This is a genomic window from Flavobacterium sp. 140616W15, assembly GCF_003668995.1.
GTDB lineage: Bacteria > Bacteroidota > Bacteroidia > Flavobacteriales > Flavobacteriaceae > Flavobacterium.
In genome coordinates this window covers 3,633,295-3,748,637 of sequence record NZ_CP033068.1, presented here as the reverse complement: position 1 = coordinate 3,748,637, position 115,343 = coordinate 3,633,295, and the positions used below count along the sequence as shown (strand labels likewise).

Here is a 115,343-nt window from a genome sequence, read left to right as displayed (position 1 = left end):
TTATTAAAACAGCAGAAGTACTTCATTTTACAAAAGCTGCCGAATTGTGTTTTGTAACCCAATCGGGATTATCACAGCAAATAAAAAAACTCGAAGAAGAACTCGGAATGCCTTTGTTTGCTAGGATTGGTAAAAAAGTGCAACTCACCGAAGCCGGGGCGGTTTTTTTGATCCATGCCAAACAAGTAATAGAAAACGTTCAGAACGGGAAGCAAGCGATTGATGATTTGAATGAAATGATTGGTGGCGAATTACGAATTGGGGTAACCTATATTTTTGGTCTTTTGGTTTTGCCAATTGTAAATTTATTTGCGAGAACCTACCCGAATTTAAAAATTGTGGTTGAATATGGGACTACAGAACCCATGCAGAAAAAATTATTGAATAATGAGCTGGATTTAGTTTTATTAATTTCTTCATATGAAATAGAAGAGCCATTTCATAAAGTTCCTTTGTTTACTTCTGATTTAGTTATGGCTGTTGCTAAATCACATGAACTCGCAAGTTTAGATACAATTGCTTTTAAAGAAATAGAAAAGCTACCACTTATTTTACCAGCAAGGGGGTTTAATTCAAGAGAGTTTTTGGATGAATTGTTTATAAAGAATAATATGAAACCTCGAGTTTCTATAGAACTAAATGCAATTCATGCCTTATTTCGATTGGTTGAAGGTGGCCATTGGGCGACTGTAGTTACTGAAAAAGCACTAAAAGGCTGGGATAACCTTAAAGCGATTCAGATAACGGGAGTGGCTACCAAGAGAGATTCGTTTATGCTTACTATCGGAGGAGCATATCAAAAAAAGGCAGTAAAACTGTTTGTAGAAGAATTTAGGAAAAGTATGTAAGGATTAGTTGATTTTATTTTAATAGCTCAGTTTTTTTCATGTTATTTGCAATCCTATAATAGAGAGGTGGCCGAGTGGCTGAAGGCGCACGCTTGGAAAGCGTGTATATGGCAACATATCGTGGGTTCGAATCCCATCCTCTCTGCAAAAAGAAACCCTTGTGAAGTTTTATTCACAAGGGTTTTGTTTTTTAATGTTACAACAGGTTTATCTATTTTAATAAGTTAGTTGGTATTTTATAACTTGCAGCATACTGAAGATTTTCTCCACTTTCTTTAAATTTAATAAATGCTTTTCGATACCATTCTAAATCAAAGTTAAAATTGTCTGGATTAAGTACATCATAAAACTCTCCATTTTTCCAGGGTTCAATTCCTAAAATTTCAATTCCAAGTTTTTCAATTCTATCAAGAACGATTTCAAAATCATCTTCAGAAAAATAATATATTGATTCAGAATCAAATCCATCATTTAGATTTTCAAGTCCAACAAAAACATGTTCTATTAAATAATCCAATTTGTCCATCTTTAGTAGATTTTAATTTTATTATCCTAAATCAATCTTTTCAAAGTTAGGCGTAAATGCTAATAAATCTGTAAACAGGAGTTTGTTATCTCTTGTTTCGTAGCTCCAATTTATAAATTGCAGATAATGGGAACGATCATTATTACCTAAACTACTTCTGTTGTCCAAAAGATCTTTACAGTTTTTATTGTCTAGCCATTCGAATATTTCTGTAAAGGTTTTGCCTCCTTCTCTTATAAACGAAGCCAGTTCTGGAAGAATCGATTTTGTTTCTTCAGAAATATGAATGTTTAATCCATATCTCGATTCAAATTTTGAAATGTTATATTTGTCTAAATCTGTTATGAATTTTGGATTTAGGGTTAATTGCTCCTCAATATTGGCTTTTTCTTCAGTTGATATTGGTTTCAAAAAGGTACTTGAGCAAAAATCTGTTCCTACTTGTTTCTTGAATTTTGAATTAAAAAGACGTTTCAGTATTACAAAAGGTTCATCTAGAGTTCCAATCTTATCTTTTGTTATAGCACGAACGAAAAAATGATATTCTTCAAACTCAATAGAAACAAATTTCTCAATTCGATGAATCCCTTTTGCATAGGATTTAACCCATTGCCCAACTTCAAAATCTTTATGCGTATTCATATTCTCAATAATGATATAATTTTAAACTACAATTTAATCTCAAATAAGCTAAAAGAACCTTCTTTGTAATGTTCCGGTAATTCGTTTGTCCATTCTATTGTGCTGATTCCTTTGTATTCAAAACCACAACTAGTGTAGTATTTGTTTATTCTTTCGTTTCCGCTATGCGTGTCTAGTCTTATATACGATTTACCATTTTCTTTGGCATATATTTTTACCCACTCTATGATTTTTGTAACATAAGAACGACCTCTAAATTTAGGGTTAGTAGCAATACGATGAAGATATACTGCAGGATCTTGAGCCGCTTCTTTCCAGATAATCAAATCATTAAAAGTAAGTACAAATGTACAAGCAACTTCACCTTCGTCTTTGATTATAAAATGTCGGTCTTCGGCGATTTCTTTTTCTATTAGTGCTTTTTCAAAACCTCTCCAGCTTTTATTATTGACTGTTTTTTGATAAGATGTAGCTTCATTATAGATATCGAAAACGGCATCAATATCTTCATTTGTAGTTTTAAAAAATTCCATTGTAGTGTTTTATTCTGTAGATTAATCAATTCCTCAAAGATAAATCTTTCATTTGCTATAAGCCTGTAAAATTATTAGTTTTTACTTTTTTCGTCGGTGTTAAGCCAAACTACATTTTGTTCCGATTTATGTTCTTGCCCGATAATATCTCGGTATAATTCTGGTCTTCTAGCTTTTATGTAGCGATTCCCTCCAGCTTGAATGCATTTTTCGGGAGTAATGATTGCTGTTGTAAATGAGTCATCAAAAGAACGGCATTCGGCAATTACATCTCCAAAAGGGTCAATAATCATAGAACATCCATTTTTCAATTGGTCATCGTCCATACCAATTGGATTGGAGAAAACGGCATAAATAGCATTGTCATATGCTCTTGCAGGCAACCATTTCATTAACCAATCACGACCTTTCATTCCGTCAAATTCCAATCGTAACGAAGTTGGATCGGCTTCACGATTCTCCCAAAGCTGAGGAGCAACAAAACCTGCGCCAGGTCGGGTAGAAGGAGTACACATCGTTACGTGTGGCATAAAAATAATATTAGCACCCAAAAGTGTTGTTGCACGTACGTTTTCGATGATGTTGTTGTCGTAGCAAATTAAGATTCCGCATTTCCATCCCTTGATTTCAAAGATGCAATAACGATCTCCAGGTGTTAGGTAAGGATTTATAAACGGATGTAGTTTTCTGTATTTGGCAACCAAACCATTTTTATCTACACATACATAGGCTTTGAATAAATTATCATTCTCATCTTTTTCAAAAAGTCCTGCTAATATAACTATGTCATTGTTTTTGGCTATTTCTGTAAGTTTTAAGACGCTTTCTCCGTTTGGGATGACTTCTGCCAGATTCAGCATTTGTTCTTCCGATAAATGCCTTGCAAATGTATATCCAGTTATGGAGCATTCGTGAAACGCAATTACATCACAACCTTCACCAGATGCTTTTTGCGAAAGTTTCTCGATTACAGATAAATTATAGTTTTTATCGCCGCTTTTATTCTCAAACTGAGCAGTGGCTATTTTTAGATTTTTCATAATTGTACACTATTAATTTTAGACAAAAATAGTGTTGGCGATACTTTACAAATTGTATAAAACCGACATTTTGAAACAAATCATGGAATATAAATAGGTTAAAATAGTTTGAACACGAATTTCACGAATTTGCACAAATTCTAAATAAATGATTTGATTGGTGAAATTAATTCTACAAACGAAATTCGTGTTAATTAGTGAAATTCGTGTTTAATTGTAGATGACAGCATTATTAAATTGCTTTCGCAGGAAGAGTTTCTATAAAGTTATTGGTTAGTTTTCCGGCATTATACAAATATTCTCTGGGAGTCATTCCGGTATGTTTTTTGAATTCTCGTATCAGATGAGATTGATCTGAGAATCCTGCGTCATAAGAAATAGTAGTGAGACTGGTATCTTCTGATTTGTTTTTGAGTAGTTTTAAAAAGCCATGAATCTTCACAATATTGCCAAATTTCTTTGGATTTAATCCCACGCATTCTGTAAATTTTCTTTCAATATGTCTTTCAGTATAACCCGTATAATCAACTAATTGTTTGAGCGAAAACTGTCCTTTGGTTTTGAGGATGAAATCTAATGAAGCCGCTGCAATCAATTGGTTTGATAGTGGTTTTTTCGCTTCAAGCGTTTTAAAAAAATGATTTAAAAGGCTTAGTTTTTCCTGAATAGTAGCTTGTTCGGATAGTTTTTCCTGAAGTTCAATTCCTTCTAAGCCAAATATATCATCGATCGTGATTATGGTATCACGCAGTTCGCTACTTGTAATTCCTAATAATTGGTTGATTCCGTTAGGTTGAAAAACAACAATAACGATCGACATTTCACTTCCCGAATAAATATCTTTAAAACCATTTAGTTGCCCATATAAAAAGGAGCTTGGTAAGTAATTTTGTGCTTCATAATTACTGAAGCCTGAAATAAGTTTACTTTTCAAAGAGAACACAACACCAGTATTACCATCAGAAAACAAACGGAGTTTCTGAGTATCATTACCTTTATTTTCTAAAAAAAGATAGTGTTTGATATAAGGCGATAATTCCTTTGGAGGTAAAACTTGCATGTTTTATAAAATAATTACTTAATCGAAGATATTCTCAATTATTGTCGCTCCTCTGTTTTCTAAATCGAGTAGCATTTCTTGTTTTCTATGTTGTACATCATTTCCAGTTCCTATGTATTCCTTTAGCAGCGATATGTTGTACCCATTTTGAAGTCCATCGATTGCGGTTTGTTTTACACAGTATTCTGCTAGGAAACCACATAAAATAAGGGTTCGAATGTTGTTGGTTTTTAGGTAATTATTAAACTCTTCTGACGAAAAGCAACTATGTTGCGTTTTTGGAATTAGCTTAGAATTAGCATCAAAATCGATATCAATTTCATGACCAGCAGTACCTTCAATGCACATTGATAATCCAGTTCCGAATTGGTCTTTTTGATAATTTGAAAAAACAATTACCAGCCTATTCTTATCGACTAGTTTTGTTAATTGATTTATTCTGGACTTCACTTCTTCTATGTTGCGACTATCAGGATGCCTTTTTGCGTAAGCACCATTACTAGCCGTAAAATCTTTTTGAGGATCAATAATTACTAATAATTCTTCGGATGTTAATTTCATAACATTGCTTTTAATCTGTTTCTTTTGGTTTGTTATGAACTGACATTCTGCAAAATTAAGTATATTTTTCGAATTATGGTTTTGACTTCAGTCTACTTAAAAAACAGAGCAGGTAGCCTTGACAATATTGATTACTACGTTTTTTATAAGTTAAATTCGGTTGCTAGAATACCCTCAAGTTGATCGGGTTCGAAAGTATAACTTAGGGCTTTTCCGTTTTCTATAGACTTGAATGTGTTTTTAAAAAGTATCTTTTTACCTAATGGATTTTGTAAAACAACGACAAGATTTTGGGTAAAAAAGGAATCAGGATGTGTTGAGTTATAATGATTAGCCGGTTTAAAATCAATCCACTCCTGATGTGATAAATCAAATGAATATAAATCTTTCCATTCCTTATGTGATAAAGTTTGCAATAGATAATCTCCGTTTTCTGCTTTTACTATAGCAAATGTTTCAGCGCCTTGTTGTGCTGCTGTAGTATCATTTAGTTTTAATGGTTCTCTTATTCCGTTGCCACCAAAGCCTAAATCGACTAAATACTCTTCATCTTCAACAGTTACAATAATTGCTATATGCGTTTTAGGATTTTCAGCAGGAGTTACCAATGGACGAGCGGCCACAAAACGATACGGAATATCCATTTTTTGAAGCATTAGAGCAAACAAACCATTGAGTTCATAACAATACCCGCCACGTTTACGAGTAATGAGTTTATCGACAATATCGTCTCCTGCTAATGAAATGGTTTTTCCTGCCTGAACATCTAAATCTTCAAAAGGAATGGAGAACAACTGACATTGCATTAATTTACTTATGCTTTTGATATTTGATTTAATATCGCCAACAAAATGAATTCTGTCCAGATAATCTTGTAAAACAAAATTGTCTGAAACTATCGGGTTTGATTTTGCTTGTTTTTTCATTCTATCTGAATTAATTAAAATTATAACCAAAAAGCCAACCACTTTACAGGGCTAAAATAATTTCATTGAATTGTTGTATTTTGTTTTCTGTTTAATAGCTAATCCTTTTTGAAAATTTTCTTTGATCAAGCGGTCAACAATACAACTTAAATCTAGTATTGGAGGTTTTGCAACAAGTACTAGTGAGTAAGAAAGAGTACGTTCTCCTATTTCTAACTGTGATTGTTTGATATGAATTCCGTTGTTGATTAAGGAATCATTGATAAAGTACATTATGTTATCATCCCAAGTAACATCAAGATCAGAAGGCCCATTATATTCAGAGAGAATATCCATTGGAAATTCGATTATGATTTCAATCGGTTGCTCGTATGGAATGCTTATCTTCAGTTTATCTAAATCCATTCTAGTACTATTTAGCTACTATTTTACTCCATGAATGCTGCTGGATATTTTACTTTTCCGCTTACACCATCTAATCCATTTTCGGTTAACGAAATTACCATACAGTTTTCTGCGGGAACATCAAACGGCATTTCGATATTGTATTTGCTAGTAAGTTCGTATCCAAATCTAGGATAATAGTTTTCATGACCCAAAAGAATTATCGATTTGTAACCTAGTTTTTTTGCGATAGCATGACTTTCTAGAATCAGTTTTGCACCAATTCCTTTTCCCTGAAATGCTGGTTTTACCGAAACAGGAGCTAAAGCAAGTGAATCAAATACTTGGTCTTTGTTTTCGATTTGTAATTTGGTCAACAAAATATGTCCAACTATTTCATTGTCGATTTCGGCAACAAGGGATAATTCAGGAATAAATGCATCAGAGTTTCTTAGTTTTTCAACTAGAAATTGTTCTTTATGATCGCTGTATTCCTCATTTTTAAATGCTTCTTCGATGATTTCGAAAACTTTTGGGTAATCGTCTTTATTTTCTTGTCGTATGGTAATTTCCATGATTGTTTAAATTTTTTATTCTATCCAGCATGTTCCTGTAGAATATGTTTTTGCTTTAGGGTTCTAACAAATTACTTTCTTCCTTCATTAACCAGAAGCTTTAATGAATTGATATAATCGGTATCAAATTCTATTACTCTTATTTTGTTAGGATTAAAACTTAGCTCACCACCAAATTTTCCTCTTGTCTCAAGAAAATCAATAACCAGTTCTTCATCGTCTAATTTTATTAATTTACCAAGATAAACCGCTTTTTCGGATTTTTTTGCAATCTGAAAAATTTCATATTTGTTGGTTATAAAGGTAAGTATTGAAGATAAATCTCTTAGCGGAATTATTTCGTCTGAGTTGGTTTTCAATCCTTTCAGTCTAATGACACTTTCTGTAAATGCATTATCGCTATCTCGAGTTATTGACTTTATATTTTTGTTCTTTAAAATTACGTAACCATCAATTATAAAATCAACGGGATTATTTTTAATTAAAATCCAATCGTCGGTATAATCAATAAGAAAACCCGTAAAAATTTCTTTTCTGTCTTCAAATTCGATTGCTATTAATTGTCTTAGGTAATTGTCCATTATAGTGCTTGTTACTTATTGTTTTAAATGTTTTGGTTCTTGAATTTCTCCATTTCCAAATGACCAATTTTCGCTGCCATTATTCTCTAATAAAATTATGATAATGTCATTTTTTAGAATTTCGGTAGTATTCGAAATCCTAGCAGCAATCTGAGCATATAGTTTTGTTTTTTGCTCTTTTGTTCTCCCTTGCCCAGCTGTTATCTGAACGTAAATAATATTTTCTGAATGGGTAATACCAAGATAACTCTTAGGAAATTTAATTTGGGAGGTTTCTAATTCTTCTATTACATGAAAATAATCATCTTGCGGGATATTGAACTCCTGAATTAAAGATTCGTGTATCGAGATCGAAATGTTTTCTTTGGTTTCTTGCGATAATTTTTTCGGTAAACTTATTCTAACAAATGGCATAATTGATTCTTAATGTTACTATTTTCCTCTTTTTACTATTTTAATTTTTCCACTTTTGTAAAGGTCGACTGCTTTCTCCAAAATTGACTTTATGGTATCTATTGGTAGGTCTTCGTTTGGATCAAATAACATTGTTTTCATCCGTGAGCGTTTTTCGGCTACTAATTCAGGATTGTCAAAGTGTTTGCCTTCAACGATTCCGAGATAGGGTTTGTTATTTGTTTTATGAACCCATAAATAGCAAAACATCTTTCCTTTATAACAGAAAAAAGGCATGCCATATTTTAAAGTATGGGTGATTTCAGAATCTTGTGAAAGAATAATTTGTCGTAATGCCAGCAAGCACCCTTTATTAGGTTCTTCTTGTTTTAGGTAGAAATTATCAAGCTCTAAACTCATTTTGTGTTTTTGTTTTTAATCTGTAGTAAAAGAATTAACCGCAAAGGTCGCAAAGTTTTTAATCCTTTATCCCGATAGCTATCGGGAGTGGCTAAAAAATTAACCGCAAAGTTTTGAGATTCGTAGTTTTTTTATTGTTTCACGCAGATTCTACAGATTTAGGCGAATCCAAGCCGATTTAATTTGCAAAAAATCTGTGCGCATCTGCTCAATTTTTTTTTGATCTGCGAGAAAAAATATTTCGCGACTAACTATTTTAATCTGTGGCTAAAAATTAACCGCAGAGGTCGCAAAGTTTTGAGATTCGTAGTTTTTTATTGTTTCACGCAGATTCTGCAGATTTAGGGGAATCCAAGCCGATTTAATTTGCAAAAAATCTGTGCGCATCTGCTCAATTTTTTTTTGATCTGCGAGAAAAAATATTTCGCGACTAACTATTTTAATCTGTGGCAAAAGAATTAACTGCAAAGGTCGCAAAGTTTTAGAATCTGTTTAATCCGCGTTCCTCTATAGACAATTTAAGGTCAATTTCATCATTATATCTGTTTGCGGGTCATTTCCTAATTTAAAAATATGTTTGTCAAATTCAACAAAGCCATTTTTTTTATAAAAAGCCAATGCTCTATGGTTTTGCTCCCAAACGCCAAGCCATAAATAGCCTACATTTTTTTCTTTGGCAATTTGTAATGCTTTGTCATACAAAAGCTGCCCAACCTTTTTGCCTAAGAATTCTTGTGAAACGTAAATACGTTCTATTTCTAAGGCATTATTATCTTTTAATTCTGTTTGTGCTTCTCCTGAATTTGTTTTTAAGTATCCAATAACGACATCATTCAATACTGCAAAGAAGAATTCGGAATCAGGATTTTCAATTTCCTTTTTTAGTTTATCAAAGGCAAAACTGGTAGACAAATAATGGTTCATGTTTTCTTCCGTATTTGGCTTCGAAAAAGTTTCTAGAAACGTTTGTCTTCCGATATTTTGCAGTTTTTCAATATCATTTATCGTGACTTTCTCAATTTTAATGGTTTCCATGAATATTTAATTTATTCTGTTTTTTGTAAATTCTTCTCAAATATTGACTTTAGTTTTAACCATTTCTCATCTTGTAGTGACAAAGAATACCTAATAAGTTTAGTTCAGATGTTTAGTAATTTGTACTTTTTAATTCACTATTAAAATTGAATCAATCCAAGCGATTTACTTAAGTTCTAATTGCTAAAAAATGTAGTAGAGTGTAATTAGTTTAAGTGAAAACACGGAATTAGTTTTAATTAATATATTGATATTTAGGGTTTTTAATTCGTAAATAAACGAAGTCAATACTTGTATCAAATATAATAAAAAAAAATGTTTTAGAGTTTTTGAAGTTTATGTCTTTCGATTTCAAGATTAGAATATAAATAAGGGTTTGTGTATTAAATGATTTGATGAATTTTATTAGTACGTATAGCTTCTTTTTCCACCTTGTTTTTTTAGAAATACAATAATTATAACCAATTAGTTAGAATTCAAAAACTATATATTCTGAGGCAGATTAGACGGATTCGTTATTATGAAGACACAGATTTATTCATTTTTTTAATTAAAAAAGCTGAGCAGAATCAAGAAGTTATCTATAACCTTGACTATGCTCAGCTTATCAATAATGGCTTGTTTTTATAATAATCGTTTACTATACAACTAAACCAATACTACTGTTTCATTATTTTTTTTAAAATATAAAATTAATTTTTAACACATCTAATAGGTTTATTATACTTTGTATCTGCTGTAGCATTCGTAAAATAAAAAACATCGCTATTGTTTGTCAACCAAATATATTGAGTAGTTCCAGATAACGCCATCATTGCAACGCTTGCAAAATTTTGACCATAAGTACCACTCCCACTATTGTATGTATATCCTGTTGGCAACAGGTTAAAGCCTGAATTGTTACTGTCATTTGGAGCGTACCCTCCCCAGGTATATCCACCGCCATACGATGGCTGATATTTATTATTATTTGCCTTTGCTTGTTTGCCATACTTACTATTTTTTGCCAACAACAAACTACGTAAGTTAATCCATTCTGAAATTGTAGATACGTGCCATCCCTCTGGACAAGGATTAAGAGCCTTTTGGTAATCATTATATAATAAACCAAATTTAGACGCAAAATCTGCACGAGATTCAGTTGTACGTACATCATTTACAACATAAGTTACAGTACCGCTTTTCAGATCACTTGCATTATAAATGCCTGAAATCCCACTTCCAGCATATAGATATACTCCACCCAAACTTTTTCCATCTTTGTCTACAGTTGTGCGTAAGTTTTGGGTCATCCAGCAAGTATCTCCAAAAAGTTTTGCTGTATATACATTCCCATCAAGATCTGTAGCCACAGAACAACACGTACAATCTTTAATTGTAATTTCTAGTTTCGATTTACCCTCAACACCTCCCGTTTTATAAAGAGCTACTAGTGTAACTCTAACAGGATTGTCATTGTCTCTACCTGCTGCAGTAGTCATTAAAGATTGCTTATATTTAATCGTAACTGTATATTTTGCTCCATTCCCTAAAGTGGCTGGTATGTCTTTTTGTACTTGATAACTCTCCACTGCTTTTTCAGGATCATTAATAACAAAGCGTAAATTTGTATTACTCGAACCAATACTTGTAAATGTATAAGTGTACGATTTATTAAAATCGGCTCTGTGGGATTCTCTAGATGAGAGTAGCCCACATTTAGCATTATTACTTGATGCAGAGGCAATATCAAAACAATCTTCTCCAGCTATAGCACCACTCCCTTTTGGAAGCGTAGTTTCGTCAATAACATCAATTGTTCCAGCTGTGGTTGTAACGGGTTTGTTACTACAATTGTTTACAACACAGCTATAACTACCACTATTATTCGTTTTTAGATTGTTTATTGTGTACGTAGCCGAAGTTGCTCCAGAAATTGAAGTACCATTAAACTTCCACTGATAGGTAATAGGTGCTGTAGCCGTGTTTGATCCCTCTGCGAGTACTGACATAGTTACCGAGTTACCCGTAAGAACTGTTCCTGTAGGAGACATGGTAGTCTTTTTTATAACAGCTGCAATACAAGCAGGAGCTACTGTTACTTTCTGATTCAATTTGTTACTAATACCACAACCATTTTCTGCTTCAATTGTTATATTCACTATTGCATCTGCATTAGGAAATTTTATACGAACGGTATTTGTACCCTGTCCATTTTCTATTGTTGCTCCATTATCTGCTGTCCAGGTATAGGATGTAGGATTAAATGTATCGGATACCTGAAATATTTTTGTTTGGTTGAGCTCGGCTTTATCATAAACTGCCTTCCATTCTAAAACTGGAAAATCAGACAAGTCTATCAAAAGTGCAGCTGATAAAGAACTAATACAACCGGATTGATTAATTGCTTCTACTTGGTACGAACCTATTTTATCAACAGTAAGAGTTTGGCTTACTTTATCAGGCATAAGTACTCCTTCTTTGTACCACTGAAAAGTAAAAGGACCACCAGTTACAGTTGCTGTTAACTGAGCATCTACACTACCACAAATAAGTGGCGGATTAGCTGTAATTACTGGAGTTGCTGGTGCTGTTCCTTGCAATTTTTTAGTCTCGGTAAATTCTGCTGAACAAAGAACTCCTGTATTATCTGAAACTACACAACGCAGTATAATATTATTGCCACTAGAAGGCGCCGTTATCGTAAGCTCTTTGCCTTCACCAAGATACTCTAGGCCGTTATACCACTTAACAGTCACAGCATTTGTATAATCGCTAGGTGGGTTACTTAATTCTAGTTTTAAACGCCCGTTACTACAAAAATCATTTAATTGTGACAGTAGTTTTCCATTAATCGAAATTATCGGTTGTTTAAGCGGTTTGCTTGACTCATCTACAGATACAGTAACGCTTTTGCTAGGTAAAGAACTACAATTATCGCGTTCTATAACAGCAGTCCATTCTCCCTTATCTGCTGCTTTAAGAATAATTGCAGTCCCTTTTTTAGTTGTTTTTTTTCCATTTTTATACCAAGTAAGCTCACTGAGTTGTGAAAAATTATAAGCAGTTAGTGTAACTTCTCCTGTAGCTCCACAGATTATTCCGTTATTAGTTGCATATAAAACTGTAGTATTGTTTGGTGCGGTGCCAGAACCTGTAGTAACTTTTATATTATCCGAGACACTATTTGCATTTAATTTATCGCAACCTATTGCTCCCACATATACCTTATAAATACCTGATTGGGTTGCTCTAAAGCTCGTTCCTTGTCCTTGTACAATATTATTAATTGTCCAGATATAATTTGCCCCAGATTTTACGTTTGTTACTTCCATAAATACATCTCCACCGATACAAAGCACGCCATTGTTGCTCACAGCTATTAGCGGCTTTGCAACGGTTAAATCACATAATTTAGTATCCCCATCTTGTGTAAATAAAAACTCTTTATATTCTCCTGTACAATTATTTGTAGAACGTACAATCGCTGTACGTGAAGTTGCAGTTAAGTTAGGCTCCATTTTTATAGTAAATGCTCCCGTATTATTATCTGTAATGTCGATAGAAATAAAATCACTACCTGTTATAACTGTATGAGTATAAGGAATCTTTCCTGTACAAGGAGGAGTTTCTATAGGGATAAAAGGGCCTACTATTCCGCCTTCTGGAGGATAAACAGGCTTGGAGGGATCATTTGGCTTAAAGCCAATATCAGCATTACCAGAACATAAACTTACCCATTTGTTTGTATTCCAGTATTCTATACATTTGGTATCTATATTATATATTGTAAGCCCTATTGCTTTTGCATCACTAATAAAGCTTGGCGTAGTAAGATTGTCTCTTTCTACTGTGGTAAGTTGAGGCATTCTAATACCTCCTTTAATTTTTGCTGTAGATAATTCCAGCAAGGAATAACTGGCAGGCTTTGAAACCGATCCTATAACTGTTTGTGCTAAAATTACTGTAGGCAACAGTAATAAAAAAGGAATTAAAAATCTCATTCTCATTCTAGTTCTCATAATATTTTTAATGTTTGTAAAGTTTAATTAATTTGAAATTTATTTATGTAATCCTATATCTTCCAATCGGGCATATCTACCTGCTATCTTTCCTTTTTCTATTACAAAATAGGTAGGGGTCATGATTACTCCATAAGGATGGAAAATATGATTATCTGGATCATTTAGTTTGTATTTCCATGAAAAATCCTTGGTATTTTCTTCTAATTCATCTTTAGTAGGATCTACCGAAATGGATACTATTTTTATCTTATTTTCTGTTAGTTTTTCTGAATAGGCCTTCAATTCTTTTATTTCATTACTGCATTTATAGCAAGCACTGTCGTAAAAAAACAATAACAGTTTATCTTTAAATAAAGAGCTCAGTTTAGTTTTTTTATCTACTAAAAAATCAGGTGGTGTTTCTCCTATTTGCACTCCGCTACTTTTTAAAAGTATAGCTAGATGACGGGTTGGAGATTTGATCATCCCTGAATTATAGATCTGTTGTACCAACTGATTTTTAATATATTCCCAACCATATTGCTCGCATATATCTACCAGGTTATTGGCAAACTCGTCTAATGTTGCTTCCTGCTTTATGTTTTTCATGATTTGCAAAGCATCAGCGATTAGTTTATCATCATCTTTTATTCGATTGTTATACATTATTACCCAATAAGTAAGCATTGTTTTCCAAAATGGAGAATGATAAAGTACAGGCATGTCTACATTTAAAAATTCTGAGCGCAGACTTTCTATGGCTGAATCTGAAGCATTCGCTGCTACTAAAATTCGATTGAGATAGTCCATTTCCTTCTTCAATTGATTAACGTATAATTTAGGATTAGCAATTACTTCATTTCCCAAAAGATAATCTTTGAGAAATTGGTTTTCTTCAGATCCTATAAATTGTGATGTACGCGTATCAGGATAGGCATAGATTGATGCAACTGAAAAATTCTCATTGTTCATAATCATATCCATTTTTGCATCTTTATCTATAATAAGCGATACCATTCCTTGATAATTTTTAACCGAAGCAGGCAGCTGTAATTTTGCGTTTCCTTGCTTGTCTAAATAACCTTTTACTATCGTATCAGATTTTGTTCCTTTATATTCAATTAATGCATAGCTTTTTGAAGGGAATTTTATAAATGAGATAGTAATATTCTGTGCCCATATGGCACAATTGTAAACAAAAAAGAGCGTCAATAGTATTCTTTTAGTTATCATTTTTTTTACTTTAATTTTTTAATATGACAGGATATCTTATACTATTTTGGTAAAATAGAACCAAAGGCAAGACATCTTTAAAATAAAAAACACGTGTTTTTTATTTAAGTTTTTAGATATGATGTTGGGGCAATAACAATCAGATTATTTCGTGGGAGGACAGCAAGATGAAAAATATACTTGTTTTATAATCTAGCTGGATTTGGGTGCGAAGCAATAATTAGGCGTATGATAATTTTTGGCTACAAAGGGGGAGTGCAAAAGTAGCGTGAAATTATAATTCAGAACTATTTTTAAACATTACAATTTATTACAAGGCGTATTTTATTTTGTAAGTGGTTGTTTTTTAGTAAGTTGAAAATTTAAAAAAATAGCTTTTTATTTTTATTTTTTTAAGAGATAAAAATAATGAGAAGAAAATTTTAATCAGGGGATGACAAAAAACACCATTTATGGCCTGTCTAAAACATATTTTTTTGTCTTTTTAAATCAATAATTTTTGAGATACAGAGTCAATTCTAAACCTATAATTTTTTTTATAATTTATAGAATTAGCTGTGTTTTTTTAGAATCAGATAAATACAAAAGAAAGGTTTAAAGATTCATCATCCAGATTGTAAGATCGTCCTCTGAAGAAATCATATTGAACTTTTTTCGTAATCGAGATTTTCGGGTTTCAATAGCTCCTACTGACAAATTTAGATTTTGTGCTATTTCTTTTGTTATAAATCCTAAACGAATCATAGCACAAAATAATAGATCGTTATAATTAAGCGGAACAATGGCTTTTTGATTTAATTTGTCATAAAAGTCGGGTTCTAATTCCTGAAATTTAGTATTAAAAGAAGGGTCTTTATCAACTGCTAATTGCCATACTTCCTGTAAAGTAACTTTGTTAGAATCTGCTAAACGCTCTAATTCTAATTCTTTCTCATAAAGTAGTTTGGCTTTATTTTTTTTAGCTGCTTTTGTGTTTTTTAATTTCTTAATAAGAAAGTACACTACAATACCTGAAAGTAATAGTACACAACTTAGGATAACGTTAAAAATTAGTCGGGAAGACTTAACGTTGTCGTCATGTTTTTTTTCTATATTTTTAACAGAAACTTCTAAGGCATCTTTTTCTGATTTATTGATCTCTCTGTTTATTATTGTAAATTTTTCCTGATACGCTCTTGATTTCTGATCATCACCCAGAATAGCATAAATAGTTGATAATTTAGAATAAGCATTACTTAAAATATATATTTGATGCGCTGTTTTTGCTTTGTCTAATATGGATTCATAGTAATAAATTGCGGAGTTATAGTCTCTTTTTCCTAAATGAATATCTCCTAAATTTTTATAAGCATTTAGTTTAAGGACGGTAGTATCTTTTTTATCGAGTAATTTAAGGGCTCTCTGAACATAATAGGCTGCAGAATCATATTGCTTAATCTGAATAAAACAAGTGCTTATATTTAAATTAATTTGTGCTATAGATCTTTTCTTCCCTTCCTGATGAGTTGTTCTTTGCTGAAATTCAGAAATACATTTTCTGTAATAATAAAATATAGAATCGTTAGTCTCATCTTGTTTGCTTATAGTCATTGCAATAGAATTATAAATGTTTGCTTTGAAACTGTGTTTATAATCTTTATTTTCTATTTTATCAGCTAATCTCAGGCTTCTGTTAAACTCTTTTCTTGCTCTTTGATAAAGACCTGTTCTGCTCAAGCAATCTCCTTTTAAACGGATAATACCAATAAATAGGGTACTATCTTGTATTTTAGGCATTTCTTTCTCTGCAAGGGTAATATATTCTAGTGCTGTTTTAAAATCTCCTAAAAAACCATAATTAGAAATAATGAGTTCGTAACCAAGAATGATTCCATGAGGATATTTTATTTTTTCAGAATGTTTTATAATATCCAAAGCCAGTGGTTTTGTTTTGCCATTCATATCGTATATATATTTTTCGCATACTACGATTAAACTATCGATCTGTCCCTTAGTATAGGTTTGAGAAAGAGCAATAGTATTGCAGAATAGAAAAATAATAATTGCCACCGTTTTTTTCATTTTATTATAGTTTGTCTAAATATAAAATTATCTATTATTTACAGTATCGATTACTTTATGGTTTGTTTTTTTATGTACAGCAAATTTTTTTTGGAGTTTTCCCGAAAGTGTATTGATATCATCCAGATAAGAGCTGGTATCAATGGAATTAAAAATAAAAATAACACAGCTCATATAAAACGCATTACTATAAAAGACACTGGTTTTTATAAATAATAAAAAGAAGAATGCTCCAACAAATAAAAATGAATAGACTAAAATAAAGTAATAGTTTTACTAAATTAATATTTATTCCTCTTTTTTCCAAAGTAAGAACTCTCCATTATCGGTGCAGGAGATTGATTCGATGAAATTCTCAAAATTGAAATTTTCATATTCTGAAACGATGGCATAAACCGTTTCGAATCCCTTTGTTCTCTGAGGAATTAAACAGCCCGTATTTTTATCGATTAATGCCAACCAAACATCTGGTGCAAAAGGACCATTATCTGTATTTATTAATTTTATGGACTCAATATCTTTCCATAAAATGGTTTCAGTTTCTCTATCAGGATGTTCCACTTTTATAGATTCATCTGTTATTGGTATGATATATTCCTCTTCAGGATTTTTAGATATCGATTTTCCACATAGTCTGTCAAGTATTCCCATAGATTAGATTTGAAGGTCTGTTTATATTCAAATGTGGTTGGTTTTGTGTAAAGCTTCTTGCAATAACAGCATTATTTTAATCTAGTCCTTTTGCTTTTTGAAAGTATAACGATTGAATTATTCAATGGTATTACATCTAAAAAATACTTTAAACAAATGAGGCTGTCCGAAAAGTAATTTTCAGATAGCCTCTTTGTTGTTTTTTTTAAATTTTAGAAGACATGATAGATAATTGCTCCAGCGGAGCATCCTATTTATAGCAAATTTAAATGGGTTTAGGAAAAAGCTACAGCGTAGCGATATTTTGGTTTTTTCTTTAGATTGTTATAGGTATTGTTCCAATTGATTGTCGTTCAGGAGTGTTGGTTGTGTGGTTAATGAAACACCACCCTGATGGGGTTCTTTTGATTATAAATAAAATTGCTATAAATGTAACGTCCCGCTGGACTTTCTTTATCAATAATATTATTTCAACAAATAAAAGAGGTTGTCTAAAATTACTTTCAGACAACCTCTTGTGAAAAAAATGATGCTAATAACGAATTGATTTATTCTTTTTTTATGGGAGTATTAATAGTCATTGGGTTAACAGTAACACGCATTTTTTTGCGGCTACCGATTACAATATTACAAAAATCGACTTCAGGCGTATTCTCAAAATCATATTTTGTTATTGTACCTTCTCCGGGTACTCCCATACTCCCAGAAGTCTTATGTCCTATATACCCAAATTTACCCAGTCGTTTATCTATAATAGGGGTAACATGGCCTCCCATCTCCACTGCAATAATATTATGAAATCCTGGGGTTATTCCATCTGGTATTCTTGGTAAAAGTATCGAGCCACTAGAAGGAGCTCCTAAACGGGAACTACCATTTTCTCCCCACAAGTAGGGCACGCCATTCTCATCAATTGCACCAGCTGCACCAACAGTATTATCATGAAGAGTTGCTGTAATAAATTTAATGTTTTCCAGATAACCAGTACCAGTACCAGTACCAGTACCAGTACCTGCCCCAGTTCCAGAAGGGCTTTTTACTGTATTCCAAGTAGTCGAAATTGCTGTCGAATTAATACCTAAAATCCCATTATTCCCTCCTCCTAAAGAGTAAACTCTTTTATCTTCTCCCAAAACAAAATAAGTAGCACTTCCGCCATTATAAGTCAGTGCAGTCATTTTAACCTTGGTTATTGAGGAAGGAAGTGTCATTTGAGTTGGAACAGACAATATCTTATATGCTGAAGCATCTCCTAAATAAACATTTGCACCCCAAGTATATAATTTTCCTGAATTTGTTAATGCCAGTGCCTGACCGAAGCTATTGATTTTAACAGAAACAACTTGATTAATTGCCGCTTTATGCCATGTATTATCTATAACAGTGCTTCCATCCCCATATACAGAAGGATGAACAGTGCTATAATTTCCAGCTGCAATATAGACCTCTCCCCATTTGGTTAACAGCACCAAATTGGTATAACTGGCACTCATATTCTTAATGTTTTCTGGAGTAACACCAGCTGGCAGCTGAATTTTTGAAAATCCAGTATTAGTAGTCCATCCTGTGGGGATAGCCATGTTTTTTGTAGGCCCCCATACATACAATCCTTTTGTTGATAATATAAAATATTGAGAAAAGTCATATCCTCCAGTTACCCCCGCTAACGCTGCCAATCTGATTTCTCCTTCGTAAGTGAAACCATTTCCTGGAGTCATAGGAGTAGGGGTTGTAAGATTACCACTACCAGAAGGATGTGTTGCCTGCCCAAATATGGAGTAACCGTCTTTAGTGGTTACTATAGTAGAATGGAAAATAGATTGTGCTAAATTGGTGTCGCTATTGAGGTCTTCTAAATCAGTGCAATGGGAATCTTCGTCCAAAGGAATTCCTTCTCCTGAACATACATTTTTAGTAATATCCAGCCAATACATATTAGGAGGAAGCGTATATCCCTGTGCTGAGGTAACCATTCCAAACTGATTTACAGTAACCGGACTGTTGCCTAATATTCCATCTTTATCATCATCTAAGAAACCAACTTCCAAAACATCATTACACGTATCTCCATCTGCATTCAAATCCTGATGATTCGGGATTCCATCTCCATCCAAATCTTCTCCTTCACATATTGCTTTCGGATATAAAGACGGTATATAATTCTCAACTACTCCCGTAATTTCTCTAATAATTCGGATAGTGGTAGTAGTTCCTGCTGTACCCAATAAGCGATATACCCGATACGACCCCTGATTTTTCGCAACTGAGATAGTAACTGGATTAGTTGTATTCAGCTGGCTGTCGGCTGTTAAATCTGTCCAACTTAATCCATCGTTGGATCCCTGTAAAATTCCTTTGGATCCATTATTAAAAATAGGATTATCAAGAGTTAACGAAATAGAAGCATATTCGATACCCAAAGCTAAGGTAGTACTCAGTCTGAAAATCTCCTGATTGGCTATAGGCGTTGCAGCAGGAATCGTAATGCCATCTGTACTGGTTACTCCGTCTATCAATTCTTTCGGAGTTCCAGCGGTATATGCTAAAGTGGTACTAACCTCAAGGAATTCTCTTTTGTCTCCGGTTTCAAAAACATTTTTGGCTGTAAAACATTCAGGGGATTCGATGTAATCATAAATACCATCGTTATCATCATCTAAATCAAATATATTCCAGACGCCATCTCCATCGGTATCTTCTGTAATGGTATTGTCTTTCAGTTTATAATACAATAACGGACTAATATAGCCATGATCCTGAACAGCTCCATATGAATCTACTATAACAGGACTATTTCCTAAAAAACCATCCGCATCAGGATCCAAAAAGCCCGCTTCGAGTACATCAGACGCACCATCTCCGTCAGCATCCAAATCCTGATGATTTGGGATTCCGTCTCCATCGATATCTTCTCCTTCACAAGTTGCTTTTGGATATAAAGAAGGCATATAGTTCCCAACTACTCCCGTAATTTCTCTAATAATCCGAACAGTTGTTGTGGTTTTACCAGCTGTACCCAACAGTCGATAATGTCTGAAGGCTCCATGATTCTTGGTAACCAAAATAGTAACGGGATAATAGGTCCCCAATTGATTATCATCCGTTAAATTTACCCAATTCAATCCATCATTAGAACCCTGTAAAATTCCTTTCGAACCACTGATAAAAATAGAATAATCAAGATATAATGTAAGAGAAGTATATTCGATCCCAGCTGTCAATTTAGTGGTCAGTCTGAAAATCTCCTGATTGGTTATAGGTGTTGACCCAGGAATTCTAATACCTGTTGCATCGGTTAATATCCCGTCTATTAAGCCTTCTGGAACCCCTTTGGTATAAGGTAAAGTAGTAGTCACCTCCAATTGTGCTCTTCGGTCTCCAGTTTCATATACTTTTTTATCCAGATCAAAACAATCCGGTGATTCAATATGATCGTAGATACCATCATTATCATCATCTACATCAAATAGATCCCAAACACCATCTCCATCGGTGTCTTTTGTAGCATCAATGGTCGCAATTTTATAATATTCATACGGGATGCTGTACCCTAACGCAGAAGTAACAGCTCCGAAGCGGTCTACTGTAACGGGACTATTTCCTAATAATCCATCTTTATCTGGATCCGAAAAACCCGCTTCGAGCACATCAGTTGCAGCATCTCCGTCAGCATCTAAATCCTGATGATTCGGGATTCCGTCTCCATCGATATCCTCTCCTACACATATAGCTTTCGGATATAAAGACGGCATATAATGATCTGCTATTCCTGTAATTTCCCTAAAAGATTGTTGGTAATTATACGTAGTTCCTGTTATACCCCACAAACGATAATGTCTGTATACATCCTGTTTATCCGCATCAACTTTAAAAGTTAACGAAGAAACCGATCCGGGTTTAAGATTGGGGGTTAAATTAATCCAGTTCTCTCCATCTTTTGAGCCTTGTAAAACCACTTCTGCAGCAGTGGTAAACGTAGAAGTAGAAGAAGATAGTATCAAAGAAGCATATTCGATACCAGCAGCTAACTTCGTTGTGAGTCTGAATATCTCCTGATTGGCTATAGAGGTCAATCCAGGAATCGTTATTCCACCTGAATTGGTTACCACCCCGTCTACCAACTCTTCTGGCGTCCCTCCAGAGTATGGTAAAGTAGTACTAAACGCCAATTGCTCTCTTCGGTCTCCCGTTTCATATGCTTTTTTATCCAGTTCAAAACAACCTGATGATTCAATATGATCGTAGATGCCATCATTATCATCATCTACATCAAATAGATCCCAAACACCATCACCATCAGTATCTTTTGTGGCATCAATGGCGGCTATCTTATAATATTCATAGGGTATGCTGTACCCAGAGGCAGCAATAACGGCTCCATACGAATCTACTGTAACTGGGCTATTTCCTAATTTTCCATCTTTATCCGGATCCGAAAAACCAGCTTCGAGTACATCGGCTATACCATCCCCATCAGCATCTAAATCCTGATGATTGGGTTGTCCATCCCCATCGATATCTTCTCCTTCACATACATCTTTAGGATATAAAGACGGCATATAATTCCCAACTATTCCAGTAATTTCCATAAAAGATTGTAAGTAATAATACGTAGTTCCTGTTATACCCCACAAACGATAATGTCTATATAAATCCTGTTTACCTGCATCAACGTTAAAAGTAAACGAATTGACCGATCCGGGTTTAAGATTGGGGGTTAAATTAATCCAGTTCTTTCCATCTTTTGAGCCTTGTAAAACTACTTCTGCAGCAGTGGTAAACATAGAAGTAGAAGAAGATAGTATCAAAGAAGTATATTCGATACCAGTAGCTAACTTCGTTGTTAGCCTGAATATCTCCTGATTGGCTATAGCTGTTAAAACAGGAATTGTAATTCCACCTGTATTGGTTACCCCGTCTACCAACTCTTCTGGTGTTCCTGTAGAATACGGTAAAGTAGTACTAACTGCCAATTGATCTCTCCGATCTCCGGTTTCATGTATTTTTTTATCCAGATAAAAACAACCAGGCGATTCGATATGATCGTAAATACCGTCATTATCATCATCGATATCCAAAGCATCAATAACGGTATCGCAATCAAAATCACCTGGACAGCCTGTCTTCTGGCCATATACAACAGCGGTAAAATTCATTAACAAAAAGAAAAGAATAAAAGAAAATAGTTTTCTTCCTTTCTGCTTTTTGCTATGTATTATATAAAAATTAATCTGATTCATAGTTTCATATTATTTTACAACAAGAACAATGTTCATAAAATCACTGCTGTCACTGTTAGTCTGTGCGTCTTTTTTACTTTGTAGGTGAGGATACCTTCTGGACTGACTTTTACGTCTTCAAAAACAATAGCACTATATGCAGTTACATAATAGTATAGATCCTGTGCGGCGCCAAAAAAGGGAATTTGTGAAGGCGCGCCATCACTCTTTACTACCGGATTAGAAAATTGTTTTTTATACAGTTCAAATAAATCATATCTGCCGTTTGTAATCGTAATATCTAATGCTATTGAGGGCATATAAAAGAATTTTACGACATTACCGCTAATACAAATCCAGTTAGCTGCTTCTGGGGTGCCAATATTCTGGCTTAGGCACTGTTTGTCTTTATTGTAAACCAACAAACCGTTAGCCGGATTTTTGACAGATGAGGTAGTATTATCATTTGTTAATCCGGAGATTCTGGGAATTAATACTCCTGAATTCTCACTTTTTACATCTAAAGAGGAACTCGGATCGGGAGTGAAGGTACCTATACCAGTCCCTTTATGCTGGGCAAACAATGGTAAAGACACAAGAAGTGACATAATTATAAATAGTTGGGATAAGTAATTTGTATTCTTCATAATGGTAGTATTTGATTTATTGATTTTATAATATAACAGGACACCTTGCATTATTTTGGTAAAACAGAACCCAATGCAAGACGTCTTTAAATAAAAAAACATGTGTTTTATTTAAATTTTTAGAGATGATGTTAGTGTAATAACTATCAAATTATTTTGATGGGAGTACAGTAAGATGAAAAATATACTTATTCTATAATCTGACTGAATTTGGATGTAACGTAATAATTATGCGTATGATAATTTTTTGCTACAAAGGGGGAGTGCAAAAGTAGTGTGAAATTGTAATTTAGTACTAATTTTAAATATCACAATTTATCACAAAGAATTTTTTTAATCGTAAATAGTTGAAAAACAATAATTTATAATCATTCAGAAAGAGCTTCCTTTTTTGTTTTTTTTATTAAATAAATACAGTGAAAAGAAAATTTTAATTAAGAGAGGGTATAAAAACACTATTTATGGCCTGCTTAAAACCTAATTTTAGGTCTTTTTTAAATCAGGAAATTTTGACAGTCTGAGTCAACTCTAACCGTATAAAATATTTTTTTATGGGTATATTTATAAGACCAGGGGTATTTTTAGAACCAGATAAAATGCAAACGAAGCTTTTATAGGTTCATTATCCAAAGCGTAAGATCCTCCTCTGATGAAACCATGTTAAACTTTTTTCGTAATCGGTATTTTCGGGTTTCTACAGCTCCTACTGTAGAATTTAGATTTTGTGCAATTTCTTTTGTTGTGAATCCTAAACGAATCATAGCACAAAATAGTAAATCATTATAATTGAGCGGCACAATGGCTTTTTGATTTAGTTTGTCATAAAAGTCGGGTTCTAATTCCTGAAATTTAGCATTAAAAGAGGGGGCTTTATCAATTGCTAATTGCAATACTTCCTGTAAAGTAATTCTATTAGAATCGGTTAGGCGTTCTAATTTTTCTTTCTTTTTTTTCAGTAATTCAGTATTTTTTATTCTTTTTATTCTCTCAAATTTATATTTTTTATAAATGAAAAACAATAGAACTGCAATTATTAGAATGATACCTATTAAAAAAGTTTTTATCTTTTGTAATTTTAAAGTACCGTATTCGTAATCTTTCTCTTTTTCTTTAATAACATATTCTACAGACTCATCAACTATTTTGTCATTTAATACTTTAAGACTATCTGTTAGTTCAATATAATTACTAAGTGATTTCTTGTATTCTTGAGTATTACCTATAGCGTTATATACTTTTGATAAGCCAATATAACAATCTTTTAAAAGAGATCTTAATTGGTTTTTTTTTGCCTCGATAATTGCTTCATTATAATAAATAATAGATTGCTTATATTCTTGTTTTATAAAATAGAGTTCTCCTAAAAGTTTAAGTGAATAGGCTTTTCCATAGGTATAGTCTATTTTATTAGCAATTGAAAAACCTTTTTTAAAATAATATTCTGCTGAGTCATTCTGCTTTAAGATAGTAAAATTATGACCTAGTTCTAATGAAGCAATAGATAGTCCATCATTTTTTAGAAAGTTCTCATTTTTCATACTCAAAAATTCCTTATAACTTTTTTTGCTATAATATAGGCTGGAATCTTTTGGTTTGTTATTTTCGGCTACAATTGCAAGTGCCATTAATCTATAAATGAATCCTCTTTTTATGTGTTGTTCATCTAGATCCTTAATAGAATCAGTAATAGCTAATGCTTTAATTAATTCTTTTCTCGCAACAGTATGAAGACCCGCACGAGCGAAACACATTGCTTTTATTCTGAAAATACTAGACAATAAGGAAGGGTCATTAATGATATTTGCCTCAGCTTCAGCTTTTGAAATATAGATCAGAGCTTTTTTAATTTCGTCTAAATTATAATATTCTTTACTGATATAAGCATAAGCAATTATTACCCCTCGTCTATATCCAATTTTTTTTGAAGCTTTTACAATCTCTAGATTTAAAGGAATTATTTTATATGGAATATTTCCCATATAACTATAAGAAAGTTTTAACAAGCTATCTATCTGCTTCTTATTGTAGTTTTGAGCAAAAATAATAGTGTTGAAAAAGGAAAATATAAATAAAACAATTAAAATAGTTTTTTTCATTTTATCAAAATTTGTCTATTGTGCAATAGTATTGATCATTTTCTAGTTCGTTTTTGTATTTACGTACTATAATTTTCGAAAGAGTTTTTGATGTAATCTGAATAAGAATAGGCGTCAATTGTGCTTAAAATAAGATAACACAGATTGATTTAATACAATAGATTCTCTTTTTTGTAAAAAAATAAAAGAGGGTTACTCTAACAAATAAACAAACAAAAATAAATTAATGCAAAGCGATTTACTTCATATCTAAATTAGTAAATAAATCGGTTAGCTATTATTATTTTAAAGCACATTTTTTTGGGGCAAAAGTAAGTTTTTTGTTCGATTTGTGATAACTGAAGTATTATTATTTGAAAGAAATAGATTTCTTTTTGAGGATTCTTGTAGTGAAAACCTATGTTTCTATGTATTAGATAGGAAATAATCACCTGAGTAAAAAGAAGAGTAATTAGATTCAAGGGCTAAATAAATTAGTATGTAAATGACCCTTGAATTTATAAGAAGAAATATGTTTTCTAAAAGTAGTATTCCAAGATTGTAAGCAATTTTAGTTTTACGCAAAACAATCCCAAACTTGTCATTTTACTATTCTCATTTTACATCTTACCCTTTATAGGCTAATTGCTTTCTCATTTCAATATTAAAATTGAATTGTTCTTCAACTGGAATTTCCTTACGGCTATTCTTGTTTATGTCTTTGCCTTCTTTACTCCAAAGAAACGGAATAAAATTAAAAACGGAATTACCATCTAATCTAGAAACTTCTGCTTGCCAGTTGTTCCATCTTTGGTTGCGGTAAAATTCATCCAAATCATTATTGAAACAAAAAGATAAAAATTCACTGTATGTTATATCAAGTGGCTCATATTCTAAATTGTCTGGAGAAAAATAATATATGTTCCCCAAATCACTTCCCAGATCACCACCATTTAATATAAAAAATCCACCGAGAGCATCATCAGCAATTAATAATAATCTTGGATTTTCTCCAAACTCTTCAGTGAATTTTCCAACATTCCAATCGGGTAAGGAACGATCGAGTTTTTCACTACCTGAGCCTAGAATTCTAATCCAGCCATTATCAACTAATATTCCCCCTGTGCTGAAAATAATTGCACCCATTGGTGAACGCGTAGAAACCTGAGTTTTATACAATGCTTCTTTTGCTTTAGCATCGTCAACAGTTAGAATTTCTATTTTGTTATTTGCTTCCTTAATCCATTCGGTTACAATTGGCCAACCTGGATCTGTAGTGTTTATTAATTCTTCGACGTCTCTCATTTCACATTTCACATTTCACAGTTTACAGTTTACATTTCACATTTCACATCTTACACTTTTAATACCAATGATTATCTGATAAATCAGGTTCAGCATAATTTATAATCTTGCTTTCTTCTAACTCAATTAATTTTTGTCGGATAGGTTCGTATTTTAAAGCTGCTGGAATTTGTATTACAAAATAGTCATTATTGAATTTTTCAGACTCACAGCCAAGTTCATTAAATACTTCACGTAAATCGTTTATTGGCACATTTTTATCTAAAACAATAACCTGAATTGTAGAATTTCCTGAATGTTCAATAGTCTGTTTGTAGACTAATTTTTGTTCTGTTTCATCAAATTCTGCAAAGACAACATCTTCACAAGAAACGGGTGCATAAAACGGAATATTATCCAATTTATACAATCCATTTTCAGCATTAATTGTTGTTGCCCATAACGTTTCTACAGCCGATTCGTTAAGAATATTACTGAAAAATCTAAAAAGTATTTTGACATATTTGTCTTGTTCTTCTGCCATTTTATTTAAATGCTATTGTTTTATTATAATTTATCGCCCCATTCGCTTGGGTCAAAAGGTTCGAATTCTCTTTCGGAAAAAGCTTCAGTTAAAATTCCAGAATTGCACAACCAATTTATAGTTTCTTCAAGTGTTTTACCTGCTTTGTATATCATTTCACTATTTCTTGGTAAAATGAAATACTCGTTTTTGTAGAGAATAATTTCGTCACCGTCAAATGTATCTCCAATTCTTACTGAGTCTAAAACCTGCTCTTTTGTTAGAACAGTTGCTCCCTCATCCCAAAACCAATATTCGTTAATTCTTTTTTTCCATGCATCAACAGTGAGTACAATCGTTTCAGGAAGATAGATTCTTACGTAGGTTCCGCCTAGAATGCCGCTTCCGTACGTTACAACATATTCCTTATAATTGTTGTCAAAAGTGATGTTTAAAGTTTGTTCGCAAGCCTGAATGTCTTCATCATCAGCAAGAAACAAGTCGGTTCTGTGGGTGTTGTAATTCGGAATTACTTTATAGTTATCGAAGTTCATGCGTTCTGAGTTTTTAGTAGCTAAGATATGGCTTTTTTTATTGTTGAGAATACTCTTTTTCTACAGAAAAGCCGTAATCACAACTTTGCGATTACGGCTTTTATCAGATATTAGGAGGTGAATTATACCAATTTTGCAGCGACAAGATATTCTGCAATTTGGATTGTATTTGTTGCAGCACCTTTTCTTAAGTTATCAGCAACAATCCACATGTTTAAAGTGTTTGGCTGGCTTTCGTCACGACGAATACGACCTACAAAAACATCATTTTTACCTTCAGCATAAAGAGGCATTGGGTAAGTAAATGTGTCAAGGTTATCCTGAACAACAATACCATCCGTATGATGTAAAATTTCACGTACTTCATTTACATCAAAATCATTTGTAAACTCAACATTTACAGCTTCGCTATGTCCACCAACAACAGGAACACGAACTGCAGTTGCAGTTACAGCAATAGTATTGTCACCAAGAATTTTTTGAGTTTCACGAACTAGTTTCATTTCTTCTTTGGTGTATCCATTTTCTTCAAAGCTATCGCAATGAGGGATAGCATTTCTGTGAATAGGATATTTATAAACCATTTCGCCTTTTACTCCAGCGTATTCATTTTCAAGTTGCTTTACAGCTTTTACACCAGTTCCAGTGATAGATTGGTAAGTAGAAACAACAATTCTTTTGATATCGTATTTTTTGTGCAACGGCGCCAATGTTAAAACCATTTGAATAGTTGAACAGTTTGGGTTTGCTATAATTTTATCTTCTTTGGTTAATGAAGAAGCATTGATTTCAGGAACGATCAATTTTTTTGTAGGATCCATTCTCCAAGCTGATGAGTTATCGATAACGGTAGTTCCTGCAGCAGCAAATTTTGGAGCCCACTCTAATGAAGTTTCACCACCAGCTGAGAAAATAGCAATATCAGCTTTCAAATCAACAGCAGTTTGTAATCCAACAACCGTATAATTAGTTCCTTTATATTCGATTTGTTTACCAACTGATTTCTCAGATGCAACCAAAATTAATTCTGTAACAGGGAAATTTCTTTCTGCCAACACTTTTAGCATTACTTCGCCAACCATACCGGTAGCGCCTACAATCGCTATTCTCATTTTTATATTTTTTATTGTGAATGTTTGTTATTTGAAGTGCAAAAATAGGTATAATGAAGTTGAAAACAAGCGGGTTCACAAAAAATAACAAAATGTTGTATTTGTAACAAAAAAGAAAACCGTTCCCATTTTGAACGGTTTAGTTATCTATATGACCTGCTATGATGTTTTTACGCAAATTTGCCCAATTCGACTCTCCTTCCCAATAATAACATTCAGACATTCTATAATTGTCAAGATTTAATTTGTGGAATTCATTTGCACTGTTATAAGCATCGACGCCAATTTTTCGCAGTATTAAATTTATCTCCCCTTCGTCAATTTTAAGAGCATTTTTATATAGTTCACCGTAAAATTCGAAACTTAGATAAGTAATTATATATTCTTCGAGTTCAATTTCTTTGGCTAAAAAATGAATTAATTCATCACCAAACCGTAAATTCTCATTGCCGGAATAATAATCTAAATTTAGTTTTAAACTCCAACGGAAAAGATGATCTTCGTCTAAAAAAATTATAGCAAAATCGTCTTCAAATGCAACTGCTAATCCATAAAATTTTATCTTATCAATATTAATTGGCATACGCCCAATCAAAGCACTTGTGTCGTGTCCCATTGTGTTTCTTAATTTATTTTCTTTATAAAAAAACCGTTCAGATTTTGAACGGTTTAGATAGACAATAGTGTAGCGGATTATTTCTTTAATAAATCTCTAATTTGAGTCAATAATTCTTCTTGTGTCGGTCCAGCTGGAGCAGGTGGAGGGACAACTTCTTTTTTCTTAGCATGGTTTATTCCTTTGATGATTATAAACAATACAAAAGCAACAATTAAAAAGTTAATTACTGCCGAAATAAACAAACCGTATTTTACACCTCCAAAAGCGGTTAGTTCTTCGATTGTAGATAAATGCGCAGCATCTAATGCAGGTTTTAATAACAACGGAGTAATTACGTCTTCGATAAAAGAGCTTACAATTTTACCAAAAGCTCCACCAATTATGACACCGACAGCTAAATCGACCACGTTGCCCTTCATTGCAAATTCCTTAAATTCAGATAACATTCCCATATTTGATATTGTTTTAGTTTAAAATTTTTTCTTACTCGAAAATAAGTAATATTTCGCATATTTTAATTAAATATCGACTAAAATATTATTGACGGAAAAACACACGCTTCACACGTTGCGAAATACTAGTTAAGATTTCATACGGAATTGTTCGTAATTCCCGTGCCATTTCGACTACAGTTGGGCTTTCGCCAAAGATCACCACATCGTCACCTTCTTTACAATCAATGGCACTTACATCTACCATGAGCATATCCATACAGATGTTTCCAACAATACGTGCTTTTTGCCCTTTTATAGTTACAAAACCCACTCCGTTACCCCAAAGTCTGGCAATTCCGTCGGCATAACCAATGGGAATTGTAGCGATTCGAGTTTCTTTTTCGGCCATAAAGCGACGTCCATATCCCACACTGTCATCAGCAGGAATAGTTCTTACTTGTGAAATAATCGATTTTAATGTGCTTACATTTTCTAAATATTTTTGTTCAGCAGGATCATTAGAAACTCCGTATAAACCAATTCCTAAACGAACCATATTGTATTGTGCCTGCGGGAAATTACTAATTCCAGAAGTATTCAAAATATGACGAATTGGATTAATATCTAATGCTTCTATTAATTTAGAAGACAATTTTTCGAATAAGTCAATTTGAGAAAGAACAAAATCAAAGTGCTTTTCTTCATCACTTGTAGCCAAATGCGATAAAACACTTTTTACTTCAACAGTTGTATTTCCTTTTAGAGTAGTGATTAATTCATCGAGCGTATTGGCTTCAAAACCCAATCGGTGCATTCCTGTATCTAATTTTATATGAATCGGGAAATGATGTAGTTTTTTTTCGTTAGCAATTTTCAAAAAGGATTTCAGCCCTTTTAAACTATAAATTTCGGGTTCTAATTGGTGCTGAATAATGGCAGAAAAACTAGTCGACTCGGGATTAAGTACCATAATCGGGAGTTTTATACCACCGTTTTTAAGTGAAATTCCTTCATCGGCAAAAGCCACACCCAAATAATCTACTTTGTGATGTTCGAGTAATTTGGCGATTTCAAGACCGCCATTACCATAACTATATGCTTTAACCATCACCATCATTTTGGTGGTTGGATTTATTTTAGATTTAAAGAAATTAAGATTATGACCAATAGCATTGAGGTTAATCTCCAGAATTGTTTCATGAGTTTTCTCCTCAAGTAATGCTACAATTTCTTCAAACTGAAACGAACGTGCTCCTTTTATAAGAATGGTTTCATTTTCAAAATCTAACGATTCATAATGCGCAATGAATTCGGCAGTATTGGGAAATGTAATGCAATTGGTGAATTTATCTTTAAACGACGAAATGGTTGAACCAATACCAATAACACGGGTTATTTTATTAGATTCGATAAGTTGAGCCACTTTTGAATATAATTCGTCATTCGTAAATCCGCTCTGAAGAATATCAGATAAAATCACGGTTTTCTTCTTGAATTTATGCTGACTTTCCAGAAAATCTAATGCGATTTTTAGCGATTGAAAATCCGAACTATAACTATCATCGATTATACTGCAGTTGTTGATTCCGTTTTTTACTTCCAAACGCATTTCTACAGGATACAATAAATGCATTCGATTTTCGATTGTAGCCGAATCGTATTTTAAGTACAACAAAACCATCAGACACGAAATAGCATTTTCTATCGAAGCATCGTCTTGAAACGGAATAGTAAATTGGCTTTTTTCGTTCTTATATCTGTACTCAATTAAAGTGCTGTCGTTATGAGTCTCTTTTGTAGAAATTAAAACAGCAGCATGTTTATCCGTAAAACTCCAAGAAAACAGCTTTCTGGAATCCAACATATATTCGGCTGCAAATTGTGTTAGACAAGAATGAACGACCTCAGTTTTTTGATAAATAATTACGGGAGTTTCTTTAAATAAAAGTAGTTTTTCATCTATCTTTTGTACAAGATTTAAAAAACCTTCATCGTGTGCCGAACCTATATTGGTAAGAAGTCCGATAGTCGGTTTGATAATTTTTTCTAGTTTATCCATTTCAGAAACCGTCGAAATTCCAGCTTCAAAAATACCTAGATTGTGTTTTTCGTTAATTGCAATAACAGACAACGGAACGCCAACCTGAGAGTTGTAGCTTTTTGGACTTCTTATAATATTATGGTCAGGACTCAATAAGAAATTAAGCCATTCCTTAACTATCGTTTTGCCGTTACTTCCGGTCAATCCGATAATAGGAAAATCAAAAAGACTTCGATAGTAAGCAGCTACTGTCTGTAAAGCCGTTAGTGAATTTTCGACAACTATATAATTAGCTCTTTGTGTATAATTTTCAGGAATATGTGTTACCACAAAATTATGAACGCCTTTTTCGATTAGATCCGGAATATAGTCATGCGCATTATTGTTTGGTCCGCTTAAAGCGAAAAATAAAGTTTTGGGTCCGTTTTGTAAAGAACGGCTATCAATAGAAAGATGGTCGATGTTGATGTCAGGATTGCCACCAAACCATTTAGCATGAAGTATTTGAATTATGTTTTTAAGATTTATAGGCATTGAATTATGAAGTGTTTTATGTTGGATATTTTTTGTAAAATGTTTTTTGTAAAATGTAAAATAGTAGTTGTGATGAATTAGAAAAACATATTATTGTTTGAAACATTAAAGGTAGAAAAGAGTTTTTTAATATTTTCTTAAAAATGCAATTATTCAAATTGTAAAGATTGTCTATAATGGAACGCGGATGACACAGATTCGCCAAGGCGAAAACGCTGATAAAAACGGATTTTTTTCTTTTGTCATTTTTAGAAATCTGTTTTTATCCGCGTCTTTACTTTAGTATCCCGATAGCTATCGGGACCGTGTCATCCGCGTTCTGTTTTTAGTTGCTGTTAAAATTTTGAGCAATTTATAGAAAGTCATATATTTTTTTATATTTGTTCAAGACAATAAAATCAAGCCGTTGAAAAAGATTCTTCCAGCAATTTCTTATTTATTTCATCCATTGTTTATTTCGATGTATGCGAGTATATTTTATCTTTTTTTTAAAGAAGATGCATTTGCCAATGAGGAGAAATTCTTTATACTTTTTCAGATATTAATTATTACGGTTTTGGTTCCAATATTGTTTTTCTTGCTGCTTCGTTCAACAGGAAATGTCGATTCGATTATGATTCATGAAACTTCACAACGTAAGATTCCGTTGGTACTTCATTGTTTTTTAATCATTTTATTGGTTAAGCGTAGTGTCGTGATTATGCGATATCCAGAGTTGCATTTCTTCTTTTTAGGAGCATTGTTTAGTACTATAATTGCACTGGTATTGTCTTTTTTTAAAATAAAAGCCAGTTTGCATATGATAGCCATTAGCGGATTAACGATTTTCGCAATTGGTTTAAGCCGACACCTTCAATTACCATATATGATGTATTGGGTTGCCTTTTTCATATTAATGAATGGTTTTGTAGCATCATCCCGCCTGGAAATGAATGCTCATACCAATAAAGAACTCATTATTGGATTGCTGATTGGGATAATTCCGCAAGTACTATTTTTGGTTTTTTGGTTATAATATATAAAAGATTACACCAATATTCATTGTTCTCATATCGATACTTTCAGTACTCGTTTTTGCTGATTTAAATAAAGGTTTTAAACCATAATAGGCATAAATATTCCAGGTGTTAAATCCTGCTGACATATACACACCGTATTGGAATTTTTCGAAATCACGATTGTTTTTAATGGTTACTTTTTGTTCTGAATCTTTGTAAACAGAACGGTCAAATAAAACATAACTAAATTTTATACCGCCGTATATTCTCCAAAATTTATAGCTCTCAAATGTTGAAGTTCGCCATCTGAATTCAATAGGAAAATCGACTAAGTATTGAGTGAATTTGTTTGAGTTAACATTAGAATAATTTATTACATTATAAATAGGAGCATCACTAGTTCCCGTTATTCCAATATTTTGAAAGTAATTTTTGTAACTCAAACCTAAACCAGCAGCAATTGCAATATTTCGGTTTTTGTTAATAGGCATATCTCTTAGAAAACCAAAGCTTAATCCTGCTGAAAATTTCTTTTGTGATAATCCTTCTGGAGCATTGTTCAATGCATTATAGGTAACCGCAAAATAAAACTGATCTTCTCGGTATAGAGAGTCAATTTTTACTTTTGGAGCTTCAGTAGCAGGAGCCTTTTCTTCCTGAGAAAAAACATTTAGAAAGGATACTAAAAATAAACAACTAAAAAATAATCGCATATTGGATTTTGGTTTTAATGATTGTTCCAAGAGTATAGGGGGATTTTAGTATTATGAAATAAACTATACAAATATAAGATTTTGAAGGTTCAGTTGTGATTTGATTGTGGTTAATTTTTCGCCACTCCCGATAGCTATCGGGATAAAGGATTAAATGGATTTAAAAAAGGTTACCACAAATTGCTCAAATTAACACAAATGTTTTATTGAGAGTAAAATCTACACATTATAGTATTTAAACTCTAAAGACAAACAAGCCACAATATTGCCACCCTGACGTAGGAAGGGTCTCCACGAGTTACTCGACAAAGATTATGGTCCTTCGACTCCGCTCAGGATGACAAGATCGAGGAAAAGCTTTGCGACCTTTGCGATTAATTTTTTCATCACAGATTAAAAAAGGTTACCACAAATTGCTCAAATTAACACAAATGTTTTGTTGAGAGTAAAAACCACACATTATAGTATTTAAACTCTAAAGACAAACAAGCCACAATATTGCCACCCTGGCGTAGGAAGGGGCTCCACGAGTTATTCGACAAAGATTATGGTCCTTCGACTCCGCTCAGGATGACAAGATCGAGGAAAAGCTTTGCGACCTTTGCGATTAATTTTTTCATCACAGATTAAAAAAGGTTACCACAAATTGCTCAAATTAACACAAATGTTTTGTTGAGAGTAAAAACTACACATTATAGTATTTAAACTCTAAAGACAAACAAGCCACAATATTGTCACCCTGACGTAGGAAGGGTCTCCACGGGTTACTCGACAAAGATTATGGTCCTTCGACTCCGCTCAGGATGACAAGATCGAGGAAAAGCTTTGCGACCTTTGCGGTTAATTTTTTCATCACAGATTTAAATTTTTATCAGCTTTTCAACTAATTTTTTTGGTAGATAATAAAAAAACTTTGAACTTTTGCAACTTAGTGCCTCAGAACCTTTTTCCTAAAGTATTCATTTCGCTTACATGTTTTTTATACCTTTGTAGCGCATGAAAAGAAAACAACTCATAATAAGTATTTCTTTGACGATGACGGTATTGTTCTCAATGCTGTTTCAGTCATTCCATAGTTATGAGCATATTGTACAAGAGTTTTCAAAGAAACAATGTCATCACGAGTATAATGTAACAAATACCGAAATAACGCATCAGCACCATAATTTAGATTATTGCTATGTGTGTCATTTTGCGATAAGTAGTTATATAACACCTGAAAGATTTACTTTTCAGTTACCCGTTTTTCATGATGAAATTCCTTATTTCCTCACCTTTTCGGAAACAGCTATTTCATTTTCCGGAAGTTTATATTCCCTTCGAGGCCCTCCTATAGTTTAGATTTTTGGTATCCGATATTTTCGGAATACAACGTATTTACCCAGTTTTGATTTTTATAAAAATCAAACAAAATTTTCGTTTATAGATTCGAATGGTAAAAATGGTTTACCAATTCTGATAGTTATCGGAGTTGTTGAGCGTATTTATACAATTTTTTGAGTTTTTTTTAAATGGAGAAATCATCTAACTATAGTATCATTTACAATGAAAAAAATCATAATAGCCCTAATTTTAGGGTTCTCGGGCTTACTTAATGCCCAAAATACAGTTTCAGGAACCGTAACCGATTTGCAAAATCAACCCGTTCCAGGAGTTTCAGTTTATGTTTCAGAACTACATAAAGGAACTACAACCGACGAAAACGGAAAGTACAGCTTAAATAATCTTCCAAAAGGAGGACTGCGTATCGCATTTACGTTTGTAGGGTATACAACTCAAAATAAAAACATCGAAAAATTATTAAAAGAGAACACCTTGGATATCTTGCTTACGCAAGCAGCCTTTGAAATGGATGAGGTAATTGTGTCAACAGCTTTTAGCAAATTACAATCACAAAACGTAATGAAAGTGGAACATGAAACCATTAAAACATTACAGCAAAAAGGGACTTCTACATTAATAGAAGGATTAGCAACAATACCAGGAGTTTCTCAAATTTCTACAGGAACATCTATTGGTAAACCAGTAATTCGAGGATTAAGCGGAAACCGTGTTTTAGTTTATTCGCAAGGAGTTCGATTAGAGAATCAACAATTTGGAGACGAACATGGACTGGGATTAAATGATTCAGGGGTCGAAAGTGTTGAGGTTATAAAAGGGCCAGCATCTTTATTATATGGTTCAGATGCTTTGGGAGGAGTTTTGTATTTTAATCCAGAAAAATTTGCAGATGCAGGAGATTTTAAGGCAAATTTCAGTCAGAAATATTTCACCAATACACAAGGAAGTAATTCTTCAATTGGGTTAAAAACGTCTACAGAAAACTGGAAGTTTTTAGCACGTGGAAGTTTTAATTCACATTCTGATTATAAAGCAGGAGATAGTGACCGTGTAACAAATACGCGTTATAACGAAACCGATTTTAAAACCGGAATAGGATATAGTAATTCTAGTTTCTCAAGTGTTTTACGTTATAATTACAACAAACTAGATTTAGGAATTTCAGAAGAAGGATTTGGAGAACAAACAACAACAAAAAATACTGAGTTTCCTAGACAAGGAGTTTTTAATCATTTGTTGAGTTTGAATAATGTTTTCTTTTTTCAGAATTCAAAATTAGATGTCGATTTAGGATATATCACAAATGACAGAAGTGAGTTTGAAGATAGTAATGAAGCTGCATTGCACATGAAACTGAAAACATTTAATTATAATGCAAAATATCATTTGCCTAAAATGGGACAAATAGAAACCATTGTTGGAGTTCAGGGAATGCACCAAACCAATGCTAACTCGGGAGAAGAATATTTAATTCCAGATGCAACAACAAATGATTTTGGAGTTTTTGGAACAGCAAACTATGAGTGGAAAAGTAATGTGTTACAAGCAGGATTACGTTTCGATAACCGAAATGTAACTTCGATTGCACACGGAACAGAAGGAGAAGAAGGATATTTTCAGGCATTAGACAGATCGTTTGATAGTTTCAACGCATCGTTGGGGTATAAAACCAATCTGGCAGATAATCTAACAATGCGTTTGAATGTTGCTTCTGGATTTAGAGCACCAAACTTAGCAGAACTAACATCAAATGGAGTACATGAAGGAACAAATCGTTATGAAATTGGAAGTGGCGCTTTAAAAACAGAGCAAAACGTACAAACCGATTTGAATCTGGAATATAAAAACAGCCATTTTGAGTTTTTTGTAAATGGATTTTATAATCATGTAAACAATTATATCTATACTTCGCCAACAGGAGAAATAATCGATAACAATGATGTTTTTGCTTATGTACAGGACAATGCTAAATTGTATGGTGGAGAGGTTGGATTACATTTTCATCCACATCCCTTAGATTGGTTGCATTTTGAAACTAGTTTTGAAACAGTAACTGGTAAAAAGCAAAATGGAGATTACCTGCCATTAATTCCTGCAAACAACTGGAATAACACAATAAGAACAGAGTTTAATATCAAAAACTGGTTCCATGATGGATTTGCAACTTTAAATGTAAGTTCTACTTTTAATCAAGATAATGTAAGCGGTTTTGAAACAGCTTCAAAAGGATATTCATTAGTTAATCTAGGTTTTGGAGGGACAGTGAAATTTGGTAAAACAGCTTTTGATGTAAATATAAACGGAAATAACCTATTTGATAAAAAGTACATCGCGCACTTATCTCGATTAAAAACAGATGGGATTCCTAATATAGGACGCAACATCGTTTTAGGAGTTAACTTCAATTTGTAAGATAATGAATCGTAAATAAGACCACTAAAAGCGCTAACGATGTAGTTGGCGTTTTTATATTAAATTAGATTGAAAAATTAACTATTTTTGCTACAAACCGAAATATTATAACAATGAAAAAAATTAGTATTCTAATGGCTATAACCGCAACAACAGTAGCGTTTGGACAAAGTCAAAAATCAAATTCGATCAAATATCCTGATACCAAAAAGGGAGAAACTATCGATACCTATTTTGATGCTAAAGTAAGTGATCCATATCGTTGGTTAGAAGATGATAAATCTGAAGAAACAGCTGCTTGGGTAAAAGCACAAAATAAAGTTACCTATGCATATTTAGACCAGATTCCTTTTCGTGATGAGTTAAAAAAGCGAATGGAAAAACTATGGAACTATGAAAAAATAGGAGCACCTTATGTAAAAGGAAAATCAACATATTATTCTAAAAATAACGGATTACAAAATCAATCTGTGGTATACAGAAAAGGAGAAAACGGTAAAGATGAGGTTTTCTTAGATCCAAATACATTCTCTAAAGACGGAACCACATCGTTAGGAGGATTGGATTTTACTAAAGACGGAACCATAGCTGCATATTCTATTTCTGAAGGAGGAAGCGATTGGAGAAAAGTAATTATCATTGATGCACAAACTCGTAAAATATTAGAAGATACAATCGTAGATGTAAAGTTTAGTGGTATTTCTTGGAAAGGAAACGAAGGATTCTACTATTCTAGTTACGATAAACCAAAAGGAAGCGAATTGTCTGCAAAAACAGATCAGCATAAATTGTATTTCCATAAGTTAGGAACAGCTCAAAAAGAGGATAAAGTTATTTTTGGATTAGATCAAAAAAGAAGATATGTTGGAGGTTATGTAACCGATGATATGAAATATTTAATTATCACAGCAGCTAATTCTACTTACGGAAACGAGTTGTATATTAAAGATCTAACTAAAGAAAATAGCCCAATTGTTACTATTGTAGATAATTTTAAAAGTGCTAATTCAGTAATTGAAAATGAAGGATCTAAATTGTTTATTCAAACCGATTTAAATGCACCAAACAAGCGTATTGTAACAGTTGATGCAAATAATGCAAAACCAGAAAACTGGAAAAACTTTATCGCAGAAACAGAAAATGTATTGTCTCCATCAACTGGAGGAGGTTATTTCTTTGCACATTATATGAAAGATGCTGTTTCTTCAGTAAAACAATATGATTATACTGGGAAATTAGTTAGAGAGATAAAATTACCAGCAGTAGGAACAGCAGGTGGTTTTGCAGGAGAAAAAGATGATAAAGTAGTGTATTACTCATTTACAAATTACACCACTCCAGGAACTATTTATTCTTTTGATGTTAAGTCTGGAAAATCAGGGATTTATCAGCAGCCTAAAGTTGATTTCAAAAGTGCAGATTACGAATCAAAACAAGTATTCTATACGTCTAAGGATGGAACAAAAGTTCCTATGATAATCACTTATAAAAAAGGATTAAAATTAGACGGTAAAAACCCAACTATTTTATATGGTTACGGAGGGTTTAATGCAAGCTTAACGCCATCATTTGGTATTGCTAATGCAGTTTGGATGGAAAATGGAGGAGTTTACGCAGTTCCAAATCTTCGTGGAGGTGGAGAATACGGTAAAAAATGGCATGATGCAGGAACAAAAATGCAAAAGCAAAATGTATTTGATGATTTCATCGCAGCAGCAGAATACCTTATTGCTCAAAAATATACCTCTTCAGATTTCTTAGCAATTCGCGGTGGTTCAAACGGCGGATTATTAGTAGGAGCAACAATGACACAACGTCCAGAATTAATGAAAGTGGCGTTGCCAGCAGTAGGAGTTATGGATATGTTGCGTTACCATACATTTACAGCAGGAGCAGGATGGGCATACGATTATGGAACGTCTCAGGATAGCAAAGAAATGTTCGAATATATCAAAGGATATTCACCAGTTCACAATGTAAAAAAAGGAGTTCATTACCCAGCAACTATGGTAACTACAGGAGATCATGACGATAGAGTAGTGCCAGCACATAGTTTCAAATTTGCAGCCGAATTACAGGAAAAACAAACAGGAGATAATCCAGTTTTAATCCGTATCGATGTAAAAGCAGGACATGGAGCAGGAAAATCAGTGGCAGCTACAATTCAGGAAAATGTCGATATTCAGGCATTTACATTGTACAATATGGGATTTAAAGCATTACCTAAAAAGTAATTTAAATAATTTTTCAGCCACATATTAAGATTAATTTATTTGAGGCTAATTTAATACTAACACGGATTTCACTAATTAACACTAATTAGAGAGATCCGTGTTTTTTTTGTACAATACAATTAAATCATTTTAATCCTTTAAATCTGTGGCAAGAATTAACCGCAAAGAGCGCAAAGTTTTAAAATCATTTTAATCCTTTAATCTGTGGCAAAATTAACCGCAAAGTTCGCAAAGATTTACACAAAGAGCGCAAAGATTTAGAATCCCTCTAATCCTTTTAAATCTGCGAGAAAAATAATTCGGACTAACTATTTTAAATCCTTTATCCCGATAGCTATCGGGAGTGGCAAAAGATTAACTGTAAAGTTTTTAAAATTCATAGCTTATTTTTAATGTTTCTCGCAGATTTAGGCCGATTTGATTCGCAAAAAAATCAGTGCGCATCCGCTCAAATCCTTTTATCCCGATAGCTATCGGGAGCAGAGAAAAAATAATTTGCGACTAACTATTTTTAATCCTTTATCCCGATAGCTATCGGGAGTGGTGAAAAAATAATCCACGAATCGGTGACTAGCTTTTTTAAGCAATTCTTTTCTCTTAAATTTGGAACAACTAAAAACCAAAAAAATGGAAATTGTAAGATGGGGAATTATAGGTTGTGGTAATGTAACCGAAGTTAAAAGCGGACCAGCGTTTCAAAAAGCAAAAAACTCAGCTCTAGTAGCAGTAATGCGCAGAGATGCCACCTTGGTAGCCGATTATGCTAAACGCCACAATGTACCCAAATGGTATTCGAATGCTGTCGATTTGATAAATGATCCAGATGTTGATGCTGTTTATATAGCAACGCCACCATCATCACATAAAGAATATACGCTTTTATGTGCCAAAGCTGGAAAGCCCGTTTATGTCGAAAAACCAATGGCACTAAATTTTGAAGAATGCAACGAAATGATACAAGTTTGCAAAGCGAATAATGTACCATTATTTGTGGCTTATTATCGCAGATGTTTACCGCGTTTCCTAAAGATAAAGGAATTAATCGATAACGGAATCATAGGAACACCAAGACATGTAAACTGTGTTTTGTATCATTCTTTTGAAGCAAGATACGACGACGAAATCAATTTACCTTGGACAGTTTTACCACATATTTCAGGTGGTGGAATATTTGTTGATTTAGCATGTCATACACTAGATTTCCTGGATTTTGTTTTTGGACCAATTAAGTCGGTTCGAGGTCATGCCACATCACAGCTTATGGCATATCCAGCCGAAGACAGTGTTTCGATGTCGTTTCTGTTTGAAAATGGAATTCACGGCACAGGACTGTGGAATTTTGGCAGTCACAAACGACATGATATTGTCGAGATTGTAGGCGATAAAGGTAAAATTTCCTTTTCTACTTTTGGCAACGATCCAATACAGCTCGAAGATAAAGACGGAAAAATAGAAAGCTTTCCAATAGAGAATCCGTTGCATATCCAACAGCCACTTATAGAAACCGTAGTGCAGGAAATTCTAGGCGCTTCTGGTTGTCCGTCTAATGGAATTTCAGCAGCGAGAACCACTTGGGTAATCGATGAAGTTTTAAAAGAATTCAGACAAGGATATAAAAAGTAATAAGTGTGAGAGGTATGAGAGGTGAAAAGTTAGGTGTGAGATGTGAAGAATAAAGAGTAAAGAATAAAGAGTAAAGAATAAAGAGTAAAGAATAAAGAGTGAAGAGTGAAGAGTGAAGAGTAAAGAGTGAAGAGTAGAGGTTAAGTAATTTTGATATACTATACATCATACATCCCACATTTCACATCATACATCTTACATCCCACATCCCACAATAAAGGCGCTTTTCTGTAAGTAAAAGGTGTTATTTCTGCTGTTTTAGATTATCTTTAATATTCCTATAAAAATCTACGCTTAAATGAAACATTTTCTTCAGTCGGCTCATTTTAAAAAGTATGCCAAACGCATTATTTTCTTTTTCTTAGGACTCATTGGTTTGGTATTAATAGCATCAGGCGGATTGGCGTTTTACTTTAGTCATAACAAAACCGAAATTGTTTCTAAAATAAATAATAAGATAAACGACAATATCAGTGGGGCAATTGATATAGGAGATATTCAGTATAAGTTTCTTACGGGATTTCCTAATCTTACATTGGCATTAAAAGATGTTAATCTAAAAGATAGTTTGTGGGCTGAACACAAAAGAACATTTCTAGTGGCAAAAGAAATAGAAGTGCGATTAAATATTATGAGTTTACTATCTGATAAAATAGACTTTCATAAAATCGAAATAAATGATGCAACACTCGATTTGTACAACGGCCCAAACGGAATAACAAACACGGACATCTTCAGAAAAAAAACTAAAAAAGAAGAAAAAGCCAACACTAAAACAACATTGATTGATGAAATAAGCATGACCAATGTGCATTTTATTTCTGAAAACAAACCACGAAATAAATTATTCGATTTTGAAGTAATGGCCTTAAAAGCCAAAATTAATTACGATGGGAATAATTGGAACACCAATCTTTTTGTAGATACAAATGTAAAAAGTATGGCATTCAATACTGAAAAAGGAAGCTTTGCCAAAGACAAACGAATCAGAGGAATTATTACAGCGGTATACAAGTCAGACCAAAACAAAATTACAGCCAATGTAGATGGACTCGAAATAGGAGGAGATAAATTTGATGTTAAATCCAGTTTTGAAGTAGGTAATGAACCCAGTTCCAATTTCTTGATTGAAATAAAAACAAAGATTCTCTGGAAGGATGCAACCAATTTATTGGCAAATAATATTAGTTCAAAACTAAAATTCTATGATTTAAAAAAACCGATAGATGTAACCTGCATTCTCGATGGTGATTTTAATGCCGAAGGCGATCCTAAGATTAATGTAACCGCCGTAGTAAAGAATAATGAATTGCATATTCCAGATGGATCTATCTCAGATTGTAGCTTCAATGGTAAGTTTACAAACATATTCAAAGAAGAACTAGGATGTGAAGATGCAAATTCGGCGGTGATAATAAAAGATTTTAAAGGAGCCTATAACAAAATGGCGTTTGAAATTCCGGATGCGATGATTCATAATTTTGATAAACCAGTAGCAACGGGAATCTTAAGTGCTAATTTTGAAGTTGAAAAACTCAACAGTATAATAAATGCCGATTTAATGCATTTTTCTAACGGTCAAGCCAAAGTCGATTTTAAGTTTGAATGTGATATCGTTGATTTGTACTTCAGAAAACCAAAATTTATAGGAAGTGTTCGCGTTGCAAATGCTAGTTTAAAGTACGTTCCTAAAGGGCTTAATTTTGAAAAAACAAACATTCAGTTAGACTTTACCGAACAAGCACTTTTAATTAAAAAATTCGTGTTCAAAGACCGTCATAATACAGTTTATGTAGAAGGAAGAGTCGATAATTTTTTGAATCTGTATTATGATGCTCCCGAAAAAATGTTAATCGATTGGAAGATTTATAGTCCAAGTATCGATGTGAAACAATTTATAGGAGTTATTGCCGCAACGCAAAAAAAGAAACAAGTTGCAAAAAAGACAACCAGTCGGGAGAGTTTCTCAGATCAGCTTCATACCGTTATAAATAAATGTCAGGTAGTATTGCAACTTAATTTAGATAAGTTAGTCTATGGAAAATTAACCGCTTCAAATGCCAAAGCAACTATTAAATTAACCAACTCCAATGTAACAGTACATGATGGATTTCTGAAAACATCAGGAGGAACGGTAGCTTTCTCGGGGGTATTGAGTCCTAAAGGGAATAAGTACAATCTTCAGTCCAATGCACAGGTTAATGATGTAGATATTACCAGTTTCCTAACATCATTTAATAATTTCGATATTAAGTCATTTGATGCAAAAGATATAAAAGGAAAACTAACAACCAAAGCAAATATTGGAGGATTAATGGATGCTCAAGGAAATCTTGTGCCCAAATCGGCAACAGGAAATGTTAGTTTTAAAGTCAATAACGGCGCTTTGGTAAACTTTGAGCCAATCGTAAAAATCGGGAAGTTTGCCTTTCCGTTTCGTGATGTAAAGAATATCACATTCAGCGATTTGTCAGGAAACCTTGTTTTAAGAGGACATGATATCGATGTCTTGGGTTTAAGAGTTAGCTCGAGTGTTCTGAATTTTGATGTCGAAGGAGTTTATTCTATTGGCAACAATACCAATCTAGCGATGACAGTTCCACTCCGAAATTCTAAAAACGATGCCAAACTAGCCACCAAAGCCGAACGCGACGCTATTCGCAACAGAGGGATCGTTTTACATCTATTAGCTGTCGATGATGGAGGGAAAATCAAAATTAAATGGGGGAAGAGGGATAAGTAAGGATATCTTATAATTGAAAAAACAACTTCAAATAAGAATAATAAAATCTATATTTGAATGCAATCATCATAATAAAAAATGACTTCAAAAAAACTGTGGACGCGTGAGGAATTAATACTAGCTTTCAATTTATATTTAAAGTTACCTTTCGGAAAAATGAATAAATCTACCCCAGAAGTCAAAAAACTTGCTGAAATACTTGGTAGAACACCTAGTTCAATAGGAATGAGATTAGGGAATTTTGCAAGTGTGGATCCTTTTCATATAAATAGAGGCATTGTAGGTTTAAAAAATGGCATCAGACAAACTCAACCTATTTGGGATGAATTTTTAATAATCAAGAAGAGTTAGTGTTTCAAAGCGAGAAAATTTTAGCCGAAAAAGAAAATACTACTATAGAAAGCAAATTTGAAGATATACTCTCTGATATAAAAGATTTAAAAGGAGAAGATGTTATTAGAGAGGTAAGAACTAGAGTAAATCAATCCGTTTTTAGAAAAATGGTTTTATCTAATTATAATAATAAATGTGCAATTACGGGAATTGATATTCCTGAACTTTTATTAGCTAGTCATATAATACCTTGGTCGAAAAATGAAGAACATCGGTTAAATCCTGAAAATGGAATCTGTTTTTCGGCACTTTACGATAAAGCTTTTGATAAAGGATTGATAGGAATAAATACAAACCATGAAATTGTATTTTCGGATGCAATCAAAAAGAAAAGAGAAACGGAATTTTATCAAACATATTTTTCTCCAATTGAAAATCAAAAAATTATTGTTGCTCAAAAATATTTACCTAGAACAGAATTTCTAGAGTATCATCTGGATACTATTTTTAATAAATAAAACTAACCAAAAACAAAAAAGCCACTATTTACAGTGGCTTCTTTACTTATTCAACCTCCAAATGAGGATTTAAGGTTTCGGCTAATTCGTTGATCCAATAAAAATCATCTTTTAACCAATACTTATTAATCGGATTGCGATTGTCATCGTTGCGAATAACGGTTAAGGCCAGAAAGTGGTTTATTCGCCTGATGCATTTAGCCATTTCAAGAGGATTAATTTCTGTAGTAAGAAAGTTAATTAGTCTTGTTTCTGTTTCTTTGGTAAGGGTGTTTGTACTCATAATTTAACGTTTAGGAAATATAAAACCCGCATAGCTAAGGTGTCCTACGCCGTTAAAAGCGTTGCAGTTGTTTCCAATACCGCCACCATACCACACGGGCAAAAGTTTAATCGAGTTCATGTTTTTAACGTTTAGGACTGCAAACATATGAAATTTCCCTCGAATTACCTTGGTATTTAACTTGTCTGTTAGTGCAAGGTTTCTGTTGTGATTTCTTCTTTGAAGGAAAGGCAAATGGAGTGAAAAAAATCGTAATTTATTTTCATAATGTTTTATTAACTCTTTCGTTTTTTTATTCAAAATTTGATAGCTTTGAGAAACAAACATTAAATATATAGTAAGATGAAAATTCAAATCAACACCGACAAAAACATAGAAGGACACGAAAGATTAGAAGCTTATTTCTCTGGCGAATTAAATAAATCGTTGGCACGTTTTGAAGATAAGGTTACACGCATCGAAGTACATTTTGGAGACGAAAACGGAGAGAAATTCAGCCTAAACGACAAGAAATGTGTGATTGAAGTTCGTCCTGTAAAATTACAGCCTATTACTGTTACAGATCACGCCGATACACTTGAAAAAGCTTTTCAAGGTGCTTTGGGTAAAATCAAAAAATCACTTACTACAACTTTCGAAAAAATGAAAGAGTATTAATTTACATACCTATATAATTGTAAAATGGCATTATCTAAAATTAAGATAATGCCATTTTTTATTTTAATAAAGCAATCATTTCTTTCCAATGCAATATTTTGACTCTTTCATTAGCCCCATCAGCACTATTAACCATTGCTTTGGCAATATCACTAGCTTCAATGCCTTTGTACTTGCTTAGACTAGCTACGAATAAAGGGTTGATGATTTTGAAGAGTGTCTTTAAAACTTTTTCAAGAGGTCGGTTTTCTTTTCTATTTCCTAAAATCATCGAAGGGCGAAAGATATACGTATAATCAAAATTTAGGTTGAGGATATCCTCTTCGGCTTCTCCTTTTGTCTTAGTGTAAAATACAGATGAATTTGGATTTGCTCCAACCGCGGAGACCAAAAACACAGCTTTTGCTCCATTCTCCTTAGCCAATTTCGAAGCTAATACAGGATAGTCATGATCAATTTGGTAATATATTTTTTGATCAGGGGTTTTCTTTTGTGTGGTTCCAAGAGCGATATAAATTTCGTCTGTCTGAATGCCTTTGACTACGTTATCTAAAGAATGAAAATCACCAATAAGAGTTTTTAGTTTAGGATGCTTAATGTTTAAGTCTTTCCGAACAACGATAATGATTTGTTCGTAATTAGGATTGTTTAGCAAATATTCAAGTATATAAGATCCAACTAGTCCGCTTGCTCCATAAATAATTGCTTTTTTCATAAAATTGAGTGATTTGTTTAGCGTAAGTTAGAAATTTTTGCCACAGATTTCACAGATTAGAATGATTAATCTTTTTTAATCCCTTATCCCGATAGCTATCGGGAGTGGCAAAAAAAACAACTCTCTAACTTTTATCTAAAGCTCCAACATAGCAATATAACTATATGTTTTTAGGTATTTATATTTTGTTTCACGCAGATTTTGCGGATTAAGCCGATTCTTTTCTACATGAATCTTTGTGTGACTCTGTGGGTTTTTGTGAATCTCTAAAATCCCAAAAATAAAATTAAGATAATAATAACGCTTTTCGCTGTTGTAAGAAGTAATTTTGTAGCCCCAAAATAAGTCGCTTGTTTTTGATAAAAGGACAAGCGAATTGATTTGGGTATCGAATAATAAATCATTTAAAATAAATTCATGAAAAAGCAATTACTCGCATTATTAACCGTAATTTTTATAGGTTTTGGTGCAAATGCGCAAGTTAAAACACCTGAGACTACTGTTTTGGTTCTTATCCATTCTCAGAGCGGAGGAACATATAAAATGGCTAAAGCTATGGCAGAGGGAATTCAGGAGTATCCAAATACAAAAGCAACAATAAAAAGAGTTGCTTCGATAAATCCAAAAGAAAAATTAACTGCTGAGGTAGAGAAATTGCCAGTGGCAACAATCGAAGAATTGGCTAATTACGATGGAATCGCTTTTGGTAGCCCAGTTCATTTTGCAAACATCAGTGCCGATATGAATTACTTTTTTAGCAAAAGTATTCCAATTTGGACTTCAAGAGTTTTAGAAGGAAAACCAGCAACTGTTTTTATGTCGGCTGGATCGGGAGCAGGAAAAGAAGCGGCAATTTTGTCTTTTTGGAACATCCTTGCCTCACACGGAATGGTAATTGTACCTACAGGAATTATGGGAACAGCTACTTTGGATAAAACAGTTCCACAAGGAAATACTCCTTTTGGAGCAACTTCATTGGCTGGATCAACAGGAACAAGACCTTCGGCTAGCGAATTGAATTTGGCAAAAGAACAAGGTAAAGCTTTGGCAAGAGTAGCTTCGGGCTTAAAAAACACAGAAAGCGCTAAAATGCTCAAACTAACTCCAGCAGAAAAAGTAGGTTTTGATGTGAATAAAGTATTAAAAGATAATAATATTGTGATTCCTGAAGCTCCTATGCCAGTTGGGAATTACGTACCCTTTACCATTTCGAATAATAAAGTGTACATCAATCAAGTTGCATTAAAAGATGGTAAGATATTAAATCCAGGTAAAGTGGGTGCAACAGTTACAGACGAACAAGCCAAAGAAGCAACGTATCAAACCATGCTTAATGTTATTGCGGTATTAAAAGTAGCTTGCGGAGGTGATTTGAACAAAGTAAAACAATGTGTTCAGTTAACAGGATATTTTAATACAACACCTGAATATACACAACATGCAGGTCTTATGAATTCGGCTTCTAATTTAACAGCATTGGTTTTTGGAGAAAAAGGAAAGCATGCAAGAGCGACAGTTGGAGCAGTTTCGTTACCGATAAATTCGGCAGTTGAAATTCAGGCAATTTTCGAAATCGAATAAAAATAGATTTAGATTAAAAAGAGAAAACCCGAATACATATTGTGTATTCGGGTTTTTGCTTTATATGAGGTCGATTATGATCGATACTTTATGATTTTGGTAATGCTGCACCTACAGCAATATCACAACGGTGGCCTTCTTGTCCGTGTGGCGGATTCATTCCAGGAGCAGTAACATCGGTATTTGGAGCAGGAAGCGGAATAGCCATTTGTTGACTAACCGTACCCGATTCAGATTGTGTTTGTTGAGTAGTTGTTTTTGGAGCTGCAGAATTTAATGGTGCACCTACAGCAATATCACAACGATGTCCTTTTTGTCCGTGAGGAGGATTCATTCCTTTGGCTGTAGTGGTTGTTGGTTGAGCAGTTGCTGTATTTGTCACTACAGTTGTTGTAGGAGCTGTTTGAGTTTGAGTAGTTGTTTGTGTTGCTTGTGCAGGGGCTGCAGAGTTTAAAGGAGCTCCAACTTCAATGTCGCAACGGTGACCAGGTTGTCCGTGAGCAGGATTAATTCCTCCAGTGGCACCCATTACAGTGTTTGGATTTGCTGCTGGTGCTGGTGTTTGAACTGCCGAATTTGCTTTTGTCGTGTCTTGCGCCAATCCTAGTTTTACCAATTCAGACGCAGGAGTGCTTTCTTGAGGTTCTAATCCTTTTTTGCAAGAGATAAAAAGGATTGAAGAAATGATTAACGAGCTTATAAAGATTTTCGAATTCATGGTTGAGTAATTTTAAAGTTCTCAAATATACTCGTTTTTGATTGATTTTATAAATCATTCGTTGTTAAAACAAGTTTTTAGCTAGCCTTTTTACCGCAAAGGCCACAAGGATTTACGCAAAGAGCGCAAAGTTTTATGCTCTTTTTGGTTAATTTTTCAGTTAGTACTCCTGTGTAAAAACCTTTGAGCCTTTGTTGCTTAGTACCTCAGTGCCTTTTTTTAAATAATAAAAGAGGTTTAAGCATGTAAGTAATGTAAGAGCATTTAAGTTTACGCCATATTTATATATGAACTACTATTTCTTATATGGTTTTAAAAAGACCTTTGAACCTTTGTAACTTAGTACCTCAGTACCTTTTTTATGCGTATTCTACAGCAAAATCTTTGAACCTTTGTGACTTAGAACCTCAGTACCTTTTTTAGCCACATATTTACTATATTTCTGCTTTAAAAAAACAACTAACCAAATACTATGAAAAAATCAATTTTACTTCTTTTATTCATTACCTCTTTTGCGCAAGCACAAACTGTTGAGGTCGATAAAATCAATAAAACTCTTGATGCTTGGCATAAAGCTGCAGCCGATGCTAGTTTTGAACCTTATTTTTCTTTAATGGCCGATGATGCGATTTTTATCGGAACAGATGCAACCGAAAATTGGAACAAAGCCGATTTTAAAGTATGGGCGAAGCCTTTTTTTGATAGAGGGAAAGCGTGGAATTTTACAGCATTAGAACGTCATGTCTTTTTTGATGCAACAGGAAAAACAGCTTGGTTTGATGAATTGCTAGATACTCAAATGAAAATTTGTCGCGGATCGGGTGTTATGGTAAAAGTGGGGAAAGAATGGAAAGTAAAGCATTATGTTTTGTCTATGACGATTCCAAACGACAATGTGGATGAAATTATTAAAATTAAGGCTCCAATTGAGGATGTTCTAATTACTAAATTAAAGAAAAAGTAAGTAAAGACTTTGTTTTTAGTCTTTTAAAAACAAAGGTTCTAATTTCGTTATAATAGGATTGCTAATTTGATATATTAATTTGAACCTCAAAATGGGATACTGGCAATAAAAAGCTTTCAAAATTGCAATATTGATTATAATTTAATGATAGCCCGCTATTTTTTAGCCTTTAAAAAGTAAAATACTTGTTTTTTTATAACTTTGACCCCTATAAAAATGGGGTTAAAGTAAAGTATTTTGAAAATGAAAACAGAAAAGTGGTGGGTTATTTCCTTTGTCATTATAAGTATCGTATCTATAACGGGTGCATTTTGGCCAACAGTTAGCGGAACTGATTATGTCCTTTCAGAATTTGGAACCACAGATCATATTGTTCCTGCCGATGTTGCTTGGATGCTTACCTCTTGTTGCCTGGTTTTGATTATGACTCCTGGGCTTTCCTTTTTTTATGGAGGAATGGTTGGAAAAAAGAATGTAATATCAACGATGCTTCAAAGTTTTATTTGCCTTGGCGTAGTAACACTTTTGTGGGTTGTAGTTGGTTTTAGTCTTGCTTTTGGTGAGCCAATAGGAATTCATTCAGGAGGAAATTTTTATAGCTTCGTAGGAAATCCAACAACATTTGCCTTTATGGATTATGTGGGTGTTTTGCCTCATAAGCAATTAGCAAATACGATTCCGTTTATGTTGTTTGCCTTATTCCAAATGAAATTTGCAGTTATAGCGCCAGCAATTATTACAGGTTCATTCGCAGAGCGCGTTCGGTTTATCTCGTACCTTCTTTTTATCTGTTTGTTTACCATATTTATTTATGCTCCTTTATGTCATGCTGTTTGGTATCCTACAGGGATTTTAGGAACTTATTTTGGAGTTAAAGATTTTGCAGGAGGAACAGTTGTTCATATGAGCGCTGGTTTTGCAGCACTAGCAGGAGTTCTTGTATTAGGAAAAAGAAAAAATAGCCGACATATACCGACCAATATTCCTTTTGTATTATTAGGAACAGGAATGCTGTGGTTTGGCTGGTTTGGTTTTAATGCAGGTTCAGCTTTGGCAGCAAATGGTGTAGCGGCAATGGCTTTTGCTACCACAACAACAGCATCTGCAGCGGCAATGTTAACGTGGGTATTTTTTGATAGAATAAACGGGCGAAAAGTATCAGCTTTAGGAGCGTGTATTGGAGCAGTAGTAGGATTGGTTTCGATTACTCCAGCAGCCGGATTTATATCCGTCCCAGAAAGTATGTTTTTTGGATTCAGTGCTGCACTAGTTTCAAATATGGTGGTAAATGCTACTTTCTTGAAGAAAATAGATGATACTCTAGATGTTTTTGCTTGTCATGGAGTGGGAGGGATTATGGGAATGATTCTTACTGCAATTTTTGCACATGGCGAAAAAGCAAGTTTGCTTCACGGCGGATGGATGGTTTTTGCACATCATATGATGGCATTGGTCTTGGTATCGATATTTACTTTCTTCGGAGCTTATTTACTATTTAAGGTAACAAATCTAATTATCCCAATGCGTGTGTCAGAAGAATCAGAGCACATCGGATTGGACTTATCTCAACACGATGAAACGCTAGAGCCTAAAATGAAAAGTGCTGTTTAATTAGGTGATTTTATAAAGAAAACCACATCAAATGTTTTTGTAGAAAAAAGCCATTCGATGTGGTTTTTTTCATTTTTGAAATCCGATGCGTTTCATTCGTATATATTCCTTAATTTTGCCGAAATATTTGTAAAAAAGTGGGAAGTAAAAATAAACTAAAGAGATTCAAGGAGAACGAAACATTTGATAACGTTTTTCAACCAACGAGAGAAGAAGTTGTAGGCGATTTATTTCCGCTAAAAGGGAAATGGAATACAGACTTCTTTAAGAATGATAATCCGTTGGTACTTGAATTAGGTTGTGGAAAAGGAGAATATTCTGTAGGATTAGCAGAGAGATATCCAAACAAAAATTTTGTTGGAATCGATATTAAAGGAGCTCGTTTCTGGCGTGGTGCTAAGACTGCTGTAGAAACAGGTTTGCATAATGTTGCTTTTATTCGTACTCAAATCGAATTGATAAACCATATTTTTGCCGAAAATGAAGTAGATGAAATCTGGATTACTTTTCCAGATCCTCAAATAAAATACAAGCGTACCAAGCATCGAATGACTAATTCGGAATTTTTACAGTTGTATAAAAAAATCCTTAAAAAGATGGTGTTGTCAATTTAAAAACAGATAGTGAATTTATGCATGGTTACACCTTAGGGTTGTTACATGGAGAAGGTCATGAGGTTTTGTATGCAAACCATAATGTGTACGTAAATGAGGGAAGTCCAGAAGAGGTAACTGCTTTTCAAACGTTTTATGAGAAGCAATACTTAGAAATTAATAAGGCAATTACGTATATTCGTTTTAAGATTAAAGCGTAGTTCTTTTTTAAAATTCCCAATGCCCATTTTTTAATACATGATACGTAGCGCATGACATTTATTATCCCTTTAATTTTAGGTTTTATTACGGCTTTTATTGGTATTATTCCACCAGGACTAATAAACATGACGGCAGCTAAAGTGAATTTAAAAGAAGGGAGAAAAAATGCCTTGTGGTTTGTTGTTGGAGCAGTACTTATTATTTTCTGTCAAGTATATTTGGCGATTTTATCGGCAAGAATTATTGATCAGCGACCAGATGTTGTAATCTTATTGCGCGAAATTGGTTTTATAATCTTTGCTATTCTAACGATCTATTTTCTTTGGATTGCAAAAGAGCCTAAGAAAAAGAAAAACAAGATTAAAAATAACAGCAAGAAAAGTCGTTTCTTTTTAGGAATGTTACTTTCAGGGCTTAATTTTTTTCCAATTCCGTATTATGTCTTTGTTAGTGTAACACTGGCTTCCTATAAATTGTTTTTGTTCGAAAACTATTTTATATCTGTGTTTGTAACGGGATCAGTTTTGGGATCGTTTACCGTTTTTTACTGCTACATTGCTTTTTTTCAAAAGATAGAGCAAAAAACAGATTATATACTTAAGAACATGAATATCATTATCGGAAGCATTACAGGGGTGATTTCGATAATCACACTTTTTAATATTATACGATATTATTTCGCTTAGTTTTTACTTAAAAATAAAGCCATGGCAGAGGATAATTTTTTCGAAAGGGTATATGTAATTGCAAGACAGATTCCGTACGGGAAAGTAACATCGTATGGTGCTATTGCAAAGGCTTTAGGAACTGCACGTTCAGCAAGAATGGTAGGTTGGGCAATGAATGCTTGCTATAATAGGGATGATGTACCTGCGCATCGTGTAGTAAATAGAAAAGGATTGTTAAGTGGCAAACATCATTTTGACGGAACCAACCTAATGCAGCAATTACTCGAAAATGAAGGTATCGAAGTCAAAGACAATCAGATTGTAGATTTTGAAAAGCATTTTTGGCAACCAGCAATAGAGATTTAGTCTATTTAAAATGTGATGAATTCAGTTTTCAGTTCCAGTTTCCAGTTAAAATTTTTTTGCGAATAATTTTAAGTTTCAGGTTTTCGACTGAGACCGTAAACTGCGACTGTTTATTTTTGTTTCAAGTTTTAAGTTTCAAATTTCAGGTTGTGATTGTGATTGTGACTTCAAACTGTGACTTCAAACCGTTTTTAGGATGTAATCAGGCAAATCACAAAATTCGTTCTGTTTTCATCGGCTTGGTAGGTTAAATAGCCACCGTGAGCTTCAATAATATTCTTTGAAAGCGTAAGCCCTATTCCTGCACCTTCTTTTCGGGTTGTAAAAAAGGGAAGGAATATTTTATTTCTTATTTCAGGGTCAATTCCTTTCCCAGTGTCGGATATTGTAATAAAAAAACGATTGTTTTCGGTCAATGCCGATAAGAATATTTTTTTCTCTTGTCTTTCTTTTAAAGCAAAAATACTATTGGTAATCAAGTTGATAATAACTTGTTCCATTTGACTTTTATCAATGAGGATGTTACGGGAACTGTTGATACTGTTTATCAATTCAATTCCTTGTTCCTTTAAAATTGGCGACATGATTTTTAAACAATCAGTAAAAAGAGAATTAATCGATGTTGGGATTTTATTTGGAGTAGGCAACATAGTTAGTTTTCGATAATTTTCTACGAAAACCTGTAAATGATCACTACGGTTTATAATAGTCGATATACTATTTTTGATGTCCTCAAAATCATCTTCTTCAAGCTTTTCCTGATCAATTATTTGAAGTAAATTTTGCGAAAGCGAACGAATTGGAGTTAAGGAATTCATTAATTCGTGTGAGATAACCTTCATTAAGGTAATCCAGGCTTCTTTTTCTTTTTTGTCAATAACACGCTGTATGCTGTCTAGCAAGATAATAAAGTATTCTTTATTTAATGATTTTGTAAGCGAGGTCTGGAGCGTAAAAGTTTGTAAATCCTGTTGCTCAATCTTAACGCTGATAGCTGTTTTTAATTCGCTAAAATGAGTGTTTTCAATTTCGTCGCACAATGATGGAAGGTGATTTTTAAGGTAACTCCAATGACTTACTTTGGGTACATTAAATAGGGAAGAGAAATAATCATTCATTAAGAAGATATTCCAATCGTTATTATCTTTTTCCAGAATTAAAGTGGCAGTATCTATATTGTTTAAAATAGAACGATAAATTAATTCTTTTGATGTTTGTTCTTGTTGCTTTTCTTTTAAAGTATCATATAATAGAGCGAGGTTCTTGAAACTGCCTTTTTTTCTTCTTTAGGAAAATTGGTCGAGTAGTCATTTTGAAGAATAGAGAGAATTGTTTTGTCATAAAAGCTCGTTTTTGCTTTGATAAAAGAATACATTTCTATTAGAGCAATAATAAGAGCAACACCTACCAATATGCTATTGTGGTACAGTTCCTTTTGTGCAAGATACAACGAACTAAAAAGGATGATTATAACAATAAAAACACGTAAAAATAAGAGGTTGTAAAATTTCCAGTTTTTCATTATTCGATATTTTTTAAACCATATTTTTCAATTCTTCGGTAAAGAGAAGCTCTGGATAATCCTAGTTCTTCGGCAGTTTTGCTAATGTTTCTGTTGTTCTTAAGTAAAGATTTTTCAATAGCATTTTTCTCCATCTCAGATAAAGGATTTTCGTCATCAATCAGAATGTCTTCAAAATCAAGAATGTCTAAATCATTTACAGTAATGATATTATTTTCGGATAGAATTAAAGCTCTTTCAATTTTGTTTTCCATCTCACGTACGTTTCCTTTCCAAGGATATTTTTCTAAATACTTGGCAACGTTATCATCAAAAACTATATCAGGTTGATTGTATTTTTCTCCAATTTGATTAAGAAGATATTCAGCCATTGGTACAATGTCGTCTTTTCGCTCGCGCAAAGCTGGCAAAGTAATTTCCATGGTATTGATGCGATACAATAAATCTTCACGAAATGTTTTGTTTATTACTTCGGCTTTGATATCGCTATTAGTAGCCGCTATTATGCGTACGTTTAGAGGTCTGGCTTTACTTTCGCCTAAGCGTGTAACCGATTTGGTTTGTAAAACGTGCAATAGCTTCGCTTGTAAGTGCAAAGGGATATTTCCTATTTCGTCTAGAAAAATAGTTCCCTCTGAAGCAGTTTCAAATCGTCCTGGAGTATCGGTTTGTGCGTCTGTAAAAGCTCCTTTGGTATAACCAAATAGTTCGCTTTCGAATAAATTATCGCTTAAAGAGCCTAAATCTACATGAACAAAAGGGCTGTCTTTTCGTTGCGAATTTTGATGGATATGTTGTGCGAAAACAAATTTACCAGTTCCGTTTTCTCCTAAAATTAGTACGTTGGCATCTGTTTTAGCAACTTTATCGGCAATTGTATACGCTCGCTTTATTTTATCAGAAGTTCCGGTGAAATATCTTTTTTCTTCGGTTTTTACGATTATTTTCTTTGATTTTTTTCGACTTTCATTAACCGCATTGTCAATTGTCGTTAATAGTTTTTCATTGTTCCAAGGTTTTAAAACATAATCAAAGGCACCTATTTTTATGCCTTCTACAGCAGTTTCTATTTTTCCAAAACCAGTCATCAAAATAACAACGGTTTGTGGAGATAATAACTTAATTTCTTTTAGCCAATGAATTCCTTCGCGGCCATCTTCAAAACCAATACGATAATTCATGTCTAATAAAACAACATCAATTGGATTTTCGGATAAAAGAGAGATGATTTTTTTTGGGTCGTTTGTAGTAAAAATAGATTCAAACTGTTTTTTTAGAATCATTTTTACTGAAAAAAGAATTTCTTCCTGATCATCGACAACTAATATATTGGCTTGTTTTTTTCGCATGATATGTTTTTATGTTCGGTTATGAACGGTCAACTGTTCATTATCGAACACTGCTTTTTTTTGATGGTTTTGAAACTGCTTTATAAATCAACACTTTATAGATTTTAATTCTTTTGGCACAATATTTACCTATTGGTAATCAGTAAATTATTAGAACACATGGATAAAGTAATTCCTCGTAAAAGTAAAAAAATTAGGTATCTGGCAATAGGAATCGGAGCTTTTTTAGCATTGGCAATTGTAGTCTTTTTTTCTTTTAACAAAAAAAGAACCCTTAATGTGAAGGGAGATGAATTGATTATAAAAACGGTCGAAACAGATTTCTTTGAAGATTTTATGGTTTTTCAGGCAAAAGTTGAACCTTTGAATGTGATGTTGGTCAATGTAACTGAAGGAGGATCAGTTAAGGAAATATTTGTTGAAAATGGAGCAACAGTTATTAAAGGGCAATCATTGGCTCGATTGTATAATCCGAATACTGAACTTAATTATCTTACACAAGAAACAGCAATCATAGAGCAGATCAATAATCTGAATACTGGGAAATTAAATATTAGAAATCAAGAGCTGAATTTGACTAAAGATCTAGTTGCGATAGAGCATGATTATAATGATGCAAAACGTTTGTACGATATGAATTCGAAATTGTATGATAAAGATGTGATTTCTAGAAATGATTGGAATGCATTTAAAGAAAGTTTGCGTTTTCAGGATGAACGAAGAAAAACAATTCAACAAAGTATTCAAAAGGAGAAACAAACGAATCAATTGCAGATTTCACAAATCAATCGTTCGATTCAAACGATGGAAAAGAGTTTGGATATTTTAAGGAATAATAAAAAGAACTTTTTAATAACGGCGCCAGAATCAGGAAGGTTAACTTCATTTCAACCCGTTTTAGGAAAGACATTTCAAGCGGGAGAAAGTATCGGTAGAATAGATTCTAGACAAGGTTATAAATTGGTAGCTGAAGTAGATGAATTTTATTTAGAAAAAATGCGCGAAGGACTAAAAGGGCAAGTTGATTATCAGGGGAAAACTTTAGAAGTAATTGTGACAAAGGTAATTCCAGAGGTTAAAAGCGGTCATTTTTCCGTTGAATTAAATTTTATTTCTAAAGATAAAATTGCTTTACAGGATGGATTAAGTTTTGGAATAAAATTAATTTTATCTGAAAGAAATAAAATCCTTGTTTTGCCAAAAGGAAGCTTTAATCAGGAGACAGCAGGAAAATGGATTTTTGTTGTAAACGGAAATAAAGCAGAGAAAAGAACAATAAAATTAGGAAGAGAAAATCCTTCATATTATGAAGTTTTAAGCGGGTTAAAAGAAGGTGAAAAAGTCATAGTATCTTCTTATCTAGATTATAAAGATATGGAAGAGCTTTCGATACGTTCGAAGTAAACTAGCATTCAATCTCAGTTTACATTTTATAAAATATAACATTCAATCATCAATCAAAAAATACAATCAATAACAACAAATATTTTAAAAGATATGATAACAATACAAGATTTAACTAGAGTTTTTAGAACGGAAGAAGTAGAAACAGCAGCGTTAAGCGGAATTAATTTAAAGATAAAAAAAGGTGATTTCTTAACAATAATGGGGCCTTCGGGTTGTGGAAAATCTACTTTGCTTAATATAATCGGGCTTTTGGATAGTGCAAGCGGTGGAAGTTATAAATTATTGGATAACGAAATGGTTGGACTTAAAGAAAAAGGAAGAGCTAGTGTACGTAAAGAAAATATTGGATTTATTTTTCAAAATTTTAATCTTATCGATGAGCTATCAGTTTATGATAATATAGAGTTGCCTTTAATTTACAATAATGTGAAGGTGTCTGATAGAAAACAAAAAGTAGAAGCAATTGCAGAGAAGTTAAATATTTCTCATCGATTAAAACATTTTCCGCAACAGCTTTCAGGAGGACAGCAACAACGTGTTGCAGTTGCAAGAGCTTTAGTAAACGATCCTAAGATTATTTTGGCAGATGAGCCAACAGGAAACTTAGATAGTAAAAATGGTAACGAAGTTATGGAGCTTTTAACTGATCTGCATGCCAAAGGAGCAACAATACTTATGGTAACGCATTCAGATTACGACGCATCTTTTTCTCAAAAAACAATTCACATGAAAGATGGGATTATTTTTTCGGAAAAATTAAATCAAAGAAATGTAGATGTTTTTAAAGTATAGAAATCATGATAAAATTGATAACAATAGTAATTATAGTAGTGATAGAATTTTGTAAAACATTGTTTTTATAAAACATTTTAAATCAATCAATCAATCAAACTAAATCATAAATAAGATGATATTTAACTGGATAAAAATATTTGTTTATCATTTAAAGCAAAACAAACTGTTTTCGTTTTTAAATGTATTAGGATTAAGCATAGGAATTGCAGGAGTTATTTTTGCAATTTTATATTGGAACAATGAGAATTCGTATGATCAATGGAATCCTGAGAAGGAAAATGTATATCAGGTTCTTAATAGTATAGATGGCGCAACAGAGAATATATGGAATTCAAGTCCAGTTCCCTTTGGAGTAACATGTAAGGCTACAATTCCTGAAATTGAAAATATTACTTTTTTTGATAGTTGGTATTATGAAGATATACTCAAATATAACAATCAAAAATGGATGGGTAAAAAAATCATAGTTGCTGATTACGATTTTTTTGAAATATTTCCATTTCCAATTGTTAAAGGTGCTAAAAAAGATATTCTTAAAGAGAAAAATAGTGTTGCCATTTCGGAAGACGAAGCAAAAGTGGTTTTTAAAAATGAAGATCCTATAGGGAAAACTCTTGTCAAGGATGGAAATGTTTTTATTGTAAAAGCAGTTTATAAAATCATGAGACCATCTTCTGTTGAACCTAATTATGTTTTCGGAGGGCTTTTGAAAGAGTATGAAATGGATCATTGGGGGAACTTTAGTCATTCGCTTTGTATAAAGGTGAAAAAAGGAACAGATGCCGCAAGTGTTTTAAAGAAAATGCAACATGTGGATTTCGTTAACCGAACAATGAAAGATGCGAAAGAAAATGGACAGACTGTTGAGCAATATGTGAAAGATAATGGAGTTATTACTATTATTTTGGATCAGCTAAAAGAGGCTCGACTTTATGGTATAGGTTCTAGGATTGGAGGGAGTTATCCAGAAGGCAGAGGGGATTTGCAGTTATTGTATATTATGGTAGGTTTGTCTGGACTTATTTTGGCATTATCCTTAGTAAACTATATTAATTTAGCAACAGCATCAGCAATTAAACGAGCTAAAGAAGTTGGTGTACGAAAAATTGTTGGAGCAAATAAATCTCAAATTATCTGGCAGTTTATATTCGAAACGGCAATAATTGTTGTTTTCGCTATTCTTTTGGCGTTAGCAATTGTAGAGCTTTCTTTGCCTTTTTTTAATGACTTTTTGGGTAAAACACTTGCGATGCACGGGGCTGAATTTTATCTGCAAATCATCATTATTTTTGTTATTGTAATTATTCTGGCGGGTATATTTCCTGCGGTTTATGTAGCTAATTTTGAAACATTAAAAGTTTTAAGAGGGAATTTTTCAAGGAGTAAAAGTGGTATCTGGATTAGGAATTCGATGTTGATTTTTCAGTTTACAATTGCAGCCTTTTTTATCATAGGAGCATTAGTTGTTTATTCTCAAGTAAGTTATATGATGAATAAAGATTTAGGTTTCAGCGGAAGTCAAGTAATTAGTATTTCATTTAATTATAAAGACCAAGAAAAAAGATTAGAAAAGTATTTTACGACCAGAGATGAATTGATGAAAATAACCGGCGTTAAACATGTTTCTACTTTTGCGGGTTCCTTTGGTCAAGGAGCGAATTCAAGTTCAGGATTTAAGCACAATGGCATTTTTGTTCAACCTCAAAATGTAACAATGGATTTTGGTTTTCTTGAAATGATGAAAATTAAGATGAGTCAAGGACGAGATTTATCGCCTCAATATGCATCAGATACAATAAATAATTGGTTGATAAACGAAACTTGTGCTAAGATGTTAAATCTTAAAAACCCCATAAATACGGTAATTAGTTCTGGTTGGGGAAATAAAGATGGAAATTTAAAATTTAAAATTGTAGGTGTGGTAAAAGATTTTCATATTCTAGGTTTTAAAAATAAAGTTCCACCGATGGTTTTTGTTAATATTAAAACCTTAAAATGGGATAATTTAGAGAATATATATGTAAAAGTTTCACCTGAGAACTTGACTGAAACATTGTCTAAATTAGAGACTTACTGGCAAAAGAATATCAATCCTGATTATCCTTTTAATTATCAGTTTGTAGATAAGGCATTTGCAAAAACATATAATGAGCAGATAAAACAGAAAAATTTGTTTTTTGTACTTAATGTTATTGTGATTATTATTGCGATTTTCGGTTTATTTGCATTAGCATCATTTTCAATGGAAAGAAGGTTGAAAGAAATTGCAATCAGAAAAACACTTGGCGCAGAAACAGATGCTTTACTTAAAGAATTGTCGAAACAATATGTGCTTTTTTGCCTTATAGGCTTTGTAATAGGAATTTTTCCTGCCTATTTTTTACTTAATAAATGGTTAGAGAATTTTGCTTTTAGGATTGATGTTTCATTCTTGCCATTTATTGTTGCATTGGTTGTGTTGCTTTTGTTAACTTTGGTAATCGTTTTGGCAAAAGCATATCAAATAACTAAGATAGATATACTTAAATATCTTAAATACGAATAATTAATCTGAGCAATTAATTAGAATTGAGTTTTGGTTCCAGACCCGACAGTGTAATCGCTGGTCGGGTCTTTTTTTGAACCAAATAATATAGAATAATTGGTAAAGTGTAATTATTTGTAAACTATGTTTTAGCTTGATGAATTGTTAGTTAACTGTTTTGTCAGGAAACAATAGTGAGGATAAACTACTATCTCTATCATATACATCTTTGTAAAAACTGATTTCGCCTGCATCATTTACCCAAGCCGTAAAGTATCCAATATAAACAGGTATTTTGTTTTTTAGCATGCAAACAGTTTCTTTTTCTCCACTCATAGCATTATCAATACGATCAATAGGCCAGTCTGGATAATCTTTCAGGATGGCAACTGCAAGGTCTTTTGCTTTTTGAACATTTATACAACCATGACTAAAAGCTCTGTCTTGAGCAAGAAATAAACTTTTGGCAGGAGTATCATGCATGTAGATGTCATTTGGGTTCGGAAACAGGAATTTTACTAATCCTAAAGAATTATTTGGCCCTGGCTTTTGCCTGATAGTACCGTTGAACCACTCCATGTTGTGGTCTTTTAAATAATTCTTATCAGAAGCTATTAAAGACCTTAGCTCATTTTTGACAATACTCTGCGGAACTGTCCAATAGGGGCTAAATACGATTCGGTCCATTTTGCTGCTAAAAATTACTGTTTTGTTAAGTCTAGATCCAACAAAAACATCCGAAACCAATTCGTAAGCTCCGTTTTTTACATAAACTAAATGGTAAGAAGGAATATTTACCATTACATATTCTTTACCTTTTTCTAATTCTGCAGGAATCCATCGGCAACGTTCCATATTTAGCATAATTGTTCTTATGCGGTCCTCGATAGGCTCATTCATCTGACTAATTTGTTCCGCATCAATTTTGTAATTTAATGCTAAACCATATTTTCTTTTATAATTTAAAACAGCATCCATTAGTTCTTGGTCGTATACATTTCTTTTGGAGTCTTGTTTTAAATCTCCAAGAACCACTAAACGATGTCTGATTTGTCCAATAGTTTTTGAACTATCAAGAGGTTTTAGTATTTGTATTGATGGATCCATAGTTATTGGTTCCCAATCATTGGTTTTTTGAATTTTACGGTATTTGTCTAAAACATCACGTAATTTATAATATTGACTAAATAAGCCTATTTTTCCTTTATCTAATAACTTCGGATCAACTAATAAAGAATCTAATAATTTGTCATAAGAGATGCTTTTTTTGGGTAAAAACCATCCTAAATTCTGAACTTGTTTTGCATCAAGTCCTTCATAGACTTTGTTAGTGTAAAAGACATATAAAGAGGTTAGTAATAATTCTGTGTCGGATTGTGAAGGCTTATTGGCTTCGGTTTCGTTAAAAATAAAATCAATTTGATCTCTGTATGGTACAGTCGATTTTACTCCTTCTTTTTCAAGCATGTTTACTTTTTGATATAACAAATGAGCAAATTCTATAAGTTCATTATTGTCATACCATATCATTTTATAATTTCGACTTTTATAAAGCTGATCTACATCAGATTGATAAGTGCTGAATTTGGGGTAGTTTTTAAAGAAAGAGGCAATTGTAGCATTGTTAATTCCGGTGATTGTTTTGCTGTTATTAGTCTCTTTATGAATATTAAAAAATGGAGGGTACTCATTAAATAAAATATGTTTTTTGTTGGAGTTAAATGAAGTCAAGGGAAATGCCAACATTAGGATTGCGGATAATAAAGTAATTTTTCTCATAATTATTTGATTAATACGGTGACATGTTAAAAAAAAGTCTGGCACTCAATGTATTAATAAAGGTAGGGAAAATTTAATTGCTATATTTAATAATATTATATTTATATATCATTGAATACTTGATTTTGCAATTTGAAAAAAATAAATCTCTTGTTAGTGAAATGTTTTATTATTCGTGAAAAATGATTTAGCAATAACTTCAAACGATTAACCTATCAATAAATCCAATTTAAAACCGTTAGAATAAGAACTTAATCAGTTATCTTTGTAATCCGAAATCGGTTTAAATTAATATAGTTTTTGAAGCGATTATTGTCAATAGAAAATAGTAAGTTAAAATGAAATTAGACAGAAAAGAAATCCTTAAAGCTTTAGAGACGATTACTATAGCTGGAGAAGGCAAGAATATGGTTGAAAGTGGAGCAGTTGCAAATGTTATAACTTTTGGTGACGAGGTTGTAGTTGATTTAGTTTTGCACACACCAGCGATGCACATAAAAAAACGTGCAGAGGACGATGTTAAAAAAACAATTCATGAGTTAGTTTCTGCAGATGCAAAAATTAAAGTAAATATTAAAGTTGAAACACCTGAGAAAAACGAAATTAAAGGTCGTGCAATACCAGGTATTAAAAATATTATTGCTGTAGCCTCTGGAAAAGGAGGAGTTGGTAAATCGACAGTAACAGCAAATTTAGCTGTTACATTAGCTAAGATGGGTTTTTCAGTTGGAGTATTAGATGCTGATATCTATGGGCCATCTATGCCAATTATGTTTGATGTAGAAGCGGAAAAACCAGTTTCAATTTTAGTTGATGGAAAGTCAAAAATGAAGCCTATTGAAAGTTATGAAGTTAAAATACTTTCTATTGGATTTTTTACTGCGCCAAGTCAAGCAGTAATATGGAGAGGTCCAATGGCTTCTAAAGCTTTAAATCAGATGATTTTTGATGCTGATTGGGGAGAATTAGACTTTATGTTAATTGATTTACCTCCAGGAACTGGAGATATTCATCTTTCAATCATGCAATCACTTCCTATAACTGGAGCGGTTGTAGTAAGTACTCCGCAAGCTGTAGCTTTAGCAGATGCTAAAAAAGGAGTTTCGATGTTTATGCAAGATAACATCAATGTGCCTGTTTTAGGGATTATAGAAAATATGGCTTATTTTACACCAGAGGAATTACCTGAAAATAAATATTATATCTTTGGAAAAGAAGGAGCTAAGAATTTAGCAGAAGATTTAGGTGTCCCGTTTTTAGGAGAAGTTCCAATTGTACAGTCTATTCGTGAGGCTGGGGATTACGGTCGACCTGCGGCTCTACAAACAGCATCAGCTATCGAAACTGTTTTTGAGGAGATTACTAGAAACGTTGTGCAAGAAGTGGTAAATCGTAATGAAAGTTTGCCTGCTACCGAAGCAATAAAAATTACAACAATGGCAGGATGTTCTGCAGTAAAGAAAAAATAAATTAGATAATTTAGATAATGAGAAAAATTAGATAATTAAGATATTAGATAATTAGCAGTTTTGTAAAATTAGAGAGTTTAGCCTTTTTGATTTATAATTCTTCTAATTATCTAATTGACACATTTTTTAATTGCCTCTTTCTCTAATTGAATATTAAAATTATGACAACAGAAGAATTAACAAGCAATGTTTTAAAAGCTCTAGATGAAATCAGACCATTTTTGAATTCAGACGGTGGAGATATAACATTGGTCTCTATAGAAGATGATAAACATGTTAAGGTTCGTCTTGAAGGAGCCTGCACAAGCTGTAGTGTAAATCAAATGACACTTAAAGCAGGAGTAGAAACTACAATCAAAAAATTTGCTCCACAGATAGAAACTGTGGTAAATATTATGTAATTGTAGTGGTTTTCTATAGTTAAAATGATTTTCTTTTTTTTGGTTTATCTTAGGTAATCACTAGTGTTAATGTGAATGTTTTAGCATTTGTATAGCTATTTTTGAAGTTTAGTGGTATATCTACAAAATGAGGTTGTTTTCATTTTGAAATTAAATTAATTAATAAGAAAATGATGTTTAAATTAACGAATAATCATTTAAATAACAGATTAAGTTAGTTTTGGTAAAAAAAAGTGTTAAGAATTAGAAGGTTTTCAGTGGTATTTAGTAAAAATTTAACTTAAATTTGCGCTATAACCTCAAACCTTAATATTTATGAATAATTATTTTAAACTAATAGTTCTGTTAATTTTTACTTCTTCTACTTATGCGGAACAAATCAGTGAAAATCTATATGTAGATAAAGCTTGGGTTAATGAATATGAAGAATGGTCTGACTTTAAATTTACGGGTCAGATAGTTATTTCGCCTACATCTGAATCTGATGAAGCTAGTTTCAGAATTACTAGTTATGACTTTTTGTATAACCTCTCAGAAGGAAGAGCCAAGTTTAGAAACAAACAAAGTTATACAAGTGCAGAGTTTTCACATCCTCGAAAAATAAGATCAACAACAGATAAACAGGGTATTGTTAATGCTACGTATGAAGGTACTCTTATTTTTCAGAACGGAAATGATTATTTTTCGGTTGTTGCATTGGCTACAATACTTAATAAAGACAATATTATAGGATTAAAAATGCAGTTAAAGGATAATTCGAAAGAATATGCATTTTCTTTTAAACGTAGCAATTAGTATTTTGAAAAGATAATGTATTTTTGTTTTCTTAAAATGCGTTAATAATCAAAATTCGGATAATTTAAAAATGGATGTATTAATAAAGATCAAAGATAGAGAAGGAGTTGTTCATGAACTTCAGGCTCCAACTGATATGGCAATGAATGTAATGGAGCTGTGTAAGGCTTATGAGCTTCCTGTAGAAGGAACTTGTGGCGGAATGGCGATGTGTGCATCTTGTCAGTGTTATGTACTAAATGATGTAGAATTGCCAGAAATGGGAGATGAAGAAGAGGCGATGCTTTCAGAAGCTTTTTATGTTAAGCCTAATAGTCGTTTGGGATGTCAAATTCCAATAACAGAAAGTTTAGAAGGGTTAGAGCTAGAATTGGCCCCAGAATATTAAAAAATAATTAAAAAGGCGAGAAAATTTTTCTCGCCTTTTTAATTTATAGCAAGTTTTGCTATAGGCAATATGCGTTCAACAAATAAGGTGTATGCAGATTCTGAAGGATGTAATCCGTCTTGAGTAACTAAACTAGGATTGGATAACCCTTGTCGCGTAATATCAGTTATATTGACAAATTGGATGTTATTGGTTTTGCAATAATTTTCTGCAAACGCATTGTATTTGTCTATTTCTAATGAGATTTTTTTGTTATCAGATAATGGCGATTGCCCAAAAGGAGTGTAAGCATAGTCGGGTATAGAAATAACGATAACATTAGATTTTTCTTCCTTTGCTAAAAAAACAGCTTTGCTTACCAATTCAGGGAATTCCTTTTCGTATACAGAAAAAGGGGTATTTTGAAATTGATTGTTAACTCCTATTAATAATGTTACTAAATCGTAATTTGAGCTTGGATTCTCAGTCTTAATAGCCGACAATAAGTTGGAGGTTGTCCAGCCTGTTTTTGCAATGATTTTTAGCGAAAAAGATGTTGTTGGGTATGTATTCGACAGGTTGCGTTGTAATTGTTCAGGATAGTTACAAGTTTCGCATACGCTTTGACCAATGGTATAGCTATCGCCAAGGGCTAAATAATTTATTGTTTTTGCAACGAGAGGTGGTGTTGTAATAACAGGTGGGACAATAGCTGTAGGTGTTTTAGGTGTTTCGCTTTCAGAATCACAGCTAATCGTAGGGATTGCTATTAAAAGTGTAAGTATTATTTTGAATGCATTTTTCATAATAGGGTTATTAAGATATTCGTAGTTCTCAATAATACTTACGCTAAAAATACTATTTTGGTTTTTACACCATTTCAATTTTTATGCTAATTTCTTCTTCAATAGCATTCCACAATCCAATTCTTTTCTCTAGAGAGAGGATAGATATTTCTTGAACTTCAGACCATTTTTTCGGATCGTTTTCACATAAATCAGTAATCATTTTCATTGCCATAGGGCCATGTTCATCTGCGTCAAGTTCAATATGTCTTTCAAAATAATATATAAGCTTGCTTAAATCTGTGTCAGGAAAGTTTTCTTGAAAATTTCTTAAAATTGCAGTAAACATATTTGGAATCAAATCTTCTCTTCCAAAAGTAAAAGCTGCGGCAATTTCGTGTGGTTTACCTTCTTCAATTACTCTAAAAGTAAAGTCTAAGAAGGCTTTAATATTAGGGTGTAATTGACTTTGTTTAATTGCGACAAATATATTTTGTAAAGAGTTTACTTCATTTAGAAAACCTTCGATACTTTTTGTACTTGCTCCACAATCTTCCATTGCTTCAAGATACATTTCGTAGTGACTTAGGCGACGGCCATCAATACTTAAATCAGTTTCTTCTGCCAAAACAATTTCATTGATTAGGTATCTTGTTTCGGGATTTTTACTGGCAAACCAAGGTGTTGTTGTACAAGTAAGTTTTGATTGTAATGCTTTTAGTAAAGACATAAAGTCCCAAACTGCATATACATGACTTTCCAGAAAGGAATGTAAGTCATCAATACTTTGAATTTTTTTATATAAAGGGTGTTGTAGTAGTAGGTCTTTTTGAGGTTGAATGCTATTGTTTATAGTCTCAATATTCATGCTGTAATTTTTTACAAATATAAAAAAGCTTCTTGGTAACAAGAAGCTTTTGAATTGATTTTATATATTTTTTAATAGATGATTTCTATTTAAAAGCAGGAATCCCAGTAATATCCATTCCAGTAATTAATAAATGGATGTCATGAGTTCCTTCATAGGTAATGACACTTTCTAGGTTCATCATGTGGCGCATGATTGAATATTCGCCAGTAATTCCCATTCCGCCTAATATTTGTCTGGCTTCGCGAGCGATGTTTATTGCCATGTCAACATTATTTCTTTTTGCCATCGAAATTTGAGCAGTTGTTGCTCTTCCTTCATTTCTTAAAACTCCCAAACGCCAAGTTAGTAATTGTGCTTTTGTGATTTCAGTAATCATCTCGGCTAATTTCTTTTGTTGTAATTGAGTTCCTGCTATTGGTTTATCGAATTGGATTCTTTCTTTGGCATATCTTAGGGCTGTATCATAACAATCCATTGCGGCGCCAATTGCACCCCAAGCGATTCCGTAACGAGCCGAATCTAAGCATCCTAAAGGAGCTCCTAATCCAGATTTATTTGGTAATAGGTTTTCTTTTGGGATTTTTACATTGTCAAATATTAATTCTCCAGTAGATGATGCTCGAAGTGACCATTTATTGTGAGTTTCTGGCGTTGTAAATCCTTCCATGCCACGTTCAACAATTAAACCATGTATTCTACCGTCCTCGTTTTTAGCCCAAACTACAGCGATATCAGCAAATGGAGCATTTGATATCCACATTTTTGCTCCGTTTAATAAGTAATGGTCTCCCATGTCTTTGAAGTTGGTAATCATACTTCCAGGGTCAGAACCATGATTAGGCTCCGTTAATCCAAAACAACCGATAAATTCACCAGTGGCAAGCTTAGGTAAATATTTCATTCTTTGCTCTTCGTTTCCGTATTTCCAAATAGGATACATTACTAATGATGATTGAACAGATGAAGTTGAACGAACTCCTGAATCACCACGTTCAATTTCTTGCATAATTAAACCGTAAGAAATTTGATCTAGTCCTGCTCCACCATATTCTACAGGTATATAAGGGCCGAAACCACCTATTTCTCCTAAGCCTTTTATGATTTGTTTTGGGAATTCTGCTTTTTGCGCAAACTCTTCGATAATAGGAGATACTTCTCTTTTTACCCATGCTCGGGCTGAATCTCTTACGAGTTTATGTTCGTCGTTTAATAAGTCGTCTAGGTTATAATAATCTGGTGCTTGAAATAGGTCTGGTTTCATAATTTATGTTTTTTTTCAAAAACAAATTTACACAATATAGATATAACAAAACAAAAGTAAATTGTTATATTTTTTACAGATTTATAAATAATAATCAGAATAAAATTGTGATTATTTTATATTTTCTGGTGTAAATTATTATTTGCTTATTGGTATTATTGCACTAAATTTGGAATAATTCAAAACTAAAAAGTTAATGAAATTTGTTAAATGCCTCCTATTTCTTTTTATTACAAGTGCCGTTTTTTCTCAGAAAAATTCGGAATTAAGCAATAAAAAATATGTTTTATTACAAGATAAAGTGAGGTTATATGCAAATTCTAATGCAGATAGTGCTCTTGTTTTTGTAAATAAAATAGAGAAATCGAGTAACTATTTACATAAAGGTTTTGCAAGTGGAGCCAAAGCATATTTGTTTCAAATTAAAGGAGATAGTGTTAAATCAAATCAGTATTACCAGCAAGCTTTTGTGTTTTTAGGAAAACTAAAGCAGTCAAAAGAAAAAAGGATATTGAATAGTGATCTATTAAATTATGGAGGACTTATAGATTGGAGGAAAAACAATCTAAAAGCCGCTTTTGATAAATTTGAAAAAGGTTTAAATATTGCTAAGAAGGAGAATGATTTAATACGAATGGTCAAATTCTACATGAATATTTCATTAATTAATATAGAAGTAGGTAATTATAAATCGGCAATTTTATCTCTCAAAGAGTCAAATAAAATAACAGATAAGATTAAATATTCATTTTCGGAAGAAAAATTCACAAACTACAAGAGTAATATTAATTTTAATTTAGGACGAGCCTTTGAGAAGGCTTACGGGAAAAATTATTCTAATCCGAAGCTTTTAGATTCAGCAAAACAGTACTACACAAAAGCAATTTTATATTCTAATAACTATTTAAATACAAAACTAAATTCTAAAATGAGTTTAGGGAATATTTATTTTATGAAGCATGATTTGGCTAATGCCGAAAAGATATATTACGATGTCTTGTTGTTTAGTGAAGAGAATAAATTACTTCCCGAGTTATTTTCTGCTAGTTACAATCTGGGAAGTTTATTCTTTGAAACAAAAGAATACGATAAGTCATTGTATTTTTTCAAAAAAGTAGATTCTATATATAACCTTACCAAGGTAGATGACTTGTATTATATTAACTCTAATTATTATTTAGCCAAGATTTATACCATCAAAAATGAACCTCAAGAAGCATTAAAATATTCTGAAAAATACTTTGATAAGTTCGAGACCATTCAGTCAAAAATTGATAATGAAGCTTTAGAAGTTAATTTTCGATTGGGTAATGTGAATGTCAAAAAAGAGATGGAAGAGCTTCAGTTTAAAAATCGGAATAAAATTAGATTTTGGAATTTGATGATTTTTATTCTTGTAGGACTGGTGATTGTTTTGGTTGTTTTGTACGTAAAAAGTATTAAGAAAAAAAGAGAAACAGACAGAAAAGTAAATGCTTTAATCGAAGAGTATAAACAAAGATTAGAGTTGAATAATACAATTCCAGAAGTAATAAATGAGACTGAAGTCGTTATAGATAGTGTACCTAAAATGGTTGCTAAAATGAATTTAGATTTAGAGAAGGAAGAAGAAATATTCGAAAAATTAAAACAGTTAGAAAAGAAGTTTTATTATCTAAGTTCAGATTTTACTCAACAATCTGTAGCTAAGAAAATTAAGACAAACACCAGTTATTTATCTTATGTTGTCAATAAGAGGTTTGGTAAAACTTTTAGTGAATATTCAAATGAATTAAAGATTAATTATGTTATCAACGAATTAATAACTAATCCAAAATATAGAAAATATTCAACTCAGGCGCTGGCCGAAAGCGTAGGTTTTAAAAATGCTATTTCTTTTACGAAATCATTTAGCAAAAGGACAGGTATAACACCTACTCAGTTTAGTAAAAAATTGGAAGGCGAAAAGGTTTCTTAATATCTGATAAAAATAAATGTTTTTTTTTATTTTATTGTTATTGAGTTTAGTTGTTGGTAATGTGTGTTTTAAGGGCGAATGTGTTGTTTTTTTTAAATGCAATTTATAAATTGTGAGAGTAATGATTTTTTTTGCATTTCTAAAATAATAATATTTGTGAAGAATTAAGCATTGTCAGTATGGTTTGAAGTCATTAATTATAATTGTTTAATTTTTATGATATTTCTAAGGAAAAATAATAATTCAATTTTTAGTTGTTATAAAATATTATCTAAAAATTTAAATAAACTTTGCCTAGAGAATGGGTATATGAAACCATAAGATATCTTTAAAATTTTTAGAATTAATATGTGAGATTTTATTATAAAAATAGAAGATTTCAAATGTTAAAACTATAACTGATCGTCATGTGAAAGATGATGAATGCATACTATTTAGAGTGACAGGTCATGAGGTAAAAGATTTTTTGTCGTAATGCAAACTACTGGGATAGTGCTTTTAAATTTTTAAGTTAGTATGGGATATAGAATAAGGGGAGTCACGGCTAAATCCATTCTTAAGATAAGTTGTTAAGCCAATTGAAAATCATCCTGTGAACAGCATTGTTTTTGCTTATTGATTTCGTTATTGAAGTTTTAGAGAGAAAACAAAAAAGGAAGAAGTTGTGAAAGTAAAATCCATGGGAGTTATTTTGATAACATAATAGGAAAAGTAAGTGTTGATCCTAGAACGACTTTAAGTCATTTTGATCTAATTAAAACTCCACGTAAAAATTTAGTAATTTTCATTATATAATTAATAAAATGTTAAAAAAATTTGTTGTTATAATTTGCATAATTTCATGCAATTGTTCTGCGCAGGTAAGCTTTTCTTATGAAAAGGAGCTTGAAGAAAAGGAAAATTATAGATATTATGACATCTCTTCTTTTCAAGAAAAGGATCATTTTGTCTTAAGAGGTTCATTGATAACTCCCTTAGCGGATTTTAATAAAGTTGTTGTCATTGTTCCAGGATCAGGGAAAGATACAAGAAATTGTCACTTTAAATTAGCAGAGGAAATGCTAAAGAATAACATTGCTGTTTTTAGATATGATGAAAAAGGTCTTGGTAAATCAGAAGGTAAGTATGGTGCTAGAAACGGAATTACAAGTAAGTCTTGGGATTTATATTATTTAATTAAGACCCTGCAACAAAATGAAAACTTGAAAAACAAAAAAATTGGATTGATTGGTCATAGTGAAGGAGGTATGATTGCTATTGGTGCTATCGAAAAAGGAATAAAAGTTGATTTTTTGCTTCAGTGGGCAGTTCCTATTCAGAAATATGGAGCATTTTTTAAGTATCAAATTAAAACAGGATTTAACAAACAAGAAAAAAATCTCCTATATTCTGACGACGAAACTAAATATTTAGTGATGGATAATATTGATCAAGTAATTGAAGAAAATGCTACATTGGATATTGATGAATTAAGAAAAACAATTAAGAAATCCTTAAAGAAATCTGGGTTCAAAGAAAAGCAGTTTGGGTGGTATATTAGTTCTCCATCATATATGGACGCATTGAGGACCAATAATGAATCTACATATAAAAATATTGAAATTCCTATGTTGTACGTTATTGGAGACGCTGACAAACAGGTTGAGCCAAATGCGAACATTGATTTATTAAAATCATTTCATAATTCAAAAATTGGGATAAAAGTATTTGATGGGCTAAATCATTATTTAAATCATGATGAATTAAAGTCAATGAGTCAGAATGTTTATGCAATTAATAAACATGCTGAAAAATATATAATAAACTGGATTTTAACTCAAAACTAATTGATTGCATTTTGAAGGATACAATATATTACAAGGCGTTTAATCATTTTATACTTAGAACGTCATATCTATCACTGTCAGAAATCGAAAATCTTACAAAAGTATTTGCTTAACAATGAAGATGTTTCTGAGGCTATTTGTATAGCATCTCCTGAATTACACCAAGAAATGTTAAAAATTATTAATAATGATTCTTTAGAAGTTTCAAAGAGTCTAATTCTTTCTTTGGCAAAATATGTGATTAGAATGGGAGCTAGATGTACTCCATTCGGATTATTTAGTGGATGTTCGATGTTCAATTGGAGATTTGGTAAAACTTTTAGTGAATATTCAAATGAATTAAAGATTAATTATGTTATCAACGAATTAATAGCGAATCCAAAATATAGAAAATATTCAACTCAGGCGCTTGCCGAGAGTGTAGGTTTTAAAAATGCTGTTTCTTTTACAAAATCCTTTAGTAAAAGAACTGGAGTAACACCAACTCAGTTTACTAAAAAACTAGAAACTACAGAATTCTGAGGGTAAAACTGTAGTTTCTAATTTATTCCTCTACTAAGTTTGACCAGGAGGTCTCACTGTTCCTGGCGGGATAATACTTGCTATCATTTTAGGATCTGTAGTAGGATCTGTTATTGGTTCTTCACCTCCAATAACCATTTTGTAATGTTTTTTCGGAAGTTCATTTTTTTTAAAATCGTTCAATGTTAAGGCAGACTTTTTCATATGTTTATTTGTTAGAATATCAAAATTAGGTAAAAGCTATTGTGATAATTTGGATTGTAGTTTTGGTAATGTTTTCTCGTTTTTGATTTCTGTAAATATCTGATTTATATTTAATTAAGCGTGTTTAAAATGCTTAACTATTTATAAATTATGTATTCATTTTTTTTATAAAATTGAAAATTTAACTTTTTTTATCTGAAAGATTAGTAATATTTGTGATGTTCCTTTTCGTAATAATTAAGATTATCACCATGATTAAATTAGTTGACAAGTACCTTGAATTGAATAATTTTTTAAACGCTAAAAAGGAGTTCGAGGATCTGTTCCTTTCGCATCCCAACTATCCAAGTCTTTTTGCTATTACAGATTCATTAAATACATTATCAATAGATAATATTGTTATAAAAGTTCCAAAAGAACAATTGAATGAATTACCTAATTCTTTTCTAGCAATTTTTAATAATGATCTAGTTCTGGTTGATAAAACAGAATCTTCTGTTGTGATTGAAACAGAAAAAGGAAAGAGAGTTACATTAGCGATTGATGATTTTTCAGAGGGTTGGAATGGTGTGGTATTGGCAATAGAGGCAAATGAAGCTCAAGAAGAAAAAATCGTAAGTGAAAACCCTAAGTGGTTAAAATACGGTATTTTGTTTTTAGCATTAATTGTGTTGTCTAGTTTCTATAATGATTATAAAATATATGACTATGGTCTTTTAATTACATCCTTGTTAGGATTGTTAATTAGTGTTTTTATTGTTCAAGAAAAATTTGGTATCGATAATCAGATTGTTTCTAAGTTGTGTAATATTAATCCAAGTACTTCTTGTGAATCGGTTATTAAATCAGACAATGAAGGGGCTAATAAATGGTTTGGCTTTTCTGATTTACCGTTACTCTTTTTTATGACTTCAGTACTAGCAATATTAATAGGATCAACAAATTCTTTTCTTGTTGGTTTTCTTAGTTTAATGGCTTTGCCAGTGATTGTATATTCTATTTGGGTTCAGAAATTTCAAGTAAAAAAATGGTGTGTATTGTGTTTGTCTATTTCTGCTTTAATGATAATTCAAGGAATAGTATGGGCTTTTGAATCTGGCTTTAGACTGAATTTCACATTGACTAATCTTTTTCAATATTTATTTTCTCTAATCGTTGTTTCGTCATTATGGTCTGTGGTAAAACCCGTTATTGAAGCTAGATTAAAAGCAGAGGAATCGGTAAAGAACTTAACTAAGTTTAGAAGGAACTTTACTCTCTTTGAATTCTTATCTAAAGAGATTACTACGCTAGAAGGGTTCGATAAATTAGAAGGAATACATTTTGGTAATAGTAATGCTACAGCGAAAATTTCTATAATAATAAGTCCGAGTTGTGGACATTGCCATAAGGCCTTTCAAGAAGCATTTGAATTAATTTGGAAATTTCCAGAGAAAATATCTTTAAATGTGCTTTTTAATATTAACCCTGATAATAATCAAAACCCTTATAAAGTTGTTGTAGAGAGGTTGTTAATGATTAATAATGTTAATCAGGAAAATATTGTAGAGGCAATATCTGATTGGCACATAAAAAAAATGGGATTGGAGCTATGGCTAAAAAAATGGACTGTCGATTCCATTTCTATGAAAGTTAATCAGCAAATTCAAGAGCAATATGATTGGTGTTCACAAAATGAATTTAATTATACACCAGTAAAAATTTTAAACACAAGGCTATATCCAAGTGAATATGAATTAAGTGAACTGAAATATTTTATTAATGATATTTTAGAAAACAACGAAACAATAGAGAGGGATTCTTTAGTGTATATGTAAAAATGCTTATGGAATTCTTACAAGTAATGACATAGCTTTATTTGTCTTAAAATGATTAGAAATATTAACAAATTCAAAAAAAACATTATGTTAAAAACCATTTTAAATTTAGCAGGAGTACAAGAATTAACAAGAAGTGAGCAAAAAACTTTTCATGGAGGTAGAGCTTGTAACCTTGATGGTTCATGTCCAACAGGAAGTAAATGTGTATCTGATTGTAAGTTTAATGAGATTTGTAGGCCAAATAGTTATGCCGAGTGTTAATCATCTCAGACTAGACATAGGTTTACTTTTTATGTCTTAGTTTTTAAATATAGACACAAGCTTCAAGTGTCTTAAAATGATTGAAGTAATAACAAAATCAAAAAACCAAATCATGTTAAAATCAATTTTAAAATTAAAAGGAGCTCAAGTATTGACTGCAAATGAGCAAAAATCTATTAATGGAGGTGCTAAAACATGTCAAGCTGGAGAAAGTATCGTATGCTGTCCAAATCAGAATATATGTGTATGTGCTCCACCAAATACTGTTTGCATGGAAATTTAGGAATTTATGTAATTAAATAGAATCTTAAATTTCAAATGTTTTCAAATAAGTCAAAGTATTAACAAAATCAAAAACCAAATTATGTTAAAGAATATTTTAAATTTAGAAGGAGTTCAAAGAATAGCTAAAAATGCGCAAAAAGAGATTAATGGTGGGCAAATTCCGCCAGACGGAGAATGTAATTCTTATGTTATCCTAAATCTAGATGAAGAATCTTGCATGAGATATAATCGTAATTATAGACCGATGTATATTGGAGATAATCAATGTTCAATTATGATGGCTCCTTGTTAGGAAATTATAATTTAAATGATAGTTTTAATTAATCATAATCTCTTATTATTTAATTAAAATATCCTTAAAAATAGTAAAATATTAATCAAATTTTAAAAATATCAGTTATGTTAAAATCAATTTTAAAATTAAAAGGTGCTCAGGAATTAACTAAAAATGAGCAAAAGGATATTAACGGCGGATGGGTTCCTGAACCAGGTAAATTTTGTCCAAGTGGTACATGTCAATATTTTGAAGGAGGGCCATGCAGAAGACCATCTGATCTTTGTATTTAATTTTTTTAAATAGTCGTTAAATAGCTTCGATTCAGTTAAAAGAGAATGGAGCAGTAACTAATCCCAAAATAATAAATTATGCTAAAAGATATTTTAAATCTAAAAGGAGTTCAAAAAGTAACGAAGATTGAACAAAAGGCAATTAAAGGAGGTACTGAAAAACCTAAGGATACTTGTGCGCCAGTTGGTGGTGTAGAATATTGTTGGGCGGATAACGCTATGGGGAGATGTGTTCCTTGTAATGGACAATAAAGTAGTTGAAAACAAAATAAAAGTAAGTTTTAAATAATCATATTTTAAAAAAAAATCAATTATGTTGAAAAGTATTTTAAATCTAAAAGGCGCTCAAGAGTTAACTAAAAATGAGCAAAAAGTTGTTAATGGAGGTGCATGTGTTATTCTTTGTTGTCCAGATGTAGAATGTGTGTGCGTACCAAGAGGAACTGCATGTATGTTGTAATAAATAAGAATATAAGTGTCTAGTTCTAGTCACTATAGTGTAGTATTAACCTAAAATTATATATCATGTTAAAAACAATTTTAAACTTAGAAGGAGCTCATAAGCTAACCAAAAATGAACAAAAAATGATTAGTGCAGGTGGCGCTCCTATTTGCGAAACTGGATTTTGCGCACGTAAAGTATTAGTAGAGGGTGAATTAGAATGGCGTTGTGTGCCTTGTTAATTCAATTTGTTCAATTCTAATAGATATATCATGTTAAAGAATATTTCAAAAATAAAAGGTGCTCAAGAATTAACCGAAAATGAGCAAAAAAGTATTCAAGGAGGGCAAACAAACTGGGAGGTTTGTTGTCCTGAAGATGGTATTGCATATCCTGATTGTAGGTATATTGAATGCCAAGTTTAGTTTTCACTACATTGTGTTAAAGCGTTGAACGCTTAAGTTAATTCCTGTTAGGATATTCAAACGGGTTTAGAGAAAACTAATATAGTAATGAGCAAAAAAATCAAAGGATGTACTGTTTATTTTAGCAAGATTGTTTTTTGAAAATTATGCTCGTTGTAGGAAATATTGATGTTTTTATTAATTAATTCTAAAAGTTATTTTATTATGTTAAAAGCTATTTTAAATTTAGAAGGAGCTCAGAAATTAACTAAAAATGAGCAAAAAAGTATTCAAGGAGGTTTGATGGATTGTATTGATCCTTCTACAAATACATGTAAAAGATATCATAGATCTTGTGCGCCTCCTTGTCGTATAGAGCTTATAGATCCACCGATTGAGCCTTAAGTAAAGGACTTGATCAAGGTTTTAATTTAAACGACGAGTCATAAATGTTTTAGGAGTTTGTTGTTAAATATATTTCTAAAATAAAATTATAATTTGTTAAGAGTTAGTTTATTCTTATTGGAAAAGATGATAAAGAGGATGTAATTTCCTCTTTATTATTTTATATTAGGTTGTGAAAAAAAATGCTATATTGTCCTTGTAAAACAAGATTTAAAATTGAAAAAATTCCCAAATTATATACAAGCAGATTTTAAGGACTGCGGACCTACCTGTTTGAAAATTATAGCCAAGTATTATGGAAAGTCCATAAATATCCAAGAGCTACGTGATTATAGTGAGACCACACGAGAAGGGAGTAATTTGTTATTTTTAAGCGATGCAGCTGAGAAAATTGGCTTTAGAACTTTAGGGGTAAAGCTGAATGTGCAAAGTTTAGAAGAAGCTCCGTTGCCTTGTGTCTTGCATTGGAACAAAGAACATTATGTTGTCCTTTATAAAATAAAAAAAGGGGTTTATTATATTTCAGATCCAGCCTTTGGATTGATAGAATATAATCAGAAAGACTTTATTAAATTTTGGATAGGAAATAATGCAGATAATTCTACACAAGAAGGAATCGCTTTATTGTTAGAGGCTACTCCGCGCTTTTTTCAATCAGACTTTGATAAAGAAGATAAAAAAGGCTTAGGATTTGGATTGTTATCGCAATATGTTTTACGATATAAATCGTTTTTAATTCAGTTGAGTATAAGTTTGCTAGCGAGTAGTTTGTTGCAGCTTATTTTTCCTTTTCTTACCCAGAGTATTGTCGATGTTGGAATACAAAATCAAAACATACATTTTATTTATTTAATTCTGTTTGCGCAACTCTTTCTTTTTGCAGGAAGGACAGGATTGGAACTTATAAGGAGTTGGATATTATTGCATTTATCCACACGAATAAATATCTCTTTAATTTCGGATTTCTTCATTAAGTTAATGAATTTGCCAATCTCATTTTTTGATGTGAGGATGACAGGAGATATCATGCAACGAATAAACGACCATCGTCGTATAGAAAGAATTCTTACCACTTCATCGTTAAATGTATTGTTCTCAGTAATCAATATGATTATAATGGGTGGCGTTTTGGCTTATTATAATCTTCAGATATTCTTAGTGTTTTTTGCGGGAAGTATATTGTATTTCGGATGGATAACCTTATTCTTAAAACGAAGAGAAGAACTTGATTATAAGCGATTTTCTGAGGTTAGTCAGGAGCAAAGTAAAGTTATGGAACTTATAAACGGAATGCAGGAAATAAAACTGCATAATGCCGAAAAGCAAAAAAGATGGGGTGGGAATATGTACAGGCAAGGCTGTTTCGTGTTTCTATAAAAGGATTGGTTTTAGAGCAAACACAAACAATAGGGTCATCAGTTATTAATGAATTAAAGAATATTTTTATAATTTTCCTTTCGGCAAAATTGGTAATCGATGGTCAGATTACACTTGGGATGATGTTGGCTATAAGTTCTATTGTAGGAAGTTTAAATGGACCCATTACCCAACTTATTGAGTTTGTACGAGAAGTACAAGATGCAAAAATATCATTAGCTCGTTTATCCGAAATCCATGATAAAGAAGATGAGGTGCAACAAGAAGAGCATCAGACACAAGATGTTCCACAAGATAGTGATATAATCATCAAAGAGTTGTCGTATCGATATTTAGGTTCAGATATTCCAGTTTTAGATAGTCTAAACCTAATTATTCCTGCGCACAAAGTAACTGCTATTGTAGGTGTCAGTGGAAGCGGAAAAACTACTTTAATGAAGTTATTGCTAAAATTCTATGAGCCTAATAATGGCGAAATTAATTTAGGGAATACCCAACTTAAAAATATTTCGCAAAAAGCATGGCGTAATAACATCGGAGCAGTTATGCAAGAAGGGTTTATTTTTAGTGATACAATTGCTAATAATATAGCAATTGGAGTTGATAAAATAGATAAAGAACGATTGATGTATGCTGCAGATGTGGCCAACATAAAAGAATATATCTCTAGTTTGCCACTTGGTTATAATACCAAGATAGGGTCAGAAGGTGTTGGTATGAGTACAGGGCAAAAACAACGATTATTAATTGCAAGGGCGGTTTATAAAAATCCAGAAATGTTATTTTTTGATGAGGCAACTTCAGCATTAGATGCCAATAATGAAAAAGCTATAATGGGAAAATTAGATATTTTTTTCAAAGACAAAACGGTTGTGGTAATTGCACACAGATTAAGTACAGTAATGAATGCTGATCAGATTGTTGTTCTAGACAAAGGAAAGATTATCGAAATTGGAAGTCATTCAGCATTAGTAGAACAAAAAGGGAATTATTTTGAATTGGTTCGTAATCAATTGCAATTAGGAAATTAAAACATGGCAGAAGACAACACAAAATTTGAATTAAGAAGCGAAGAAGTGCAAGATATTCTTACTCGAGTGCCACATTGGATGATACGATGGGGAACGGTTTTAATCTTTGCTATAATATGTATGTTATTTTTTGTTTCCTGGTTTCTTAAATATCCAGATGTAGTAAGCACAGAGATAAGTATAACTACATCTATACCACCTGAGAAATTAGTGGGAAAAACTACAGGTAGAATCGAAGCGATTTTAGTAAAAGATAAAGAAAAAGTGGCAAAAAATACACCACTTGCAATTATTGAAAATGCAGCAAATTATAAAGACGTCTTTATTTTAAAGAACACAGTAGATAATTTTAATATAAATGACAGAAATAAAGAGTTTCCTTTTGCTCTGTTAAATAATATGCAGTTTGGTGAGTTAGAAAGTGCTTATGGAGTATTTCAAAAAGATTATGCAGCCTGGAAGCTTAATGAAAACTTACAGCCTTTTCAAGTAGAAAATAATGCTCAAAAGTCTGAGCATACTCAAATTAAAGAGCGATTAGCTATTTTGCAACAACAAAAAAGCATTAATGAAAGCGAATTGCAACTCCAAAAGAATGATGTAAGCCGTTTCGAAGCTTTATATTCAAAAGGAGTTATTTCGACACAGGATCTGGAAAATAAAAAGATAAGTTATCTTCAGGCAGATAAGAATTATAAAGGGCTGCTTTCATCGATATCGCAGTTGAAATCGGCACTTATAGAAAACTCTAGATCAAGTCAGGGTACGAGAATAAGCGGAACCAAAGAAGAAGTGAATTTAGAGCGTAGCTTAATGCAATCTTATTATCAGTTAAAAAAAGGAATCAAAGATTGGGAGTTGGCTTATACATTAAGATCATCAATTCCAGGTGTTGTTACTTTTTTACAAGTATGGACAGAGAATCAAACAATTACTTCGGGGGAGAATGTTTTTTCGATTATTCCAGATACCGAAAAAGGATATATTGGCAAAGCCAAAGCGAAGGCTCAGAATTCAGGGAAAATTAAATTAGGACAACAAGTTAATATTCGATTATTTAATTTTCCAGATAGGGAATTTGGTGTCATCAGAGGTAAGGTTAAAAATATTTCACTTATTCCAGATAAAGATGGAGATCTATTGTTGGATATCTCACTCACTAAGGGATTAGAAACATCATATAATAAGAAGATTCCTTTCCAGCAGGAAATGAAAGGAAATGCTGAAATTGTAACTGAAGATCTTCGATTGCTAGAAAGAATACTATATCAATTTAAAAGTCTTTTTAGACAGAATTAGAATTTAGTTGTATTGATTTTTTGTCTGTTTTAAATCAGTGAAATCTTGGGTTGAAAATTTAACAAAATTGACTCCTTATGTTTGTTGTTTTTAGTTATGTGTCTATCTTTTACGTAGTTATATTGTTATCTTTCATTTTGGTTTTTTTAATATTCCATGTGTTTGTTTGAAAAAGTTATTTGAAGATACTATTCTGTTTAAAGCTGATAATTTGTTTGAGCTTGAAAATAGATTTAAAATATTCTTGCGCGAGATTAGACATAAGACTCAAATGTCTTTAAGTGGTTGGGTTATTAACGAAACTATAAAATCTAAATTATGTTAAAAAGCATTTTAAACTTAGAGGGTACACAGAAATTAACCAAAAGCGAACAAAAATTAATTAACGGAGGAGCAGTAGGAGATTGGACATATTCCGAACAAACAGGTTATTGTGTCTATTCTGTTGAGGCTTGTGGTTTTGGTGTTTATCCGAAGAGATATCCTGGAAACTGGTGTTGCCAAAAAAAGTTTTTAAAAAGATACTAGAGAGGAAGTTCTCTTTCTCTCTTTTTATTTACATCTTTAAATAAAAGTCCTTAGTTAATTCGATATATTCTGGAGTATAAACATGTCTTTCTGTTTCGATAATTAACTCGTCGATAGAGATAGTTGTCTTTTCAATGCGATTAAAGGCTAATAAACTACGTTTTATGTCGCTTGTGGGTGTTCCTTTCACTCGCGTAATTTTGAATGGAAATAATTCGAATTCTTTCGCTAGCGTAATAAACCTATCTTCTTCTTTAAATGGAGTAATTACTGAAAAGATACCGTTTTCTGAAAGTAACAAATCGGCTGCTTCAATTAAATCTTCAAAAGGCATAGCGTCTTGAAAACGGGCTAAATCTCTCTGTTCATTATCAGTTTTGTAATCTTCACTATAGAAAGGTGGATTCGAAACGATAATGTCATATTCATCTTCTGGTTCCTCCATGAATTCATCTAGTCCAGCATGATAGCAGAATAGTCTGTCGTTCCAAGGAGCATTCTCAAAATTGTCTACCGCTTGTTCGTAAGCAGTTTCGTCAATCTCTAAAGCATCAATTTGTTCAGCAGTTGTTCTTTGAGCTAGCATTAAAGCAATAAGACCTGTTCCGGCTCCAATATCTAAGATGCTAAAAGGATGATTGGTTATAGGAGTCCATGCGCCTAATAAAACTCCATCAGTGCCAACCTTCATAGCAGTTTTATCTTGTTGAATAGAAAATTGCTTGAATTGAAACATAATGAGTTATGATTGTAGATTAACGATTTTTGATTTCGCTGAAAAAAACTGAATATTTAAAAAAGAGAACTGAATACTTCTCTATAGGTACATTTCAACTAAGCCTTCAGGTAAATTCATGATAACTTTTTTGTTGTCACGATCTATTTTTACCAAGAAATGATCAATCATGGGGATTAACATTTCTACTTCGCCATTAATAACTTCAAAAAGAGGTTGTGCTGTAGTGTCGTTTACGGAAGCTATTTTTCCAAAAATACCTAAGCGTTGGTCTTCTATTTCAAATCCGATAACTTCGTGGAAATAAAATTTGTTACCAGTAAGTTTTGGTAACATACTTAAAGGAAGGTAAATTGCGTTGCCTATAATGGCATCAGCATCTTCCTCGGTGGTCATATCTTCAAAACGAATTCTTAAGAAATCGTTTTTGTGTAATGAACTAGTTTCAATAAAAAAAGGAACCAAGTGTTTGTCGCATTCGACAAACACTGATTCCAAGTTTTCGTATAACTCAGGTTCGTCTGTGTCTAGATAAGCCAAGACTTCACCTTTGAAACTAAATTTTTTAGCGATTTTACCTAAATAAAAACATTCTTCTTTACGCATTCCCGCTAATTATAATTATGCTTCAGTTGTTTCGTTATTTTCTTCAGCAGCAGGAGCTTCTTCAGCAACTTCTTCTGTAGCAGGTGTAGCAGCAGCTATAGCGTCAGCTTCAGCTTTTGCAGCAGCAGCTAAACGTTTTGCGTTTACATCTTGTTCAGCTTTGAAAGCTTTAGCTTTAGCATCAGCTTGCGCTTTTGTTAAACCATCTTTCTTAGCATCAACTTTTCCAGCTTTAGCTTCTAACCAAGCAGCTAATTTTGCATCAGCTTGCTCTTGAGTTAAAGCACCTTTGCGAATACCACCTTCAAGGTGATGTTTCAACAAAGCTCCTTTGTAAGAAAGAATTGCTTTAGCAGTATCAGTTGGTTGCGCACCGTTGTTTAACCATTTAACTGCACTATCAAGGTTTAAGTCGATAGTTGCTGGGTTTGTGTTTGGATTGTAAGTACCAATTTTCTCTAAGTATTTACCATCTCTTTTTGAGCGTGCATCTGCAGCTACAACCCAGTAAAAAGGTTTTCCTTTTTTACCGTGTCTTTGTAATCTAATTTTTACTGACATAATCGTATGATTAAATTTTGAGGTACTCGACCTCTGTTAATTAAGGGTGCAAAGATATAATTTTATTCTGAATTACAATTTCTTATTTATGATTAAAAATTTAAGTGCCTAATTAGTCGGTTTTTTATGCTTCTTTTAAGAGTGCTATTTGATGATTTTGTTTTTTAATTAATAATTTTGCTGAAATTTTAATAGAATTATGAGAAAATGGGTCTTTTTACTGTCTTTATTCGTGTTGTTTGTTTCTTGCGACAAGGAAGAGGTGGTGTCTAATAATCCTGCTTTTCAAACTCTAAAGGATAATGTTTTTTGGAGAGCTGCGAATTTTAGTGCAAGCATTGACAGTGATGGTAAGCTTATTATTATAGGTAATTTGGGTAGTGAGAGTGTTATTTTGCAAACTGCTTTGGCAGAAGTCCAGACTTATGTTTTAGGCATTGATGATATTTCTACTGCTACCTATACAAGTACATTGTCAAAAAAAGGAGTTTTATATAAAACGGGAAAGGAATTAGGAAGTGGTCAGATAGTTATTACTCAGTATAATAAAGAAATGAATACTATTTCAGGAACTTTTACATTTGTAGCACCAGACAATAAAGATATTATGGCAGTCGAAAAATCGGCTCGTTTTAAAGAAGGAGTTTTTTATAAAGTACCAGTTACTTTGACTAATTCATCTGATTAGATAATTTTAAAAGTTATGAAAAAAGTATTTGAGAGTCTTCTTACTTTTTTTTATTGATAATAAAAACATAAATAAGCTAATTTATAGTAGATTAGAAAAAAATAAGATTACATTTGTTGCATATTATAAATAAGTACATATGAATATTTTTGTTGGAAGCCTTCCATTCAGTATTGAGGAAGCAGATTTAAGAGAGTCTTTCGAGGCTTACGGAGCAGTTGATTCAGTTAAAATCATTACTGATAAATTTACTGGAAGAAGTAAAGGATTCGGTTTTGTTGAAATGACAAATGATGATGAGGCTCAAAAAGCGATTGACGAATTGAACGGAGCTACTGTTCAAGGACGTGCAATCGTTGTAAACAAATCTGAGCCAAAACCAGAAGGCGAAAGAAGAAGTTTTAATAACAACCGTGGAGGAAATGATTCTCGTGGTGGTTATGGTGGAAACAACCGTGGTGGAGACAACCGTGGAGGTGGAAACAGAGGAGGATATTAATATTTTTTTCTAAGATATAAAAAAAGGTGTCAATATTTTGACACCTTTTTTGCGTTATAGAATTTTGCTTTAAGTTTTATTTGTTTCAAATTCTACGTTATGAAACTTTAAACAAAATAGATGTTATAAGTTTGCAACTAACCAATCTCCAACTTCGCTGGTCTTGTATGCTTTGGTTCCTTTTGGGGCTAAGTCCTCAGTAACGATTCCTTGTTCGAGTGATTTGTTAACAACCGCTCTAATTGCTTCTGCTTCGTCTTTCAGTCCGAAAGCATCTTCAAACATCATAGCTGCAGATAATACAGTAGCTAGTGGATTGGCAATATTTAATCCGGTTGCTTGTGGATATGAGCCATGTATTGGCTCATATAATGAAGTATGTTCTCCAACAGATGCAGAAGGCATTAATCCCATTGAACCTGAAATTACCGATGCTTCATCAGTTAAAATATCTCCAAATAAATTTTCGGTAATCAATACATCATATGAGTTTGGCCATTGTACTAATCGCATTGCAACAGCATCAACAAATTCATAAGAAACAGTTACTTCAGGGTAATCTTTTTCCATTGCTTGTACCGTTTCTCTCCATAAGCGTGATGTTTCAAGTACGTTTGCTTTATCTACGCAACATAATTTTTTGCTACGAGTCATTGCTAACTCGAAACCTTTTTTAGCCAAACGTTGTACTTCAGCTCTAGTATAAACACAATTATCGTAAGCAGTTTCTCCATTGTCTTTTCTGCCTTTTTCTCCAAAGTAAATACCTCCAGTTAATTCTCTTAAGAAAACTAAGTCAGTTCCTTCAATTCTTTCTCTTTTTAGAGGTGAATTGTCTATTAATGAAGGGAAAGTAAATGTTGGTCGAACATTAGCGAATAAACCTAGTTTTTTACGCATTAGCAATAAACCTTGTTCAGGTCGAACGGGAGCGCTAGGATCGTTATCATATTTTGGATGACCAATTGCTCCAAATAAAACCGCATCTGCTTTCATACAAATGTCGTGAGTCTCATCAGGATAAGGAACTCCAACAGCGTCAATTGCGCAAGCACCTGTAAGTGCTGGTGTCCATGTTATTTCATGATTGAATTTTTTTGCAATAGCATCAGATAATTTTACAGCTTCATTAATTACCTCAGGGCCAATTCCGTCTCCTGCTAAAAGGGCGATGTTAAATTTCATTTTTTTTTAAGTTTCTATGATTCTGAATTTCTAAGAATCTAAGTTTCATCTTAGTAAGTCAGAGATTTTATTTATAATATTTTGTTGTTAAGGTTCAAAGGCTAAAGCTAAAATGACAAAGATTGGAAACCTTTGTCCCTTCTTTAATTAGCTACATTAAGCATTTTTTGAGTAGCAATAATCGCAGCAACTGTTTGATCAGAATCTAATCCTCTGGTTTTAAATTCCTTTCCGTTATCTGTCCAGGTTATGATAGTTTCGCATAAAGCGTCAGAACTACTTCCTGGTGGGATTCGAACGGCATAATCAATCAACTTTGGTAAAGTCATTTTTTTGCTTTTGTAGATTTTTGTCAATGCATTCATGAAGGCATCAAACTGACCATCACCCTGTGCGTGTTCTTCTATGATTTCTCCATCAAGATTTAAACTTAATGTTGATGATGGACGTGTTCCTTTCGAGTGCATTAATACGTAAGACTGTATTGTAATTTTGTCTTGATAGGTATGACTGTCTAAAACGTCAGAAATGATATATGGTAAGTCCTCTTTGGTGACCGTTTCTTTTTTGTCTCCCAATTCGATAATACGTTGGGTAACCAGTTTTAAATCCTCTTGATTTAGTTTTAGTCCTAATTCCTGAAGGTTTTTTTCGATATTGGCTTTTCCGGAGGTTTTTCCGAGAGCGTATTTACGTTTTCTTCCAAAACGTTCTGGAAGTAAATCATTAAAATATAAGTTGTTTTTATTATCCCCATCAGCATGAATTCCTGCTGTTTGGGTAAATACATTGTCTCCAACAATTGGCTTGTTGGCAGGGATTCTGTATCCTGTAAATGTCTCAACTAATTTGCTAACAGAGTATAAAGAGGTTTCTTTTATGTTAATGCTTACTTCAGGTAAATAATCATTGATTACTGCTACGGTACTTTCGAGTGGTGCGTTTCCTGCACGTTCACCCATTCCGTTTACAGTGACGTGAAGACCTTTAATACCAGCTTTTATAGCTTCCATAACGTTAGCAACACTTAAGTCGTAATCGTTATGAGCATGAAAATCAAAATGGATATTAGGATATCTTGCTGTGATTTTTGAAATGAATTCAAAAGCTTGAGATGGGATTAATACGCCAAGAGTGTCCGGAAGCAAGATTCTTTTTACGGGTTGCTGTACTAAAAAATCTAAATATTGAAAAACATATTCAGGAGAATTGCGCATTCCGTTGCTCCAGTCTTCTAAGTAAACATTAGTTTCAATATTGTTTTGTTTTGCCAATGCAATAGTTTCTGCGATTTCAGAAAAATGCTGTTCAGGTGTTTTTTTTAATTGATGCGTTAGGTGATTTAAGGATCCTTTGGTTAATAAATTCTGAACCTTAGCTCCCGATTTTTTCATCCATTCAATAGAAAGTCCTCCGTCAACAAAAGTCAAAACTTCGATTCTGTTGGTGTATTCTTTTTCCTCTGCCCAAGACATGATGCCTTTTACACCTTGAAATTCACCTTCGCTAACACGTGCCGAAGCGATTTCTATTCGATCAATATTTAATTCTTCTAACAGTAATTGTGCAATGGTTAGTTTTTCTGCAGCAGAAAAAGACACTCCTGATGTTTGTTCTCCATCACGGAGTGTCGTATCCATTATTTCAATTTTTCTTTTTTCCATTGTAAACTTGGTGCTAATACCTATTTCTTTGTTTGAAATCGTATAAGTGGTTTGAAATAAAAATCATAAAAGCAGTTACTGAGTTCAGCCCTAAAGCTTAAACTTATATAACTGCTTTCTATTTGTAGTATTAATAAGGAAGCTTATCGGCAAAAGTTACGATGTCTCCTTTTGTGTTTTGCAGGTAATCAATGTCGTCAAAGCCATTAATCATGTTATTCTTTTTGTATCCATTGATGTCAAAAGATTCTTTTTGTCCTGTTGTCAATAAAGTAATCGTTTGTTGAGGAAGATTAATTTCTAATTCTGTTTTAGGATCAGCTTCGATAGCTTTAAAAATAGTATCAGCAAATTCTGGGCTAACTTGTACAGGAAGAACTCCGATATTTAAGCAGTTACCTTTAAAGATGTCAGCAAAGAAGCTTGATACTACAGCGCGAAATCCGTAATCATAAACAGCCCAAGCAGCATGTTCTCTAGAGGATCCAGAACCAAAGTTTTTTCCACCAACAAGAATTTTTCCGCTATAAGTTGAATCGTTTAAAACGAAGTCTGTCTTTGGAGTGTCGTCTCCATTATATCTCCAGTCTCTAAAAAGATTGTCTCCAAAACCTTCACGTTTTGTAGCTTTTAAGAAACGAGCCGGGATGATTTGGTCAGTATCAACGTTTTCAATTGGTAGCGGCACTGCACTACTAGTAAGTATATTAAATTTATCGTATGCCATTGTTTTTTGCTTTAGACTGTTTTCTGCTTTAGGCTATAAGCCTTATGCTTTAAGCTTTTTGCACAGCGTTTATTTTGTATAGTTTTTTTGCTTAAAGCCTATAGCTTAAAGCGTATAGCGAGAATTAAAATAATTCTCTAGGGTCTGTCAGTTTTCCTGTTACAGCCGCTGCTGCTGCCATAATCGGACTAGCTAAAAGTGTTCTTGAACCGGGACCTTGACGACCTTCAAAGTTTCTGTTGGAAGTGCTTACTGCGTATTTTCCAGCAGGAACCTTATCGTCGTTCATAGCTAAACATGCTGAACAACCTGGCTGACGTAATACAAAACCAGCTTCAGTTAAGATATCTAAAAGACCTTCTTCTTTAATTTGTGCTTCAACAACATGAGAGCCAGGAACTAACCAAGCGGTTACATTATCAGCTTTTTTACGTCCTTTTACAATTTCTGTAAAGGCTCTAAAATCTTCGATACGGCCATTAGTACAACTTCCTAAGAAAACAAAGTCGATTGGTTTTCCAATCATTACATCATTTTCATGAAAGCCCATATAAGCCAAAGATTTTTTATATGTTTCCTCGCCGCCTTCTACTTGATTGGCGTTCGGAATAGTTGCAGAGATACCAATTCCCATTCCTGGATTAGTACCATAAGTAATCATAGGTTCAATATCTGAGGCATTGATGTTTAATTCAGCATCAAAAACAGCATCAGCATCAGTTTTTAAGGTTTTCCAATAAGCAACAGCTTTATCCCAAGCTTCTCCTTTTGGAGCAAATAATCTTCCTTCAAGGAAATCGAATGTTTTTTGGTCGGGAGCAATCATCCCTCCACGAGCACCCATTTCGATACTTAAATTACAAACAGTCATACGGCCTTCCATAGACATATTCTCAAAAACATCTCCAGCGTATTCGACAAAATATCCAGTACCTCCAGAAGTAGTTAATTGAGCAATAATATAAAGAGCAACATCTTTTGGACCAACACCTTTACTTAACTCGCCATTTACGTTAATTCGCATTTTCTTTGGCTTCGGCTGCATGATACATTGTGTAGATAATACCATTTCAACCTCTGAAGTTCCAATTCCAAATGCAATTGCTCCAAAAGCACCGTGAGTAGAAGTGTGTGAATCTCCACAAACAATAGTTGCGCCAGGTAGTGTAATTCCATTTTCAGGACCTACAACGTGAACAATTCCATTTTTTTGGTGACCTAGTCCCCAATGAGAAATTCCATATTCAGCTGCATTATCTTCCAGAGCTTTTAACTGGTTGGCAGACAGAGCATCTTGTACGGGTAAATGTTGATTTATAGTTGGTGTGTTGTGATCGGCAGTTGCAAAAGTGCGTTCTGGGTATAAAACCGAGATGCCTCTGGATTTTAATCCTAAAAAAGCAACAGGACTTGTAACTTCATGAATGAAATGACGGTCAATGAAAAACACATCTGGTCCATCTTCAATTTTGCGCACTACGTGCGAATCCCATACTTTGTCGAATAATGTAGTACTCATTTTTAACTATTTTTTAATTGTAATTTCCATGTAATTATAAGAGGATAACAAAATTAGAAAAAGAAACAAAAGCAAGAATTAGCTTATTTGATTATATACGATACCCAAACTGTTTTACTCATTGCTAGCCAATTGGTTTTGTGGTTTTTTGGTTTTGTACTTGTGTTTTGTTTTCTTTTTTTGTTTTCTTTTTTAATTGAAAATCTTCTAATAGTTTTTGATATTTATAATTTAGTGTTTTTATTCTATTATGTTGATTTTAAGGCTTTTTATGTGTTTTTTATAAGGGTAAATCGTTATGATTATAAGCTTGTTTCTCTTTTTTTAATTAGTAATAAGGTGTCTTTTTAAAATCAATAAACTGAGGTTTTTGTAGATGTATTTGTTGTTCAAATACTACGGCATCCAAAAGAAAAAATTTTTTTCTTTTGGAATGAAAATAAAAGAGAATACTAATGTGAAATGTAAAATGAGAAGTAATGACAGTTAGCTGACATTTGCTTAATGAATAAGGACTTAATATTGAGGTTTCTAATAATAAAAAATATAAAATTATGAACTTGAATCAAATTGCTTACACATTAGGTGTTTTAGGAACGGTAATTATTTTAATCTGGGTTGGTCTTTTTAAATTTACTGCTGTTGAAGCTGGAGCAATAAAAGGTTTAGTCGAAAATCATTTTGCTATGGGTTGGATGTATAAAGTAATGTCGGTACAAGTTGTTTCTAATGTTATTGGAGTTTTTGAAGTCTTTACTGGGGTTGGGCTATTGTTTTCTTTATTTTATAGAAAAATCGGAATCTACGCAGGAGCAACTTCGGCTGTTATATTTATTACAACTTTAAGTTTCCTAATTACAACTCCAGGCGTTTTTAAAATGGTTGAAGGTTTTCCTGTAACAGACTTTTTTATTTTGAAAGATATTCCTTATTTGGCAATTTCTTTGATGGTTTGTGCAAAAGCCAAGGAATAAAATATGTTCTATTCTTAACAAAATTCACTAGCTAGTTTGTTTAAAAAAAGACTAAATTTGAACTTCCTCTATTTTATAGTTCGCTTTTTCTTATAATGCATTATATCAGTAGATTATGTGCGGTGAAATTTAGATTTTGGAATTTTAAAAATTGTCTTTTAAAGAAAACTATGTATTTAATATTCGATACCGAAACTACTGGATTACCAAAACGTTGGGATGCTCCAATAACCGATTCTGATAACTGGCCTCGTTGTATACAAATTGCATGGCAGTTGCATGACGATATGGGGAAACTCATCGAACATCAAGACTATTTGGTAAAACCAGAAGGGTTTAATATCCCTTATGATGCAGAGCGTATTCACGGGATTTCTACTGAATTGGCTGAAGCCAATGGGATTTCATTGGAAGAAGTGTTAGAGAAATTTAATATTGCTTTAAGCAAAACTAAATTTATTGTAGGTCAAAATTTAGGTTTTGATGTTAATATTATGGGGGCAGAGTTTCACCGAATGGGTGTTGATTCGCCTATGAGTACTATGCCAGTTTTGGATACTTGTACTGAGGTTACCGCTTCGTTATTGCAACTACCTGGTGGTCGTGGAGGAAGATTTAAATTGCCTACATTAACCGAATTACATAGTTATCTTTTTAATAAGCCATTTGCAGAAGCGCACAATGCAACTGCCGATGTTGAGGCAACTACACGTTGTTTTTTAGAGTTAATTAGAAGAGAAGTTTTTACAAAAGAAGAATTAGATGTTCCGAAGGACTATTTTGGAGAATTCCAGAATAAAAATCCACAGGAGATTAAGCTTATTGGTTTAAAACATATCAATTTAAAAGCCGCTTCTGATAAAATTAGAGAGCAATTAAGAGCTTTAGAATCGGATGATAAGCAAGCAACAGTTTCAGAGTCAGATTTAGAAGGTTTTAAAACAGCGAAATATTCGCATTTGCATAATCATACCCAGTTTTCAGTTTTACAATCGACTATAGGAATTGGAAATATCGTTTCGGCTACAGCCAAAAATGGTATGCCAGCTGTTGCTATGACAGATACAGGAAATATGATGGGGGCTTTTCACTTTGTGAGTGCCGTAATGAATCATAATAAAGCAGCATCAGGTAAAAATAAAGCTTTGGTTGAAGCTGGTGAAGAGCCAACAGAAACAGAAATAAAACCAATAGTAGGTTGTGAATTTAATATCTGCGACAATCACTTAGATAAAAGTAAAAAGGACAACGGAAATCAGATTGTATTATTAGCCAAAAATAAAAAAGGGTATCACAATTTGGCTAAAATGTCGTCGATTGCTTTTACACAAGGATTTTATTATGTTCCTAGGATAGATAGGGCAGTTGTAGAAAAGTACAAAGAAGATATCATGGTGTTGTCAGGGAATTTATACGGAGAAATTCCGAGTAAAATCCTAAACGTTGGTGAAAACCAAGCCGAAGAAGCTCTGATATGGTGGAAAGAACAATTTGGAGATGATTTTTATTTGGAGATTATGCGCCATAATCAGGAAGATGAAAATCGAGTTAATAAAACCCTGATAGAATTTGCCAGAAAGCACGATGTTAAACTAATTGCAACAAATAACACCTATTATTTAAATAAAGAAGATGCCAATGCGCACGATATTTTACTGTGTGTAAAAGATGGTGAAAAACAAGCTACACCAATTGGTCGTGGTCGAGGATATCGTTACGGATTACCAAATCAGGAGTACTATTACAAGTCGGGAGATGAGATGAAAAAACTCTTTGCTGATTTGCCTGATTCGATTATTAACATCCAGGAGATTGTAGATAAGGTCGAGATTTATTCGCTTTATCGTGATGTATTGCTTCCTAAATTTGATATTCCAGAGGAGTTTGTAGTTGTTGAGGATGAAGCTGATGGTGGAGTTCGTGGTGAAAATAAATATTTACGACACCTTACAATGGTTGGTGCGGAAAGAAGATATGGCGAAATTACAGAATCTATTCAGGAACGTTTAGACTTTGAGTTATTAACGATTTCGAATTCTGGATATCCAGGTTATTTCTTGATCGTTCAGGATTTTATCGCCGAAGCTAGAAATATGGACGTTTCGGTAGGACCTGGTCGTGGATCTGCAGCCGGATCTGCAGTAGCGTATTGTTTAGGAATTACCAATATTGACCCTATTAAGTACGATTTGCTTTTTGAGCGTTTCCTTAATCCGGATCGTGTATCCATGCCCGATATTGATATCGATTTTGATGACGAGGGTCGTGGTCGTGTTATGGATTATGTAATTAATAAATACGGACAGAATCAGGTTGCGCAAATTATTACCTATGGTAAAATGGCAACCAAATCAGCAATTCGTGATACGGCTCGTGTGCTTGATTTACCATTGTTTGAAGCTGATAGAATTGCAAAATTGATTCCGGGAATGATGCCGTCTAAATGGAATTTGGCGCGTTTTATTTCTGAAAGTGAAGAGGAGGTTAAAAAAGCGCTTCGTTCAGATGAATTTGATAATGTAAAAGAATTGATTGCTATTGCCAATGAAGATGATTTGGCTGGTGAAACAATTCAACAAGCAAAAATCCTTGAAGGATCGATGCGAAATACCGGAATTCACGCCTGTGGGGTAATCATTACACCATCGGACATTACGAATTTCGTTCCTGTTACCACGGCAAAAGATTCTGATTTATATGTAACGCAGTTTGATAACTCGGTTGCAGAAAGTGCAGGATTGCTGAAGATGGACTTCTTGGGTCTGAAGACCCTTACCTTGATAAAAGATACCGTTAAACTGGTGAAATATAGAAACGGAATTGATCTGGATCCAGATACTTTCCCTATTGATGATGTTGAAACGTATGCGCTTTTCCAGAGAGGGGAAACAGTTGGAATCTTCCAGTATGAGTCGCCTGGGATGCAGAAATACATGAAAGATCTTAAGCCGACGGTTTTTGGAGATTTAATTGCAATGAATGCCTTGTATCGTCCGGGGCCTTTAGAATATATCCCGTCTTTCGTAAGAAGGAAAAATGGCGAAGAGGAAATTAAATACGATTTAGATGCCTGTGAAGAATATTTAGGAGAAACATACGGAATTACAGTTTACCAAGAGCAGGTAATGCTTTTGTCGCAATCGCTGGCTGACTTTACTAAGGGTGAGGCCGACGTTTTGCGTAAGGCGATGGGTAAGAAACAAAAAGACGTACTAGATAAAATGAAACCTAAATTTGTAGAACAAGCTGCAAAAAAAGGTCATGATGCTAAGGTTTTGGAGAAGATTTGGAAAGACTGGGAAGCATTTGCGAGTTACGCCTTTAATAAATCGCACTCGACTTGCTATGCGTGGATTGCGTATCAGACAGCCTATCTAAAAGCACATTATCCAGCAGAATATATGGCTGCGGTTCTTTCTAATAATATGAATGATATTAAACAAGTATCATTTTTTATGGAAGAATGCAAACGAATGGGATTACAGGTTTTAGGACCAGATGTAAACGAGTCGTTTTATAAGTTTACGGTTAATGATGAATATGCAGTACGTTTTGGGATGGGGGCTATTAAAGGAGTTGGTTCCGGAGCTGTGGCAACAATTGTTGAAAAAAGAAAAGACGGAAGATATAAATCGATTTTTGATTTGGCTAAGCGAATAGATTTGCGTGCAGCCAATAAAAAGGCAATCGAAAATTTAGCACTTGCAGGTGGTTTTGACTCGTTTGAAGGAACTACCAGAGCGCAATATTTTCATGATGATGGTGACGGAATTACTTTTTATGAAAAAGCAATTCGTTATGGATCAAAGTTTCAAGAAAATGAAAATTCATCGCAGGTAAGTTTGTTTGGAGAAACAAGCGAAGTGCAAATTGCTGAGCCTATTGTTCCTCCTTGTGAAGACTGGAGTACGATGGAAAAGCTAGCTAAAGAAAAAGAAGTTGTGGGAATTTATATTTCGGGGCATCCTCTTGATGATTTTAGATTTGAGATGAAATACTTCTGTAATGCTAGGTTGGAAGCGTTGAAAAGCATGAATGAATATGTAGGTAAAAACCTGAATTTTGCAGGAATTATAAATAACGTACAACATCGTGTGGCAAAAAATGGAAAAGGTTGGGCGATATTTAATTTAGAAGGATATGATGAAAGTTATGAATTTAAAATTTTTGGAGAAGAATACTTGAAATTTAGGCATTTCCTGATTCAGAATAATTTTGCTTTTCTGAAAGTATTAATTAAAGACGGATGGGTTAATCATGATACTGGAAAAAAATCAGATCCAAGATTGCAGTTTGTAGAAATTAGACAATTGCAAGATATTTTAGATGCTTTTGCTAAAAAACTGATTTTGTTATTAAATATAAAAGATTTACAGGAAGAATTTATTCATAAGTTGAGCCATTTATTTAGCGAAAATAAAGGAGATAATACGGTGACTTTTGAAATCATGGAATTAGAGAAAATAAAGCGTTTGGTTCAAGTTGAAACTACGTCTGAGTTTGAAGAAGCTGATGATGCAGTTTTTGTAGATGAAGGCGATGATCAGGATGGAGATGATGTTATGAGCACAAAAACGGCAGAAGTTACTGAGGTTGAGGAAATAAACGTAGTTACTAAATTGACTATGCCAAGTAGGAGGTTGAAAGTAAATATCTGTACTGAACTATTGCAAGAATTAGAGAAAATGCAGATAAATTTCAAGTTAAATTAAAGTTTTATAGTTAAATTTTTAAATAATGTATTTTTTTAACGGTATAATTATGCATGCATACTAATTTTTTAGTATCATTGTTGCTAATTACAACGATTGCGCTCCAATTGCCCCAGAGCAAAAGAGAACATTCTGTTAAAATATTTTACACTGTATAAATTATTTAAGAAAAAAATTATGAAAAAGAGTCTTTTTTTATTAGGAATGATGGTTTGTTCTATGACAATGGTAGCTCAAACTGAAAAAGCAGAAAAACCGGAAAGTTGGTATTTTAAATTAGGCGGATCTTATTTCTTGCAAACTGCTGCAACTGAATTTCCAACTGTAGGAGGTAATCTTCCTTTGGATAGAACGTACGTAGGAGGGAAATTAGTTTCGGAAGAAAGTGTTACAGGCTCTTTTGGTGAAGGTTTTAGAACAGGTATTACAGCTGGGTATAGATTTAATGCTCGTTTAGGAGTTGAGCTAGGAGTAAATTATTATACTAGTAATGATAAGACAATGGCGCAAACAACAATTGATTTGGCTAGTTCTGCGACTACTCAAATTGTAAATTTTAAATCAGTAGGTCAAATCACTGCGTTTGATTTAGCGCCTGCTTTGGTGTTGTTTTTAGGAGAACACAAAGGTTTTGAACCGTATACAAAAGTTGGTATTTTGGTGCCGATTCATGGAGATTTAGAGATAACTACAGATGCTATTAAACCAACCAGTTTAACTACTTCGGTAGCAATTCGTAGTGTTGATAAGGTAAAACCAAATCCAACAGTTGGATTTCTTGCAGCTTTAGGGACATCGTATAAATTAGGAAAAAATATTTCTGTTTTTGCAGAATTAGAGTACCGTAACTTTACAGTACACGGAAAAACAAAAGAAACTACGGAGTTTACAATAAATGGTCAAGATGCTTTAGCAACAAGAACTACGGCACAGATTCATACAAATTACAGAGATAGATTAGATGTTAATTCTAATAATCCTTTGTTTAATCCGAACACAGCTACAACAGATAAAACTGACACTACTAGACCTAATGAGGCAATGGACGAGCTAAGTTCTTATGTTGGTATTAGTGGATTGGGCTTAACTTTAGGTCTTAAATATAGCCTATAATATTTTTTACTTTTTTAGTTTTTAGAAAAGAGGATATTCGAAAGAATGTCCTTTTTTTATTTGTATTTGTTTGAAAAAAGAAGATTTTACTAACATTTGGTTAGCCCTGATAGAAACGACATCCTTTTGCAGCTTTCTTTAAGCTGTAAAAGATATAGTGAATAGCAGGAAGAGGGCTTCGAAAACTGTCATAAATGAAAGGAAGTATAAATATTTGCAATGCGTTTATAATGAAAACTAATTTATAAATTGAGGGGAATTGATTTTAAATTTCTAAATTTGTACTCGAGTTCGAAACTCATTAAAAATTGTCCCCCGAAGAGATGTCTGAGGGTTAAACTTTAAACAAAAAAGAAAATGGCTTTAGCAATAACAGACGCTACTTTTGAAGAAGTAGTTTTGAAATCAGATAAACCAGTTATGGTTGACTTTTGGGCAGCATGGTGTGGACCTTGTAGAATGGTTGGTCCAATCATTGATGAGTTAAGCAATGAATATGCTGGAAAAGTAGTAGTAGGAAAAGTAGATGTAGATGCAAACCAAGAATTTGCTGCAAAATACGGTGTACGTAATATTCCAACTGTTTTGGTTTTTCATAACGGTGAAGTAGTAGGTAAACAAGTAGGAGTTGCTCCGAAACAAACTTACGCAGATAGTTTAGACGCATTATTGTAATCGATTCCGATTATTAATTTATATAGAAAAGGTTTGGCGAAAGTCAAACCTTTTTTTATTTTTAACGAATATGAATACCTATTTTAAAATGAAAATTATTTATTGCCTCCTTGGTTTCTTTGTTTTGTCTGGTTCTTGTTGGTCTCAGTCTGTAAAAAAGAATGATTTTTTATTAGAAAGAGGAGTTTCGGAGGAATTAGCAATTTTTAGAAAACAACAAATTGCTGACGTATCTTATAATTTATCATTTGTGATTCCTGATAAAAAGGCAAAAGAAATTGTTTCAAATCTTGTTGTGGAGTTTAAATTGTCTGATTTAAGTAGACCGTTGTATTTGGATTTTAATGAGAAATCACAAAATTTAATGACAATTCTTGTAAACGGTAAAAATATAGCTCTTGTACATGAGAAGGAGCATATTGTTATTTCTGAAAAGAATTTGGTATTGGGTGATAATAAAATTGAAATTGCTTTTATAGCAGGGGATTTGTCATTGAATAGGAATGATGATTTTCTTTATACATTATTAGTGCCAGACAGAGCTAGTACATTGTTTCCTTGTTTTGATCAACCCAATATTAAGGCAACTTACGTGCTTACTCTTACTGTTCCAAAAGATTGGGCGGTTTTGGCAGGTGGCTCAGTAAAAGAGAAAATCGAAGGTGGAGATGTAGTTACTTATAAGTTTGGAAAGTCGGATAAAATGAGTACCTATTTGTTTTCGTTTGTAGCTGGAGAGTTTAAACGTGTTAGTGAAAATCCGAGTGGCAATAGACAAATGACAATGCTGTATAGGGAGAATAATCCTGATAAGATAAAAGCTAGTACAGATACAATCTTTAATTTGCATCGGCAGTCTTTGAATTTTTTGGAGAACTATACGCAGTACCTGTTTCCGTTTCAAAAATTAGACTTTGCTTCAATTCCTGTGTTTCAATATGGAGGAATGGAACATGTAGGGGTTATACAATATAGAGAATCATCTTTGTTTTTGGATAATAGTGCTACTGATAGTGAAAAGCTAAATCGAGCTAAATTGATTGCTCATGAAACGGCTCATATGTGGTTTGGTGATTTGGTAACTATGAAGTGGTTTGATGATGTTTGGATGAAAGAGGTTTTTGCAAATTTCATGGCAGATAAAATTATGAATCCAATTTTTCCAAAAGTAAATCATGGTTTGCAGCTTTTAACGGCTCATTATCCTAGTGCCTATGCAGAAGATCGATCTGCAGGAACGCATCCGATCAAACAAAAATTGGGAAATCTTAAAAATGCAGGATCGCTTTATGGGAGCATTATTTATAACAAAGCGCCAATCATGATGCGTCAGTTAGAGGTTTCAATGGGTGAGGAGGCGTTTAGAAAAGGTATTCAGAAATATATTCAGAAGTATGCAAATGATAATGCAAACTGGGAGAATTTAGTTGAAATTCTGGATGCAGAAACTCCATTAGATATGAAAAAATGGAGTGATGTATGGGTTAATAAATCAGGAAGACCAATTCTAACTAGTCATATCGAATATGATTCTAAAAACAATATAAAGAATTTTGAAATTGAGCAACAGGCGGAAGATAAATCTAAGAATCTTTGGCCGCAAAAATTTGATATCGGATTAGTGTATCCTAATGGAGTTAAGGTGATTAAGGTTTCGGTGAAGGATAGGGTGACCAAAGTAGAAAATGTTTTAGGCTTGTCTAAGCCGACTACAATTATATACAATTATAATGGTTTTGGATATGGTGTTTTTCCAGTAGATGTAAATAGTTTAGATTATATTTCAGCAATAAAAGATGAGGTAGCGAGAGCATATAGCTATATTAATCTTTATGAGAATATGTTAGCGGGTGTTGTTGTGCCTGAAAAAGTATTCGAATCTTGTCTTGAAGGAATTAAAGTAGAACAAAATGAATTAGTTATTAAGATTTTGTCAAATCAGTTGAGTACTATTTTCTGGAAATTTCTAACAGAAAAAGAGCAAAATACGGGTCAGAAACAACTTGAAGAAGTTGTTTATCAGCGCTTGCAATTGGATTTGCCAAAAAACATCAAAAAGACGCTATTTGGATTGTTTAGTTCTATTGCTTATTCAGATTCAGGAAAAGAAAAATTATACCGAATATGGAATAAAGAAGATGTTATCACTAATTTAAAATTAAATGAAGATGATTATACGGGTATAGCTATGAATTTGGCTATATTTAAACATCAAAACGCAGATGAAATTCTAAGTAAAGCAAAGTTGGCTATTAGTAATCCAGATAAGCAAAAGAGATTTGAGTTTTTACTTCCTTCCCTGTCAAAAGATGATTCTGTTAGGGATGCATTTATGTTGTCTTTAAAGGAGGATAAAAACAGAGAAAAAGAAACTTGGGTTTCGTCGGCTTTAGCAAATATTCACCATCCGTTACGCCAGGAAAGTGCTAAAAAGCATCTTCGTTTTTGTTTGGATTTAGTTACAGAAATTCAGCGTACAGGAGATATATTTTTTCCGAAAGATTGGCTTAATGGTACAGTTGGAAGATATTCGTTAAGGTATGCTTATGATGTAGTAGAAACATTCTTGAAAGAAAATCCTAGCTTTAGCCCAATATTAAAGAGAAAGTTATTGCAAGCTACGGATGATTTGTACCGTGCACAAAAAATAAAAAAATAAACCGAATGAAGATTGAATCGCAAATAGAGAAGATTTCTAGTTTTCAGCATCTTGAGATGTTGGCTAACCAAGTTGTGGAAGGTTTCATTTCGGGAATGCATAAAAGTCCGTTTCATGGTTTTTCAGCGGAATTTGCAGAGCATAAGGTGTATAATGTTGGCGAAAGTACAAAGCATATCGATTGGAAGCTGTTTGCTAAGACAGATCGATTGTATGCAAAGCGATTTGAAGAAGAAACCAATTTGCGTTGTCATTTAATTATAGATAACTCGGCATCGATGCATTACCCGGATTTAAATTCAGGTCAATCTTTTTATGAAAATAAAATAGGCTTTTCTGTTTTAGCATCCGCAGTTTTGATGAATATCTTAAAGAAACAACGAGATGCAGTAGGCTTGAGTGTGTTTTCGGATAGTTATGAGTATTATGCACCTGAAAAGGGAAGTGATCGCCATCATAGAATGTTGCTTAATAAATTAGAAGAGCTTCTGGAGAAACCTAAGACAAGTAAAAAAACGGATACAATTACCTATTTGCATCAGATAGCAGAGAAAATCCATCGACGTTCGATGATTATTCTTTTTACGGATATGTTTCAGTCAGAAAATGAAGAACTGTTGTTTAATGCACTACAGCATCTTAAGCACAATAAGCATAAAGTGGTCTTGTTTCATGTGATAGATAAGGAAACAGAGGTTAAATTTGATTTTGATAATGCGCCACGTAAATTTATAGATTTGGAAACTGGTGAGGAAGTAGCTGTTTTTGCAGATAATGTGAAAGTGGAATATGAAAAAGAGGTAGAAAGCTATTTCAAAAGATTGGCTTTAACCTGTGCGCAAAACCGAATTAAGTACGTTCCTGTTGCAGTAGGTGAAAATTTTGAAAAAATATTAACTACTTATTTGGTTGAAAAACAAAACTTTGGCTAATAAGTCGAAAAATAATTTAAAATAATTTACAAAAAGGCTTGCAGAAACGAAATTCTATACTATCTTTGCAACCGCAATAACGCAGAGGTTTGGTAGTTCAGTTGGTTAGAATACATGCCTGTCACGCATGGGGTCGCGGGTTCGAGTCCCGTCCAGACCGCAATATTGGGAAAAGCCTTTCTTTATAGAAAGGCTTTTTTGCCCAAATACGGTATCTAAGATTAGTTGTGTTGTTTGGTCGGCCTTGTAAGCTGACCGGGTTTAGTAGTTAGACCAATGAAAAGCTTTCCACTTTTGTGGATGGCTTTTTTGATTTAAGCCCATTTTGGTTTAGGTGTCTAACCTGAAAATTAACCGCAAAGGGCGCAGTCCCGATAGTTATCGGGATACGCAAAGTCCACAAAGCTTGATTTATTAAGTTTTGTGGATTTTTTGGTTAAGATGGATGAGTATTTGTGTGGAAAAAGAATTAGTGGCAAAGACTGCAGTCCCGATAGCTATCGGGATACATAAAGGTTTGTAAAGTTCAATCAATAGCTTTGCGAACCTTTGCGTTTTTTAACTTTATGCACTTTGCGGTAAATTTTCGTATAAACCTTAAATTCTAATTTTTTATCCGATAAGTTTATTCCAATTATAAGTATAAAAGAGTTTAACTCTTCTTAGATTACTCATTCTGGTTAGAATTGTTTGAAGTTGTAGCTTTTTTCGTTTTTCTATTTTAATAGAAATCAACGCATTAAAAAAATAATGTTTTTTTTGTTTAAAAAACACGAAAAAGCTTGTAGAATCAGAACTTCTGTTGTAGTTTTGCACCACAATAAACGCAGTAGGTTTGGTAGTTCAGTTGGTTAGAATACATGCCTGTCACGCATGGGGTCGCGGGTTCGAGTCCCGTCCAGACCGCAATATTGGGGAAAGCCTTTCTTAACGGAAAGGCTTTTTTATTTTAATACCTTTCGCTTCTTTTAAATTTTCTTCATTATATTTATATATCACAATATAGTCGCTGATATTCACTTACTTCAATGGAGCAGTCAAAACATAAATTAGATCAGTATTACATTAAAAAGTTGATGCTGATAAAAAGAGTATTTACTGTCATCATGATTTGATGGGGGAATTGTTTGTTCCTACCCATAAACACACTAAGGCGCAATTTCTTTATGCAGAAGGGGATGTGGTTTTTGTAACAACAGAAACTAAGACTTATTTCTTACCTGCACGGCATTTTATATGGATTCCTAGTGGAATTGAACATAGTATTCATCCAAAGTCTGAAAATGTGATGATGCGGAACCTCTATTTTCCTGTAGAAAAAGAAGAAGACCCTTTCTATCAAAATGAAGGTATCTATCCCGTTAATAATTTATTGCTTCAAATGATGCTTTTTACCAATCAGTGGAATGGTGATCTTAAAAAAGGAACTCCAAATTTTGCAATTGCAAAAGCTATCAAAGCGATATTGCCTCAGATTTGTTTAACCAATTTGCCTTTAGAGTTACCTTTGCCAAAAGATCCTCGTTTAGGTAAAATTTTGCGGTATATCGAAAACAATCTAGGAGAGACAATTCTATTTGCTGAGGTAGCTCATCAATTTGGGTATAGTGAGAAATCTTTATACCGTTTGTTTCAGAAAGATCTAGGAATGTCTTTTATTCAATATTATACTATTAGAAGAATATTGAAAGCAATTGAATTGTTGCTCGATAGAAGATTATCAGTAAAAGAAGTCGCAGAAGAGGTAGGCTACACAAGTGTGCCTACATTTAGCAATACATTTTTTAAAATTTTGGGACAACGACCTTCAGACTATCTTAAAGGAGAAAACATTTTAAGAAAAGGGAAGTTGTAAAAGGTAATTTACTTATTTGATGTTAATTTTTTCAACGAAATCTGTACGAGTAAAATGTTTTCACGCAGATTTAGCAGATTCGGCAGATTTTTTTTGAGTCTATAAAAGGATTTTGTTTGTTCTTTTTAATGCGAATTTTATATTTCTAAATAATTTATCATTTTTTTATCTGCTAAATCTGCTAAATCTGCTGAATCTGCTGAATCTGCGAGAGCATAATTTTAATTAATTATAAAATGGGAAGTATAACATAGGAAGCATGCTGGTTTTGCTCTGAATTAGCTTTTTTGTTTATAATCTTCATTAGATAGTTCATCAAATTTTTCTTTGTTACAATGTGTTTAATTCACTTAACTATAACGATTTCCTTCGATTTAGCTGATTTTCAATTGTTAAAATTTGTCCGAAATGAATATGTTATTGACTTTTTAGAATTATCAGGCAATTATAAAATGAAAGAACTTTGCAGTGAATAAATCACACTACATTCATGTTCCTTAAAAAAAGGTTTTCGACATTACGTTATTTCTCTAAAAATTTGGTTTTAATCCTTATTTTTCAAGGAGTAACTGCACTACAAGCGCAGGAGAGCAATCCGATTTCATTACAACAAGCAATAAAAATTGCAAAAGAAAACAACAAAAATATTCTTAAATCTCGTATTGAGGTAGATATTTCTAAAGAGAATATAAAAGAAACCAAAGAACTTCGTTTGCCAGAAATAGATTTTAATACTTCTTATTCTCGTGTTACAAACTTAACAGAGTTTAAAGGTGGGTTTTTAAAAGATAAAGAAGTAACGCATACTATTCCTGAAATGTATAATGTGGGTACCACTATTAAAGTGCCTTTGTATGCAGGGAATAAAATAAACAATGCTATAGAAATTGCCAATCAGGAAAGTAAAATAGCTTTGGTAAAAAGCGAAAAAACGGAAAGCGATATTCAGCTAGAAGTAATTGCTACTTATTTGGGGATTCAGAAAATGATGGAGCTTCAAAAAATTATAGAAGAGAATATTAAAGAGGAGCAAAGTCGACTAAAAGAAGTTCAGTCTTTGAAAAACCACGGGACAATTACAAAAAATGAAGTCTTAAGAGCCGAACTTCAGCTTTCGGATCGTGAATTAAATGCTTTGACAAATTCGAAAAACATCAAAATTGCACTTCACGAGTTAAAAACAATTCTTCAGTTGCCAGAAGAGCAAGAAATTACTATTGATACAACTACAAGTTTAAATGAGAATGCCAAGTTGGATAATTATAGTTTCTATTTAAACAATACGCTTCAAAATGAAGAGATGCGAATTGCACATCAAGAAATTGAAATCAAGAAGACGGAACTAAAATTAGCAAAAGGGAATTACTATCCGACAATAAACTTTTTTGGAGATTATAATTTTAAATATCCTAATTATATGTTTTTCCCACCAAATCCATATTTGTATAGTTTAGGGCAGGTAGGAATTGAAGCAACATTCAGTTTGTCGGGATTGTATAAAAATAAGACCAAAGTACATATTGCAAATTCGAAGGTGGAATGGCAGAAAACGCAATCGGAAATTGTAAAGAATAAAGTTCAGGATGAATTATTTAGAAATCATACTCAATATCAGGAAATTACTGAGAAGATTAAAGTTGTCGATAAAGCATTAGAATTAGCGACCGAGAATTATCGCATTGTGAAGTTAAAATACCTGAATCAATTGGTTTTAATAACCGAAATGGTTGATGCAGACAATGCTTTGTTGCAGGCAAAATTTAATAAAATCGCGACCAGAATTGATGCCGAGATGAAACATTATGAATTGCTTCATACAGCAGGATTATTAAATAATTAAATTTTAAAAAGAGAATAAAATTTTATGGTAAAGATTAAAAATGAAACAAGAGCTAATAAGTCGTTTCATACATTGATAACTGTTATTGCATGCGTGCTGGTTTTAAGCGGAATCGTTTTGGGAATTTGGTTTTATGTTTTTAATAAAAACCACGAAGAAACTAATGATGCTCAGGTTGAGCAATATGTTACGCCTATTATGTCTAGAATTACGGGTTATGTTCAAGAGGTTCGTTATGAAGAAAACCAATTTGTTCATAAGGGAGATACGCTGTTGGTTATTGATAATCGTGAATATAAATCAAGATTAGATGTGGCTTTGGCAGATGTAGAAAGTGCCAAAAAAAATAGTCTTGTTGTCGAAAAAAATGTGGCAACAACTGCAAGCGCAACTACAATTGGGAAGTCTCAATTGGCTGCAGCAAAAACAAATCTTTGGAAAACACAATTAGAATACCAACGATATAAAGCTTTAGTAAAAGAAGAAGCTGCAACAGAGCAACAACTAGAGAAAGTGAAGGCAGATTACGAATCGGCACAGGCTCATTATCAAGAAATGAATAACCGAATCGAAACATCAACTTTAAATACATCTCAAGCTGCAGCAAATGTTCCGACTGCGCAAACAGTAATTCAGTCTAAACAAGCTTTGGCAGATAATGCGGCTTTGTTTCTTTCGTACACCGTAATTACTGCTCCTTATGATGGATGGGTTGCTAAAAAAACAATTCAGCCAGGGCAGATGATAAAAGAAGGGCAGACTTTATTATCGATGGTTAGTAAAGAAAAATGGATTACAGCAAACTTTAAAGAAACTCAAGTGCAGTTTTTAACCATTGGTCAGGAAGTTGAAATTCATGCAGATGCGCTTAATGATAAAGAATTCGTAGGGATAATATCTTCGCTATCGCCTGCAAGTGGTGCACGATTTTCATTATTGCCTCCAGATAATGCCACAGGAAACTTTATAAAGATAGAGCAAAGAATCCCAGTGAGAATAAAGTTAAAAGACACAAGTGAACAAGCTGACTTCCTTCGTGCCGGAATGAATATAACTGTTGTAGCAGAACACAAATAACATAATGTTAGATAATACAAGCGTTTTTAAGTCATGGGTTCCAAATTGGGCAATCATTGTAATCTTGTTTTTTTGCATGTTACATTCTATGATTTTGTTGGGGGTTTATTCTTCGAATGTTACTTATGCATCCAGTTTTTTAGATATCGAGCCAGAGGATTTGCAATTTTCGATGTGTGTAACTTATGGAACTTTGCTTGCTACAATATTAATAGAGAGCCGATTCTCTAAATTTTTCCCAACAAAAAAATACTTAATTGCAGTATTTTGTTTGGTTGCTTTTACTATAATGTTGTCGGCTTATGTCAAGAACTTTTCGTTGTTTATTATGATAAGAATGGCAGAGGGTTTCTTAATGGCATTACCAGGTGTTCCGTTGAGGCAACTATTAATCACCCGATTTAAATCTAAAAATGCAATTATAATTGGATTCACATTCAATTATGGAGCATTGTTGTTGTCGTCGCCTTTTATAATGAATATTGCTGTTTGGCTTTTGGAGAATTACGATTGGAAATATATGGCGTATGGTTCAGCATTGTTTCAGATTATTTGTGTTTTACTGATAATGATAACCTTTAATGATAGCCGTCTTCATCGAAAAATTCCATTGTATCAGATAGACTGGACGAGCTTTGTTTTATTACTGATAGCTATATTATGCGGAGCATATTTCTTTGTCTATGCAGAGAAAAAATATTGGTTTGAATCTTTCGAAATCCGATTTGCATTAATTGCATCACTAATCTCGACTGGCTTATTTATTTTTAGACAGTTGCATGTAAAACGACCTTGTTTTGATTTAAATGTTTTTAGATATGCTAATCTACGAATAGGTTTTCTTTTGTTTTTTCTTTTTTATATAGGTAGAGCAACACTTAATATTTGTCATAGCACGATGTTTAGTGTCTGGAATTGGGAGCCATCACGTGTAGCGCATATTCAGTTTCTAAATGTGATAGGGAATATAATTGGAATGGTCTTGGCTGCTGTTTTTTTAGCAAAAACTGTCGCGTCCAAATATATTTTTATGCTTGGATTCTTTATTCTAGCTGTATTTCATTTGTGGTTTACGTTTCTTTTTGTACCTGATATCTCCTTATCAGCAATGGCAATTCCATATGTTTTACAGGGGGTTGCAGTTGGAGTTTTATTTGTACCGTTGGTTTTGTTTACAATGTCGTCGGTTCCTACAGGCTTAGCGCCATATTCTGGAGCAATAGGAGTTTCTGGCCGTTTTTGGGGAAGCACGATAGGTTTTTGTATCATGCAAAATGCGGAGAAGTTTTTCCAGAAATCACATTTTACAAAGCTAACTCAGTTTATAGCACCCGAAAATCCTGAAACACAAAGCCGAATTGCACAAACAGCTCAAGGTTTTATTGGCAAAGGTTTTAATCCTGATGAAGCTAATCTTTTGGCAATGAAACAAATTTTAGGTTCAGTAACCAAGCAATCTATTTTGTTATCTAATATGGAGATTTTTACTCTTGTCGGGTATGGGTTGCTAATTGTGGTAATTCTTTTAGGGATTAATCAGCATCTAAAACAAACATTTGATGTGTTTAAAAATAGGGTTTGGAATAGTTTTTAAATTTAAAATAATCCAACACGATTTTGCCATACAACTGTAAGGAACAAACCAAAGAATATAATACAAAGCATAAAGTTTATAAAACTCGAAGCTAAGAAGCCAATAAATGAACCCGTAGCTGCTTTTAAGGCGCGATTATGATCTTTGTAATCGTATAGTAATTCTCCAATAAAGGCACCTAAAAATGGGCCGATAATGAATCCAAAAGGAATCGGGGCAAAGATCCCTACAACTAAACCAATATTAGTTCCCCAAATACCGTAAGAGCTTCCTCCAAATCTCTTGGTACCTTTGGCAGGTATGATGTAATTCAAAATAGAAATGATAATTGTGATTGTCAGCGTAATTCCTAAAACCCAATAATTCATCGGGACAGCTTTTGTTAAATACAGCAACAATAAGCCTAGCCAACTTAAACTTATTCCAGGCAAAACAGGTAGAAAACTGCCTAAAATACCAATAATCATACATATAAAACCGAGTAACAATAATAGTGAATCCATATAATTTTTTTGTAATTTTGCGCATACAAGCTTTTAGTAAATTCATCTATGCCTAGAATTTTGCAATTAATGTTGTTTTGTTTCTTGATTTTTTTAATCAATACAACTACATATGCGCAAACTAAAAAACTTTCAATAGACGATCGACTACTACAGGATAGCATTTATAAAAGTAATAAGAAAAAAGTATTAAATTTTTCAATGAAGGATTTTGATGCACTTTTTTTTGATTTCTTTAAAGATAAAAGCAACCCTGATGTTATTTTAACTAAAACACAGTTTTATAATTATACAGTTCAGATTGCCACTTTTTCAGACCGATTATCAAGTCTGTATCCTGCTCAAAAAGAAGTAGCAGCAAAAAACAAAGAACAATGGCTTTCAGAAAGTTATGAGGATTATTTGTTATTCAAAGCTTCTCAAAAAAAATAGTTGTATTTTTATAAATTATAGTTCAATTCAAAATAAAACCCTTGAAGCAATTTTCTTTTTTATTAGTAATATTTTTGTTTAACTCTTGTCAATACTTTGAGAAGCAGGTGCCTTCTGAAAAAGAATTATTGCAAAAAGAACTAAAGTCAATTAATTGGAAAGAAGTCGATGAGTTTCCATCGGTGGTTGAGTGTGAGAAAATTGAAAATAAAAAGCAGCGCCAGCAGTGTTTTTTCGAGATAATGACACAGCTCATTCAACAAAAACTAAGCAGCGATACACTTGCAATTCTTTATCCGGAACTGGACACTATTGAAGTAAAAGTGACAATTTTCCCAAATGCTACAATGAAATTCGAACCACAATTTCCAAAAGATTCAGTGGCTTACGATACCGTAAAGATCGATAGTATTTTGCGTGCACGTTTAGTTGATTTTCCTAAAGTTAATCCAGCCATTAAACGCGGAATTCCTGTAAAAACTCAATTTATATTACCAGTAATTCTAAAAGTAGAATAGTATTAATTTTTGAAGCTATTCCTGCTGTCCGCTATATCTTTATTATGGCAAAAAAAGCCATAAAAAGGATGCCACTACCATCAAGGCTAGAGTCATTTTCATCAGAATATTATTTAGAGAATTGTCTTCCTTTCCATTTATAACTTCCTAATAGGCTATATATGGCGACACTAGTACTAAAAAAAGGATACCATAAGTTTGATAGAATAAAATGCCGCATTTGCTTATTAGTCAAAAAAGAATTGGTTTGGTAAAGTAATACTGAGTCCAGAATAAATTTCAGGATTAGAATGCTTAATAGATTAGTGTAGTTTATCTGTAAAGTCAAGAATGAAATCCAGGTTATGACCAAACTCAAATTAGCAAAGAAAACAATAATGCCTAATGATTTTCCAAACATACTTTGATAGGAACCAGTTTTAGCCGCCCAACGAATTCGTTGATGAAATAAGCTTCTCCAATCAGAAGTAGGTTTTGTAATTATGATATTAGTCTCTGATTTTAAATAATGTACCTGCTTAGGAAATGATGCAATTGCTTTTTGTAATAAAAAAACATCATCTCCGCTGGCAATTTTATTATTTCCATCAAATCCATTTAGTTTTTGAAATAATGATTTGGTGTAGGCAAAATTAGCACCATTGCACATAAAACCGTTATTTAGACCAAAGCTTCCAATTGTTGCGCCTTGTAAGCTCGTTAAATCCAATTGCTGAAAATGATGCAAAAAAGATTTATCGCATTCATATGTCACTGCTCCAGCAATCATCGAAACATCATGAAGCTGAATGTAATTATCTAGAGTTTGTAACCAGTTTTTAGGAACAATACAATCAGCATCGGTTGTAATAATCCATTCATTCGTGGCATGTTGCATTGCTGTTGTGATCGCATCTTTTTTAGGAGAATTCGAAACACGAATGTTTTTCATGATTTGAATATTAAATTTCTGAGAAAGAATACAAAACGATTCTTCAGAATCATCATCAACTAAAATTACTTCGAAGAATTCTATTGGGTAATTTAATGCTGAAATACTCTTTAATAGAATGGGTAGATTTTCTACTTCGTTTCTAAAAGGAACTACAATCGTAAAACGTGTTTTAGGAGGTAATTCGCTAGATTGATATTTTTTAATTTTGGTGAAACCATAACTAAGCGAAGCAATAACAAGACAATAGAGAAATATGATCGCATATAGAATTGTCATTATTTAGCAGTTTTGGCTTTAAAATTTAAAACATAATAACTTCCAATAACCACAGGTAAAACTACATTTAAGAACCACATCAGAGTAGATATAAAAATCACAATCCATTCGTTTACCCCAAGAATTCCAAAGAAATAAACGGCGACACTTCCTTTTACAGCAAAATCTAAAAATTGAAAAGTAGGTAAAGACGAAGCTAAGAAATAAACTGAAGAGATTGTTGCTATTAGTGTGATGTAAGGCAAGTCGACATCAAAAGCGAGAAAAAGAAAATAATATTGATGTGAAAAAACAAGGTAACGGTAAATTCCTAAAAGGATGTTTTTCTGATGAATTGATTTTGGAATTTCGTTAATCTTATGAATTAGTTTCTCGATAGAATATCCTTTGATAGTGATTTTCTTTAATACAAAAACCACTAGAAATAAAACTATAAGAGCTCCAAAAAGTAATAGAACCGTTGTTGGCGTAATTACATTGTACTTAGAGTTAAAATACATCAAACCAAAAATGCCAAATATAACAGTTAGTACCATTTGTATTCCGTTGCAGATTAGGTTTAAAAACACCACTTTTTTAGTGTCTTTTTTATCAAAAAACAATGCTTTTCCAGCATATTCTCCAATACCGTTTGGTGTAAAAAGTCCAGCCGTTAGAGCGCCAAGAACTTGTTTTGTAGCTTCAGAAACTGATATTTTATGGATAACCTGAGCAAGATTTTGCCATTTTAAGATTTCGAAATACCGATTTAAAACGCTGAACAATAAAATGAATGCAATCCCCCAAACCGATTGGTTCTTTTTGAACAAAACGATAAACTTTTGCCAGTCGAGTTTGTCATTTTGCGCCAGTTGATTATAAATAAAGTAAAATGCGCCACCTACAATCAAAAGTTTGACTACAAGAACAAGGAATTGTTTAGCTTTGTGAGGAATTGAAATCATGCTGCAAAGTAAAGGAAAAACTATTGTAAAAAAGCTATTTCGCAAAGACTCACAAAGAAAATCACGAAGAAACGCAAAGATTTAAATGAGGATAAATAATTCTTAGTGGCTCTCTGAGTCAAGTTTGTGAAACTTAGCGCAACAAAAAATAATGACAAAAGAACGCATCATATTAGGAATCGACCCAGGAACAACTATTATGGGTTTTGGATTGATAAAAATTGTCAATAAAAAAATGGAATTTTTGCAACTCAACGAATTGCAATTGTCCAAATATGACAATCATTATCAGAAACTAAAAATCATTTTTGAACGTACCATCGAATTAATCGAAACGCATAATCCGGATGAAATTGCAATTGAAGCACCTTTCTTTGGTAAAAACGTTCAATCGATGCTTAAGTTAGGAAGAGCTCAAGGAGTTGCAATGGCAGCAGGACTTTCGAGAGATATTCCGATAACAGAATATGAGCCTAAAAAAATAAAAATGGCAATTACCGGAAACGGAAATGCTAGTAAAGAACAAGTTGCCAAAATGCTTCAACAGCTTTTAGGATTAAAAGAATTACCTAAAAACTTAGATAGTACCGATGGTTTGGCAGCTGCCGTTTGTCATTTTTTCAACTCAGGAAAAGTAATCGGAACAAAGAGTTACACAGGTTGGGATGCATTTGTAAAACAAAATGAGGAACGAGTTAAGAAATGAGCTAATTAGAAGATGAGTCAATTAGATAATTAGGTAATGTATCGATTTTAAAATAATTTAAATCAGTATGTTATTTATGAAATTAAAATGCTCTCATAAACAAGAATTATCTCATTATCTAATTGACAAATTCTCTAATTAAAAATTATGTCAGGAATATATATTCACATACCGTTCTGCAAGCAGGCTTGTAATTATTGCGATTTTCATTTTTCGACTTCAATGAAGAAGAAAGAAGATATGGTTTTGGCTATTGCCAAAGAAATTGCTATGCGGAAAAACGAGCTTGAATTTCCCGATTCAACTCGAATTGACAATCAAATTGAAACCATTTATTTTGGTGGCGGAACTCCTTCGGTATTGACAAATGATGAAATTAACTTTTTAATTTCTGAAGTTTATAAGAATTATAAAGTTGTAGATAATCCTGAAATTACACTCGAAGCAAACCCAGATGATTTATCTGCAGAACGAATTTTTGAGTTATCAAAAAGTCCGATAAATCGCTTGAGTATTGGAATTCAGTCTTTTTTTGAAGATGATTTAAAGATGATGAATCGTGCTCATAATTCAGAGGAAGCCAAGAAATGTCTGGAAGAAGCAACTAAATACTTCGATAATATTTCTTTGGATTTGATATACGGAGTTCCAGGAATGAGCAACGAAAAATGGAAACATAATATAGAAACAGCATTGAGTTTCGGAATCCCACATATTTCGAGTTATGCATTGACGGTAGAACCCAAAACTGCTTTGAGTAAATTAATACAAACAGGAAAAGTTGCTAAACCAAATGATGAAGTGGCGTCGGCTCATTTTATGATTTTGGTAGAAACCCTTGAAGCAAACGGTTTTATTCATTACGAATTATCAAATTTCGGAAAAGAGAATTATTTTTCTAAAAATAATTCGGCATATTGGTTGGGGAGAAAATATATTGGAGTCGGGCCTTCGGCACATAGTTATGATGGTGTTTCCAGAAGTTGGAATATCTCGAATAATTCTCTTTATCTTAAATCAATTCAGGATAATAAATTGCCAAATGAAGTAGAAGTTCTTTCGGTTTCAGACCGTTATAACGAATATATTATGACTGGATTGCGAACCATTTGGGGAGTTTCATTAGATAGAATCGAGAAAGAATTTGGAACAGATTATCTAGTTTATCTAAAAAAACAAGCAGAAAAGTTTCTAAATGATGAATTGGTTTATATCGAGAATAATATTTTAAGACCAACCGCAAAAGGAAAATTCCTGACTGATGGGATTGCGTCAGATTTATTTTATTTAAATTAAGATTAAGAGGGGGATAACCGCAAGGTTCGCAAAGGTTAACTTTGTTATAAGAATATTTTTTTTTTAGCCACTCCCGATAGCTATCGGGATAAAGGATTAAATGGATTTAAAAAAGTCAGCCACGAATTAGCACAAATTAAAATCTTTGCGAACCTTGCGGTAAAATAATAAGATGATGAGAATTACCATATTAGATGATTACCAAAATGCGGTTACAAAACTAGAATCTTTCAAAATGTTGAAAGGATTGGATGTTACTATTCTGAATCATACCGAGAAAGACAATTTAAAGTTAGCCGAGTTATTAAAAGACTCCGAAATTATTGTTTTAATTAGGGAAAGAACAGAAATTTCAGCCGACCTGCTTTCCAGATTACCTAAATTGAAATTGATTAGCCAAACAGGAAAAAAATCCAATCACCTTGATATTGCTGCTTGTACAAAATATAACGTTGCTGTTGCTGAGGGAATTGGTTCGCCTGTAGCTCCATCTGAACTTGCGTGGGCATTAATCATGAATACAGTTCGTCAGATTCCTCAAGCTATTCAGGCAATGAAAGAAGGAAAATGGCAAACTAATATTGGTTCTACTATTCGAGGCAAAACAATAGGTATTTGGGGGTATGGAAAAATAGGCCAACAAATAGCTAAATATGCAAATGTATTTGGAGCAACGGTTTTAGTTTGGGGAAGTGAAAATTCAAGAAATCAGGCTGTTGCTGATGGATATCAGAAAGCAGATTCTAAAGAAGAATTCTTCTCCCAAAGTGATATTATCACATTACATCTTAGACTTAATGAAAGTACCTTCGGGATTGTAAAAGAAGCCGATTTAGATTTGATGAAACCAAACGCAGCTTTAATAAATACTGCAAGAGCCGAATTAATAGAAAAAGGAGCCTTATTAAAGTCACTTAAAAAAGGAAAACCTGGATTTGCAGGAATAGATGTTTACGAAGAAGAGCCTATTTATGATGTAGATTTTGAATTGCTAAATATGCCAAATGTTGTTTGTACACCTCACATAGGTTATGTTGAGAAAAATAGCTACGAACTCTATTTTGAGAAAGCTTTTGAGAATGTAATTAATTATATCAATAGTAATCCAACAAATATTGCAAATCCCGAAGCATTGATTAAATTTGAATGATAAGTTCAACTGCAAAGTTCGCTAGGTTTATTTTCTTTGCGTTCATAGCGTAGATCTTTGCGCTCTGTGCGGTTAAAAAAACATATGCTTAAGAATATGAAAGCAAAAATTAATAATGAATTCGAAATCGACTTATCAAAACCTATCGATATTTCGATTCCGCTTACAAATACAGATGAAAACCCAATTGCTTGGTATATCGAAAAGCCAGTAATCGAACCCGTGGTTTTTGGTGATTGGATAGGAAAAGTTTCAGAAGGGAAATCATCTACCAACTTTAATAATATTTTCTTTAATCCGCATGGGCATGGTACACACACCGAATGCTTGGGGCATATTACACGAGAATTTTATAGCATTAATGATTCTCTAAAAACATTTTTCTTTTTGGCGGAATTGATTTCGATTGAACCAGAACCTCAAGGCGAAGATCTTGTTATTACTAAAGAGCAAGTTCGAAAAGCCATGAGCACATCTCCCGATAGCTATCGGGATCCGCTCGGTGTGACAATCGAAGCAATAATAATCAGAACGTTTCCAAATCAAAAAACTAAAAAAGCAGCAAAATATTCAAATACAAATCCGCCTTATTTGTCGGAAGAGGCTGCGATCTTTATTCGCGAAAGCGGAATTCAGCATTTACTAATTGATTTACCAAGTGTAGATAAAGAGCATGATGAAGGAAAACTTTTGGCACATAAAGGGTTTTGGAATGTAAAAGATGTAAATAAGCTTAATGCTGATGCAAGATTAAATGCTACAATTACCGAAATGATTTATGTTGATGACGAAATAAAAGATGGGAGGTATATACTGAATTTGCAGATAGCTTCGTTTGAAAATGACGCAAGCCCAAGCAAACCAATTTTGTATAAAATATGATTACAGTCAGCACTGATAAGAATAAATTAGATGTTCCGTTTATTCA

Annotated in this window: 104 protein-coding genes, 3 tRNA genes and 2 pseudogenes (2 of these 109 only partly in view); 60 read left to right on the top strand and 49 right to left on the bottom strand. The window is 32.9% G+C overall.

Annotated features, from left to right (window positions below):
* Together EAG11_RS16440 and EAG11_RS16435 are read left to right on the top strand one after the other, a co-directional pair.
* Positions 1 to 848 carry the 3' portion of a LysR substrate-binding domain-containing protein gene (locus EAG11_RS16440; protein ID WP_129540109.1) on the top strand. It extends 25 nt beyond the left edge of the window, so 848 of the gene's 873 nt are visible here — the last part of the coding sequence; its start codon lies beyond the left edge, outside the window; it ends in the stop codon at positions 846 to 848.
* Between the two features lie 60 nt (positions 849 to 908).
* Positions 909 to 993: transfer RNA gene (locus EAG11_RS16435), tRNA-Ser, on the top strand.
* 66 nt (positions 994 to 1,059) lie between these two features.
* Here EAG11_RS16435 and EAG11_RS16430 read toward each other — a convergent pair.
* From EAG11_RS16430 to EAG11_RS16300, 27 genes are all read right to left on the bottom strand, one after another.
* The gene (locus EAG11_RS16430) at positions 1,060 to 1,374 is read right to left on the bottom strand and encodes a hypothetical protein (protein ID WP_129540108.1); all 315 of its coding nucleotides are present in this window, start codon (positions 1,372 to 1,374) and stop codon (positions 1,060 to 1,062) included.
* Positions 1,375 to 1,395: 21 nt separating this feature from the next.
* Positions 1,396 to 2,016: a hypothetical protein gene (locus EAG11_RS16425; protein ID WP_129540107.1), complete on the bottom strand. Its 621-nt coding sequence runs from the start codon at positions 2,014 to 2,016 to the stop codon at positions 1,396 to 1,398.
* Between the two features lie 26 nt (positions 2,017 to 2,042).
* On the bottom strand, positions 2,043 to 2,549 hold the full coding sequence (locus tag EAG11_RS16420) for a GNAT family N-acetyltransferase (protein ID WP_129540106.1): 507 nt from the start codon (positions 2,547 to 2,549) through the stop codon (positions 2,043 to 2,045).
* A gap of 74 nt (positions 2,550 to 2,623) precedes the next feature.
* Entirely contained in the window at positions 2,624 to 3,589 is a 966-nt protein-coding gene (locus tag EAG11_RS16415; protein WP_129540105.1) for a nitrilase family protein, read from the bottom strand.
* 232 nt (positions 3,590 to 3,821) lie between these two features.
* On the bottom strand, positions 3,822 to 4,649 hold the full coding sequence (locus EAG11_RS16410; protein ID WP_129540104.1) for a helix-turn-helix domain-containing protein: 828 nt from the start codon (positions 4,647 to 4,649) through the stop codon (positions 3,822 to 3,824).
* A gap of 18 nt (positions 4,650 to 4,667) precedes the next feature.
* A complete protein-coding gene (locus tag EAG11_RS16405) occupies positions 4,668 to 5,210 on the bottom strand; it encodes a cysteine hydrolase family protein (RefSeq protein ID WP_129540103.1) in 543 nt (180 codons plus the stop codon).
* A gap of 143 nt (positions 5,211 to 5,353) precedes the next feature.
* Complete coding sequence (locus tag EAG11_RS16400) at positions 5,354 to 6,136, bottom strand: arylamine N-acetyltransferase (RefSeq protein ID WP_207209603.1); 783 nt, start codon at positions 6,134 to 6,136, stop codon at positions 5,354 to 5,356.
* A gap of 51 nt (positions 6,137 to 6,187) precedes the next feature.
* On the bottom strand, positions 6,188 to 6,541 hold the full coding sequence (locus EAG11_RS16395; RefSeq protein WP_129540102.1) for a hypothetical protein: 354 nt from the start codon (positions 6,539 to 6,541) through the stop codon (positions 6,188 to 6,190).
* A 23-nt stretch (positions 6,542 to 6,564) separates the two neighbouring features.
* Positions 6,565 to 7,095 carry a GNAT family N-acetyltransferase gene (locus EAG11_RS16390; RefSeq protein ID WP_129540101.1) on the bottom strand — a complete coding sequence of 177 codons (531 nt, stop codon included), beginning with the start codon at positions 7,093 to 7,095 and terminating at the stop codon, positions 6,565 to 6,567.
* Between the two features lie 71 nt (positions 7,096 to 7,166).
* Entirely contained in the window at positions 7,167 to 7,676 is a 510-nt protein-coding gene (locus tag EAG11_RS16385; RefSeq protein ID WP_129540100.1) for a hypothetical protein, read from the bottom strand.
* A gap of 15 nt (positions 7,677 to 7,691) precedes the next feature.
* Positions 7,692 to 8,090, bottom strand: coding sequence for a tautomerase family protein (locus tag EAG11_RS16380; protein WP_129540099.1), 399 nt, complete (start codon positions 8,088 to 8,090; stop codon positions 7,692 to 7,694).
* Positions 8,091 to 8,108: 18 nt separating this feature from the next.
* Complete coding sequence (locus EAG11_RS16375) at positions 8,109 to 8,489, bottom strand: DUF1801 domain-containing protein (protein ID WP_129540098.1); 381 nt, start codon at positions 8,487 to 8,489, stop codon at positions 8,109 to 8,111.
* A 507-nt stretch (positions 8,490 to 8,996) separates the two neighbouring features.
* Positions 8,997 to 9,524: a GNAT family N-acetyltransferase gene (locus EAG11_RS16370; RefSeq protein WP_129540097.1), complete on the bottom strand. Its 528-nt coding sequence runs from the start codon at positions 9,522 to 9,524 to the stop codon at positions 8,997 to 8,999.
* A gap of 692 nt (positions 9,525 to 10,216) precedes the next feature.
* Positions 10,217 to 13,525 carry an FISUMP domain-containing protein gene (locus tag EAG11_RS16365; protein WP_129540096.1) on the bottom strand — a complete coding sequence of 1,103 codons (3,309 nt, stop codon included), beginning with the start codon at positions 13,523 to 13,525 and terminating at the stop codon, positions 10,217 to 10,219.
* A gap of 39 nt (positions 13,526 to 13,564) precedes the next feature.
* Positions 13,565 to 14,740: a peroxiredoxin gene (locus EAG11_RS16360; protein WP_129540095.1), complete on the bottom strand. Its 1,176-nt coding sequence runs from the start codon at positions 14,738 to 14,740 to the stop codon at positions 13,565 to 13,567.
* Between the two features lie 594 nt (positions 14,741 to 15,334).
* Complete coding sequence (locus EAG11_RS16355; RefSeq protein ID WP_129540094.1) at positions 15,335 to 16,801, bottom strand: tetratricopeptide repeat protein; 1,467 nt, start codon at positions 16,799 to 16,801, stop codon at positions 15,335 to 15,337.
* A 288-nt stretch (positions 16,802 to 17,089) separates the two neighbouring features.
* Entirely contained in the window at positions 17,090 to 17,452 is a 363-nt protein-coding gene (locus EAG11_RS16350) for a hypothetical protein (RefSeq protein WP_129540093.1), read from the bottom strand.
* Positions 17,453 to 18,000: 548 nt separating this feature from the next.
* Positions 18,001 to 22,692 carry a hypothetical protein gene (locus EAG11_RS16345; protein WP_129540092.1) on the bottom strand — a complete coding sequence of 1,564 codons (4,692 nt, stop codon included), beginning with the start codon at positions 22,690 to 22,692 and terminating at the stop codon, positions 18,001 to 18,003.
* A gap of 32 nt (positions 22,693 to 22,724) precedes the next feature.
* Positions 22,725 to 23,318 carry a hypothetical protein gene (locus EAG11_RS16340; protein WP_129540091.1) on the bottom strand — a complete coding sequence of 198 codons (594 nt, stop codon included), beginning with the start codon at positions 23,316 to 23,318 and terminating at the stop codon, positions 22,725 to 22,727.
* A 611-nt stretch (positions 23,319 to 23,929) separates the two neighbouring features.
* A complete protein-coding gene (locus EAG11_RS16335) occupies positions 23,930 to 25,414 on the bottom strand; it encodes a hypothetical protein (protein WP_129540090.1) in 1,485 nt (494 codons plus the stop codon).
* 606 nt (positions 25,415 to 26,020) lie between these two features.
* Positions 26,021 to 26,698 carry a DUF2625 domain-containing protein gene (locus EAG11_RS16330; protein WP_129540089.1) on the bottom strand — a complete coding sequence of 226 codons (678 nt, stop codon included), beginning with the start codon at positions 26,696 to 26,698 and terminating at the stop codon, positions 26,021 to 26,023.
* Between the two features lie 58 nt (positions 26,699 to 26,756).
* The gene (locus tag EAG11_RS16325; RefSeq protein ID WP_129540088.1) at positions 26,757 to 27,221 is read right to left on the bottom strand and encodes a DUF4265 domain-containing protein; all 465 of its coding nucleotides are present in this window, start codon (positions 27,219 to 27,221) and stop codon (positions 26,757 to 26,759) included.
* Between the two features lie 23 nt (positions 27,222 to 27,244).
* Positions 27,245 to 27,754 (bottom strand): SMI1/KNR4 family protein, encoded by a 510-nt coding sequence (locus EAG11_RS16320; protein ID WP_129540087.1) that lies wholly within the window; start codon positions 27,752 to 27,754, stop codon positions 27,245 to 27,247.
* A gap of 122 nt (positions 27,755 to 27,876) precedes the next feature.
* On the bottom strand, positions 27,877 to 28,866 hold the full coding sequence (locus tag EAG11_RS16315; RefSeq protein WP_129540086.1) for an aspartate-semialdehyde dehydrogenase: 990 nt from the start codon (positions 28,864 to 28,866) through the stop codon (positions 27,877 to 27,879).
* 139 nt (positions 28,867 to 29,005) lie between these two features.
* On the bottom strand, positions 29,006 to 29,482 hold the full coding sequence (locus EAG11_RS16310; RefSeq protein ID WP_129540085.1) for a hypothetical protein: 477 nt from the start codon (positions 29,480 to 29,482) through the stop codon (positions 29,006 to 29,008).
* A 77-nt stretch (positions 29,483 to 29,559) separates the two neighbouring features.
* Positions 29,560 to 29,937: a large conductance mechanosensitive channel protein MscL gene (gene mscL, locus EAG11_RS16305; RefSeq protein WP_129540084.1), complete on the bottom strand. Its 378-nt coding sequence runs from the start codon at positions 29,935 to 29,937 to the stop codon at positions 29,560 to 29,562.
* Between the two features lie 85 nt (positions 29,938 to 30,022).
* A complete protein-coding gene (locus EAG11_RS16300) occupies positions 30,023 to 32,494 on the bottom strand; it encodes a bifunctional UDP-N-acetylmuramoyl-tripeptide:D-alanyl-D-alanine ligase/alanine racemase (RefSeq protein WP_129540083.1) in 2,472 nt (823 codons plus the stop codon).
* A gap of 406 nt (positions 32,495 to 32,900) precedes the next feature.
* On the opposite strand from EAG11_RS16300, the gene EAG11_RS16295 reads away from it, so the two are divergent.
* Complete coding sequence (locus EAG11_RS16295) at positions 32,901 to 33,509, top strand: hypothetical protein (RefSeq protein WP_242499184.1); 609 nt, start codon at positions 32,901 to 32,903, stop codon at positions 33,507 to 33,509.
* Here the strand turns inward: EAG11_RS16295 and EAG11_RS16290 are convergent.
* Positions 33,504 to 34,235: a porin family protein gene (locus EAG11_RS16290; protein ID WP_371414601.1), complete on the bottom strand. Its 732-nt coding sequence runs from the start codon at positions 34,233 to 34,235 to the stop codon at positions 33,504 to 33,506. The genes EAG11_RS16295 and EAG11_RS16290 overlap by 6 nt on opposite strands.
* A 1,515-nt stretch (positions 34,236 to 35,750) precedes the next feature.
* On the opposite strand from EAG11_RS16290, the gene EAG11_RS16280 reads away from it, so the two are divergent.
* The 6 genes from EAG11_RS16280 (at position 35,751) to EAG11_RS22425 (ending at position 45,409) form a co-directional block, all read left to right on the top strand.
* Positions 35,751 to 37,958 (top strand): TonB-dependent receptor, encoded by a 2,208-nt coding sequence (locus EAG11_RS16280; RefSeq protein ID WP_129540081.1) that lies wholly within the window; start codon positions 35,751 to 35,753, stop codon positions 37,956 to 37,958.
* 134 nt (positions 37,959 to 38,092) lie between these two features.
* Positions 38,093 to 40,192, top strand: a complete 2,100-nt coding sequence (locus EAG11_RS16275; RefSeq protein ID WP_371414644.1) for a prolyl oligopeptidase family protein — start codon at positions 38,093 to 38,095, stop codon at positions 40,190 to 40,192.
* A gap of 627 nt (positions 40,193 to 40,819) precedes the next feature.
* Positions 40,820 to 41,815 (top strand): Gfo/Idh/MocA family protein, encoded by a 996-nt coding sequence (locus EAG11_RS16270; RefSeq protein ID WP_129540079.1) that lies wholly within the window; start codon positions 40,820 to 40,822, stop codon positions 41,813 to 41,815.
* Positions 41,816 to 42,113: 298 nt separating this feature from the next.
* Positions 42,114 to 44,558 (top strand): AsmA family protein, encoded by a 2,445-nt coding sequence (locus EAG11_RS16265; RefSeq protein ID WP_129540078.1) that lies wholly within the window; start codon positions 42,114 to 42,116, stop codon positions 44,556 to 44,558.
* Between the two features lie 78 nt (positions 44,559 to 44,636).
* Positions 44,637 to 44,909: a hypothetical protein gene (locus EAG11_RS22430; RefSeq protein WP_242499183.1), complete on the top strand. Its 273-nt coding sequence runs from the start codon at positions 44,637 to 44,639 to the stop codon at positions 44,907 to 44,909.
* Positions 44,909 to 45,409, top strand: coding sequence for an HNH endonuclease (locus EAG11_RS22425; RefSeq protein WP_242499182.1), 501 nt, complete (start codon positions 44,909 to 44,911; stop codon positions 45,407 to 45,409). Before EAG11_RS22430 ends, EAG11_RS22425 begins: the two co-directional genes overlap by 1 nt.
* A gap of 46 nt (positions 45,410 to 45,455) precedes the next feature.
* Here the strand turns inward: EAG11_RS22425 and EAG11_RS16255 are convergent, their stop codons facing one another.
* The gene (locus EAG11_RS16255; RefSeq protein ID WP_129540077.1) at positions 45,456 to 45,692 is read right to left on the bottom strand and encodes a hypothetical protein; all 237 of its coding nucleotides are present in this window, start codon (positions 45,690 to 45,692) and stop codon (positions 45,456 to 45,458) included.
* A 342-nt stretch (positions 45,693 to 46,034) separates the two neighbouring features.
* Between EAG11_RS16255 and EAG11_RS16250 the strand changes: the two genes are divergently transcribed.
* Positions 46,035 to 46,349, top strand: coding sequence for an HPF/RaiA family ribosome-associated protein (locus EAG11_RS16250; RefSeq protein WP_129540076.1), 315 nt, complete (start codon positions 46,035 to 46,037; stop codon positions 46,347 to 46,349).
* Positions 46,350 to 46,407: 58 nt separating this feature from the next.
* Here EAG11_RS16250 and EAG11_RS16245 read toward each other — a convergent pair whose 3' ends face one another.
* Positions 46,408 to 47,064, bottom strand: coding sequence for an NAD(P)H-binding protein (locus tag EAG11_RS16245; RefSeq protein WP_129540075.1), 657 nt, complete (start codon positions 47,062 to 47,064; stop codon positions 46,408 to 46,410).
* Between the two features lie 417 nt (positions 47,065 to 47,481).
* Between EAG11_RS16245 and wrbA the strand changes: the two genes are divergently transcribed.
* Positions 47,482 to 48,645, top strand: a complete 1,164-nt coding sequence (wrbA, locus tag EAG11_RS16240; RefSeq protein ID WP_129540074.1) for an NAD(P)H:quinone oxidoreductase — start codon at positions 47,482 to 47,484, stop codon at positions 48,643 to 48,645.
* Positions 48,646 to 48,733: 88 nt separating this feature from the next.
* Here the strand turns inward: wrbA and EAG11_RS16235 are convergent, their stop codons facing one another.
* The gene (locus EAG11_RS16235) at positions 48,734 to 49,363 is read right to left on the bottom strand and encodes a hypothetical protein (protein ID WP_129540073.1); all 630 of its coding nucleotides are present in this window, start codon (positions 49,361 to 49,363) and stop codon (positions 48,734 to 48,736) included.
* Positions 49,364 to 49,835: 472 nt separating this feature from the next.
* Here EAG11_RS16235 and EAG11_RS16230 point away from each other — a divergent pair, with 472 nt between their 5' ends.
* From EAG11_RS16230 to EAG11_RS16210, 5 genes and pseudogenes are all read left to right on the top strand, one after another.
* The gene (locus EAG11_RS16230) at positions 49,836 to 50,327 is read left to right on the top strand and encodes a nuclear transport factor 2 family protein (protein WP_129540072.1); all 492 of its coding nucleotides are present in this window, start codon (positions 49,836 to 49,838) and stop codon (positions 50,325 to 50,327) included.
* Positions 50,328 to 50,570: 243 nt separating this feature from the next.
* Positions 50,571 to 51,938: an ammonium transporter gene (locus EAG11_RS16225; RefSeq protein WP_129540071.1), complete on the top strand. Its 1,368-nt coding sequence runs from the start codon at positions 50,571 to 50,573 to the stop codon at positions 51,936 to 51,938.
* Between the two features lie 137 nt (positions 51,939 to 52,075).
* Positions 52,076 to 52,752: pseudogene (gene trmB / locus EAG11_RS16220) on the top strand (tRNA (guanosine(46)-N7)-methyltransferase TrmB).
* 51 nt (positions 52,753 to 52,803) lie between these two features.
* Positions 52,804 to 53,439, top strand: coding sequence for a LysE family transporter (locus EAG11_RS16215; RefSeq protein WP_129540070.1), 636 nt, complete (start codon positions 52,804 to 52,806; stop codon positions 53,437 to 53,439).
* A 21-nt stretch (positions 53,440 to 53,460) separates the two neighbouring features.
* On the top strand, positions 53,461 to 53,787 hold the full coding sequence (locus EAG11_RS16210; protein ID WP_129540069.1) for an MGMT family protein: 327 nt from the start codon (positions 53,461 to 53,463) through the stop codon (positions 53,785 to 53,787).
* A 191-nt stretch (positions 53,788 to 53,978) separates the two neighbouring features.
* Here EAG11_RS16210 and EAG11_RS16205 read toward each other — a convergent pair whose 3' ends face one another.
* The 3 genes from EAG11_RS16205 to EAG11_RS16200 form a co-directional block, all read right to left on the bottom strand.
* Positions 53,979 to 54,905: a PAS domain-containing sensor histidine kinase gene (locus tag EAG11_RS16205; RefSeq protein WP_371414600.1), complete on the bottom strand. Its 927-nt coding sequence runs from the start codon at positions 54,903 to 54,905 to the stop codon at positions 53,979 to 53,981.
* A 116-nt stretch (positions 54,906 to 55,021) separates the two neighbouring features.
* Positions 55,022 to 55,309, bottom strand: coding sequence for a hypothetical protein (locus EAG11_RS22910; RefSeq protein ID WP_371414599.1), 288 nt, complete (start codon positions 55,307 to 55,309; stop codon positions 55,022 to 55,024).
* Positions 55,309 to 56,658: a sigma-54 dependent transcriptional regulator gene (locus tag EAG11_RS16200; protein WP_129540068.1), complete on the bottom strand. Its 1,350-nt coding sequence runs from the start codon at positions 56,656 to 56,658 to the stop codon at positions 55,309 to 55,311. Before EAG11_RS16200 ends, EAG11_RS22910 begins: the two co-directional genes overlap by 1 nt.
* 159 nt (positions 56,659 to 56,817) lie before the next feature.
* Between EAG11_RS16200 and EAG11_RS16195 the strand changes: the two genes are divergently transcribed.
* From EAG11_RS16195 to EAG11_RS16185, 3 genes are all read left to right on the top strand, one after another.
* A complete protein-coding gene (locus tag EAG11_RS16195) occupies positions 56,818 to 58,062 on the top strand; it encodes an efflux RND transporter periplasmic adaptor subunit (protein WP_129540067.1) in 1,245 nt (414 codons plus the stop codon).
* A gap of 93 nt (positions 58,063 to 58,155) precedes the next feature.
* Entirely contained in the window at positions 58,156 to 58,857 is a 702-nt protein-coding gene (locus EAG11_RS16190) for an ABC transporter ATP-binding protein (RefSeq protein ID WP_129540066.1), read from the top strand.
* Between the two features lie 115 nt (positions 58,858 to 58,972).
* Positions 58,973 to 61,405, top strand: coding sequence for an ABC transporter permease (locus EAG11_RS16185; RefSeq protein WP_129540065.1), 2,433 nt, complete (start codon positions 58,973 to 58,975; stop codon positions 61,403 to 61,405).
* Between the two features lie 144 nt (positions 61,406 to 61,549).
* Here the strand turns inward: EAG11_RS16185 and EAG11_RS16180 are convergent, their stop codons facing one another.
* The gene (locus tag EAG11_RS16180) at positions 61,550 to 63,163 is read right to left on the bottom strand and encodes a murein L,D-transpeptidase (protein ID WP_129540064.1); all 1,614 of its coding nucleotides are present in this window, start codon (positions 63,161 to 63,163) and stop codon (positions 61,550 to 61,552) included.
* A 338-nt stretch (positions 63,164 to 63,501) separates the two neighbouring features.
* On the opposite strand from EAG11_RS16180, the gene EAG11_RS16175 reads away from it, so the two are divergent.
* From EAG11_RS16175 to EAG11_RS16160, 4 genes are all read left to right on the top strand, one after another.
* Positions 63,502 to 64,632 carry an Mrp/NBP35 family ATP-binding protein gene (locus EAG11_RS16175; protein WP_129540063.1) on the top strand — a complete coding sequence of 377 codons (1,131 nt, stop codon included), beginning with the start codon at positions 63,502 to 63,504 and terminating at the stop codon, positions 64,630 to 64,632.
* A gap of 161 nt (positions 64,633 to 64,793) precedes the next feature.
* Positions 64,794 to 65,033, top strand: coding sequence for a NifU family protein (locus EAG11_RS16170; RefSeq protein ID WP_039113776.1), 240 nt, complete (start codon positions 64,794 to 64,796; stop codon positions 65,031 to 65,033).
* 315 nt (positions 65,034 to 65,348) lie between these two features.
* Complete coding sequence (locus EAG11_RS16165; protein WP_129540062.1) at positions 65,349 to 65,828, top strand: hypothetical protein; 480 nt, start codon at positions 65,349 to 65,351, stop codon at positions 65,826 to 65,828.
* Positions 65,829 to 65,898: 70 nt separating this feature from the next.
* Positions 65,899 to 66,216 carry a 2Fe-2S iron-sulfur cluster-binding protein gene (locus EAG11_RS16160; RefSeq protein WP_129540061.1) on the top strand — a complete coding sequence of 106 codons (318 nt, stop codon included), beginning with the start codon at positions 65,899 to 65,901 and terminating at the stop codon, positions 66,214 to 66,216.
* Between the two features lie 38 nt (positions 66,217 to 66,254).
* On the opposite strand, the gene EAG11_RS16155 is transcribed toward EAG11_RS16160, so the two are convergent.
* The 3 genes from EAG11_RS16155 to EAG11_RS16145 all read right to left on the bottom strand — a co-directional run bounded on the left by EAG11_RS16155 (position 66,255) and on the right by EAG11_RS16145 (position 69,112).
* Complete coding sequence (locus EAG11_RS16155) at positions 66,255 to 67,001, bottom strand: SGNH/GDSL hydrolase family protein (protein ID WP_129540060.1); 747 nt, start codon at positions 66,999 to 67,001, stop codon at positions 66,255 to 66,257.
* Positions 67,002 to 67,065: 64 nt separating this feature from the next.
* Complete coding sequence (locus tag EAG11_RS16150) at positions 67,066 to 67,848, bottom strand: DUF3050 domain-containing protein (protein ID WP_129540059.1); 783 nt, start codon at positions 67,846 to 67,848, stop codon at positions 67,066 to 67,068.
* A gap of 85 nt (positions 67,849 to 67,933) precedes the next feature.
* A complete protein-coding gene (locus EAG11_RS16145) occupies positions 67,934 to 69,112 on the bottom strand; it encodes an acyl-CoA dehydrogenase family protein (RefSeq protein ID WP_129540058.1) in 1,179 nt (392 codons plus the stop codon).
* A 196-nt stretch (positions 69,113 to 69,308) separates the two neighbouring features.
* Between EAG11_RS16145 and EAG11_RS16140 the strand changes: the two genes are divergently transcribed.
* From EAG11_RS16140 to EAG11_RS16130, 3 genes are all read left to right on the top strand, one after another.
* Positions 69,309 to 71,069, top strand: a complete 1,761-nt coding sequence (locus tag EAG11_RS16140) for a helix-turn-helix domain-containing protein (protein WP_129540057.1) — start codon at positions 69,309 to 69,311, stop codon at positions 71,067 to 71,069.
* Between the two features lie 803 nt (positions 71,070 to 71,872).
* On the top strand, positions 71,873 to 72,895 hold the full coding sequence (locus EAG11_RS16135; RefSeq protein ID WP_129540056.1) for an alpha/beta hydrolase: 1,023 nt from the start codon (positions 71,873 to 71,875) through the stop codon (positions 72,893 to 72,895).
* Between the two features lie 105 nt (positions 72,896 to 73,000).
* Entirely contained in the window at positions 73,001 to 73,417 is a 417-nt protein-coding gene (locus EAG11_RS16130) for an AraC family transcriptional regulator (protein WP_242499181.1), read from the top strand.
* Between the two features lie 33 nt (positions 73,418 to 73,450).
* On the opposite strand, the gene EAG11_RS21820 is transcribed toward EAG11_RS16130, so the two are convergent.
* Positions 73,451 to 73,621 (bottom strand): hypothetical protein, encoded by a 171-nt coding sequence (locus tag EAG11_RS21820; RefSeq protein WP_164998723.1) that lies wholly within the window; start codon positions 73,619 to 73,621, stop codon positions 73,451 to 73,453.
* 251 nt (positions 73,622 to 73,872) lie between these two features.
* Here EAG11_RS21820 and EAG11_RS16125 point away from each other — a divergent pair, with 251 nt between their 5' ends.
* From EAG11_RS16125 to EAG11_RS16100, 13 genes and pseudogenes are all read left to right on the top strand, one after another.
* The gene (locus EAG11_RS16125) at positions 73,873 to 75,438 is read left to right on the top strand and encodes a vitamin K epoxide reductase family protein (RefSeq protein WP_129540054.1); all 1,566 of its coding nucleotides are present in this window, start codon (positions 73,873 to 73,875) and stop codon (positions 75,436 to 75,438) included.
* An 87-nt stretch (positions 75,439 to 75,525) separates the two neighbouring features.
* On the top strand, positions 75,526 to 75,702 hold the full coding sequence (locus EAG11_RS21815; protein ID WP_164998722.1) for a hypothetical protein: 177 nt from the start codon (positions 75,526 to 75,528) through the stop codon (positions 75,700 to 75,702).
* A gap of 112 nt (positions 75,703 to 75,814) precedes the next feature.
* Positions 75,815 to 75,985, top strand: coding sequence for a hypothetical protein (locus EAG11_RS21810; protein WP_164998721.1), 171 nt, complete (start codon positions 75,815 to 75,817; stop codon positions 75,983 to 75,985).
* A gap of 81 nt (positions 75,986 to 76,066) precedes the next feature.
* Positions 76,067 to 76,279, top strand: coding sequence for a hypothetical protein (locus EAG11_RS16120; protein WP_129540053.1), 213 nt, complete (start codon positions 76,067 to 76,069; stop codon positions 76,277 to 76,279).
* A 107-nt stretch (positions 76,280 to 76,386) separates the two neighbouring features.
* Positions 76,387 to 76,554 (top strand): hypothetical protein, encoded by a 168-nt coding sequence (locus EAG11_RS21805; protein ID WP_164998720.1) that lies wholly within the window; start codon positions 76,387 to 76,389, stop codon positions 76,552 to 76,554.
* Positions 76,555 to 76,632: 78 nt separating this feature from the next.
* Positions 76,633 to 76,806: a hypothetical protein gene (locus EAG11_RS21800; protein WP_164998719.1), complete on the top strand. Its 174-nt coding sequence runs from the start codon at positions 76,633 to 76,635 to the stop codon at positions 76,804 to 76,806.
* Positions 76,807 to 76,867: 61 nt separating this feature from the next.
* A complete protein-coding gene (locus EAG11_RS21795) occupies positions 76,868 to 77,014 on the top strand; it encodes a hypothetical protein (RefSeq protein ID WP_164998718.1) in 147 nt (48 codons plus the stop codon).
* Positions 77,015 to 77,079: 65 nt separating this feature from the next.
* On the top strand, positions 77,080 to 77,238 hold the full coding sequence (locus tag EAG11_RS21790) for a hypothetical protein (RefSeq protein ID WP_164998717.1): 159 nt from the start codon (positions 77,080 to 77,082) through the stop codon (positions 77,236 to 77,238).
* A gap of 30 nt (positions 77,239 to 77,268) precedes the next feature.
* Entirely contained in the window at positions 77,269 to 77,421 is a 153-nt protein-coding gene (locus tag EAG11_RS21785) for a hypothetical protein (RefSeq protein ID WP_164998716.1), read from the top strand.
* 204 nt (positions 77,422 to 77,625) lie between these two features.
* Positions 77,626 to 77,805: a hypothetical protein gene (locus EAG11_RS16115; RefSeq protein ID WP_129540052.1), complete on the top strand. Its 180-nt coding sequence runs from the start codon at positions 77,626 to 77,628 to the stop codon at positions 77,803 to 77,805.
* 216 nt (positions 77,806 to 78,021) lie between these two features.
* Positions 78,022 to 80,213 (top strand): annotated as a pseudogene (locus EAG11_RS16110) (peptidase domain-containing ABC transporter).
* Between the two features lie 3 nt (positions 80,214 to 80,216).
* Positions 80,217 to 81,512, top strand: coding sequence for an HlyD family secretion protein (locus EAG11_RS16105; RefSeq protein WP_129540051.1), 1,296 nt, complete (start codon positions 80,217 to 80,219; stop codon positions 81,510 to 81,512).
* 318 nt (positions 81,513 to 81,830) lie between these two features.
* Positions 81,831 to 82,040 carry a hypothetical protein gene (locus tag EAG11_RS16100; protein ID WP_129540050.1) on the top strand — a complete coding sequence of 70 codons (210 nt, stop codon included), beginning with the start codon at positions 81,831 to 81,833 and terminating at the stop codon, positions 82,038 to 82,040.
* A 28-nt stretch (positions 82,041 to 82,068) separates the two neighbouring features.
* On the opposite strand, the gene EAG11_RS16095 is transcribed toward EAG11_RS16100, so the two are convergent.
* The 3 genes from EAG11_RS16095 to EAG11_RS16085 all read right to left on the bottom strand — a co-directional run bounded on the left by EAG11_RS16095 (position 82,069) and on the right by EAG11_RS16085 (position 83,943).
* Positions 82,069 to 82,776, bottom strand: a complete 708-nt coding sequence (locus EAG11_RS16095) for a tRNA1(Val) (adenine(37)-N6)-methyltransferase (protein WP_129540049.1) — start codon at positions 82,774 to 82,776, stop codon at positions 82,069 to 82,071.
* Positions 82,777 to 82,857: 81 nt separating this feature from the next.
* Positions 82,858 to 83,382 (bottom strand): ribosome maturation factor RimM, encoded by a 525-nt coding sequence (rimM, locus tag EAG11_RS16090; protein WP_129540048.1) that lies wholly within the window; start codon positions 83,380 to 83,382, stop codon positions 82,858 to 82,860.
* Between the two features lie 15 nt (positions 83,383 to 83,397).
* A complete protein-coding gene (locus EAG11_RS16085) occupies positions 83,398 to 83,943 on the bottom strand; it encodes a 30S ribosomal protein S16 (RefSeq protein ID WP_129540047.1) in 546 nt (181 codons plus the stop codon).
* 199 nt (positions 83,944 to 84,142) lie between these two features.
* Here EAG11_RS16085 and EAG11_RS16080 point away from each other — a divergent pair, with 199 nt between their 5' ends.
* Together EAG11_RS16080 and EAG11_RS16075 are read left to right on the top strand one after the other, a co-directional pair.
* Positions 84,143 to 84,631 (top strand): DUF6252 family protein, encoded by a 489-nt coding sequence (locus EAG11_RS16080; RefSeq protein WP_129540046.1) that lies wholly within the window; start codon positions 84,143 to 84,145, stop codon positions 84,629 to 84,631.
* 139 nt (positions 84,632 to 84,770) lie between these two features.
* The gene (locus EAG11_RS16075; RefSeq protein WP_035621959.1) at positions 84,771 to 85,130 is read left to right on the top strand and encodes an RNA-binding protein; all 360 of its coding nucleotides are present in this window, start codon (positions 84,771 to 84,773) and stop codon (positions 85,128 to 85,130) included.
* Positions 85,131 to 85,253: 123 nt separating this feature from the next.
* Here the strand turns inward: EAG11_RS16075 and leuB are convergent, their stop codons facing one another.
* The 4 genes from leuB to leuC form a co-directional block, all read right to left on the bottom strand.
* Positions 85,254 to 86,315 (bottom strand): 3-isopropylmalate dehydrogenase, encoded by a 1,062-nt coding sequence (leuB, locus tag EAG11_RS16070; protein WP_129540045.1) that lies wholly within the window; start codon positions 86,313 to 86,315, stop codon positions 85,254 to 85,256.
* A 143-nt stretch (positions 86,316 to 86,458) separates the two neighbouring features.
* Complete coding sequence (locus tag EAG11_RS16065; RefSeq protein WP_129540044.1) at positions 86,459 to 87,979, bottom strand: alpha-isopropylmalate synthase regulatory domain-containing protein; 1,521 nt, start codon at positions 87,977 to 87,979, stop codon at positions 86,459 to 86,461.
* 130 nt (positions 87,980 to 88,109) lie between these two features.
* Positions 88,110 to 88,706 (bottom strand): 3-isopropylmalate dehydratase small subunit, encoded by a 597-nt coding sequence (leuD, locus tag EAG11_RS16060; protein ID WP_129540043.1) that lies wholly within the window; start codon positions 88,704 to 88,706, stop codon positions 88,110 to 88,112.
* Between the two features lie 124 nt (positions 88,707 to 88,830).
* Positions 88,831 to 90,225 (bottom strand): 3-isopropylmalate dehydratase large subunit, encoded by a 1,395-nt coding sequence (gene leuC, locus EAG11_RS16055; protein ID WP_129540042.1) that lies wholly within the window; start codon positions 90,223 to 90,225, stop codon positions 88,831 to 88,833.
* 554 nt (positions 90,226 to 90,779) lie between these two features.
* Here leuC and EAG11_RS16050 point away from each other — a divergent pair.
* From EAG11_RS16050 to EAG11_RS15995, 12 genes are all read left to right on the top strand, one after another.
* Positions 90,780 to 91,199 (top strand): DUF417 family protein, encoded by a 420-nt coding sequence (locus tag EAG11_RS16050; protein WP_129540041.1) that lies wholly within the window; start codon positions 90,780 to 90,782, stop codon positions 91,197 to 91,199.
* 170 nt (positions 91,200 to 91,369) lie between these two features.
* Positions 91,370 to 95,911: a DNA polymerase III subunit alpha gene (gene dnaE / locus EAG11_RS16045; protein ID WP_129540040.1), complete on the top strand. Its 4,542-nt coding sequence runs from the start codon at positions 91,370 to 91,372 to the stop codon at positions 95,909 to 95,911.
* A gap of 177 nt (positions 95,912 to 96,088) precedes the next feature.
* Positions 96,089 to 97,024 (top strand): outer membrane beta-barrel protein, encoded by a 936-nt coding sequence (locus tag EAG11_RS16040; protein WP_129540039.1) that lies wholly within the window; start codon positions 96,089 to 96,091, stop codon positions 97,022 to 97,024.
* A gap of 357 nt (positions 97,025 to 97,381) precedes the next feature.
* Positions 97,382 to 97,699 carry a thioredoxin gene (gene trxA / locus EAG11_RS16035; RefSeq protein WP_129540038.1) on the top strand — a complete coding sequence of 106 codons (318 nt, stop codon included), beginning with the start codon at positions 97,382 to 97,384 and terminating at the stop codon, positions 97,697 to 97,699.
* 88 nt (positions 97,700 to 97,787) lie between these two features.
* The gene (locus tag EAG11_RS16030) at positions 97,788 to 100,358 is read left to right on the top strand and encodes a M1 family aminopeptidase (protein WP_129540037.1); all 2,571 of its coding nucleotides are present in this window, start codon (positions 97,788 to 97,790) and stop codon (positions 100,356 to 100,358) included.
* Between the two features lie 5 nt (positions 100,359 to 100,363).
* Positions 100,364 to 101,290, top strand: coding sequence for a DUF58 domain-containing protein (locus EAG11_RS16025; protein WP_129540036.1), 927 nt, complete (start codon positions 100,364 to 100,366; stop codon positions 101,288 to 101,290).
* Between the two features lie 86 nt (positions 101,291 to 101,376).
* Positions 101,377 to 101,450 (top strand) — tRNA-Asp (locus EAG11_RS16020).
* A gap of 672 nt (positions 101,451 to 102,122) precedes the next feature.
* Positions 102,123 to 102,196, top strand: a tRNA-Asp gene (locus tag EAG11_RS16015).
* A gap of 208 nt (positions 102,197 to 102,404) precedes the next feature.
* Entirely contained in the window at positions 102,405 to 103,145 is a 741-nt protein-coding gene (locus EAG11_RS16010) for an AraC family transcriptional regulator (RefSeq protein ID WP_129540035.1), read from the top strand.
* A 490-nt stretch (positions 103,146 to 103,635) separates the two neighbouring features.
* Positions 103,636 to 104,985 carry a TolC family protein gene (locus EAG11_RS16005; protein WP_129540034.1) on the top strand — a complete coding sequence of 450 codons (1,350 nt, stop codon included), beginning with the start codon at positions 103,636 to 103,638 and terminating at the stop codon, positions 104,983 to 104,985.
* 24 nt (positions 104,986 to 105,009) lie between these two features.
* Positions 105,010 to 106,062: an HlyD family secretion protein gene (locus EAG11_RS16000; RefSeq protein ID WP_129540033.1), complete on the top strand. Its 1,053-nt coding sequence runs from the start codon at positions 105,010 to 105,012 to the stop codon at positions 106,060 to 106,062.
* 4 nt (positions 106,063 to 106,066) lie between these two features.
* Positions 106,067 to 107,656 (top strand): MFS transporter, encoded by a 1,590-nt coding sequence (locus tag EAG11_RS15995; RefSeq protein WP_129540032.1) that lies wholly within the window; start codon positions 106,067 to 106,069, stop codon positions 107,654 to 107,656.
* 2 nt (positions 107,657 to 107,658) lie between these two features.
* On the opposite strand, the gene EAG11_RS15990 is transcribed toward EAG11_RS15995, so the two are convergent.
* Positions 107,659 to 108,159 (bottom strand): DUF456 domain-containing protein, encoded by a 501-nt coding sequence (locus EAG11_RS15990; protein ID WP_129540031.1) that lies wholly within the window; start codon positions 108,157 to 108,159, stop codon positions 107,659 to 107,661.
* A gap of 48 nt (positions 108,160 to 108,207) precedes the next feature.
* Here EAG11_RS15990 and EAG11_RS15985 point away from each other — a divergent pair, with 48 nt between their 5' ends.
* On the top strand, positions 108,208 to 108,591 hold the full coding sequence (locus EAG11_RS15985; RefSeq protein WP_129540030.1) for a hypothetical protein: 384 nt from the start codon (positions 108,208 to 108,210) through the stop codon (positions 108,589 to 108,591).
* A 41-nt stretch (positions 108,592 to 108,632) separates the two neighbouring features.
* The gene (locus EAG11_RS15980) at positions 108,633 to 109,109 is read left to right on the top strand and encodes a hypothetical protein (RefSeq protein ID WP_129540029.1); all 477 of its coding nucleotides are present in this window, start codon (positions 108,633 to 108,635) and stop codon (positions 109,107 to 109,109) included.
* A 109-nt stretch (positions 109,110 to 109,218) separates the two neighbouring features.
* Here the strand turns inward: EAG11_RS15980 and EAG11_RS15975 are convergent, their stop codons facing one another.
* The gene (locus EAG11_RS15975) at positions 109,219 to 110,319 is read right to left on the bottom strand and encodes a glycosyltransferase (protein WP_371414598.1); all 1,101 of its coding nucleotides are present in this window, start codon (positions 110,317 to 110,319) and stop codon (positions 109,219 to 109,221) included.
* The gene (locus tag EAG11_RS15970) at positions 110,319 to 111,263 is read right to left on the bottom strand and encodes a lysylphosphatidylglycerol synthase domain-containing protein (RefSeq protein ID WP_129540027.1); all 945 of its coding nucleotides are present in this window, start codon (positions 111,261 to 111,263) and stop codon (positions 110,319 to 110,321) included. The genes EAG11_RS15975 and EAG11_RS15970 overlap by 1 nt, the downstream gene beginning before the upstream one ends.
* A 151-nt stretch (positions 111,264 to 111,414) precedes the next feature.
* On the opposite strand from EAG11_RS15970, the gene ruvC reads away from it, so the two are divergent.
* The 5 genes from ruvC to EAG11_RS15945 all read left to right on the top strand — a co-directional run.
* A complete protein-coding gene (ruvC, locus tag EAG11_RS15965) occupies positions 111,415 to 111,969 on the top strand; it encodes a crossover junction endodeoxyribonuclease RuvC (protein WP_129540026.1) in 555 nt (184 codons plus the stop codon).
* A 147-nt stretch (positions 111,970 to 112,116) separates the two neighbouring features.
* Positions 112,117 to 113,265, top strand: a complete 1,149-nt coding sequence (gene hemW, locus EAG11_RS15960) for a radical SAM family heme chaperone HemW (protein WP_129540025.1) — start codon at positions 112,117 to 112,119, stop codon at positions 113,263 to 113,265.
* 172 nt (positions 113,266 to 113,437) lie between these two features.
* On the top strand, positions 113,438 to 114,415 hold the full coding sequence (locus EAG11_RS15955; RefSeq protein WP_242499180.1) for a D-2-hydroxyacid dehydrogenase family protein: 978 nt from the start codon (positions 113,438 to 113,440) through the stop codon (positions 114,413 to 114,415).
* A 96-nt stretch (positions 114,416 to 114,511) separates the two neighbouring features.
* The gene (locus EAG11_RS15950; RefSeq protein WP_129540024.1) at positions 114,512 to 115,297 is read left to right on the top strand and encodes a cyclase family protein; all 786 of its coding nucleotides are present in this window, start codon (positions 114,512 to 114,514) and stop codon (positions 115,295 to 115,297) included.
* Positions 115,294 to 115,343, top strand: partial view of a GNAT family N-acetyltransferase gene (locus EAG11_RS15945; protein WP_129540023.1) — the beginning only. Its footprint extends 352 nt past the window's final position; 50 of the gene's 402 nt are visible here — the first part of the coding sequence; its start codon is at positions 115,294 to 115,296; its stop codon lies beyond the right edge, outside the window. The genes EAG11_RS15950 and EAG11_RS15945 overlap by 4 nt, the downstream gene beginning before the upstream one ends.

Excerpts from the sequence above, each read along its gene's own strand:
- EAG11_RS16430 (WP_129540108.1), bottom strand. The coding sequence starts at position 1,374 with ATGGACAAATTGGATTATTTAATAGAACATGTTTTTGTTGGACTTGAA.
- EAG11_RS16425 (WP_129540107.1), bottom strand. The coding sequence starts at position 2,016 with ATGAATACGCATAAAGATTTTGAAGTTGGGCAATGGGTTAAATCCTAT.
- EAG11_RS16420 (WP_129540106.1), bottom strand. The coding sequence starts at position 2,549 with ATGGAATTTTTTAAAACTACAAATGAAGATATTGATGCCGTTTTCGAT.
- EAG11_RS16415 (WP_129540105.1), bottom strand. The coding sequence starts at position 3,589 with ATGAAAAATCTAAAAATAGCCACTGCTCAGTTTGAGAATAAAAGCGGC.
- EAG11_RS16410 (WP_129540104.1), bottom strand. The coding sequence starts at position 4,649 with ATGCAAGTTTTACCTCCAAAGGAATTATCGCCTTATATCAAACACTAT.
- EAG11_RS16405 (WP_129540103.1), bottom strand. The coding sequence starts at position 5,210 with ATGAAATTAACATCCGAAGAATTATTAGTAATTATTGATCCTCAAAAA.
- EAG11_RS16400 (WP_207209603.1), bottom strand. The coding sequence starts at position 6,136 with ATGAAAAAACAAGCAAAATCAAACCCGATAGTTTCAGACAATTTTGTT.
- EAG11_RS16395 (WP_129540102.1), bottom strand. The coding sequence starts at position 6,541 with ATGGATTTAGATAAACTGAAGATAAGCATTCCATACGAGCAACCGATT.
- EAG11_RS16390 (WP_129540101.1), bottom strand. The coding sequence starts at position 7,095 with ATGGAAATTACCATACGACAAGAAAATAAAGACGATTACCCAAAAGTT.
- EAG11_RS16385 (WP_129540100.1), bottom strand. The coding sequence starts at position 7,676 with ATGGACAATTACCTAAGACAATTAATAGCAATCGAATTTGAAGACAGA.
- EAG11_RS16380 (WP_129540099.1), bottom strand. The coding sequence starts at position 8,090 with ATGCCATTTGTTAGAATAAGTTTACCGAAAAAATTATCGCAAGAAACC.
- EAG11_RS16375 (WP_129540098.1), bottom strand. The coding sequence starts at position 8,489 with ATGAGTTTAGAGCTTGATAATTTCTACCTAAAACAAGAAGAACCTAAT.
- EAG11_RS16370 (WP_129540097.1), bottom strand. The coding sequence starts at position 9,524 with ATGGAAACCATTAAAATTGAGAAAGTCACGATAAATGATATTGAAAAA.
- EAG11_RS16365 (WP_129540096.1), bottom strand. The coding sequence starts at position 13,525 with ATGAGAACTAGAATGAGAATGAGATTTTTAATTCCTTTTTTATTACTG.
- EAG11_RS16360 (WP_129540095.1), bottom strand. The coding sequence starts at position 14,740 with ATGATAACTAAAAGAATACTATTGACGCTCTTTTTTGTTTACAATTGT.
- EAG11_RS16355 (WP_129540094.1), bottom strand. The coding sequence starts at position 16,801 with ATGAAAAAAACGGTGGCAATTATTATTTTTCTATTCTGCAATACTATT.
- EAG11_RS16350 (WP_129540093.1), bottom strand. The coding sequence starts at position 17,452 with ATGGGAATACTTGACAGACTATGTGGAAAATCGATATCTAAAAATCCT.
- EAG11_RS16345 (WP_129540092.1), bottom strand. The coding sequence starts at position 22,692 with ATGAATCAGATTAATTTTTATATAATACATAGCAAAAAGCAGAAAGGA.
- EAG11_RS16340 (WP_129540091.1), bottom strand. The coding sequence starts at position 23,318 with ATGAAGAATACAAATTACTTATCCCAACTATTTATAATTATGTCACTT.
- EAG11_RS16335 (WP_129540090.1), bottom strand. The coding sequence starts at position 25,414 with ATGAAAAAAACTATTTTAATTGTTTTATTTATATTTTCCTTTTTCAAC.
- EAG11_RS16330 (WP_129540089.1), bottom strand. The coding sequence starts at position 26,698 with ATGAGAGACGTCGAAGAATTAATAAACACTACAGATCCAGGTTGGCCA.
- EAG11_RS16325 (WP_129540088.1), bottom strand. The coding sequence starts at position 27,221 with ATGGCAGAAGAACAAGACAAATATGTCAAAATACTTTTTAGATTTTTC.
- EAG11_RS16320 (WP_129540087.1), bottom strand. The coding sequence starts at position 27,754 with ATGAACTTCGATAACTATAAAGTAATTCCGAATTACAACACCCACAGA.
- EAG11_RS16315 (WP_129540086.1), bottom strand. The coding sequence starts at position 28,866 with ATGAGAATAGCGATTGTAGGCGCTACCGGTATGGTTGGCGAAGTAATG.
- EAG11_RS16310 (WP_129540085.1), bottom strand. The coding sequence starts at position 29,482 with ATGGGACACGACACAAGTGCTTTGATTGGGCGTATGCCAATTAATATT.
- mscL (WP_129540084.1), bottom strand. The coding sequence starts at position 29,937 with ATGGGAATGTTATCTGAATTTAAGGAATTTGCAATGAAGGGCAACGTG.
- EAG11_RS16300 (WP_129540083.1), bottom strand. The coding sequence starts at position 32,494 with ATGCCTATAAATCTTAAAAACATAATTCAAATACTTCATGCTAAATGG.
- EAG11_RS16280 (WP_129540081.1), top strand. The coding sequence starts at position 35,751 with ATGAAAAAAATCATAATAGCCCTAATTTTAGGGTTCTCGGGCTTACTT.
- EAG11_RS16275 (WP_371414644.1), top strand. The coding sequence starts at position 38,093 with ATGGCTATAACCGCAACAACAGTAGCGTTTGGACAAAGTCAAAAATCA.
- EAG11_RS16270 (WP_129540079.1), top strand. The coding sequence starts at position 40,820 with ATGGAAATTGTAAGATGGGGAATTATAGGTTGTGGTAATGTAACCGAA.
- EAG11_RS16265 (WP_129540078.1), top strand. The coding sequence starts at position 42,114 with ATGAAACATTTTCTTCAGTCGGCTCATTTTAAAAAGTATGCCAAACGC.
- EAG11_RS22430 (WP_242499183.1), top strand. The coding sequence starts at position 44,637 with ATGACTTCAAAAAAACTGTGGACGCGTGAGGAATTAATACTAGCTTTC.
- EAG11_RS16255 (WP_129540077.1), bottom strand. The coding sequence starts at position 45,692 with ATGAGTACAAACACCCTTACCAAAGAAACAGAAACAAGACTAATTAAC.
- EAG11_RS16250 (WP_129540076.1), top strand. The coding sequence starts at position 46,035 with ATGAAAATTCAAATCAACACCGACAAAAACATAGAAGGACACGAAAGA.
- EAG11_RS16245 (WP_129540075.1), bottom strand. The coding sequence starts at position 47,064 with ATGAAAAAAGCAATTATTTATGGAGCAAGCGGACTAGTTGGATCTTAT.
- wrbA (WP_129540074.1), top strand. The coding sequence starts at position 47,482 with ATGAAAAAGCAATTACTCGCATTATTAACCGTAATTTTTATAGGTTTT.
- EAG11_RS16235 (WP_129540073.1), bottom strand. The coding sequence starts at position 49,363 with ATGAATTCGAAAATCTTTATAAGCTCGTTAATCATTTCTTCAATCCTT.
- EAG11_RS16230 (WP_129540072.1), top strand. The coding sequence starts at position 49,836 with ATGAAAAAATCAATTTTACTTCTTTTATTCATTACCTCTTTTGCGCAA.
- EAG11_RS16225 (WP_129540071.1), top strand. The coding sequence starts at position 50,571 with ATGAAAACAGAAAAGTGGTGGGTTATTTCCTTTGTCATTATAAGTATC.
- EAG11_RS16215 (WP_129540070.1), top strand. The coding sequence starts at position 52,804 with ATGACATTTATTATCCCTTTAATTTTAGGTTTTATTACGGCTTTTATT.
- EAG11_RS16210 (WP_129540069.1), top strand. The coding sequence starts at position 53,461 with ATGGCAGAGGATAATTTTTTCGAAAGGGTATATGTAATTGCAAGACAG.
- EAG11_RS16205 (WP_371414600.1), bottom strand. The coding sequence starts at position 54,905 with ATGAATGATTATTTCTCTTCCCTATTTAATGTACCCAAAGTAAGTCAT.
- EAG11_RS22910 (WP_371414599.1), bottom strand. The coding sequence starts at position 55,309 with ATGAAAAACTGGAAATTTTACAACCTCTTATTTTTACGTGTTTTTATT.
- EAG11_RS16200 (WP_129540068.1), bottom strand. The coding sequence starts at position 56,658 with ATGCGAAAAAAACAAGCCAATATATTAGTTGTCGATGATCAGGAAGAA.
- EAG11_RS16195 (WP_129540067.1), top strand. The coding sequence starts at position 56,818 with ATGGATAAAGTAATTCCTCGTAAAAGTAAAAAAATTAGGTATCTGGCA.
- EAG11_RS16190 (WP_129540066.1), top strand. The coding sequence starts at position 58,156 with ATGATAACAATACAAGATTTAACTAGAGTTTTTAGAACGGAAGAAGTA.
- EAG11_RS16185 (WP_129540065.1), top strand. The coding sequence starts at position 58,973 with ATGATATTTAACTGGATAAAAATATTTGTTTATCATTTAAAGCAAAAC.
- EAG11_RS16180 (WP_129540064.1), bottom strand. The coding sequence starts at position 63,163 with ATGAGAAAAATTACTTTATTATCCGCAATCCTAATGTTGGCATTTCCC.
- EAG11_RS16175 (WP_129540063.1), top strand. The coding sequence starts at position 63,502 with ATGAAATTAGACAGAAAAGAAATCCTTAAAGCTTTAGAGACGATTACT.
- EAG11_RS16170 (WP_039113776.1), top strand. The coding sequence starts at position 64,794 with ATGACAACAGAAGAATTAACAAGCAATGTTTTAAAAGCTCTAGATGAA.
- EAG11_RS16165 (WP_129540062.1), top strand. The coding sequence starts at position 65,349 with ATGAATAATTATTTTAAACTAATAGTTCTGTTAATTTTTACTTCTTCT.
- EAG11_RS16160 (WP_129540061.1), top strand. The coding sequence starts at position 65,899 with ATGGATGTATTAATAAAGATCAAAGATAGAGAAGGAGTTGTTCATGAA.
- EAG11_RS16155 (WP_129540060.1), bottom strand. The coding sequence starts at position 67,001 with ATGAAAAATGCATTCAAAATAATACTTACACTTTTAATAGCAATCCCT.
- EAG11_RS16150 (WP_129540059.1), bottom strand. The coding sequence starts at position 67,848 with ATGAATATTGAGACTATAAACAATAGCATTCAACCTCAAAAAGACCTA.
- EAG11_RS16145 (WP_129540058.1), bottom strand. The coding sequence starts at position 69,112 with ATGAAACCAGACCTATTTCAAGCACCAGATTATTATAACCTAGACGAC.
- EAG11_RS16140 (WP_129540057.1), top strand. The coding sequence starts at position 69,309 with ATGAAATTTGTTAAATGCCTCCTATTTCTTTTTATTACAAGTGCCGTT.
- EAG11_RS16135 (WP_129540056.1), top strand. The coding sequence starts at position 71,873 with ATGTTAAAAAAATTTGTTGTTATAATTTGCATAATTTCATGCAATTGT.
- EAG11_RS21820 (WP_164998723.1), bottom strand. The coding sequence starts at position 73,621 with ATGAAAAAGTCTGCCTTAACATTGAACGATTTTAAAAAAAATGAACTT.
- EAG11_RS16125 (WP_129540054.1), top strand. The coding sequence starts at position 73,873 with ATGATTAAATTAGTTGACAAGTACCTTGAATTGAATAATTTTTTAAAC.
- EAG11_RS21815 (WP_164998722.1), top strand. The coding sequence starts at position 75,526 with ATGTTAAAAACCATTTTAAATTTAGCAGGAGTACAAGAATTAACAAGA.
- EAG11_RS21810 (WP_164998721.1), top strand. The coding sequence starts at position 75,815 with ATGTTAAAATCAATTTTAAAATTAAAAGGAGCTCAAGTATTGACTGCA.
- EAG11_RS16120 (WP_129540053.1), top strand. The coding sequence starts at position 76,067 with ATGTTAAAGAATATTTTAAATTTAGAAGGAGTTCAAAGAATAGCTAAA.
- EAG11_RS21805 (WP_164998720.1), top strand. The coding sequence starts at position 76,387 with ATGTTAAAATCAATTTTAAAATTAAAAGGTGCTCAGGAATTAACTAAA.
- EAG11_RS21800 (WP_164998719.1), top strand. The coding sequence starts at position 76,633 with ATGCTAAAAGATATTTTAAATCTAAAAGGAGTTCAAAAAGTAACGAAG.
- EAG11_RS21795 (WP_164998718.1), top strand. The coding sequence starts at position 76,868 with ATGTTGAAAAGTATTTTAAATCTAAAAGGCGCTCAAGAGTTAACTAAA.
- EAG11_RS21790 (WP_164998717.1), top strand. The coding sequence starts at position 77,080 with ATGTTAAAAACAATTTTAAACTTAGAAGGAGCTCATAAGCTAACCAAA.
- EAG11_RS21785 (WP_164998716.1), top strand. The coding sequence starts at position 77,269 with ATGTTAAAGAATATTTCAAAAATAAAAGGTGCTCAAGAATTAACCGAA.
- EAG11_RS16115 (WP_129540052.1), top strand. The coding sequence starts at position 77,626 with ATGTTAAAAGCTATTTTAAATTTAGAAGGAGCTCAGAAATTAACTAAA.
- EAG11_RS16105 (WP_129540051.1), top strand. The coding sequence starts at position 80,217 with ATGGCAGAAGACAACACAAAATTTGAATTAAGAAGCGAAGAAGTGCAA.
- EAG11_RS16100 (WP_129540050.1), top strand. The coding sequence starts at position 81,831 with ATGTTAAAAAGCATTTTAAACTTAGAGGGTACACAGAAATTAACCAAA.
- EAG11_RS16095 (WP_129540049.1), bottom strand. The coding sequence starts at position 82,776 with ATGTTTCAATTCAAGCAATTTTCTATTCAACAAGATAAAACTGCTATG.
- rimM (WP_129540048.1), bottom strand. The coding sequence starts at position 83,382 with ATGCGTAAAGAAGAATGTTTTTATTTAGGTAAAATCGCTAAAAAATTT.
- EAG11_RS16085 (WP_129540047.1), bottom strand. The coding sequence starts at position 83,943 with ATGTCAGTAAAAATTAGATTACAAAGACACGGTAAAAAAGGAAAACCT.
- EAG11_RS16080 (WP_129540046.1), top strand. The coding sequence starts at position 84,143 with ATGAGAAAATGGGTCTTTTTACTGTCTTTATTCGTGTTGTTTGTTTCT.
- EAG11_RS16075 (WP_035621959.1), top strand. The coding sequence starts at position 84,771 with ATGAATATTTTTGTTGGAAGCCTTCCATTCAGTATTGAGGAAGCAGAT.
- leuB (WP_129540045.1), bottom strand. The coding sequence starts at position 86,315 with ATGAAATTTAACATCGCCCTTTTAGCAGGAGACGGAATTGGCCCTGAG.
- EAG11_RS16065 (WP_129540044.1), bottom strand. The coding sequence starts at position 87,979 with ATGGAAAAAAGAAAAATTGAAATAATGGATACGACACTCCGTGATGGA.
- leuD (WP_129540043.1), bottom strand. The coding sequence starts at position 88,706 with ATGGCATACGATAAATTTAATATACTTACTAGTAGTGCAGTGCCGCTA.
- leuC (WP_129540042.1), bottom strand. The coding sequence starts at position 90,225 with ATGAGTACTACATTATTCGACAAAGTATGGGATTCGCACGTAGTGCGC.
- EAG11_RS16050 (WP_129540041.1), top strand. The coding sequence starts at position 90,780 with ATGAACTTGAATCAAATTGCTTACACATTAGGTGTTTTAGGAACGGTA.
- dnaE (WP_129540040.1), top strand. The coding sequence starts at position 91,370 with ATGTATTTAATATTCGATACCGAAACTACTGGATTACCAAAACGTTGG.
- EAG11_RS16040 (WP_129540039.1), top strand. The coding sequence starts at position 96,089 with ATGAAAAAGAGTCTTTTTTTATTAGGAATGATGGTTTGTTCTATGACA.
- trxA (WP_129540038.1), top strand. The coding sequence starts at position 97,382 with ATGGCTTTAGCAATAACAGACGCTACTTTTGAAGAAGTAGTTTTGAAA.
- EAG11_RS16030 (WP_129540037.1), top strand. The coding sequence starts at position 97,788 with ATGAAAATTATTTATTGCCTCCTTGGTTTCTTTGTTTTGTCTGGTTCT.
- EAG11_RS16025 (WP_129540036.1), top strand. The coding sequence starts at position 100,364 with ATGAAGATTGAATCGCAAATAGAGAAGATTTCTAGTTTTCAGCATCTT.
- EAG11_RS16010 (WP_129540035.1), top strand. The coding sequence starts at position 102,405 with ATGGGGGAATTGTTTGTTCCTACCCATAAACACACTAAGGCGCAATTT.
- EAG11_RS16005 (WP_129540034.1), top strand. The coding sequence starts at position 103,636 with ATGTTCCTTAAAAAAAGGTTTTCGACATTACGTTATTTCTCTAAAAAT.
- EAG11_RS16000 (WP_129540033.1), top strand. The coding sequence starts at position 105,010 with ATGGTAAAGATTAAAAATGAAACAAGAGCTAATAAGTCGTTTCATACA.
- EAG11_RS15995 (WP_129540032.1), top strand. The coding sequence starts at position 106,067 with ATGTTAGATAATACAAGCGTTTTTAAGTCATGGGTTCCAAATTGGGCA.
- EAG11_RS15990 (WP_129540031.1), bottom strand. The coding sequence starts at position 108,159 with ATGGATTCACTATTATTGTTACTCGGTTTTATATGTATGATTATTGGT.
- EAG11_RS15985 (WP_129540030.1), top strand. The coding sequence starts at position 108,208 with ATGCCTAGAATTTTGCAATTAATGTTGTTTTGTTTCTTGATTTTTTTA.
- EAG11_RS15975 (WP_371414598.1), bottom strand. The coding sequence starts at position 110,319 with ATGACAATTCTATATGCGATCATATTTCTCTATTGTCTTGTTATTGCT.
- EAG11_RS15970 (WP_129540027.1), bottom strand. The coding sequence starts at position 111,263 with ATGATTTCAATTCCTCACAAAGCTAAACAATTCCTTGTTCTTGTAGTC.
- ruvC (WP_129540026.1), top strand. The coding sequence starts at position 111,415 with ATGACAAAAGAACGCATCATATTAGGAATCGACCCAGGAACAACTATT.
- hemW (WP_129540025.1), top strand. The coding sequence starts at position 112,117 with ATGTCAGGAATATATATTCACATACCGTTCTGCAAGCAGGCTTGTAAT.
- EAG11_RS15955 (WP_242499180.1), top strand. The coding sequence starts at position 113,438 with ATGATGAGAATTACCATATTAGATGATTACCAAAATGCGGTTACAAAA.
- EAG11_RS15950 (WP_129540024.1), top strand. The coding sequence starts at position 114,512 with ATGAAAGCAAAAATTAATAATGAATTCGAAATCGACTTATCAAAACCT.